The organism is Phnomibacter sp. (assembly GCF_036803085.1).
Classification (GTDB): Bacteria; Bacteroidota; Bacteroidia; order Chitinophagales; family Chitinophagaceae; genus Phnomibacter.
This window is the reverse complement of the sequence record NZ_DAIRUZ010000001.1, coordinates 244922-360264: the sequence shown is the minus strand read 5'-3', so window position 1 is coordinate 360264 and position 115343 is coordinate 244922. Positions and strand designations below refer to the sequence as shown.

At 46.7% G+C, this 115343-nt stretch carries 98 protein-coding genes (2 of these 98 running past the window's edge); 55 read left to right on the top strand and 43 right to left on the bottom strand.

All coding sequences use genetic code 11. From position 1 onward, the window contains the following. The 6 genes from V7Q13_RS01495 to dnaK all read right to left on the bottom strand — a co-directional run. A protein-coding gene (locus V7Q13_RS01495) for an FG-GAP-like repeat-containing protein (protein ID WP_333798910.1) crosses the window boundary here: on the bottom strand, nt 1-2554 show its 5' portion. 161 nt of this gene lie to the left of the window's left edge; only the first 2554 of its 2715 coding nucleotides appear in the window; its start codon is at nt 2552-2554; its stop codon lies beyond the left edge, outside the window. A 173-nt stretch (nt 2555-2727) separates the two neighbouring features. Next, nucleotides 2728-3342 (bottom strand): hypothetical protein, encoded by a 615-nt coding sequence (locus V7Q13_RS01490; protein ID WP_333798909.1) that lies wholly within the window; start codon nt 3340-3342, stop codon nt 2728-2730. 567 nt (nt 3343-3909) lie between these two features. Then, nucleotides 3910-4464 (bottom strand): phage tail protein, encoded by a 555-nt coding sequence (locus V7Q13_RS01485; protein ID WP_333798908.1) that lies wholly within the window; start codon nt 4462-4464, stop codon nt 3910-3912. Between the two features lie 38 nt (nt 4465-4502). Then, nucleotides 4503-4982: a hypothetical protein gene (locus tag V7Q13_RS01480; protein ID WP_333798907.1), complete on the bottom strand. Its 480-nt coding sequence runs from the start codon at nt 4980-4982 to the stop codon at nt 4503-4505. 157 nt (nt 4983-5139) lie between these two features. Further along, nucleotides 5140-6456, bottom strand: coding sequence for an alpha-L-fucosidase (locus V7Q13_RS01475; protein ID WP_333798906.1), 1317 nt, complete (start codon nt 6454-6456; stop codon nt 5140-5142). Nucleotides 6457-6601: 145 nt separating this feature from the next. Continuing rightward, complete coding sequence (gene dnaK, locus V7Q13_RS01470; protein WP_333798905.1) at nt 6602-8506, bottom strand: molecular chaperone DnaK; 1905 nt, start codon at nt 8504-8506, stop codon at nt 6602-6604. Between the two features lie 151 nt (nt 8507-8657). Here dnaK and V7Q13_RS01465 point away from each other — a divergent pair, with 151 nt between their 5' ends. From V7Q13_RS01465 to V7Q13_RS01425, 9 genes are all read left to right on the top strand, one after another. Next, nucleotides 8658-8927 carry a hypothetical protein gene (locus V7Q13_RS01465; RefSeq protein ID WP_333798904.1) on the top strand — a complete coding sequence of 90 codons (270 nt, stop codon included), beginning with the start codon at nt 8658-8660 and terminating at the stop codon, nt 8925-8927. Between the two features lie 287 nt (nt 8928-9214). Next, a complete protein-coding gene (locus tag V7Q13_RS01460; protein WP_333798903.1) occupies nt 9215-9451 on the top strand; it encodes a hypothetical protein in 237 nt (78 codons plus the stop codon). A 185-nt stretch (nt 9452-9636) separates the two neighbouring features. Then, nucleotides 9637-12234 (top strand): cation-translocating P-type ATPase, encoded by a 2598-nt coding sequence (locus V7Q13_RS01455; RefSeq protein WP_333798902.1) that lies wholly within the window; start codon nt 9637-9639, stop codon nt 12232-12234. A gap of 170 nt (nt 12235-12404) precedes the next feature. After that, nucleotides 12405-13055, top strand: coding sequence for a DnaJ domain-containing protein (locus V7Q13_RS01450; protein WP_333798901.1), 651 nt, complete (start codon nt 12405-12407; stop codon nt 13053-13055). Between the two features lie 208 nt (nt 13056-13263). Next, nucleotides 13264-13881: a YdeI/OmpD-associated family protein gene (locus tag V7Q13_RS01445; protein ID WP_333798900.1), complete on the top strand. Its 618-nt coding sequence runs from the start codon at nt 13264-13266 to the stop codon at nt 13879-13881. Nucleotides 13882-14307: 426 nt separating this feature from the next. Beyond that, a complete protein-coding gene (locus tag V7Q13_RS01440; protein ID WP_333798899.1) occupies nt 14308-15636 on the top strand; it encodes a DEAD/DEAH box helicase in 1329 nt (442 codons plus the stop codon). A gap of 5 nt (nt 15637-15641) precedes the next feature. Then, nucleotides 15642-16811 carry a THUMP domain-containing class I SAM-dependent RNA methyltransferase gene (locus V7Q13_RS01435; protein ID WP_333798898.1) on the top strand — a complete coding sequence of 390 codons (1170 nt, stop codon included), beginning with the start codon at nt 15642-15644 and terminating at the stop codon, nt 16809-16811. Nucleotides 16812-16933: 122 nt separating this feature from the next. Then, nucleotides 16934-17287, top strand: a complete 354-nt coding sequence (locus V7Q13_RS01430) for a hypothetical protein (RefSeq protein ID WP_333798897.1) — start codon at nt 16934-16936, stop codon at nt 17285-17287. A gap of 52 nt (nt 17288-17339) precedes the next feature. Then, entirely contained in the window at nt 17340-17573 is a 234-nt protein-coding gene (locus V7Q13_RS01425) for a hypothetical protein (RefSeq protein ID WP_333798896.1), read from the top strand. Between the two features lie 269 nt (nt 17574-17842). Here V7Q13_RS01425 and V7Q13_RS01420 read toward each other — a convergent pair whose 3' ends face one another. Further along, nucleotides 17843-19078, bottom strand: a complete 1236-nt coding sequence (locus tag V7Q13_RS01420; RefSeq protein ID WP_333798895.1) for an MDR family MFS transporter — start codon at nt 19076-19078, stop codon at nt 17843-17845. An 81-nt stretch (nt 19079-19159) separates the two neighbouring features. Next, nucleotides 19160-19639, bottom strand: a complete 480-nt coding sequence (locus tag V7Q13_RS01415; protein WP_333798894.1) for a nucleoside deaminase — start codon at nt 19637-19639, stop codon at nt 19160-19162. 99 nt (nt 19640-19738) lie between these two features. Here V7Q13_RS01415 and V7Q13_RS01410 point away from each other — a divergent pair, with 99 nt between their 5' ends. The 4 genes from V7Q13_RS01410 to V7Q13_RS01395 all read left to right on the top strand — a co-directional run bounded on the left by V7Q13_RS01410 (nt 19739) and on the right by V7Q13_RS01395 (nt 24000). After that, nucleotides 19739-21013, top strand: a complete 1275-nt coding sequence (locus tag V7Q13_RS01410; RefSeq protein WP_333798893.1) for a sterol desaturase family protein — start codon at nt 19739-19741, stop codon at nt 21011-21013. A gap of 197 nt (nt 21014-21210) precedes the next feature. Further along, nucleotides 21211-21699: an asparaginase domain-containing protein gene (locus V7Q13_RS01405; protein ID WP_333798892.1), complete on the top strand. Its 489-nt coding sequence runs from the start codon at nt 21211-21213 to the stop codon at nt 21697-21699. Nucleotides 21700-21960: 261 nt separating this feature from the next. Further along, nucleotides 21961-23292, top strand: a complete 1332-nt coding sequence (locus V7Q13_RS01400) for an MATE family efflux transporter (RefSeq protein WP_333798891.1) — start codon at nt 21961-21963, stop codon at nt 23290-23292. A gap of 12 nt (nt 23293-23304) precedes the next feature. Continuing rightward, the gene (locus V7Q13_RS01395; RefSeq protein WP_333798890.1) at nt 23305-24000 is read left to right on the top strand and encodes a hypothetical protein; all 696 of its coding nucleotides are present in this window, start codon (nt 23305-23307) and stop codon (nt 23998-24000) included. Nucleotides 24001-24762: 762 nt separating this feature from the next. Here V7Q13_RS01395 and V7Q13_RS01390 read toward each other — a convergent pair. Continuing rightward, a complete protein-coding gene (locus V7Q13_RS01390; RefSeq protein ID WP_333798889.1) occupies nt 24763-25413 on the bottom strand; it encodes a GIN domain-containing protein in 651 nt (216 codons plus the stop codon). A gap of 369 nt (nt 25414-25782) precedes the next feature. Here V7Q13_RS01390 and V7Q13_RS01385 point away from each other — a divergent pair, with 369 nt between their 5' ends. Beyond that, a complete protein-coding gene (locus V7Q13_RS01385) occupies nt 25783-26076 on the top strand; it encodes an isoamylase early set domain-containing protein (RefSeq protein WP_333798888.1) in 294 nt (97 codons plus the stop codon). A gap of 154 nt (nt 26077-26230) precedes the next feature. Here V7Q13_RS01385 and V7Q13_RS01380 read toward each other — a convergent pair whose 3' ends face one another. The 3 genes from V7Q13_RS01380 to V7Q13_RS01370 all read right to left on the bottom strand — a co-directional run bounded on the left by V7Q13_RS01380 (nt 26231) and on the right by V7Q13_RS01370 (nt 30667). Continuing rightward, nucleotides 26231-26983, bottom strand: coding sequence for a hypothetical protein (locus V7Q13_RS01380; RefSeq protein WP_333798887.1), 753 nt, complete (start codon nt 26981-26983; stop codon nt 26231-26233). A 100-nt stretch (nt 26984-27083) separates the two neighbouring features. Next, complete coding sequence (gene topA / locus V7Q13_RS01375) at nt 27084-29657, bottom strand: type I DNA topoisomerase (RefSeq protein WP_333798886.1); 2574 nt, start codon at nt 29655-29657, stop codon at nt 27084-27086. 143 nt (nt 29658-29800) lie between these two features. Beyond that, on the bottom strand, nt 29801-30667 hold the full coding sequence (locus V7Q13_RS01370) for an alpha/beta hydrolase (RefSeq protein ID WP_333798885.1): 867 nt from the start codon (nt 30665-30667) through the stop codon (nt 29801-29803). A gap of 54 nt (nt 30668-30721) precedes the next feature. Between V7Q13_RS01370 and V7Q13_RS01365 the strand changes: the two genes are divergently transcribed. The 7 genes from V7Q13_RS01365 to V7Q13_RS01335 all read left to right on the top strand — a co-directional run bounded on the left by V7Q13_RS01365 (nt 30722) and on the right by V7Q13_RS01335 (nt 35826). Next, nucleotides 30722-31498, top strand: a complete 777-nt coding sequence (locus V7Q13_RS01365) for a Rossmann-like and DUF2520 domain-containing protein (protein WP_333798884.1) — start codon at nt 30722-30724, stop codon at nt 31496-31498. 124 nt (nt 31499-31622) lie between these two features. Further along, nucleotides 31623-31958, top strand: coding sequence for a 2Fe-2S iron-sulfur cluster-binding protein (locus tag V7Q13_RS01360; RefSeq protein WP_333798883.1), 336 nt, complete (start codon nt 31623-31625; stop codon nt 31956-31958). 87 nt (nt 31959-32045) lie between these two features. Further along, on the top strand, nt 32046-32282 hold the full coding sequence (gene iscX / locus V7Q13_RS01355; protein WP_157477966.1) for a Fe-S cluster assembly protein IscX: 237 nt from the start codon (nt 32046-32048) through the stop codon (nt 32280-32282). Between the two features lie 88 nt (nt 32283-32370). Beyond that, a complete protein-coding gene (locus V7Q13_RS01350; RefSeq protein WP_333798882.1) occupies nt 32371-32892 on the top strand; it encodes a KdsC family phosphatase in 522 nt (173 codons plus the stop codon). Between the two features lie 42 nt (nt 32893-32934). Continuing rightward, entirely contained in the window at nt 32935-33888 is a 954-nt protein-coding gene (locus V7Q13_RS01345) for a geranylgeranylglycerol-phosphate geranylgeranyltransferase (RefSeq protein WP_333798881.1), read from the top strand. Nucleotides 33889-33892: 4 nt separating this feature from the next. After that, the gene (locus V7Q13_RS01340) at nt 33893-34495 is read left to right on the top strand and encodes a Maf family protein (RefSeq protein ID WP_333798880.1); all 603 of its coding nucleotides are present in this window, start codon (nt 33893-33895) and stop codon (nt 34493-34495) included. Nucleotides 34496-34542: 47 nt separating this feature from the next. Next, on the top strand, nt 34543-35826 hold the full coding sequence (locus V7Q13_RS01335) for a DUF2851 family protein (protein ID WP_333798879.1): 1284 nt from the start codon (nt 34543-34545) through the stop codon (nt 35824-35826). On the opposite strand, the gene V7Q13_RS01330 is transcribed toward V7Q13_RS01335, so the two are convergent. After that, nucleotides 35807-36214, bottom strand: a complete 408-nt coding sequence (locus tag V7Q13_RS01330; protein WP_333798878.1) for an OsmC family protein — start codon at nt 36212-36214, stop codon at nt 35807-35809. The genes V7Q13_RS01335 and V7Q13_RS01330 overlap by 20 nt on opposite strands. A gap of 45 nt (nt 36215-36259) precedes the next feature. On the opposite strand from V7Q13_RS01330, the gene V7Q13_RS01325 reads away from it, so the two are divergent. The 4 genes from V7Q13_RS01325 (at nt 36260) to V7Q13_RS01310 (ending at nt 39780) form a co-directional block, all read left to right on the top strand. After that, nucleotides 36260-37111 (top strand): hypothetical protein, encoded by an 852-nt coding sequence (locus V7Q13_RS01325; protein ID WP_333798877.1) that lies wholly within the window; start codon nt 36260-36262, stop codon nt 37109-37111. A gap of 50 nt (nt 37112-37161) precedes the next feature. After that, nucleotides 37162-38091 (top strand): lipoyl synthase, encoded by a 930-nt coding sequence (gene lipA, locus V7Q13_RS01320; RefSeq protein WP_333798876.1) that lies wholly within the window; start codon nt 37162-37164, stop codon nt 38089-38091. A 62-nt stretch (nt 38092-38153) separates the two neighbouring features. Next, the gene (locus tag V7Q13_RS01315) at nt 38154-39113 is read left to right on the top strand and encodes a phosphodiester glycosidase family protein (RefSeq protein WP_333798875.1); all 960 of its coding nucleotides are present in this window, start codon (nt 38154-38156) and stop codon (nt 39111-39113) included. Nucleotides 39114-39237: 124 nt separating this feature from the next. Next, a complete protein-coding gene (locus tag V7Q13_RS01310; RefSeq protein WP_333798874.1) occupies nt 39238-39780 on the top strand; it encodes a DUF4382 domain-containing protein in 543 nt (180 codons plus the stop codon). An 83-nt stretch (nt 39781-39863) separates the two neighbouring features. Here the strand turns inward: V7Q13_RS01310 and V7Q13_RS01305 are convergent, their stop codons facing one another. Both V7Q13_RS01305 and V7Q13_RS01300 read right to left on the bottom strand, forming a co-directional pair. Next, the gene (locus V7Q13_RS01305; RefSeq protein ID WP_333798873.1) at nt 39864-40871 is read right to left on the bottom strand and encodes an ROK family protein; all 1008 of its coding nucleotides are present in this window, start codon (nt 40869-40871) and stop codon (nt 39864-39866) included. 25 nt (nt 40872-40896) lie between these two features. Continuing rightward, entirely contained in the window at nt 40897-42498 is a 1602-nt protein-coding gene (locus V7Q13_RS01300) for an MFS transporter (RefSeq protein ID WP_333798872.1), read from the bottom strand. Between the two features lie 185 nt (nt 42499-42683). Between V7Q13_RS01300 and V7Q13_RS01295 the strand changes: the two genes are divergently transcribed. From V7Q13_RS01295 to V7Q13_RS01280, 4 genes are all read left to right on the top strand, one after another. Next, nucleotides 42684-44102, top strand: coding sequence for a glycogen synthase (locus tag V7Q13_RS01295; RefSeq protein WP_333798871.1), 1419 nt, complete (start codon nt 42684-42686; stop codon nt 44100-44102). 47 nt (nt 44103-44149) lie between these two features. Next, entirely contained in the window at nt 44150-45427 is a 1278-nt protein-coding gene (locus V7Q13_RS01290) for a glucose-1-phosphate adenylyltransferase (RefSeq protein WP_333798870.1), read from the top strand. Between the two features lie 157 nt (nt 45428-45584). Further along, the gene (locus V7Q13_RS01285) at nt 45585-46934 is read left to right on the top strand and encodes an SLC45 family MFS transporter (RefSeq protein ID WP_333798869.1); all 1350 of its coding nucleotides are present in this window, start codon (nt 45585-45587) and stop codon (nt 46932-46934) included. 25 nt (nt 46935-46959) lie between these two features. Beyond that, nucleotides 46960-48834 (top strand): alpha-amylase family glycosyl hydrolase, encoded by a 1875-nt coding sequence (locus V7Q13_RS01280; RefSeq protein WP_333798868.1) that lies wholly within the window; start codon nt 46960-46962, stop codon nt 48832-48834. A gap of 71 nt (nt 48835-48905) precedes the next feature. Here the strand turns inward: V7Q13_RS01280 and V7Q13_RS01275 are convergent, their stop codons facing one another. The 3 genes from V7Q13_RS01275 to argS form a co-directional block, all read right to left on the bottom strand. Continuing rightward, nucleotides 48906-49667 (bottom strand): GLPGLI family protein, encoded by a 762-nt coding sequence (locus V7Q13_RS01275; RefSeq protein ID WP_333798867.1) that lies wholly within the window; start codon nt 49665-49667, stop codon nt 48906-48908. Nucleotides 49668-49700: 33 nt separating this feature from the next. After that, nucleotides 49701-52469: an outer membrane beta-barrel protein gene (locus V7Q13_RS01270; RefSeq protein ID WP_333798866.1), complete on the bottom strand. Its 2769-nt coding sequence runs from the start codon at nt 52467-52469 to the stop codon at nt 49701-49703. A 130-nt stretch (nt 52470-52599) separates the two neighbouring features. Then, on the bottom strand, nt 52600-54504 hold the full coding sequence (gene argS, locus V7Q13_RS01265) for an arginine--tRNA ligase (RefSeq protein ID WP_333798865.1): 1905 nt from the start codon (nt 54502-54504) through the stop codon (nt 52600-52602). 99 nt (nt 54505-54603) lie between these two features. Here argS and V7Q13_RS01260 point away from each other — a divergent pair, with 99 nt between their 5' ends. After that, nucleotides 54604-55104, top strand: a complete 501-nt coding sequence (locus V7Q13_RS01260; RefSeq protein ID WP_333798864.1) for a GtrA family protein — start codon at nt 54604-54606, stop codon at nt 55102-55104. Here V7Q13_RS01260 and V7Q13_RS01255 read toward each other — a convergent pair. Genes V7Q13_RS01255 through V7Q13_RS01235 form a run of 5 tightly spaced genes read right to left on the bottom strand, consistent with a single transcriptional unit; the run spans nt 55085 to nt 60543 of the window. Continuing rightward, nucleotides 55085-56530 carry a DUF4403 family protein gene (locus V7Q13_RS01255; RefSeq protein WP_333798863.1) on the bottom strand — a complete coding sequence of 482 codons (1446 nt, stop codon included), beginning with the start codon at nt 56528-56530 and terminating at the stop codon, nt 55085-55087. The two genes, V7Q13_RS01260 and V7Q13_RS01255, sit on opposite strands and share 20 nt — an antisense overlap. Nucleotides 56531-56579: 49 nt before the next feature. Next, complete coding sequence (locus tag V7Q13_RS01250) at nt 56580-57383, bottom strand: alpha/beta hydrolase (protein WP_333798862.1); 804 nt, start codon at nt 57381-57383, stop codon at nt 56580-56582. A gap of 14 nt (nt 57384-57397) precedes the next feature. Continuing rightward, nucleotides 57398-58198: an alpha/beta hydrolase gene (locus tag V7Q13_RS01245; protein WP_333798861.1), complete on the bottom strand. Its 801-nt coding sequence runs from the start codon at nt 58196-58198 to the stop codon at nt 57398-57400. Between the two features lie 58 nt (nt 58199-58256). Further along, nucleotides 58257-58571 (bottom strand): rhodanese-like domain-containing protein, encoded by a 315-nt coding sequence (locus V7Q13_RS01240; protein WP_333798860.1) that lies wholly within the window; start codon nt 58569-58571, stop codon nt 58257-58259. After that, entirely contained in the window at nt 58564-60543 is a 1980-nt protein-coding gene (locus V7Q13_RS01235) for a KUP/HAK/KT family potassium transporter (protein WP_333798859.1), read from the bottom strand. The genes V7Q13_RS01240 and V7Q13_RS01235 overlap by 8 nt, the downstream gene beginning before the upstream one ends. A gap of 124 nt (nt 60544-60667) precedes the next feature. Between V7Q13_RS01235 and V7Q13_RS01230 the strand changes: the two genes are divergently transcribed. The 3 genes from V7Q13_RS01230 to V7Q13_RS01220 are packed head-to-tail and all read left to right on the top strand — an operon-like array spanning nt 60668 to nt 62004. Next, a complete protein-coding gene (locus V7Q13_RS01230) occupies nt 60668-61066 on the top strand; it encodes a hypothetical protein (RefSeq protein ID WP_333798858.1) in 399 nt (132 codons plus the stop codon). Next, nucleotides 61066-61449 carry a fluoride efflux transporter CrcB gene (gene crcB / locus V7Q13_RS01225; RefSeq protein ID WP_333798857.1) on the top strand — a complete coding sequence of 128 codons (384 nt, stop codon included), beginning with the start codon at nt 61066-61068 and terminating at the stop codon, nt 61447-61449. Before V7Q13_RS01230 ends, crcB begins: the two co-directional genes overlap by 1 nt. A 3-nt stretch (nt 61450-61452) precedes the next feature. Next, on the top strand, nt 61453-62004 hold the full coding sequence (locus tag V7Q13_RS01220) for an inorganic diphosphatase (RefSeq protein ID WP_333798856.1): 552 nt from the start codon (nt 61453-61455) through the stop codon (nt 62002-62004). 303 nt (nt 62005-62307) lie between these two features. Here V7Q13_RS01220 and V7Q13_RS01215 read toward each other — a convergent pair whose 3' ends face one another. After that, nucleotides 62308-63096 (bottom strand): C40 family peptidase, encoded by a 789-nt coding sequence (locus tag V7Q13_RS01215; RefSeq protein WP_333798855.1) that lies wholly within the window; start codon nt 63094-63096, stop codon nt 62308-62310. Between the two features lie 123 nt (nt 63097-63219). Here V7Q13_RS01215 and V7Q13_RS01210 point away from each other — a divergent pair, with 123 nt between their 5' ends. From V7Q13_RS01210 to V7Q13_RS01190, 5 genes are all read left to right on the top strand, one after another. After that, nucleotides 63220-63792 (top strand): RNA polymerase sigma factor, encoded by a 573-nt coding sequence (locus V7Q13_RS01210; RefSeq protein WP_333798854.1) that lies wholly within the window; start codon nt 63220-63222, stop codon nt 63790-63792. Beyond that, nucleotides 63782-64144 (top strand): hypothetical protein, encoded by a 363-nt coding sequence (locus V7Q13_RS01205; protein ID WP_333798853.1) that lies wholly within the window; start codon nt 63782-63784, stop codon nt 64142-64144. The genes V7Q13_RS01210 and V7Q13_RS01205 overlap by 11 nt, the downstream gene beginning before the upstream one ends. Nucleotides 64145-64428: 284 nt before the next feature. Next, nucleotides 64429-64860 (top strand): hypothetical protein, encoded by a 432-nt coding sequence (locus V7Q13_RS01200; RefSeq protein ID WP_333798852.1) that lies wholly within the window; start codon nt 64429-64431, stop codon nt 64858-64860. A gap of 831 nt (nt 64861-65691) precedes the next feature. Next, on the top strand, nt 65692-67095 hold the full coding sequence (locus V7Q13_RS01195; RefSeq protein WP_333798851.1) for a formylglycine-generating enzyme family protein: 1404 nt from the start codon (nt 65692-65694) through the stop codon (nt 67093-67095). A gap of 16 nt (nt 67096-67111) precedes the next feature. Beyond that, nucleotides 67112-67978 (top strand): T9SS type A sorting domain-containing protein, encoded by an 867-nt coding sequence (locus V7Q13_RS01190; protein WP_333798850.1) that lies wholly within the window; start codon nt 67112-67114, stop codon nt 67976-67978. A 515-nt stretch (nt 67979-68493) separates the two neighbouring features. Here V7Q13_RS01190 and hutU read toward each other — a convergent pair. Continuing rightward, nucleotides 68494-70182, bottom strand: a complete 1689-nt coding sequence (gene hutU, locus V7Q13_RS01185) for a urocanate hydratase (RefSeq protein ID WP_333798849.1) — start codon at nt 70180-70182, stop codon at nt 68494-68496. A 540-nt stretch (nt 70183-70722) separates the two neighbouring features. On the opposite strand from hutU, the gene V7Q13_RS01180 reads away from it, so the two are divergent. The 3 genes from V7Q13_RS01180 to V7Q13_RS01170 all read left to right on the top strand — a co-directional run bounded on the left by V7Q13_RS01180 (nt 70723) and on the right by V7Q13_RS01170 (nt 74426). Next, nucleotides 70723-72624, top strand: coding sequence for a gamma-glutamyltransferase family protein (locus V7Q13_RS01180; RefSeq protein ID WP_333798848.1), 1902 nt, complete (start codon nt 70723-70725; stop codon nt 72622-72624). Nucleotides 72625-72750: 126 nt separating this feature from the next. Further along, a complete protein-coding gene (locus tag V7Q13_RS01175; protein ID WP_333798847.1) occupies nt 72751-73224 on the top strand; it encodes a hypothetical protein in 474 nt (157 codons plus the stop codon). Between the two features lie 263 nt (nt 73225-73487). Then, nucleotides 73488-74426, top strand: coding sequence for a hypothetical protein (locus V7Q13_RS01170; RefSeq protein ID WP_333798846.1), 939 nt, complete (start codon nt 73488-73490; stop codon nt 74424-74426). On the opposite strand, the gene V7Q13_RS01165 is transcribed toward V7Q13_RS01170, so the two are convergent. From V7Q13_RS01165 to V7Q13_RS01155, 3 genes are all read right to left on the bottom strand, one after another. Beyond that, entirely contained in the window at nt 74423-75868 is a 1446-nt protein-coding gene (locus tag V7Q13_RS01165) for an L-serine ammonia-lyase (protein ID WP_333798845.1), read from the bottom strand. The two genes, V7Q13_RS01170 and V7Q13_RS01165, sit on opposite strands and share 4 nt — an antisense overlap. A gap of 86 nt (nt 75869-75954) precedes the next feature. Next, nucleotides 75955-76449, bottom strand: a complete 495-nt coding sequence (locus tag V7Q13_RS01160) for an FKBP-type peptidyl-prolyl cis-trans isomerase (protein WP_333798844.1) — start codon at nt 76447-76449, stop codon at nt 75955-75957. Then, nucleotides 76421-76852 carry a hypothetical protein gene (locus tag V7Q13_RS01155; RefSeq protein ID WP_333798843.1) on the bottom strand — a complete coding sequence of 144 codons (432 nt, stop codon included), beginning with the start codon at nt 76850-76852 and terminating at the stop codon, nt 76421-76423. The genes V7Q13_RS01160 and V7Q13_RS01155 overlap by 29 nt, the downstream gene beginning before the upstream one ends. A 93-nt stretch (nt 76853-76945) precedes the next feature. On the opposite strand from V7Q13_RS01155, the gene V7Q13_RS01150 reads away from it, so the two are divergent. After that, on the top strand, nt 76946-77863 hold the full coding sequence (locus tag V7Q13_RS01150; RefSeq protein WP_333798842.1) for a hypothetical protein: 918 nt from the start codon (nt 76946-76948) through the stop codon (nt 77861-77863). A 25-nt stretch (nt 77864-77888) separates the two neighbouring features. Continuing rightward, nucleotides 77889-78587 carry a lysoplasmalogenase gene (locus V7Q13_RS01145; RefSeq protein ID WP_333798841.1) on the top strand — a complete coding sequence of 233 codons (699 nt, stop codon included), beginning with the start codon at nt 77889-77891 and terminating at the stop codon, nt 78585-78587. Nucleotides 78588-78871: 284 nt separating this feature from the next. On the opposite strand, the gene coaE is transcribed toward V7Q13_RS01145, so the two are convergent. The 3 genes from coaE to V7Q13_RS01130 all read right to left on the bottom strand — a co-directional run bounded on the left by coaE (nt 78872) and on the right by V7Q13_RS01130 (nt 81588). Next, nucleotides 78872-79462, bottom strand: a complete 591-nt coding sequence (gene coaE, locus V7Q13_RS01140) for a dephospho-CoA kinase (RefSeq protein WP_333798840.1) — start codon at nt 79460-79462, stop codon at nt 78872-78874. Nucleotides 79463-79471: 9 nt separating this feature from the next. Continuing rightward, on the bottom strand, nt 79472-80497 hold the full coding sequence (locus tag V7Q13_RS01135) for an MlaD family protein (protein ID WP_333798839.1): 1026 nt from the start codon (nt 80495-80497) through the stop codon (nt 79472-79474). 89 nt (nt 80498-80586) lie between these two features. Beyond that, nucleotides 80587-81588 carry an N-acetylmuramoyl-L-alanine amidase family protein gene (locus tag V7Q13_RS01130; protein WP_333798838.1) on the bottom strand — a complete coding sequence of 334 codons (1002 nt, stop codon included), beginning with the start codon at nt 81586-81588 and terminating at the stop codon, nt 80587-80589. A 142-nt stretch (nt 81589-81730) separates the two neighbouring features. On the opposite strand from V7Q13_RS01130, the gene V7Q13_RS01125 reads away from it, so the two are divergent. Further along, a complete protein-coding gene (locus tag V7Q13_RS01125) occupies nt 81731-84355 on the top strand; it encodes a putative LPS assembly protein LptD (RefSeq protein ID WP_333798837.1) in 2625 nt (874 codons plus the stop codon). Here the strand turns inward: V7Q13_RS01125 and V7Q13_RS01120 are convergent. From V7Q13_RS01120 to V7Q13_RS01085, 8 genes are all read right to left on the bottom strand, one after another. Next, nucleotides 84352-85083: a lysophospholipid acyltransferase family protein gene (locus V7Q13_RS01120; RefSeq protein ID WP_333798836.1), complete on the bottom strand. Its 732-nt coding sequence runs from the start codon at nt 85081-85083 to the stop codon at nt 84352-84354. The two genes, V7Q13_RS01125 and V7Q13_RS01120, sit on opposite strands and share 4 nt — an antisense overlap. Before the next feature lie 11 nt (nt 85084-85094). Beyond that, the gene (gene ung, locus V7Q13_RS01115) at nt 85095-85772 is read right to left on the bottom strand and encodes a uracil-DNA glycosylase (protein WP_333798835.1); all 678 of its coding nucleotides are present in this window, start codon (nt 85770-85772) and stop codon (nt 85095-85097) included. A 48-nt stretch (nt 85773-85820) separates the two neighbouring features. Further along, complete coding sequence (locus V7Q13_RS01110) at nt 85821-86249, bottom strand: hypothetical protein (RefSeq protein ID WP_333798834.1); 429 nt, start codon at nt 86247-86249, stop codon at nt 85821-85823. Between the two features lie 79 nt (nt 86250-86328). Beyond that, on the bottom strand, nt 86329-88377 hold the full coding sequence (locus tag V7Q13_RS01105) for a TonB-dependent receptor plug domain-containing protein (protein ID WP_333798833.1): 2049 nt from the start codon (nt 88375-88377) through the stop codon (nt 86329-86331). Nucleotides 88378-88380: 3 nt separating this feature from the next. Beyond that, on the bottom strand, nt 88381-90864 hold the full coding sequence (locus tag V7Q13_RS01100; protein WP_333798832.1) for a bifunctional YncE family protein/alkaline phosphatase family protein: 2484 nt from the start codon (nt 90862-90864) through the stop codon (nt 88381-88383). 29 nt (nt 90865-90893) lie between these two features. Beyond that, the gene (locus V7Q13_RS01095) at nt 90894-93596 is read right to left on the bottom strand and encodes a bifunctional YncE family protein/alkaline phosphatase family protein (RefSeq protein ID WP_333798831.1); all 2703 of its coding nucleotides are present in this window, start codon (nt 93594-93596) and stop codon (nt 90894-90896) included. Nucleotides 93597-93665: 69 nt separating this feature from the next. Then, nucleotides 93666-95192, bottom strand: a complete 1527-nt coding sequence (locus V7Q13_RS01090; RefSeq protein ID WP_333798830.1) for a SusD/RagB family nutrient-binding outer membrane lipoprotein — start codon at nt 95190-95192, stop codon at nt 93666-93668. 66 nt (nt 95193-95258) lie between these two features. Beyond that, on the bottom strand, nt 95259-98555 hold the full coding sequence (locus V7Q13_RS01085) for a SusC/RagA family TonB-linked outer membrane protein (protein ID WP_333798829.1): 3297 nt from the start codon (nt 98553-98555) through the stop codon (nt 95259-95261). A 256-nt stretch (nt 98556-98811) separates the two neighbouring features. Here V7Q13_RS01085 and V7Q13_RS01080 point away from each other — a divergent pair, with 256 nt between their 5' ends. Continuing rightward, nucleotides 98812-99456: a hypothetical protein gene (locus V7Q13_RS01080; protein ID WP_333798828.1), complete on the top strand. Its 645-nt coding sequence runs from the start codon at nt 98812-98814 to the stop codon at nt 99454-99456. Between the two features lie 57 nt (nt 99457-99513). On the opposite strand, the gene V7Q13_RS01075 is transcribed toward V7Q13_RS01080, so the two are convergent. Next, nucleotides 99514-100668, bottom strand: a complete 1155-nt coding sequence (locus V7Q13_RS01075; RefSeq protein WP_333798827.1) for an acyl-CoA dehydrogenase family protein — start codon at nt 100666-100668, stop codon at nt 99514-99516. A 255-nt stretch (nt 100669-100923) separates the two neighbouring features. On the opposite strand from V7Q13_RS01075, the gene V7Q13_RS01070 reads away from it, so the two are divergent. The 7 genes from V7Q13_RS01070 (at nt 100924) to rnhA (ending at nt 107206) form a co-directional block, all read left to right on the top strand. After that, nucleotides 100924-101526, top strand: a complete 603-nt coding sequence (locus V7Q13_RS01070) for an HD domain-containing protein (RefSeq protein WP_333798826.1) — start codon at nt 100924-100926, stop codon at nt 101524-101526. Between the two features lie 15 nt (nt 101527-101541). After that, nucleotides 101542-102675, top strand: a complete 1134-nt coding sequence (locus V7Q13_RS01065) for a serine hydrolase domain-containing protein (RefSeq protein WP_333798825.1) — start codon at nt 101542-101544, stop codon at nt 102673-102675. Further along, nucleotides 102675-103259, top strand: coding sequence for a methyltransferase (locus V7Q13_RS01060; protein ID WP_333798824.1), 585 nt, complete (start codon nt 102675-102677; stop codon nt 103257-103259). The genes V7Q13_RS01065 and V7Q13_RS01060 overlap by 1 nt, the downstream gene beginning before the upstream one ends. Nucleotides 103260-103275: 16 nt before the next feature. Beyond that, entirely contained in the window at nt 103276-103575 is a 300-nt protein-coding gene (locus tag V7Q13_RS01055; RefSeq protein WP_333798823.1) for a hypothetical protein, read from the top strand. A gap of 99 nt (nt 103576-103674) precedes the next feature. Continuing rightward, nucleotides 103675-105303 (top strand): acyl-CoA carboxylase subunit beta, encoded by a 1629-nt coding sequence (locus V7Q13_RS01050; protein ID WP_333798822.1) that lies wholly within the window; start codon nt 103675-103677, stop codon nt 105301-105303. Nucleotides 105304-105617: 314 nt separating this feature from the next. Continuing rightward, entirely contained in the window at nt 105618-106424 is an 807-nt protein-coding gene (locus V7Q13_RS01045) for a DNA-3-methyladenine glycosylase I (protein ID WP_333798821.1), read from the top strand. 296 nt (nt 106425-106720) lie between these two features. Next, nucleotides 106721-107206, top strand: coding sequence for a ribonuclease HI (gene rnhA, locus V7Q13_RS01040; protein ID WP_333798820.1), 486 nt, complete (start codon nt 106721-106723; stop codon nt 107204-107206). Nucleotides 107207-107411: 205 nt separating this feature from the next. On the opposite strand, the gene V7Q13_RS01035 is transcribed toward rnhA, so the two are convergent. Further along, a complete protein-coding gene (locus V7Q13_RS01035) occupies nt 107412-108269 on the bottom strand; it encodes a sigma-70 family RNA polymerase sigma factor (RefSeq protein WP_333798819.1) in 858 nt (285 codons plus the stop codon). A gap of 404 nt (nt 108270-108673) precedes the next feature. Between V7Q13_RS01035 and V7Q13_RS01030 the strand changes: the two genes are divergently transcribed. Then, nucleotides 108674-109696: a threonine aldolase family protein gene (locus V7Q13_RS01030; protein ID WP_333798818.1), complete on the top strand. Its 1023-nt coding sequence runs from the start codon at nt 108674-108676 to the stop codon at nt 109694-109696. Nucleotides 109697-109787: 91 nt separating this feature from the next. Beyond that, nucleotides 109788-111419 carry a glucose-6-phosphate isomerase gene (gene pgi / locus V7Q13_RS01025; RefSeq protein ID WP_333798817.1) on the top strand — a complete coding sequence of 544 codons (1632 nt, stop codon included), beginning with the start codon at nt 109788-109790 and terminating at the stop codon, nt 111417-111419. A gap of 55 nt (nt 111420-111474) precedes the next feature. Here pgi and V7Q13_RS01020 read toward each other — a convergent pair whose 3' ends face one another. Further along, nucleotides 111475-112569, bottom strand: coding sequence for a glycosyltransferase family 4 protein (locus V7Q13_RS01020; RefSeq protein WP_333798816.1), 1095 nt, complete (start codon nt 112567-112569; stop codon nt 111475-111477). A 57-nt stretch (nt 112570-112626) separates the two neighbouring features. Next, entirely contained in the window at nt 112627-113112 is a 486-nt protein-coding gene (locus V7Q13_RS01015) for a YkgJ family cysteine cluster protein (RefSeq protein ID WP_333798815.1), read from the bottom strand. A 199-nt stretch (nt 113113-113311) separates the two neighbouring features. Here V7Q13_RS01015 and gcvP point away from each other — a divergent pair, with 199 nt between their 5' ends. Next, a protein-coding gene (gcvP, locus tag V7Q13_RS01010) for an aminomethyl-transferring glycine dehydrogenase (RefSeq protein WP_333798814.1) crosses the window boundary here: on the top strand, nt 113312-115343 show its 5' portion. Its footprint extends 857 nt past the window's final position; 2032 of the gene's 2889 nt are visible here — the first part of the coding sequence; its start codon is at nt 113312-113314; the stop codon falls past the right edge of the window.

The window sequence follows — 115343 nt, the reverse complement described above, 5'->3', positions numbered from 1 at the left end:
CAGCGTTTTGTACTGTAATCAGCACCTTATCCTTGGCAGGGTTTGGATACAATGATACAGCAGCTTTTGCAGTACGATTATCAATTACAACTACCGGACTGTAGGTAAAGCTACCATCTGCATCTACCATTTGCAAGCGGTAATACCAGAGGCCCGGCACCACAGCATCGGTGTAACTGAAGCTGGCTGAAGTTGCAGCAGTTGCTGGTACTGCGCCAACCTGTGCAAATGCTCCGGTACCATTGCTACGCTGTATCTGATAGCTCCGCATGTTTTCCTGTCCGGCTACTTTCCAGTTCAGCTCTACAGCACCAGATGCCGTTGCAGATGCTGTAAACGAAACCAGCTTCACAGGCAACAATAGTGTACTTGTTTGGATGAAGAAGCTGCTGAAACCCTCCACATCAAACGTAACCTGCCACAAATTGAGCGTTGCATTCCAAACAATATTGGCATCATCAGGATTGATAACAGTACCGGGACCAGGATATGTATTGGGATTACCACTATTATCGCTACTGCTACCATTGAGTTTAGAAATACGCAGGTTTGCTTTACCGGCATTGTCTGTTGGTCCGGTGGGCAAATCCAAGCCATTGGGAACTGAATTAAAGTTGTCGAAATCGGCCTGAGAATAATACAACGTAACAGTACCAGATGATGTAGCCGGGTTAGTAGCAGGAGTAATTTCATAAATACGCCTTGCGTAGGTAATGCTCTGATAGCTGGTAGCTGTAGGCTTAACCCATGTTTTTATGGAAACAGAACCAGAAACAGGAGTTCCAGCACCTACAACTTTCGGAACAATATTGCCCAACAATTCGCAGCTGGCATTTTGAAACTTATTGTTGCTCACATTCTGACCATAGGTAAGATTTGTAGCTGGCAAAGCTGTTGTGCCTACAGTGAGTGTTGCTGCTGTGGTATTAACAGAACCCGCGGCATTGGTTAATACACAACGATAGTAGCGTCCGTTCAAACCGGCAACATTTGAAATGCTCAAAGTAGCAGAGGTAGCACCACTGTACACGCCCGTGTTGGTAAGATTGGTGGGCGAAGCAAAGCCAGCAGTAGTAGATTCTTGCCACTGATAGCCAGTAACACCCGTACCCGCTGCAGTATAACTTACCCCAAAGCCCGAACACTCGGTGGCATTAGATGGATTGGTTGTTACAACAGGCAATGCCAGTGTGGTAAACTGAAATACGTTAGTTTGATTAATGCCGGCAAACACCAAATTTGAACCCGAAGATTTAATGGCATTTCCACCTACCTCTACATATACTTGTGTACCGGCTGGCAAATTGGATGCAGGATTAATGGTAAGCACTGCTCCGGAAATACTTAACAAGGCAACATTGCTGACAACATTAATTCTTTCTACCAGCGAATTATCCGACAAACGTTTGATGGTAATATCTCCGGCACCAGTTACATTTCCTGTTCCGGCAGCCCCGTTACTCAAAGCAATGTTTTCGCTAAAAGTCATACTCAGGTTAGCAGAAGGCACAATAGATGTAGCAAAGTTTGTTGGCACGGTGCTGCTCAATGTTGGGGCAACACCTTGCTGTGCATATTGCACATTTTTACCACTGTTAAAGATGTCTACATCACCATCCTTGTCTGTATCCAACACACCTATAGATAGTTGCGTAAAATCACCTGCAGCAGTGATGATTAGCGAAGAAAAAGGATTACCAGTTGTAACCTGCGTCCATGTACTGCCGGCATCTTTACGCCAATATACCAACGCGGAATTGGCAGCATTTCTACCCAATAAATCACGGTCGCCATCAGAATCTAAATCGGCAGTAATAAATGCAGAAGCAGACGTATTGAGCGTAGCAGCAATGGCATTCATTGGATTGCTTCCACCACTCAATTCACTGAAAGTAGAACCACTTCTTGAATACACTACGTTTGCCCCTTTGTTGTAAATGTCAATGGTACCATTGCCATCTGCATCTACAAGAGCAAGGTTGCCAGCAGTAAAAGCAGCCGCTGTTGCTATTGAAATTGAATTGAAAGGATTGGAACCGCCTGTTAATTGTGTCCAACCACCTGCTCCGCCATTGCGCCAATATACTGGGGTACCCGGTAAAGTAGCAGGACGGCCAACCAAATCCAAATCGCCATCGCCATCAAAATCGCCTGTAATAAACGCACTGGCTACATTAGCCATAGAAGCTGTTATGCCATTCATGGGATTTGATGCCCCAGTTACCCTTGTAAAAGTACCGGCATCATTGCGGTATAATTCATTGGGTGCCCTGTTGTAAATATCTAAATCACCATCACCATCGGCATCCAGCACTGCCAGGTTACCTAAGGTGAAATTATTGGCAGAAGCTGTACCCCATGTAATGCCATTCACAGGACTTGATGCACCTGTCAATTGGGTCCAGTCACTAGTGTTACCATTGTGGCGCCAAAATACTAATCCGTTGTTGGTGGTGTTTCTGCCAATCAAATCAATGTCTCCATCATTGCCCTGAAAATCGCCAATAAGGAAAGAACTGGCGGTGGCAGCAATGGTTGCATTAATATTCCGCATGTTGTGCGTAGATGAGTTTACCTCGGTAAAAGTTTGGGCCATACCCGATGTCAAACCGAGACAAATTATACCTACCGCAAGCAATCCATGCTTAACGGCATGGGCAAATAGCCGTTTTACTAGTGGGTAAATTTTTTGTTGCATAGCGTGTGTTTTACTTTGTTAGAAAGTGATTATAAAAACAAGTATGGATTGTGCCAACCGGTTACGGCCTGTTTTGCACTGCTAAACAAATTGGTATCAGCACTGCTGTCGAAAACAATTTCATCAATAGATTCACGTAAAATATTCCCGGCGTCAATCCTGATTTTCTCAAGTATGACTGAACTACTTTTTTCGTGAGGTAATTGTGCCAAAGAAATGGTTCCTCTTGGCCCTTGTACCGCAGCTGCAGCTAATGCATTTTGCATGCCGGGGCTGTTTGAAAAAGTCTTGCAGGTTTCAGCCAATACTAACCCTGCTTCGAAGGACAGCAGTTGAAAAACATTGGGCAATTCCGGCTGTTGTTGCAACCAAAAAACCAAACTTTCTTCATCTCCTGTTTTATTCAATTGCCAGGTTGAAGCAGTGTAAGCTTCTTGCAGTGAGCATGTCGGAGGTATTGGTTCTTCCAGCATAAATGGTGATACCGATAGTGGCGGTCTTTGTTGCTGAGTTTTAGCATCATAGTGCAGCAGAAAATCAACAGACTCGCCTCCGGACAGCAGCGCATGAACATGACCTGTTTGCAGTGTAGCTAATGAGTCGAACAATGATGCTGTTTGAAAATCTCCGGGAGGATTTTTCAAAACGTTCAAATGCAGTTGTGTGCCACCTGCCCTGCCCAAGCCCAGTTTGTACGCCTCTATCAAGCCGTAACCACTATCAAACAATGATGTATTGATGCAGCAATCGCCGCCAAACGTTGTTTGCATCCATTCTGCTAGTACCAATTGACTACGCCAAAGTTCAGCTGTATGAAAAAACAAGTACGGTTGCCGCCAATCGGGTGATGACAGGTGTTCACCAACATTCAGCACTATTACAGGCATTTGAAGTTGCGCAATTACTGGCTGCAACGATAGCATTACTTTACTATTTACCCATGCAATAACCACATCACAGTCGTGCTGGTATTTGCATTTATTAATAGCCGACTCTACTTGTGCAACTGCACCAGCCCCGATGAACTCGGGCACAATTTCCCACTGAGTAAGTGGCTCTTTTTTTTGTGCAATACTTAGCCCAAGCATTAAATCCCGCCTGATGGCAGGAAATAATTCGCTTTGTGGAAACAGCAATCCAACTTTCATATTTCAAACGAATCCACCAGCCATTTGCTTACACAAATGCGCTGGTGGTTATACTTCTATAAATTAGTTTCTTGAAGGGAAAATACCTTGCATTGCAATGCAATAATTTACAGCGAGGTAAGGCTGCATATTATTAAAAGGCTGAGAACCGCCGGCAATGCCCGTATTGGCTACAAACGGCTTCAAAGTCCGGTCTGCTGTTGCCTGTGTATAGGTCATTACTTCCAAACCTGAGCCATCTACAGCAGCTGCAAGCGTAGATAATCCGTTGGCTGGTGCAGCCTCGGTACCAGCTGTAGAAGCTACCGGAATTGATAATGATACCTGATGGATATGCTGTGGCATATTAGTAGTAAGAAGTGTTGTAGTTGTACTTCCAGCTATTTCGCCAAGAGTATAGTTTGGCAAACCCGGCCCTTGCCCTTGGCCCAATGGTACCCGGCCCCTTAAATCTGGTAATGCAAAAGTTGTTTGACCATTGCCACCATACGTGGTGCCAAGCAAAGAGAACAATGCAGTGTTTTGTGCAATGCTCAAAAGTTGCCCCTGGCAAAAAGCCCAGCCACGTGGGGGAAAGTTGAAGCCGAAAATGCAGATCATGCCGAGAAATGGATCCATGTTTTTTGTTTTTTGGAGTGAGTAAATGAGAAAAAATATTAAGGTGCTAACCAATTTTTCATGTTTGGAAATGGATTATCCTGACAACACATGCCCCTGTACTCAAGCATGGGTACGCCAAAGTATTGACCGTTTTTAAAATTTTCGCAAATGCTAGAGCCGCCGCCTTTGTATCCATCATCATGCAATACAAACTCAGGTGGCAGCTGCAAGTGAATACAAGCGGCATACGACCATGCAATGGCCATCATCTCTTCTGCTGGAGCATCGGTGCGTTTACCAATCGTCTCTTTGTTCAACGTATGCCTTTCTGCCAAAGGCACTATTGCAATGTGTCCGGCTTCATGCAACACATCACCAGGAAACAGCAATTGTTTCTCATCTATGAAAATCGCTCCTTGCTCAATACTAATACCGGGCAAAATCTGCGCCGGATTCAGGGGTTTGAAGATAACGTTGATTCCAAGGCTCTTGATAAACTGTACAGATGCTTCAAATGCCTTTTCATTGTTCGACATGCTGAAACTTTAATCTGTTTAAGAATCGAAAGATGTAACTATTCCGCAACATCTCAAAATTTATATCTGCCCAAAAAAAAATGCGTCTTTTTCACATACGAAATCTCAACACTCATCAAATGTCGACCGCCCATCACATATTATTTCGGTGAAAATTTTATTGAAACCCTCCTTTACCCCTATACAAACTCAACTTGCCTTTCAGCTTTACTTCAAGCACTGTCATGTATACATCTTTTGCGGTGGCAGGTATATCATCTACATACACAATACCGGGTACATGGCTCCAACTTATTTTGCCTACTACCTTGTGTGGCAAAGCGGCATTGGTACCTATTACTTTAATAGAGGCAATCTCATTGTTCAACCCTTTTATTACCGCTTTGCCTGTGGCGTTGTACGGCATAAATAAATAGAGCGTTGTAGAATCCTTGCTCAACGTACTCGGGCCATAGTAATGCCCGTAAGGCAAACCGGCACGGGTGCCAAAAATGGCTGCTGCGTGTTTCTTGTTCCACTTACCCAATTCTTTCAACAGATGCACTTGTTCGTCAGGAATCCAGCCGTCTTCTCTCGGGCCAATGTCAAACAACAAGTTGCCGCCATTACTAATAACATCTGCAAAAATGGCAATGAGTTCGTAAGGTGTTTTATACGCCGTATCATCTGGATGATAGCCCCAGTTTTTATTGCTGGTCATGCACAGTTCCCACACATCGCCACTGGGCCGGCTTACAGGTATGTGCTGCTCCGGCGTGGCATAATCGCCATAGCCTTGTAAGCGGGCATTGATGATGGCTTTGGGATTCTTGTTCAAAATATCCTGCCGAATTTTAGCAGCATTCCATTCTTCAGCACTGTGCTCCCAATCGCCATCAAACCAAATGAGGTCAGGATTGAAGTTGGTCATCACTTCATTGATTTGCCCATGGCAAAACTGCTGAAACTGTTGCCAGCGAGTTGGTTCATCTATTACTTTATAACGACTGCTGTCTTTCAGAAAACCGGGATAATCATTGCGGCTCCAATCAATCAATGAAAAATAGGCACCGGCTTTAATGCCTTGCTTGCGAATGGCCTGAAAAAAAGGAGTCAGCAAATCTTTTTTGGCGGGCGTACTATTTACCACATCTAACGTGCTCAGCTTGCTGTCGTACAAAGCCACCCCATCGTGGTGTTTGGTGGTAATAACGCTGTACTGTGCACCGCTTTCTTTTATGAGTGCCGCCCATGCTTCGGGGTTATACTTACTGGCAGTAAACCCTTTCAGTTGTGCCATGTACTCCGGGTAGCCAATGAGTTTGTTGTGAAAGCTCCAACTTTCATCTACGCCATTTACTGAGTAAATGCCCCAGTGAATAAAGATGCCGAGTTTGGCATCTCTAAACCATTCGAGTTTGGCAGAATCAGGAGTTACCTGCGCTGTTCCGGTCAGCGAAAACAACAGGGTAAAAGCAGCAATCCATTTACGCATAGCATCATTTTTTTGCAGCGGAAAAGTACAGATACCTGTATTCGAAATCACGGGTTATCGCTTTTCAGTCATAAATAAATATTCTAATAAAAAAACGGCTGCTCCTTTTGGGAACAGCCGCTGTGTGCAACAACCAAGCGGTTGTTTATTTAACTTCTTCAAACTGTGCGTCCTCTACGGTGTCGCTTTTGGCACTACCCTGCTGTGCACCTGCATCAGCACCGGGTTGCTCGGCACCACCTTGCTGGTTCATGGCATTGTATATTTCCTGACTGGCAGCTGTCCATGCCTCGTTGAGCTTGGCAGTACCGGCTTCAATACGGGCCAGATCCTGGCTCTTATGCGCTTCTTTCAACTCAGCCAAAGCAGCTTCGATAGGTGCTTTTTTATCAGCAGGTACTTTGTCGCCGTATTCCTTCAGTTGCTTTTCTGTCTGGAAAATGAGGCTATCGGCCTGATTGATTTTTTCGATGCGTTCCCGTTCTGCCTTGTCGCTTTCTTCGTTGGCCTTGGCTTCGTTCTTCATCTTTTCAATTTCCTCTTTGCTGAGGCCGCTACCCGCTTCGATGTGAATCTTCTGCTCTTTGCCGGTGCCTTTGTCTTTGGCACTTACGTGAATGAGACCGTTGGCATCGATATCGAAAGTCACTTCAATTTGTGGTACGCCACGTGGTGCCGGCGGTATGCCATCGAGGTTGAAAATACCGAGGCTTTTGTTATCGGCCGACTTGGTACGTTCGCCCTGCAATACATGAATTTGAACACCGGGCTGGTTATCGGCAGCCGTGCTGAACACTTCACTTTTCTTGGTAGGAATGGTAGTGTTGGCAGGAATCAAAGTGGTCATTACACCACCGAGTGTTTCAATACCGAGGCTCAGTGGCGTTACGTCGAGCAGCAGTACATCTTTCACTTCGCCGGTGAGTACGGCACCCTGAATGGCGGCACCTACGGCTACTACTTCATCGGGGTTTACACCACGGTTAGGTTTCTTGCCAAAGAACTTTTCTACCAGCTCCTGTACTTTAGGAATTCGGGTAGAACCACCCACCAAAATCACTTCGTTGATTTGTGATGCGCTGAGGCCGGCATCTTTCAATGCTTGCTCGCAAGGCTTAAACATGCGGGTAAACAGATTGTCGGCCAGGGCTTCAAACTTGGCACGGCTCAGCTTCAGCACCAGGTGCTTGGGCACACCGTCTACCGCAGTGATGTAAGGCAGGTTGATTTCTGTTTCGGTAGAAGAGCTCAGCTCAATCTTGGCTTTTTCAGCGGCTTCTTTCAAGCGCTGCAATGCCATGGGATCTTTGCGCAGGTCAATGCTTTCCTGAGCTTTGAACTCGTCGGCCAACCAGTCCATGATCACTTTATCAAAGTCGTCGCCACCGAGGTGGGTATCACCGTTGGTAGATTTTACTTCGAATACACCGTCGCCCAGTTCCAGTACAGAGATATCAAACGTACCACCACCGAGGTCGAACACGGCAATCATTTGGTCGGCGTGTTTTTTATCGAGACCGTATGCCAAAGCGGCAGCGGTAGGTTCGTTTACAATACGACGCACATTAAGACCGGCAATTTCACCGGCTTCTTTGGTGGCCTGCCGCTGCGCATCATTAAAGTAAGCTGGCACGGTAATTACCGCTTCAGTCACTTCCTGACCGAGGTAATCTTCGGCAGTTTTCTTCATTTTCTGCAACACCATGGCGCTAATTTCCTGAGGTGTGTACAGGCGGCCATCAATGTCGATACGTACCGTGTTGTTGTCGCCCTTGGCTACTTTGTAGCTCCAGTGGCTGATTTCTTCGCCCACTTCATCGAAGCGGCGGCCCATAAAGCGTTTTACGCTGGTTATGGTATTAATAGGGTTGGTAATGGCCTGACGCTTAGCGGGGTCGCCCACTTTGCGTTCGCCATTTTTCAGAAAGCCCACGATAGACGGTGTCGTCCGACGGCCCTCTTCGTTGGCGATTACCACCGGCTCATTGCCTTCCATTACAGATACACAACTGTTGGTGGTTCCCAGGTCGATTCCAATAATTTTTCCCATGATTATGTATGATTTAGACTTTACAAATGTATGATGCTTGAGGCATCGCTTACTGATTGTCAATGATTATGCCACGCCATGCAAGGGTGAAAAAATGACAGAAAAGCAGCTGGCAGAATGGTAGAAGTGCCTGAAATGCTGACTGTCAGGCATGAGTAAATGGCAAAAGCTGACAGAAAAAGAGCCGTTGTTTTTTACTGTACCACTAAGTTTACAGATAAATGAACAACCATTCATGAAGACCTTAAGAAAAGTATTGCTTGTTGTGCTTGTGGCAGTAATGTTGTTTTTGGTGGCTTTTTTTATTGTCTTGCTGGGGGCTCCCCATTTTCAGGGCGATGACCTGACCATTGTTCTGACTATTGCCGCATTTGGAATGTTGTTTATATTCCTGCTTTGGCAATGGAAGCCTGAAGATTAATGGGTTATTCTGTAAGCATACAGTGCTGGTGCCATTCGCCTATCATGAGCAAAAAAACAATACAAAAATAAAATCCGTTGAAACGCCTCCTCCCCCGACACCTTCTTTTGGCCAGCGGTATTTTGCTACTGGTTATCGCTGCATTTTTCAGCAATTCATCCAGCGTTTTAGACATTCATCTTCACGATACTTACTACATCATTGCCCATCAACAACTTGTTTATTTGTTTGCCATCCTGTCTCTGCTTTTATGGGCTTTGAGTTGGCTTTGCCGGCGAATCTTTTTCTTGCGCTGGCTCAATTGGCTGCATGTTTTACTCAGCATTATTCCTCTATGGTTGCTCACGGTGGCACTTTTAACTGATGCCCGCAATTTTGCTTCCACGGCCAACAAAAGTTTCGAAGCCATGCAACAATCGCAAAATGCGATGGCAGCAATTGTACTCCTGTTTCTGCTGGCTCAACTCTTTTTTCTTACGCACATTTTGATGGGTATTTTCCGCAAGAAAAAAAATCAGCTATAAAAGATGAGTATTGTTTTTTTAAACAGCACCTTTTGGTGGTGTAACCTGCTCAATTTTGTGCGGTTGCTTTCAAAGTAATTCATGCAGGTTTTGCATACACATTGGTTATAAAAACCAATAAGGGCCAACAACCATTTCAAATATCTTTAATGGCAACTGTAATTAGCCCAAAAACAAACGTTTACATGAACTGGCATAAACTTACTATCCCCGAAACATTTGAACTGCTTGGCAGTAGTGAACATGGTTTGCGTAGCACGGCAGCTGAAGAAAAACTGATAGAATTTGGGCCCAACGAATTGCAGGAAGGAAAAAAGAAAAGTGTATTGGGCATACTGCTGGCACAATTTAAAGACGTGATGATTTTGATATTGCTGGCGGCAGCCATCATCTCCGGCATCATAGGCGACCTTACCGATACGATTGTGATTTTAGTAATTGTTTTACTGAATGCCATCATTGGTTTTTTTCAGGAATACAGAGCCGAAAAAGCCATGCAGGCACTCAAGCAAATGGCGGTAACACAAGCACGGGTGCTACGGGATGGTACCAGTAGCTGGCTACCAGCCACCTCACTGGTACCGGGCGATGTGGTGCTGCTCGAAGCCGGCAATGCCCTACCTGCCGATGTGCGTATTGTAGAATCGGTAAACCTGAAAATAGAAGAAGCTGCACTCACCGGCGAATCGCATGCCATAGATAAAATATCGGAACGGCTGGAACTGGATGATATACCGCTGGGCGACAAAAGAAACATGGCGTTTAAAGGAACATTTGTAACCTACGGCAGAGGTACGGCAGTGGTGGTGGCCACCGGTATGCAAACAGAACTGGGCCGCATAGCCAAAATGCTGCAGGAAGATGAATCACTCACACCACTGCAACAGCGCTTAGCCGCTTTTGGAAAAAAATTATCGGTGCTGGTATTGCTGCTGTGCATTTTATTTTTTGTGGCGGGCTGGCTGCGGGGAGAAGATGTGGTGAAAATGATTATGACCAGTATATCACTGGCAGTAGCAGCCATACCCGAAGCACTGCCTGCTGTTATTACCATTTCGCTGGCACTGGCCGCCAAAAGAATGATCCGGTTCAATAGCCTCATCCGGAAATTACCTGCCGTAGAAACACTGGGCTCCGTTACCTATATCTGTACCGATAAAACAGGCACCCTCACCAAAAATAAAATGCATGTAGAAGCCATTTTGGTAGATGGAAAACTGTACGAAAGAAACGCCATTGCTGATGTACAACAATCCAACAACGTAAAGCTTTTGCTGCATGCTTTTGCCCTGAACAATGATACTGTAACAGATGATGACAACAATATAAAAGGTGACAGCACCGAAGTTGCGCTGATGGAAGTAGCCAAAGATCAACACATTGCAGCAGATGCCTGGCCACGCCTCGCAGAAATTGCATTTGATGCTGACCGAAAATTGATGACTACTTTTCACAGCTACAACAATGCTGTCATTTCTTTTACCAAAGGTGCCCCCGATATTTTGCTACAACGGTGCGGAAATATTGACTTATCGGCCATGCAGCAAACGGTAGATGAGATGGCTGCAAAGGGCCATCGGATATTGGGCTTTGCTTACCGAATGTGGGATGAATTGCCCCACGACCTGAGTGCAGACCTGCATGAAACCGACCTTCAGTTTTTGGGGTTGACGGGCATAATAGATCCACCACGGGAAGAAGTGTTTGATGCCGTGAAGCAATGTAAAACTGCAGGCATAGTTCCGGTAATGATAACCGGCGACCACCCACTTACGGCGAAAACCATTGCCGAACGCATTGGCATTTTGAACAACGAAAAAGACCTGGTGATAACTGGCCAACAATTAGCGGCTATGGATGATGACAGCTTTTTATCGAAAGTGGAAAGGATTAAAGTATATGCCCGTGTATCGCCGGAGCAAAAATTGCAGATTGTAAAAATGCTGCAACAAAAAGGGCACTATGTAGCCATGACCGGCGATGGTGTAAACGATGCGCCTTCACTCAAGCGGGCCAATATTGGTATTGCCATGGGCATTACGGGTACTGATGTTTCGAAGGAAGCGGCCCACATGATTTTGCTCGACGATAATTTTTCAACCATTGTAAAAGCAGTGCGGGAAGGCCGCCGCATTTACGACAACATTTTAAAGTTCATCAAATACCTGATGACCACCAACTCAGGCGAACTTTGGACACTGCTCCTTGGGCCCATGATTGGCTTGCCGGTGGCGCTGCTGCCCATTCATATTTTGTGGATCAATCTGGTGTCCGATGGATTACCCGCCATTTCATTGTCGTTTGAAAAAGCGGAGAAAAATGTAATGGACAGACCACCACGGCCACCACAGCAAAGTGTGTTTGCCAACGGCCGCGGACTGCACATGATTTGGGTAGGTATGCTTATGGCAGGCATTGCGCTATCGGCACAGGCCTGGGCTATCAATCATGGTTTGCACTGGCAATCAATTGTGTTCAACGTGCTTTGCTTGAGCCAGATGGGGCATGTATTGGCCATCCGTTCCGAAACGCAATCTTTTTTCTCTGTAGGCATGTTTTCCAACAAACCACTGATAGCCGCTGTAGCACTGGCTTTGCTATTGCAAATAGCCATTACTTACATTCCATTTTTGCAACCCGTTTTTCAAACTGAAGCTTTGACGCTGAAGGAATTTTTACTGGTAGGTGCGGCTTCTTCGCTGGTATTTATTGCGGTAGAAATTGAAAAGAAAATTTCGAACAGCAGGCGGAAGAAACAACGGCTGCCACAGGTGGATATGTGAAGGTGACTTTGGCAGGTTGATTGAAAGTGAGCACGAATGAAGCACTGAAAACATCTTCTTGCTTCAACGGTAGATTTACAGCAGCTGGTGTTGGGCCTTTTGCAAATGCTTACCAACTTTCCAACACTCCACCTGTTAACCAACCAACATCAACCCTACTTTTGCGCTGCATGCCCCTCAAGGATTATTACAAAATACTCGACATAGCACCCGGCGCTACGGAAACAGATATTAAGAAAAGTTTTCGCCGGCTGGCGCTGCGCTACCACCCCGATGTAAACCAGGGCAATAAGTACGCCGAAGCATGGTTTCGGGAGCTGCAGGAAGCCTACGATACCCTGACGGATGTGGCCAAAAAAGATGCGTACCTGCAAGACCGCTGGCTACTGCAAAGCCAGGGTAAAAACATGGCCCGCCCGGTACCGCTTACGCCCGATACCATTGTGGCCGAAGCCCGGGAGCTGGCCAACCGGGTAGCCGACCTCGATCATTTTCGCATGGACCACCAGCAGCTGGCGCAAAGCCTGCTGCAATTGCTGGACAATGAACGGCTGGATATACTCCGCAGTTTTACCGCCACCCAAGAAGCACAAAACATTGGACAATTGTTGCTTAGCAGTTCGGAACCGGTTGATTATCCGTTGCTGCAGCCTTTTTACCAACGCATGCAATTGCTGGCCAATATTAGTCCGGCATTGCAACCGCTGATTGCCAGCAACCGCAACCGCCGCCGCCAGCAATACTTTTGGGAACGAAATCAATGGTGGATTTTGCTGCTGCTAACTGTAGGACTGTGTGCAGGCATTGCATTAATGCAATAAATGTTTCATACACAGCAGCAGCAATATTATGGCCGAAAAAGATGCCATGAAAACGAGTAGTTGAAGGGATTGCGACGCAACAGGCGATGCCATGATATTCAACTGCTGGTATCCAAAAAAATTCGCTGATACTTGTTGCGTAAAAGAAATGATGATTGGTTGCAGCCCCCTGCTGTAACTGATTATTTTGCAATCAATCAACGTGATCATGACCAAAGACGTAGACGTATTTTTTGCCGAAGGCTGTGGCCGATGCGCATTGGGCGGCACGCCTGATTGCAGAGTGCATACATGGCAGCAACCGTTACAATTGTTGCGCCAGTTGCTGCTCAGCTGCGGCCTTACCGAAACCTGCAAATGGGGCGTGCCTTGCTACATGCACGGAAAGCAAAACCTGCTGATGCTGTATGCACTGAAAGACTATTGCGGGCTGAGTTTTTTGAATGGTGCATTGTTGGAAGATGCTGAACAACTGCTCACCAAACAGGGCGAGCATGTGCAGGCCGGTCGCATTATGCGGTTTACCGATGGGGCGCAGGTGGCGCAACATGCCGCTACTATAAAAGCCTATGTGTTTGAAGCCATGGCGGCAGTGGATGCGGGCATGAAACCCGTGCTGAAAAAAACAGCCGAACCTGTGCCAGAAGAGTGGCAACAACTGCTGCAGGAAAGGCCCGATGTGGCAAAAGCTTTTGCATCATTAACGCCGGGCCGGCAGCGGGGTTACCTGTTGCATTTTAACGGGGCCAAACAATCGGCTACCCGCAGGAGCCGTATGGAAAAATGCGTACCGAAAATATTGGCAGGGCTTGGGTTTCATGATTGATGGGACGCGGAATTATGGGACGCGGATGAAGGCGGATGAAACGGATTTTCGCGGATTGTTTTGGGGTGAGGGATTTGTGTAGCCGCAGATACACTAATTATTTCATCTCTCGCAGGCCCCCCGGCCTGTGAGCAACGGTTACTTATGCATAATGAAATTCGAGCCGCAGATACACAGATTATTTTATAGCTATACCAAAATTTTAATCTGTGAATTCGTGGATATAGAATCTCTCCTCTCTCGCAGGCCCCCCGGCCTGTGAGCAACGGTTACTTTTGCATAATGAAATTTGAGCCGCAGATACACAGATTATTTTATAGCCATACCAAAATTTTAATCTGTGAATCTGTGGCTAAATAAAAGCCTGTGTTCTCCCACTCCAAGCCAAAAACAGTGCTGCGGCGCAATTCAGTTACCTTCGCGGCTATGCAACTTTCTTCTGATCAACTCGCCGTCATTCTCGAACGATTGTCTATTGCGGCACTCAACCCCATGCAGCAAGCCAGTCTGGCAGCCTGCCAGCAACACGATGAAGTGGTGCTGCTGTCGAACACCGGCTCGGGTAAAACACTGGCTTTTTTATTGCCGCTGTTGCCACAACTGCAGCAATCGCCCAAAAATAGTACTACACTTATTTTATCGCCCACCCGTGAGCTGGCGCTGCAAATAGAAGCCGTGTTTAAGAGCATGGGCACTGGCCTGAAAGTAACTTGCTGCTACGGTGGCCACAAAGTAGAGATTGAAGAAAACAGTTTGAAACAAGCCCCTGCCCTGCTTATAGGAACGGCCGGTCGCATCGCCGATCACATTCGCCGCGGCAATTTGCAAACGCAACACATTACCACACTGGTGATTGATGAGTTTGACAAATCGGTAGAGCTGGGCTTTGAAGAAACCATGGCTTTCATTGTGGGTGAACTGCTTGCGCTGCGCAAAAAAATACTCGCCTCGGCCACCAATATTGAGCCACTGCCCGCCTTTTTACACATGCAGCAACCGCAAGTGCTCAACTTTGTAAATGACGCAGAACTGCCGCAGGAAAAATTAGCATTGCAAGTATTGCATTGCAAAGAGAAAGACAAGATTGACAGTTTGTTTCGCCTCATTTGCCACCTGGGTAACCGCAGCACCATTGTGTTTTGCAATCATCGTGAAGCGGTAGAACGTACCGCACAACTGCTGAAAGAAAAAGACATCCTCAATGTGTTTTACCATGGCTCAATGGAACAACGCGACAGAGAAACGGCGTTGTGCAAATTCAGCAATGGAACGGTCAACGTATTGGTGACAACCGACCTGGCTTCCCGTGGTCTCGACATTGACAATATCCGCTACATCGTGCATTACCATTTGCCACATACCGAAGCCAGCTTTACGCACCGCAATGGCCGCACTGCCCGTATGGATGCCAGTGGCACCGTCATCATGATGCTGGGCCCGGATGAAAAAATGCCAGCCTATGTAACCACCACACACAGCAGTATTGAATTGCCTGCTACCGCAGAAATTCCGGAGAAACCAAAATGGACAACGCTGTTTATTGCTGCCGGTAAAAAAGACAAAGTGAACAAGGTAGATGTAGTAGGCTTGCTGACACAAAAAGGTCAATTGAAACCGGAAGACATTGGCCTGATAACGGTAAAAGATTTTTACACGTTTGTAGCCATCCGCAAGTCGAAAGCCAGCCATTGCCTTACCCTTGTTCAGCAACAAAAAATAAAAGGCATCAAAGCAAAAATTGCCATCGCCAAATAAGCCGCATGAACTTTTTTACCGCAAAAGGATTGGTGACGATTACCTGTCACAAACGCATTGCTCCTTACCTGGAGCAGGAAGTGAAAGCACTGGGTTTTACTGTGGAAGAAACCTTCATCACCGGTGTAAAACTGCAAGCCAGCATCAACGATTGCATCCGGCTCAACCTCAACCTGCGTTGTGCCAGTCAGGTGCTGTACCAATTGAAAAGTTTTACCGCCGACAGTGCCGATGATATTTACCATGCACTTAAAGATTTTCCTTGGGAGACGGTGCTGCCACCGAATGGTTATTTTTCGGTGACCAGTAATGTGCAACATCCCAGCATCAACAACAGCATGTTTGCCAACCTGCGGGTGAAAGATGCCATTGTAGACCGCATTCGCAACTTGACGGGCAACCGGCCTTCGAGTGGTGCGGCACTCACGGGCACGGTAATTCATTTGTTTTGGAAAAATGAAGAAGCGGCTGTGTTCATCGACACCAGTGGCGATAGTTTGGCACGCCATGGTTACAGAAAAATTCCGGGCCTTGCACCTATGCTCGAAGGTTTGGCGGCAGCTACCATTTTGGCTACGCAATGGGATAAACAATCGCCCTTCATCAACCCCATGTGTGGCTCCGGCACACTGGCTATTGAGGCAGCATTGATTGCTACCAACAGAAGGCCCGGCCTGTTTCGTAACAGTTTTGCCTTTATGCACTTACAGGGCTACGATGATGCCGTGTATTTGCAGGAAGATGCCCGGCTGGAAGAACAAATTGTTGATGTGCCCGGCTTGCGCATTATTGCCAGCGACAACAACCCCAAGGCTATTGACAATGCCCGCAAAAATGCAGTGGCTGCCGGTGTGGCACACCTCATAGAATTTGTGCTCTGCGACTTTGCGGCAACACCCGTGCCTGCCGATGGCAAAGGCATAATGATGATGAACCCCGAATACGGTGAACGATTGGGTGAAGCAGCTGCACTTGAAGCCACATATAGCAGAATCGGCGATTTTATGAAGCAGCAATGTGGCGGTTATTGGGGCTACATTTTTACCGGCAATATGGAGCTGGCCAAAAAGATTGGCCTCAAAGCCAAACGCCGCATTGAGTTTTACAACAGCACTATTGACTGCCGGTTGCTGGAGTATGAACTGTACGCCGGTAGCCGCAGAACGCCACAATAAACTGACCAACATCAGGATTTGATGGCTGCGTTTACCATTCATTTACAAATGAATACTGTTGACTATTTTCACATTACGGCAACAATGCCGTTTGTTATATTTGGTTGGTAGTGAATAATTGTATGCGCCATTTTCTTTTGATATGTGTATTACTGAGCTGGGGCTGGTTTAGCCTGCAGCAAGGCAGCATTGTAATACAATCAGAAAGCATAGGTGTAACCACCAACATGGAGCAGTGTGAAACTGAAGAAGAACATTGCCCCATGCAAAGCAAAAAGCCTTTGTGCTGTAGCGAAGAAGGCTGCGCCAGAACCAACTGCACTGCGCAGTGGGGCATTTGGTTGCAGCAATGGCAAACTGACGAAAATGAACTTATCAATACTGTTTTAAGGACTACTAAAATCCTGCAAGGTCGTTACCTCGCATGGAGTCCGAATCCCAATATTGATGTAGCCACACAACCTCCCGATTGCTAAAGCACACCACACTCAACACACTGTTTCTACATCATTTCAAAAAAAGAATCACATGAAAAAAATAACCATCCTCGCTTCAGCTTTGCTGCTGACTACTGCCATTGCATTTGCTTTCCAAACAAAACCTGCCGCACAAGAAAAGCCTGCCGCTGAAAAATGCGAAAAAGGCTGTTGCAAAGGCAAAGAAGGGGAAAAGAAAGAATGCAGTAAAGACGAGAAAGATGCCAAGGGTTGCTGCGAAAAAGGCGACAAGGGCAAGAAAGGAAAGAAAGGCAGCAAGGCATAATGCCGAGCTTGCATTTTTATACAACAGCGCCGGGGCCATTGCTCCGGCGTTTTGTTTTTACAAGACCGAAAGAAAATCCTTGTTTGAAAGGTGGTAGTCATTTGCAACCCGCCCTTTTTGCTTTCAAAGAATTTTGTGCTCGTAAAAAGGAAAACGGCCAACTCGATACTCAACAAGACGCAAAGAAGAAAATAGCCAAAATGCCCACCAGAAAAATGCTACCAAAGAGCAGCATTTTTTTGCGCCATTGAAACCGACGCAATTCGTCATCATTTGAAAACTCCGGCATACTGTTCGTATTGATGCTGATGATTTTTTAACCATGAAAATGCAACTGCACAGGCAATGCAGGTGCCTATCAACACTACCCACAACAAGTTGTAACCGCCTTTTTGTGCCAACCATGCACCAGTGGCTGGCCCTACCACCTGTGCAACGCTCCAGCTGAGTGTGTACCCGGCAGCATATTGTCCACGGTTCCAGGCATTGCTGCGCTGCATAATGAGGGTGTTCATAAATGGCATCGCCAGCATTTCGCCCAAGGTAATCAGCGACATGCAAGCCAACGCCAACACAAGCGGTGTAATATTGGGCAGCAATAAAATTCCAAAGCCAACAGCGTTCGCAATACATCCTACAACAATGTATTGCATGGGCTGACGCTTGCCATCCCAACGATTGACCAGCAACATTTCAAACAGGGCGATGATGATGCCATTCATACCCATGACCAAACCAATTAACGATTCGCCCAAATGCCAGCTTTCTTTCCAAAACACCGGCACCAACCTGAACACCAGAAAAAAGCAGGTATTGAACAATGCCGTGAGTAAAATGAATCGAACAAAGAATGCATCCTGCCAGGGCTTTTTTACCACAGCTGGCGGCGTTTCCTGTGGTTGTGTGGCCGCCCTTTTTTTAGCCGAAGGCAACAACAACACAATCAGCAAGCCGGCAATAATATTGGTACCACCATCTACAAAAAACAACCAGTGATAATCATAGGCAGCTATCAATCCACCAAGGGATGCACCACTGGCCCAACCAATGTTGATGGCCAACCGGTTGAGGGAGTAAGAACGGGTGATGTTTTCTGGTTTGCTGTATGCAGCAATGGCCGTAAAGTTGGCTGGGCGAAAAGCTTCTGCCACAAAACTGAGCACCACTGTGAGCAAACACAACTGCGAAAAATCTTGCACAAATGCAAAACCGATAAACAACAGGCCGCTGACGATGCTGGTAAAAATTTGCACTGGCCTAAAGCCGATTTTATCAACCATAAAGCCACCTGCAGAAGCACCCAACACCGATCCCGCACCAAACAGTGTAATGATAAGGCCTGCATCAGCGAGGCTTCGGTGCATGCTTTGTGTAACATACATACTCATGAACGGCACCGCCATGGTACCGGCACGGTTTATCATCATTACCAAACTCAGCAACCAGGTTTCTTTTGCTAATCCGGTAAATGATTGCCGATAACTATGAATGATTTTTGCCAGCATACAATAGCCTGCGAAGTAAATCGGGATTGCAACAGCAGCCAACGCAGCCGCATGAATTGTGCATAAACAATTGCCGCTGGCTTAGTACAAATGTTTGTTGTCCAGTTGTTGCCAGCGCTTAAAAGCAATTTCCTGATTAGGAACTTGCAACGCAATGAATGGAATGCGCCGCTTTGTTTTGGGCAAATTAATTTCGTCGTAAATAAATTGATCGTCGAAGCCTGACGCTGCGGCATCGGCAGCTGCATTGGCATAGTATACTTTATCTGGCCGGGCCCAGTAAATAGCACCCAGGCACATGGGGCAAGGTTCGCAGCTGCAATACATTTCGCACCCATCCAACTGAAAGCTACCCAGCGCTGCACAGGCTTTGCGGATGGCCACTACTTCGGCATGTGCAGTAGGGTCGTTGCTACACAGCACTTCATTGTGTGCACGGGCTATCACTTCATCGCCTTTTACAACAATGCAACCAAATGGTCCGCCATGCCCTTCATGAATGCCCATGCTACTTTCTTCAATGGCCAGTTGCATGAAATGTTTTTCTCTGTCGGTAATCATACTGGTGAAAGGTATAAAACGCTCCGCAAATGATGCGTCAACAAATGGACAACCTTATATTACATCACTTATTTTTACCATAACAATTGTCCCGCCCTTATGGAAACTTACGGAAAAGTGTTGCTGATTGCCATGCCTGCTTTTTTGGTATTGGTGTTGTTTGAAAAATGGTACGGTTGGCGCAAAGGCTTTGATACCGTAAACAATATGGATATGATTTCGAGCCTCAGCTCGGGCATTACCAATGTAACGAAAGATGTATTGGGGCTGAGTGTTGGCATACTTACCTACGCTTATCTGGTAAAACATGTAGCCATTTTTCACATCAGCAACCATGTGCTCACGTACATCATTGGTTTTATCGTTATCGATTTTCAAGCATATTGGGTGCATCGCTGGAATCACAAAATCAACATCCTCTGGAACCACCACATCATTCACCACAGCAGCGAAGAGTTTAATCTGGCTTGTGCCTTGCGGCAAAGCATTTCGGTGTTTGTCAACTTCTTTGCGTTTTTGCTATTACCAGCGGCACTGCTGGGTGTGCCCACCGAAGTGCTGGCGGTGATAGCACCCTTGCATTTGTTTGCCCAGTTTTGGTACCATACCCGGCACATTGGCAAAATGGGTTGGGTAGAAAAAGTATTGGTAACCCCCAGCCACCACCGTGTGCATCATGCTATCAATCCAGAGTATCTCGATAAAAATTTAGCCGCCATTTTTATCTGGTGGGACAAATGGTTTGGCACTTTTCAGGAAGAGCTGGATGATGTTCCACCGGTGTACGGCATCACCCGCCCGGCCGCTACCTGGAACCCTATCAAAATCAATTTTCAGCATTTATGGCTGCTCATAAAAGATGCATGGCGTACCCGCAATTGGTGGGATAAAATGCGCATCTGGTTTATGCCTACCGGCTGGCGTCCGCAAGATGTGGAGCAACAATATCCGGTGTATAAAATTGAGGATGTGTACCACTTCGAAAAATACCAACCACCACATCATGCATGGCTACCTGCATGGAGTTGGGTGCAGCTCACCTTTATGTTGTGCATCATCAGTTTTTTCTTTGGCAATATTGCTAAAATAGGTGCGCCCAACATGTTTGTATATGGCGGTTTCATTTTTCTGAGTGTATATGCCTATACCGAACTGATGGATCAAAATAAAAATGCCGTGCTGTGGGAAGCTTTGAAAAATGCGCTGGCCATTGGCTGGATTATGCGCACCGGCGATTGGTTTGGTATGGGTACTTGGCAAAGCTGGACCATACCCGTTCTCATTGCCTATTGCATTGTAGCAACTGTTGTAGTGGCATGGTTTTGCTGGCAGATAAAGCCAACACAACACAAGCCCGTGCTGGCAAATGCCTGAGGCAGCCATCGATTTGTGATGTGCTATTTTTTGCGGTCAGATGGTAACGACTGTTTAGCTGATGTTTAAGTATGGTGGAATTCTTTCAATCATTTATAAAATGAGGGCCAATATGTGCAACAGCCCGCTGCTACTGCATACAACCTGTTGTTGATTGCTGACCATGCCAATTATTTTTACAGCATCAAACCAAACACATGGCAATCAGGATATTCATCACCGGCGGCACATTCGACAAAGAATACGATGAGATTACAGGTCAGTTGTTTTTTAAAGAAACACACCTGCCCGAAATGCTGAAGCTGGGCCGCAGCAAGCTGAATGTAGACATCCGCACCCTGATGATGATTGATAGCCTGCAAATGACCCCCACCGACCGGGAACTGATTGCCGAGCAGTGCATTCGTTGCGAACACAACCGCATCATCATTACTCACGGCACCGATACGATGGTAGAAACTGCCGCGGTGTTGGCTGGCAAAAACATTGATAAAACAATCGTCATTACCGGCGCCATGATTCCTTACAAGTTTGGCTCCAGCGATGGATTGTTTAACCTCGGCAGTGCCATGGCCTTTGTACAAACCTTACCCAAGGGCGTGTATGTAGCCATGAATGGCCGCTGGTTCAATTGGAATAATGTATGGAAGAACCGGCAGACCGGTATTTTTGAAGAACTACCATAATAGTCGGGAAGTCGGAATAGTCCGGAGTCCGTAGACAGACGACCAAAGTCAACCACCATACTCTTTGTCTCCTCTCCTTTGGAGAGGTTGGGAGAGGTGAAATGACAGAAAGATAGAAAGTCCGAATATTTGTAGCCACTGGTTGCTTTTTCATCATTTTTTCAAAAAAAATTACTACCAGCTGTTGTCGGTGGTCGGTAGTCTGTGGTCCATAATTATCCCCATCTTTGCGGGCTTCTGTCATTTTTCAATTGTGTCAAGTTGGTTCAGGAATTCAAACAAACACTGCGGTTATCCATTCCGCTCATTGTGAGCAATGTGGCACAGGTAGGCCTTGGCCTTATTGACAGTGCCATGGTGGGTTCTATCAGTTACAAGCAGTTAGCCGCCAGTAGTTTTGTGATTAATGCCATTGGCATTCCACAGGTTATTTGCATTGGTATGACTATTGCCATCTCGGCATTGGTAAGCATTGCCCGTGGGCAAAAAAACACTGTTGCAGCGAGTAGTTATTTCTACAACGGTGTTTTTCTCAGCACTTTGGTGAGCATTGCCATTGCCAGTATTTGCAGCATTGCCTCGCCCCTGCTTTGGCACATGGGGCAAGAGCCCGAAGTGGTAGCCATAGCAGCCCCTTATTTTAAGGTGATGATCTGGAGCCTGGTGCCCATGACTTTTTTCCTGAGCATGAAGCAATTCAGCGATGCTTTGGAAATGACCCGGATTGGTATGTTTCTGTCATTTTTGAGTTTGCCCTTGAATGCCCTGCTCAACTGGCTGTTCATTTTTGGCAACCTGGGCCTGCCACGAATGGAACTGCTGGGTGCCGGAGTAGGCACATTGCTCACCCGTGTAGTGGAAGCAATTGTAATGCTGTACATCATTTTCAACAGCAAAGCATTTACACAATACATAGCTGTAAAAAAAGAAGCCTGGAAAATACAACGCAAACGCATAACTGAACTGCTACACATTGGCATTCCCAGTGGTCTGCAGTTGGTAATGGAAGCGGGTGCCTTTAGTGTGAGTGGCATTATGGTTGGTTGGTTAGGTGCCACGGCACAAGCTGCTCATCAGATTGCGCTGAACTGTGCCAGCACTACGTTTATGGCGGTGCTGGGCCTTAGCATGGGCGGCAGCATTCGCACCGCACATGTCTATGGCAGCAACGATGTACCAAGGCTCAAACGCATAGGCGTAAGCACCATCGCCGGCGGTTTAATTTATGGCGTGGTCACAGGTTTGTTGTTCATTTTATTCCGCTATCAATTACCCTATCTATTCAACTCAGAAGCGGCGGTTGTAACGCTGTCGGCGCAACTGTTATTAGTAGCGGCTTTGTTTCAGGTGAGTGATAGCCTCCAAGCCATTGGTGCAGGCCTTTGCCGGGGTATTAAGGATGTAAAAGTGCCTACTATACTGGTGGCAGTAGCCTATTGGGTCATCGGCATTCCGGTGGGTTATTGGCTGGCTTTTGAGCAAGGCTGGGGTGCCAGTGGTATTTGGTGGGGTTTTGTGGCCGGCTTAAGTATGGCTGCGTTACTTTTGAACCGTCGTTTTTTGAACATGGTTTCAAAAAAGATTATTCAATAATTCGCATCCTGCATGTATTACATTCCTTTACAACAACCGCTTGATCCGGCATTTATGGATGGCCTGCTGGAGTTGGGATGGTACAGAATGTCGCAGTCGGTTTTTACTACGCAATACATTCATTTGTCTGAAACGGAAGTGTACGAGGCTCTGTGGGCAAGGGTAGATTTGAAAAACTGGGAACCATCGAAAAAACACCAGCAATTACTGCGCAAAAGCAGTGGATTTCAGTTGACTGTACAGCCCTTTTTGCTGAATGACGAGATCGAATATTTATATCGCCGGTACCGTCAATCCATCAATTTTGATGTGAGCAATACGGCCCGGGCCTACCTGCTCGACCAGCAGGATGCCAACTTTTTTCCTACTAAAACCTGGACACTCTACGATGGTTCGGAACTCATTGGCGTAAGCTATTTTGATGAGGGGGCGGTTTCCAACGCAGGCATTCTTACTTTTTTTCACCCGGATTATAAAAAGTACAGCCCCGGCCTGTTGCTCTACCTCGAAACCGTACGGCTTACCAAGCTTCAAGGCAAAGAATATTTCTACCCCGGATACATTGCCCTGCAAAATCCGAAGTTCGATTATAAACTACAGGCTGGCAGCCAACATGTAGAAATATGGGACCCAATTGCAATGAAATGGCACAGCTACGCCAGTAGCCGCCATGCTAAGGCCAGCACTCCCAATGAAATGAGCTGGTAACATTTCAAACGTTTGCAGCATTCAAGTGTATTGAAAGTCAATCGATTGCAAATAAAGCTATCAATTCCTTGTCGAACCAAAACCACAGAAGTCGTTTATTGTAGTACGATTACTACAAAACATGTCACCGCTTCGTCATATCCACATATTATGCCAGTTCAAAATAGTGACTGACATCACGTGTATTGGCAGTTTGTAGCCGCATCTTTACATCAGTTTAAGGGTTTAGGGTATTAATGATTCCCCCGGTCTTCACCGGGGGTTTCGATTTTTATAAGGACAGCATTTCTAAAATGCAAACCTGCACTTCACCATTTGAATAATTCTCTAAAAAAGAAGTGGCGCCACCCTCTGGCTTTTATAGTTACGGCTGTTCACTTTGACTAAATAACACCTGCCAGCAGCTGTTGTTTAGCTAGACAATACTCATCATACAGATTTTACCGCAAGATTTATCCAGCATTTTTTAATGTCGGAACAAGAATGCATACTTTAACCTTTATCAAACAATAACAAACAAAAAACACCTATAGTTAGATGAATAGTCAGAAAAACAATTATTTCATAGAAGACATCAAAATTTGTTTTTAGACGTGTGCAGAGTTGTGCACATTCCCCCTATCTTTACTCCAGTTTAAGGGTTTAGGGTTTTGAAGAGTCTTCCAGTCTCTACTGGGGGACTCATTCTTTTTTAGGGTAATTCACTTTTATCCATAAAAAAACCGCCTCTTTCGAAGCGGTCTTTTCATACATTTTCTGGCCTTACTTCGTCGATTTCCGCACAGAGCCCCCACTATTTACATCAATATTCCTGATGATGGCCTCGCCTTTGTAGGTCACGAAGCCTCCACTGTTTGCCTTTGCAATTATTTCTTTTTTCACAGTTACCTGAGCACCGCCACCGCTATTTACATTCGCCTGCAAATAATCAGTGGTAAAATCATATCCTTTAAAAATACCGCCGCTGTTTGCTTCCAGTTCCAGCTTGTTTGTACTCCCAGTTATCGCTATCACACCACCGCTGTTTTGCTTACAAATGAGGGCACTACCCTCAAATTGCCCCTTAATACTTGCACCACTGCTGGCTTTAAGTTCGTTGATCTTGATATAACTCACGTATACTTTTATGCGCCAGGTTTTAGTCATCTTCCAAAATTTCCAGTCGTTTTCAACGCCTATTTTAAGCACTCCGTCTACCACTTGCGTTATCACTCTTTTATCAACTTCCTCCGAATTGGTACTCACCGCCAACCCAATTTCCTGTCCGTGAGCAATTACTACCTCTATTCCAGAGCTCACTTCAATGGCATCAAAGGAGGAAACGATGCGTCTCTTGGCATTGGCATCTTCAAATGTTTGGGCTGCTACTGGCGCTGTTATCAGCAACAAAAAGTAGGCAATCAGTTTTTTCATAAATACTTTTTTTCTGGTGTGAAAATGTAACGGGAATTATTCCTGAATCTTTTTACGCTGTCGTGAAGGCATTTGTTACAATATGCGACAATAATTACTGATAACATTTCCCCCAAATTGAATTCCACAAAAGCGGACCCGGATATCTTTATTCATACACCAAAAACGGTGGCTACAAGGGCATAATTTCAATGTTGCTGCAGTGAGTATAAATATTATTCGACGAAAGTTGAACAAGATTGAACATTCTTCGAAGCGGTTGTAGTAGTTATCCACAAGCTTGTAGAGCACACCACTACCTGCATGGGTTACCCATTCTACAATGTCGTATTAAAACGGTACACACTATTGTTCACCAAACAAAAACAAATGGTACAAAAGACTTACTTCAAAACAAAAGATTACGCAAAAGTAAAATTTACGCTCAGCCCGGAAAATGCTGATTCAGTTGAGATATTCGGTTTGAATAACGACTGGACAAACAGCGTTGAACTGAAAAAGAAAAAAGACGGATCATTTGCGGTTGAAGTATCGCTGCCCAAAAATTCTACACACGAATTTAAGTATCGCATCAACGGTCAGGAATGGCTGAACGAAGCAGAAGCTGACGGCGAAACCCCCAATGAATTTGGTGGAAGCAACAGCCTCATTAAGATAGACTAAGACTCCGCTTGCGGGCTCCCAGCCAGAGCGTTTTCAAACAAAACACATACAACGAAATGCTGCCACTATGCTAGTGGTGGCATTTTTTGTACGTATGCAAAGTGCTGCGGTGCTACATTGTACTGCATGGCAATTTCATGCCTGTAATGAATGGCTATTTTTTTCTATATAAACGATAGGCAAAATAGCTTAATCCGGGTATGATGATAACGCTAAACCGATCGAGGTACCGTGCCTGTGTGAGTTCGTATTCCGTCATAAACCAAGCCAGCAAACCGCTGCCAATAGCCAGTATCCAAAACACTACATGGGCTATTGGCCGTTCGTAAAAAGAAGGCTTGCGTTTGATGGTAGTATTGGGTGCAGCTGCAAGAAGTGTATTGGATGAAGACGATGAGGATACAGGATTTTTTTGTTGAGTAGCCTGCGCTGCAATCTGGGCTTCAAAAGCCTGTGCAAAATGCAAAAAAGCCTGCTTATCCCATTGATGATCGGACAACCGCAACTGATAAGGAAATCGCCTGACTGAAATGTACAGATAATTATATTGCTCCATCGACCTCGACAGATCGGAGCCCATTTTGTATGCCTGTATGTCTTGCCAGCTGAAATGCCTGACCGTTGTTTTTTTAAAAACAGGCATCCATGAAAAGGAACGAATTTGCTGCGTAATGCCCTGTGGGTGCAAGCTATAACTACAATGGCCTGCCAGCAAGCCAATAGATAGAAAAATACTGGCAAACAAAACGCCTGCACTTATCCAAATGGGAGCCCCTACAATAATGGGAAAAAACATGGCTCCCATACTGATTTGCATGATAATGAAAATGCTCAACAGAAATGGCAGCCGAAATGAACGGCTGTTAAAAACCGCAATCGGATCGGATGCTTCATTTGTGGTGTTCATACCGTAAATGTCGGAAACAACTCAACGCATTTCATACCCGCTTCATGGTATAAAAAAAGCATGGTTTTCACCATGCTTCTCCTTTCCGGTGTGTTCAAGATTATTTCTTTTTGGCCACTGCTTTTTTTGGTGCCGCTTTCTTGGCGGCTGCCTTTTTGGGGGCAGCTTTTTTTGCGGTGGCTTTTTTCTCAAAAGCATCGGGCACCTGCGCTACAATGATTGACTTCACTTCTTCTAAATCAATCACAGCAGCTTCTTCCTGGGTATACTTGCTTTTGCCGGGCTTACCCAGTTTCAGCATCTTCTTGCCGAAGCGGATGTACGGGCCCCAACGACCATTTTCAATACTGATTTTCAACTCCGGCCATTGCTGAATGTAGCGGTTCGATTCTTTCTCCACCTTGGCGGCAATGAGCTCATCGCAATCCTTCTGCGTCAGCGCATCAAAGTTGTAGCGGCGGGGCACGTTGATGTACAAATCGCCCCATTTGATGAACGGGCCAAAGCGACCTTTACCCTTCGTTACGGGTTGTCCCTGATAAGTAGCGATTGGTGCATCTGCCTGAACCTTTTCGGCTATCAAAGCTTGTGCACGGGCCATATCCACCGCCAGCGGATCTTCTCCTTTTGGCAGGCTGATGAAAACATCGCCGTGCTTTACATACGGACCAAAACGGCCAATGCCGACACTCACTTCTTTGCCGTCAAATTCACCCAATGTAAAAGGCAAACGGAACAAATCCAATGCCTCTTCGAGGGTAATGGTTTCAATACTTTGGCCGGGGCGAAGGCTGGCAAACAATGGCTTTTCTTCATCATCCACACTGCCAATTTGTATCATGGCGCCAAAGCGGCCCATGCGGGCAAAGACGGGCTTGCGGCTTTCGGGGTGTTCGCCCAAATGACGCTCCCCTGTGGCACGGTCGGCATGCTCCATGGTTTCTTCTACTTCCTTATGAAAAGGATCGTAAAAGTTGCGCACCATGCTGTTCCACTGCTGCTTGCCTTCGGCTACCTTATCAAACTCTCCTTCTACCCTGGCGGTAAAGGAATAGTCCATCACATTTTCAAAATGCTTGTTCAAAAAGTCGGTCACCACAAATCCAAGATCCGTTGGAAACAGCTTGGCTTTTTCAGCACCATAGTTTTCCATTTGCGTAGCGGAAAAAACCTTATCAGATTTCAATTTCCAAATGACTACGCTGCGTTGCTGGCCTTCGCGGTCTTCTTTTACCACATAGCCACGCTTGAGTATGGTAGAAATGGTTGGCGCATAAGTAGAAGGACGGCCAATGCCAAGTTCTTCCAGTTTCTTTACCAGCGACGCTTCTGTATAGCGGGCTGTTGGGCGTGAATATTTTTCAGCAGCCGTCATTTCCAGCAAGTCAACAGACTGGCCCACACTCAGGTTAGGCAGGCGGCCATCTTCTTGCTCGTCTTCTTCATCGGTGCCTTCGAGGTATACTTTCAAAAAGCCATCGAACTTAATGACTTCACCACTGGCAGAGAGTTCTTCGCCATTGGTGCTGATGCCAATTTTGGCCGTTGTTTTTTCCAGTTCGGCATCGGCCATTTGCGAAGCGATGGTCCGTTTCCAAATCAGGTCGTAGAGGCGGGCACCTTCTGCATCATCAATGCTGGAATGCTCCATGTACGTGGGGCGTATGGCTTCGTGTGCCTCTTGTGCACTTTCGTTTTTGTTTTTGTACTTGCGTATTTGCAAATATCTTTTACCATAGTTGTTTTCGATGGTATTGCCGATGGCGCCAAGAGCTGTATCACTCAGGTTCACACTATCGGTACGCATATAGGTAATATGACCCGCTTCGTACAACTTTTGGGCAATGAGCATGGTTTTGGCCACGCCATAACCTAGTTTGCGGCTGGCTTCCTGCTGCAAAGTGGAAGTGGTAAAAGGTGCTGCAGGCGTACGCTTGCCGGGCTTCACCACAATGTCTTTTACATTATAAGCAGCGCCAATACAGCTATTCAAGAATTTTTCTGCCAGTTGGCCGTTGGCAAAACGAGCTCCTTCAGCAGAAAAACTTACGTCTTTGCCATTAAGATCTTTGCCGGTGAAATGTGCTTTTACTACAAAAGCACTTTCAGCTTTGAATGTGTTGATTTCTCTTTCCTTATCTACAATCAGTTTTACAGCAACGCTTTGCACACGGCCGGCACTCAAGCCACCCTGGCGACCAATTTTGCGCCACAGCACCGGGCTGATTTCAAAACCCACAATGCGGTCGAGCACCCGGCGGGCCTGTTGGGCATTTACCAGGTTCATGTTTAATGTGCGGGGGTTGGCCACGGCCTTTTGAATGGCGGGCTTGGTAATTTCATGAAACACAATCCGCTTGGTGGTGGCGGGATCCAAATCGAGCACTTCACACAAGTGCCAGCTGATGCTTTCTCCTTCACGGTCCTCATCGCTTGCCAGCCAAACTTCCTCAGAAGATTTTGCCAGTTTGCGGAGTTCGCTTACCACTTTCTGTTTTTCATCCGGCACTACGTACCTTGGCTGAAAACCATGGTCAACATCAATGCCCATGTCGTCCTTTTCCAGGTCGCGGATGTGGCCGTAGCAACTCTTTACCTGAAAGTCTTTGCCCAGAAATTTTTCGATGGTTTTGGCCTTGGCCGGGCTTTCTACAATGAGTAAGTTTTTTGCCATGATGTGCGAATAGCGGGGAGTAAGTTCTATGTTAATGGGTGGAAAATTACCGGGGGTGAACCAGCGTTTTCCACGGCAATATTAGGATAGTTTGTAAAAAACAACGTCCTGCGGTTGTGAGCAGCTTACAAAACCGGAGCAGTTTACCAGCATTCGAGGATGCGTTTCCGCACTTTATTGTCGCGGTAAATGCGACTGTGGCCCAGCCCTTCCGTCACCATCAGTTCCACATGCCCGGGCAAATGCGGGATGGCGGGCTCCACATCATCAAAGGGTGTGGTATCGTCGAAGCGGTCGTGTATCCACAGCACCTGCCCCTGATGCTCCCGCAGCAGGCGGGGCAGCGAAAACCAATCCATTTTGTGACCGGCCCGCTTTTCCAGTTCCTCCACAAACAGGGCTTGCAGGTTGGCAGGCAATTGCAAAAAGCGGCTGAAGTTTTGCGTAGCCGACCGCACTTCTACCAGCGGCGCCACCAGTGCAATTTTGTTTTGCTGCTTGTGGCCGAGGGCATCCAGCGCCAGCATCAGGCTCATGCCGCCAAGGCTGTGGGCCAGGTAAGCATCAAACCCTTGGTGATGGCGAATAATATCTTCGAGCACCCATTTGTAAATGATGAGGTTGAGCCGGCTGCCATTGCTTTTACCATGGCCCGGTGCATCGTAGGCCAGCACTTCGTAGCCTTTTTTCAAAGAGGGGTAAATGTATTTTTCGAAAGACTTGCAGCTGCCGGCAAAGCCATGCACAATGAGCAGTTTTTGCCCGTTCGGCTCTTTGGGCAACCAATGATAGCCGGCCAATTGATGCTCACCCGAGTTAAGCCGCAGCCGCTTGGCTTCTTTCCAAATGGGCGGGTCTTTCCGGCGGGGCCGGGCGTAGGGCTTTTGAAACAAATCGATGGCCGAAGCCGCTGCCCAGCGGGCATTGAGCACATGCATCAGGTTAAGCTTGGCCTTGTAATATTCTACCACCAGTTTTTGCGCTGCCGTCATCCCACGTTGTGTTGCCATATCCCACAGAAGCTTTGCGCAAAGAAACAGTACTCTGAATTGCTTTACTTTGAAATGATGGAAATAGTATTGATAGGAACAGGCAATGTGGCTACGGTGCTGGCCGGCATGTTGCAGCAAGCCGGGCATCAGTTGGTACAAGTGCTGGGGCGAAATGCAGCAGCCGTCAAGCAGTTGGCCGATAAATATGAGGCTGAGGGCAGCACTGATTTTTCTGCCATCCGGCAACATGTACCATTATATATTATAGCCGTTTCCGACACGGCCTTACCCGAAGTGCTGGCACAGTTACCCAAGCTGAAAGGTTTGCTGGCACATACGGCAGGTTCGGTAAGCATGCAGGTACTGGCAACTGTATCGCCCAACCATGGCATTTTGTATCCGCTGCAAAGCCTGCGGAAAGAAGCGCCGCCCAGCGCCCCTGTGCCATTGCTCACCGATGCTTCCACGCCCGACGATCTGGCGCTGCTCGATGATGTAGCCCGCAGCCTCAGCCCCATTACGGGTCATGCCAACGATGTGCAACGCCAGTGGCTGCACATGGCTGCCATTTTTGCCAACAATTTTACCAACCTCATGTATGGGCAGGCGTACAACATTTGCGCAGCGCAGCAAGTGCCTTTTGAACTGCTGCAACCGCTGATGCAGGAAACCGTGAACCGCCTCACCAACAATGATCCGAAACAGTGGCAAACCGGCCCTGCCGCCAGAAACGATCACGGCACCATTGCCAAACACATTGCGCTGCTGCAAACACAAGATGAGAACATGGCCAAGTTGTATGAATACCTTTCGCAGCAGGTGAGCCACTGGATGCAGCACAAGTGCTGATGTTGAGAAACGGAATTTTTTGCGCCCTGTACCCCAACCAAAACAGGATTTACAAGTTATAAGCAGGCGAAGCGAAACGGCAACCCTTATTTTTGCCGCCCCAATACGAAACGAACCAATCATTATGTATACTATCCATTTCAAGTTTGAAGAAAAAGGCCTCGAACCTGTAACACTGACCAACATAGAAGCCGGTGATTCCATTTTGGAAATTGCCCTGAAAAACGACATTGAACTGCACCACAACTGTGGCGGGGTATGTGCCTGCAGCACTTGCCATGTATACGTTGAAAAAGGTGAAGATTATCTGCCGGAAATTACCGACCGTGAAGAAGATTTTATTGACCGTGCGGTGAACCCCCGCCTCAATAGCCGCCTCGGCTGCCAGTGTGTGCTGGAAGCCGGCAGTGGTACAATCGAGGTAACCGTGCCTGACCAATCACAGTTTTTGGGAGAGTAAAACAATGTGCCGGTTGGCGAATGTGCTGACAATTGTTTTCTTACCTGAGTATTCTAATTATTCATTTTCAAATTCCCCCATTCTTATATGAGCTACGAACCGCCTATTCACTGGAACGACTACGAAGACATTGCCATTAAACTCTATGAAAAGTTTGGCGATGAGTTCAACGAAGGCAAAATCTACCGCATTCGTTTTACCGATTTGTTGGAGTGGGTGTTGCAAATTCCTGGCTTTGTGGGTACCCGTGAAGAAAGTAACGAAGGCCATCTGGAAATGATTCAGAGCAGCTGGGTGTACGAGTGGAGAGATAACCAGAAATAGGATGTCGGATTTCTGATGTAGGATGGCTGATGGCTGATTTTCTGCCATCTTTACTACCAACTATCATCCACCATCTATCAACTCACCAATGAATGTACTAAGCCTTTTCCCCAACATAAAAGTGTTTGCCTTTGATGTAGACGGAGTGCTGACAGACGGCACTTTGTACCTGATGCCCGAGGGTGAAATGGTACGCCGCATGAACATCAAAGACGGCTATGCTTTGCAACTGGCGGTGAAGAAAGGCTATGAAGTCATCATCATTAGTGGTGGCCAATCGGAGTTGGTAAAAGAGCGGCTGCACAAATTGGGCATCCGTCATGTGTACATGCAGGTGCACGATAAAAAGCAGGTACTGCAAGACTTTTTGCAACAGCGTCAATACAGTTTGTCGCAAACGCTTTTTATGGGCGATGACATTCCCGATTTGGAAGTGATGCAAACAGTGGGGCTCCCCTGCTGCCCTGCCGATGCCTGCAGCGAAATACAACAAGTTAGTCTGTACATCAGTCCACAGGTTGGTGGTGCCGGAGCCGCCAGAGATGTGATAGAAAAAGTGCTCAAACTCAATGGCGATTGGGTGCATACCACGCAGGTGCAGAGCCGGTAGAAATAATTTTGCCTGCTCCCCTGCCCTCGATATTTTTACAACATGCAACTATTAGGTCATTTTTTCCGATTGCTCCGCTGGCCTAATCTGGTGTTTATCGCTATTACACAAATCCTCTTTCACTACTTCATTGTTTTACCTGCTGCCAACAGCCATGCTTTTCCATTGCATTTGCAGCAGCATTTGTTTTGGCTCATCGTAGCAGCCAGTGTGCTCATAGCTGGCGCAGGCTATATCATCAACGATTATTTCGACATCAATATTGATCAGGTAAACAAGCCCGACCGCATGGTGGTAGACCGCATCATTACCAGGCGCATGGCTATATTTTGGCACCTTGTTTTTTCTGGCATCGGCGTATTGCTGAGTGTATATGTTGGCTACAAATTGCACAATCCGCTTATTGCCATCGGCAACATACTGTGTGTAGTGCTGCTGTGGGTGTATTCTACCACCTACAAACGGAAAATGATTATTGGCAACGTACTCATTTCGCTACTCACTGCATGGGTTATTCTCATCATGTTGGTGGCTGAATTACCCGGCTGGTGGAACAGTATCATCACTGCCGCCGACACACAAGCTTCGGTAGCGAGGCTTACCCGCATTGGTGTGCTCTATGCCGCTTTTGCTTTCATTATATCGCTTATACGAGAAGTGGTAAAAGACATGGAAGACATGGAAGGCGACCGTCGGGCACAATGCAAAACATTGCCCATTGTGTATGGAGTAAATGCATCGAAAGTATTTGCCGGCACATGGCTGGCAATCCTCATTGTAATGCTCATAGTAATGCAAACCTATGTGCTCATTTTTCAGTGGTGGTATGCTTCATTGTACTTACTGATAACCGTTACAGTGCCGCTGATAATGTTATTCAAGCATTTATTTAAAGCCATCAACACTACACAATTTGCACAACTGAGCAGCAAGCTCAAGTGGATAATGTTGGGCGGTATTTGCTCTATGGTTTTCTTTATGTTGTATACCCGATAAGTTTATGAGAAGTTCACTGCCCCGCATCATCTTGGCCAGCCAATCGCCCCGCAGAAAAATGCTGCTCGAATGGGCTGAAGTAGATTTTGAAGTCATCGTAAAACATACCGATGAAATAGAAGACCCCACATTACCAATAGACCAAGTGCCTGTAGCCATAGCCCGTGAAAAAGCATTGGCTGTAAAAAAAGAACTTACCCGCTGGGATGAGAGCCGCACGGAGAACAGCAACCATTTGCCCATACTGGCGGCAGACACTATTGTAGTGCTCAACAACCATATTATTGGCAAACCTGCCAGCCGCGAAGATGCTGTACATTTTTTGCTGCAATTATCCGGACAAACACATGAAGTAATTACCGGTGTTTGCCTAATGACGGCCACCGAAACTTTTGAATTTGCTGACACCACTTCGGTTACTTTTCATGAGCTTACACAACAGCAAATAGAATACTACGTAGACAAATACGAGCCCTACGACAAAGCCGGAGCCTATGCCATTCAAGAGTGGATTGGTGTAACAGGCATTAAAAGTATTCAGGGTGATTTTTACAACGTAATGGGGCTTCCGGTGAGTCGTGTTTTACAGCTGCTAAAGGAATTGTAGCCTCGTCAGGTTTATGTACATTAGCGGAGACACACCCTATACCCGCTATGAACGAACGTTTGCTACAATTCATCTGGCAGTTTCGCTATTACAATGCGCAACAACTGCAAACTACATTACATTATCCTATAGAAGTGATTCACCCCGGTGAATGGAACACACATCAGGGAGCTGATTTTCAAAATGCAAGAATCAATATTGATGGTACGCTGTGGGCAGGTGCTGTAGAGCTGCACTTACGCACCAGCGATTGGTACAAACACGGGCATCATCACGATGACCGTTATGCAAAAATTATTTTGCATGTGGTGTACGAACATGATGTGCCAGACTGGCCGGCGGAGGTTCCTGTTTTAGCGTTGCGCAATCGTATTTCGGGCATGATGCTGCAGCAATACAGCAGCTGGATGAGTAGCCAGCAAGCCATACCCTGTGGCACACAAGCTTCAGCGGTGCCCTCTCTCATTTGGCAAAACTGGCTCGACCGGTTGCTGGCAGAAAGATTGCAGGAAAAAACAAACCGCGTTGCCAAACACATTCAGCAAACACAACAGCATTGGGAAGAAGTGTGCTGGCGCATGATCAGCCGGGCTATGGGTGGTGCTGTCAATGGCGAAAGCTTTGAACAAATGGCGTCATCTATTTCTGTAAACATTTTAGCGAAGCACAAAAACCAGATTCACCAACTGGAAGCGTTGCTCTTAGGTCAGGCAGGTTTGTTGCATAAACACATGACCGATAAGTATGCACAAATGTTGTACAAAGAGTATCAGTTTTTACAGCAGAAATATCAGCTGCGGGTCATTCAACAGCCGCCCTCCTTTTTAAGAATGCGGCCAGTCAATTTTCCTACCATCCGATTGGCACAGCTGGCCATGCTCATTCATCGGAGCAGCCATTTGTTTTCGCAACTGCTGGAGGCAAATGAACTCAAACAAATTCACCAGTTGTTTGATGTAACAGCCAACGATTATTGGCAAACCCATTTTAAACCCGACCACGAAAGTGATGCACAGCCAAAGACACTCGGCAAGCAGGCTATCGATAGTGTTGTGATAAATGCTATTGCGCCGCTATTGTATGCTTATGGCAAAGCTTTGAATCAACCCGCACAAACCGAAAAAGCATTGGGTTTTCTGCAAGCAACTGCTGCCGAAAAAAATACGTTCATGACCGCTTTTGCTGCCATGAACGTACCTATCGAAAATGCCTATACTTCGCAAGCCTTACTACAACTGCGCAAACAATATTGCGATGCCCGACGCTGCCTCGAGTGTGCCGTGGGTAATCGCTTATTGCGCAGCGAAGCCCTTAGCCCCACTGGTAGCTAATCGCCTGCTCCAGATCGGGGTGCAGGCTACGGGCCACCGGGCATGCATTACCTGCAGCTTCCAGTATTTGGCGGTCCTTATCGCTCAGGTCGAGTGCTGGCAGTTTTACCCACACTTCCATTTTTACAATGCGGCGCGGAGGTTCTTTGCTCATGTGTTTTTGCACATCTACAGTTGTACCTTCCAGCTCTATGCCCATATCAGTTGCCTTGATGGCCATAGTTGTAATGAGGCAAAGACCAAGAGAAGTAGCCGTCAAATCGGTGGGCGAAAACCTTTCTCCTTTTCCCCTGTTATCTGTTGGTGCATCGGTTTCCAAACCCGATCCACTCTGATTATGCACAGCTGTGCACCTTAACGCTCCATTGTAAATTAACGATGCGGTCATACCTTATTTTTGGGCTAAATTTACTGTTACCTACAACACTAATACATGGTCATTTCAAAATTGATTCCCGCCTCACTTTGTTGCCTGCTTTCTTTAGCTTCTCTTTCGCTGTTAGCACAAGACACCAACGAAGGCTCAGACAGAAAGTCGAGACAGGCCAAGCAACAGGCCCGCAGAGACAAGGTGAATCAAATGGCCAAGGCCGAAGAAGAAGGTGCCATCATATACCATAAGGAATGGGTACTTGGCGGCAAGTTGTACAACGATGGTTTGGCAGCCCATTTTCAAAAGGCGAAAATGAAATCCAATTACAAATCACATTGGTACCTGGTAGAAGTAGGTGTAAGAAAGGCCAACAATGAATACAAGATTGGCAGCGAAAACATTAGCATTGGTTTTGCTTTAACCCGCCCATACATTTATGCAAAGCAAAACGTGTTTATGCAAACTAAAATTGGCTTTGGACAACAATATTTAATTGGTGGCAAAGGCAATAAAAACGGGGTTGCTGTAATGGCCATTTACGGTGGCGGTTTATCGCTCGGTTTGCTCAAACCATATTACATCGAAAAATTTGATGTTGCCAACAATGAGCTTATCAAAATAAACTGGATGGGTGGAGCTAACCGCACAGATACGCTGTTTTTAGACCAATCGGTACAGGGTACCAGCGCCGGTTTTTTCAAAGGTTTTAATGAGTTGAAATTCAGACCCGGTGTGTTTGCCAAAACCGGTTTACGATTCGACTATGGCCGCTACAACGAAATGGTGAGTGCCATTGAATGTGGCGTAAACGTAGAGTTCTACCCACAGGAAATGCCCATTATGGTAGACAATCCCGCCAAACGCTTTTTTGCCAACATATACGTAGGCATAGAATTTGGCCGGCGGAAATAACCTTTTGCACAGGATGCTGTTTATTCAGCAACTATTACCTTGCACAAATTATGAGTTGTATTACACAGGATCAATCCGTAGAAAAAATAAAAAAACCATCGTGGCTGCGTGTAAAACTGCCCATTGGCGAAAGTTACAGGCATGTGAGAGGATTGGTAGACAATCATAAACTGCATACCATTTGCGAAAGCGGCAATTGCCCTAACATGGGCGAATGCTGGGGTGCAGGCACTGCCACATTTATGATTTTGGGAAATACCTGTACCCGCAGCTGTGGCTTTTGTGCCGTAGCTACCGGCCGACCCGACCCCGTAGATTGGGACGAACCACAACGGGTGGCCGAAGCCATTCATCTCATGAAAGTGAAGCATGCAGTTATCACTTCGGTAGACCGTGATGAAATACCCGACGGAGGCAGCATCATTTGGTACAACACCATCAAAGCGGTAAAAACCCTCAATCCGGAAACCACGCTGGAAACGTTGATTCCGGATTTTAAAGGAGAAACAGAAAATATTTTGCGGGTAGCCGAAGCTGCACCAGAAGTGATTAGCCATAATATTGAAACGGTAGAACGCCTCACCCGTCAGGTGCGCATTCAGGCCAAGTACTGGCGCAGTATGGAAGTATTGCGTACACTTAAGCAGGCAGGCATCCGTACCAAGAGTGGCATTATGCTGGGCCTTGGTGAAAGCATGGATGAAGTGAAGCAAACCATGGAAGACCTGCGCAATGTAAATGTGGATGTTATCACCATTGGTCAATACCTGCAACCCACCAGCCGCCACCTGCCAGTCGATCGTTTTGTGCACCCTGATGAGTTTGGCATGCTTCGTGAGTTTGGCTACGAACTGGGCTTCGACTATGTAGAAAGCGGCCCGCTGGTACGCAGCAGCTACCACAGCGAAAACCACGTGATAGCAGGCTATGGCCGTAATGCATGGATGCAAGAAAAAAAGGCTGAAGTAGTTTCAGCATAAATAAATAAAAACATTAATGATACAGCAGGCACCCGCAATGGGTGCTTTGCTATTTTTAGGCCATGAAGCAATTAATGGTTCTTGCGGTACTGCTCAGCACTACCCTTTTTGCAAATGCACAACTCACCTGGCAAAATGTAGATTCAGCTTTCGGGCCATTGCCCAAAGGCGTACATGTATACCGCACCAATACGGCATTGGCTGGCAAACCCAACATTGCGTATTACATCGAACTACCACTGAAAAACAAACAGCTTTCATTTGATGCCCTTACGGGAAATGGAAAAAGGTTTACCCCTACCCAATACTTCGAACAGCATGCCTCGCCACTGGTGGTAGCCAACTGCACTTTCTTTTCTTTTGCCAACAATGCCAACCTGAACATGGTGGTAAGCAACGGACAATTGAAAGCGTACAACACCCCTGCGGTAAAAATGGGTAAAGACAGTTCCCGATACTACTACATTACCCGCAGTGCCATTGGCATCGGCAAAAAACGAAAAGCAGATGTAGCCTGGACTTATACAGATACGGCACTGCGCTACGCTTATGCATGGATACAACCCAGTGTGGCCACGGGCAACCTTGCCGATCCTTCTCTGCAAGATGTAATAACAGCCAATGCCAGCTTGCCCAAGCCTGTTAAATGGAAAATGCGAACAGCTGTAGGCGGTGGTCCTGTTGTGCTGGAAGCCGGGGCAGTAAAAGTGTACAACAAGGAAGAACGCATGTTTGTAACAGGCCTGCAAGACAAGCATCCCCGCACTGCCATGGGTTATACCCGTGATGGACGTCTGATTATTTTAGCGGTAGAAGGCCGTAACCCCGGCATTGCCGAAGGCGCCACCTTGGAACAATTAGGCCACATGTTGCTGCAAGCCGGCTGTGTAGAAGGCCTCAATCTCGATGGTGGTGGCAGCAGCTGCTTACTAATCAACGGAAAAACTACCATAAAACCATCCGACAAAGAAGGCCAACGGCCGGTACCAGCTGTGTTTGTGGTTACAACTACAAGCTATTAGTTGATCTGACTATTGCACATCACTCATATCCTGAGGTACTTTGGCACAGATTTTGGGATAACTATTGCGAGTTTAAGGTTAAAACATTAAATTCGTTGTTCCAACGTCAAATCCCCACACGGATATGAAAAATATAATACCCCTTGCAGCCCTCATGGCTGCATTATTTTTTGTCGGATGTCAGAAGTTCGATGGCAATCAGGACTCGAAGCTATACGTATATCTCACAGATAACGCCATACTTGCAGATGAGGTAAACGTAGAAATACAAGGCGTTAAAGTAAAATACAAAGGCACCGTAGAACCTGCGAGTAGCACCAACCCGGGCAGCAGCGAAGATTGGGTTTGGCTGGATGTAAATGAAGGCGTATACAATCTTCTGAACTTCACCAACGGACGTAAAACACTGCTGGCAGTAGGCGGCGTACCCGGTGCCAACATAAAAGAAATGCGGTTTGTGCTGGGCAAAAACAATACAATAAAATTTGATGGACAAACCTATCCTATGACATTGGAAGCAGGCAATGAGTTTGGCTATAAAATAGATGTGGTGAAAAAAATGGGAATCCCCCGGGATTCTATCACCATTGATTTTGATGCAGCATTATCAGTAATTGAAGTTGGTGTACATCAATACAAACTGGTACCGCATTTGGTAGTAAAATAATGACAACGGATAACCCTTTCTAATAAAAGCGGGGCATTCATTAACAATGAATAGCCCCGCTTTCTTATGGTAAATGTGCTATGTTATTTCTTTTCCCAAACCAACGCACTGGCACCTAATATTGCCGCATCGCTTTCTTTGAGCAGGCTAAATACAAGCTTCACTTTATTGCGGAAAATGGGCAGCAGGTTTTCTTCCATATGGGTGCGTACAGGCTTCATAATTAAGTCGCCTGCCTTGGTGGGTCCGCCAAATAGAACAATGGCTTCGGGCGAAGAAAACATCACAAAATTGGCCAGAGCCATGCCCAGAATTTTACCGGTGTACTCGAATACTTCAATAGCAATTTCGTCGCCTTGCATAGCGCATTCGTACACATGGTAGCTTTCCAGCTCTTCCACCGGCACATTGCGCAGCAGAGAAGTTTTGTTGTGGTGCTTCTCCAGCAACTCCAATGCTGTAAGCCTTATGCCCGTAGCAGAAGCATACGCTTCCAGCGATCCATGAGCACCTGTTCCCCAGTGCAAACGCCCATCAGGTATGATGATGGTATGGCCGAGTTCGCCGGCAAAACCATCGTGGCCGTAAATCAATTGACCATTTGCCACAATGCCGCTACCCACACCTGTGCCCAACGTAATCATGATAAAATCTTTCATACCACGGGCCGCTCCATACATCATTTCGCCTACGGCTGCAGCATTGGCATCATTGGTGAGGCTGGCATCGAGGCCAAACCTGGCAGCAATCATATCTGCCAATGGAATCACTCCTTTCCAGGGCAGGTTGGGTGCATACTCTACCGTTCCTTTGTAATAGTTGCCATTTGGAGCTCCTACCCCAATGCCTTTGATTTCTGTAACGCCGCCTACCGAATCGATAGCTGGTAAAATGGCTTCGTACAAGGCATCTATAAACTTATCAACCGACTTATGTTTTTTGGTACTGATAGCACCGCGATAAAAAATATCGCCACGTGTATCAACCAAACCAAACTTGGTATTGGTACCACCTATATCGATACCGATGGCATATTGTTGCGATTTATCGATGGTACTACTGTCGTTCAAATTACCGGATTGCTTTGCCAAGGTTCCTAAAATTAATGGTGAACATTTAATGTGATGCCGCAACAGTTTGATCGAAATCGAGCCCCTGCTTTTTCAGCACACTTTTCAGTTTGAGTGCAAGGAAGGCGAGGAATGCAAAGCAGGCTGCAGCAACCAAATAAGAATTATGCAAACCTACAGCACCATCACCTACGGCACCCTGCAAAGGTGGAATAATGGCGCCACCCAGAATCATCATGATAAGCAAAGCCGACCCTTCGCTGGTGTATTTGCCCAAACCACCCACACCCAGCGAGAAGATACAAGGCCACATAATGGAGCAGCACAAACCACCGGCGATGAATGCAAATACAGAAACCAAACCGGTAGTGAACACACCCACCAACATGGCAATGGTAGCGAGGATAGACAAGGTGAGCAATGTTTTCACTGGCTTCTCTTCGCCATAGAAGAAAGCAGCTACGGCAATGGCAATACAGATAGCGTATGGCAGCAGATTGCCCACTTCATTGCCATACAAAACGTTTACACCCAGCACCACGCCAAATGCAATAAATGGCACTACAATGGTGGCAATTTTTTTGGCTGTTTTACCCAGGTTGAAAACACTGATGGCACCCGTCCAGCGACCGATCATAAGGCTACCCCAATACAGCGAAATGTATTGAGAAATTTCACTTTCATCCAAGCCTGTTTCGTTGAAATAACCCGGTGTTTTTAGCAAGGCACCAAAGTTGTTGTCGATGGTTACTTCTACACCAACGTATACAAAAATGCCAATCATGCCATAAATGAGTTGAGGATACTTCATGGCACCCCAACCATCGGGGCTTTTGTTGGCAGCACCATTGCTTATAAACAATACAGCGATAATGAGCACAAACGTAGCCAACAACAATGGCAGTTTAGAAATCTCAGTAAATGTGCCCAGCAAAATGATACCCAAAATACCAATCGTCATTACCACCAACGAACCCGATGCTTTGCTGGCTTTTTCAAAAGGCTCATCGTTTTTGCCATCGGGCAATTTGGAAAATAAAAAGAACAAGGCAACGGCAGCAAACACACCCGCTACAATGAGGTATAAATTATTGATATTGGTAACAGTTACATCTTGCTTTGCACCAATACCACCAAACAGAAAAAAGCTAACGATGATGGGCCCCAGTGTTGTACCCAACGAATTGACACCTCCGCCAAGGTTGAGGCGATGCGAACCGGTAGCTGGATCGCCGAGGCTAATGGCAAAAGGCTGTGCACAGGTTTGCTGCAGCGAAAAGCCCAATGCTACAATAAACAATGAGCCCAGAATAGCATAGTAAGAATTAGCGTTGGCTGAAGGAATGATGAGTAAAGCACCTACAACAGAAATAAAAAGCCCGTAGATAATGCCCCGCTTGTAACCTATTTTGTTTACAATGTCGGTGCCAATCAAATTAGACACTACAAAAAGAATAAGTGACCCAACAAAATAGGCAATGTAAAAAGCTGAACCGAGCAACTGCGATTCAAACTGTGTCAATTCAAAATGAGTTTTACAAAAAGGAATAAGAATACTGTTGGAAGCGGCGATAAATCCCCAAAAAAAGAACACCATAACAAGTGTTCCCAACGCACTGTAATTAGTTGGTTTTGCTGTTTGATTCATAAGGCATCGATTAAATAAGAAGAGGCGTAAATGTAGCCGCTTTTGCAACGCAGAAAAATTTTTTAAGATGGGCTGCACAATGGCAATCTTAGCCTAAATTGTCGGGCCAAGTGTGGTCAATTATTAATAAAATAATTAAGTAGAATAATCTGGATTTTACCAGGCCATTTACAAATGCCTCAATCATGGAAATAGTACACATAAGTGCCGAATGCTACCCCGTAGCCAAAGCCGGCGGGCTGGGCGATGTAGTGGGAGCTTTGCCAAAATACCAACAGCAGTTAGGGCATTTAGCAAAAGTGGTAATGCCCATGTACCGCAGCAAATATTTATACAACCATGAGTGGGAGCTGGTACACGAAAGCGGCACCTACCTGGGCAATACCTGGTTTCGCTACGCCGTCATCAAAGAAAAAACCAATGAGCTGGGTTTTGATTTGTACCTGCTCGACATCAACGGATTGCTCGACCGCGAAAAAGTATATGGGTACGATGATGATACGGAACGCTTCACCGCATTTCAAATAGCCGTGGTGCATTGGCTGGCTACTTGGGAGCACCGTCCCGATGTGGTGCATGTACACGACCACCATACTGGCCTTATCCCCTTCATGATGAAATATTGCTACGCTTATCAGTCTTTGCGTAGCATTAAAACAGTTTTTACCATACACAATGGCCAGTATCAGGGTTGGATGGGTTGGAACAAAAGCCATTACCTGCCCAGTTTCGACAATTGGAAAAGCGGCATGCTCGAATGGAAAGACAGCATCAATGCTTTGGCAGCAGCCGTGAAGTGTGCCGATAAAGTAACGACGGTGAGCCAGAGCTACATGGAAGAATTGCGTATTCAGGCCAATGGATTAGAAGATTTGTTTGAATACGAAAAAGGCAAATGCTCCGGAATCCTCAACGGTATTGATACTGAAGTTTGGGACCCGGAAACCGATCCACTCCTCCCCTACAATTATGGCATTGCTGATGTAGTAGAAGGCAAAGAACTGAACAAGAAATCTGTTTGCCAGCATTTTGGCCTCGATGCAGATAAGCCATTGTTCATTTTCATTGGCCGATTGGTAGGTGAAAAAGCAGCTGAAATTCTTCCATCGGCTATTGGTGAAGCCGCAGCGGAATTCAATGGTGCCCTGAATTTTATTGTGCTCGGCAGTGGCGATCCCAAACTGGAATATGAACTGCAGGCATTGCAGGAACTCATACCCAATCAGATGAGTTGTTACATTGGCTACAACGAAAAACTGGCACACCAGTTGTATGCCGCTGCCGACTTTTTGCTGATGCCCAGCCGGGTAGAACCTTGTGGCCTCAACCAAATGTATGCGTTGCGCTATGGAACCGTGCCCATGGTTCGCAATACCGGCGGTCTTCGGGATACGGTGATAGACATTGGCGCCCCCAATTTTACCGGTTACGGTTTGGTATTTGAACATCCGTCTGTTGGCGATTTAAAACATGCCATTCATCGGGCTGCCTCGTGGTATTTTGAAAAGCCCGACATCTTATTGGCAGCAAGGCAAAAAATGATGGCCATCGACAACAGCTGGACAAAAAGTGCAGCAGCTTATATCGACCTTTACAAATCATAATTGAATAGAACAACGAACATCAATACTCACCTTATAAACTCATTACAATGGCAAAATCAACGGTTGCAGTTATCTTAGGTGGTGGCGCAGGAACCCGGCTTTATCCGCTGACGGCTACCCGAAGCAAACCCGCCGTACCAATTGCGGGCAAGTACAGACTGGTAGATATTCCCATCAGCAACTGTATCAACAGCAGCATAAACCGCATCTGGGTGCTTACACAGTTCAATAGTGCTTCGCTCAATAAGCACATTAAAAACACATATCAGTTCAGCCAGTTTAGCAGCGGCTTTGTAGATATTTTAGCTGCAGAACAAACGCCCGACAACCCAGGTTGGTTTCAGGGAACGGCCGATGCCGTACGCCAAAGCCTTCGCCATATTCAGCAGCACGAATCGGAGTATGTGCTTATCCTCAGCGGCGACCAATTGTATCAGATGGACTTTCAGGAAATGATTGACAAGCATGCCCAATCTGGTGCCGAAATCTCCATTGCTACCATACCCGTTTCAGACCGCGATGCTTCGGAATTTGGAATTATGAAAGTGGATGAAAACGGCGAAATTTCTGCATTCATTGAAAAGCCCAAAAAGGATATTTTACACGAATGGATAAGTGATACTGGAGACGAAATGAAGGCGCAGGGACGTAACTACCTCGCCTCCATGGGCATTTACATTTTCAACAAAAAACTACTGTTCGATCTGCTGTTAGAGGAGTACGAAAAATCAACCGACTTTGGTAAAGAAATCATGCCACAGTCTATTGAGAAGTATAAAGTAATGTCTTACCAATACGATGGCTATTGGACAGACATTGGTAACATTTATTCCTTCTTCGAGGCCAACCTGGCATTAACAGATGAAATTCCGCCTTTCAACCTGTACGATAAAAAGAACATTGTGTACACCCGTGCCCGCATGTTGCCTCCGGCAAAAATCAGCGGCACCACTTTAGAAAAAACAATCATCGCCGAAGCCAGCATCATTAATGCCAGCCGCATAGAAAATAGTGTGATTGGCATCCGGAGCCGCATTGGCCACGGTACCACTATTGTAAGCTGCTACATGATGGGGGCCGATTATTTTGAAACCCTGCAGGAAATTGAAGCATCTAAGCGAACTGGCAAACCCAACATCGGAGTTGGTGAACGCTGCTACCTTAAAAACTGCATCATAGACAAAAACTGCCGCATTGGTGATGATGTAAGAATTATTGGAGGTAGCCATTTAGAAGCAGCCGACCATGCTTTGTACACCGTGAAAGATGGCATAGTGGTATTGAAGAAAAACGCAGTTATTCCAAGCGGCTTCCAATTAATGTAAAGTACAGATGTACATACAACGCCTTGCATTAAAAAAGACCTGCCAGTCAGGTCTTTTTTAATGCAAGAAATAGTTTGTGTAAAAAATACACATTTACAAAAAAATGCTACATTGCGTAGCCGCTTTTAGGTACATTCATTTTAAACAACGATTGCATATGGCAGCTCCTGTCGCTTCTTCTTCGTCGGGCTCGTCGAGCCTCAAACCCATGCTCAATTTTTGGAGCATCTGGAACATCAGCTTTGGTTTTTTAGGTGTGCAAATTGGCTATTCATTGCAAAATGCCAACACCAGCCGCATCCTCTCTGCTATTGGTGCCGACCCGCATCATTTGAGTTTGTTTTGGCTGGCAGCACCGGTAGCGGGGTTGATTGTGCAACCCATTGTTGGTCTTTCCAGTGATAAAACATGGACCCGCCTCGGCCGTCGTATTCCATTCATTTTAGGCGGAGCCATTGTATCGGCAGCCGCCATGTTCTTCATGCCGAATTCTGAAAAATTTGCTTCCCTTTTAGCACCGCTCATCTTCGGAGCTACCATGCTCTTGTTGATGGATACTTCTTTCAACGTAACCATGCAACCCTTCCGGGCATTGGTGAGTGACATGGTGCCCGATAAGCAACGCAACCGCGGTTATGCCATTCAGAGCTTCCTCATCAATTTTGGTGCAGTGGTGGGTTCGCTACTTCCATTTATACTTACCAGCCTTGGCGTGGCCAATGAGCCGGGCGAAGGAGAAAAAGTAGCGCCTACCGTTATCTGGTCTTTTTATTTTGGTGGCGCTGCCTTGCTGCTTACCGTACTTTGGACATCGCTGCGTACAAAAGAATATCCACCTGCTGAGTATGCCAAATACAACAATATATCTGAAGCAGATCAGGCAGAAAAAGTAAGTTTCCTTCAACTGCTGAAAAACATTCCACCCACCATGATGCAATTAGCTGTAACGCAGTTCTTCTCATGGTTTGCATTGTTTTTAATGTGGGTGTACACTACCAACGGCATTGCCCAAAGCATATGGGGCACTACTGATGCGAAGAGTGCTGCCTTCAACGAAGCAGGCAACTGGACAGGTGTGATTTTCGCAGCTTACAGTGTATTTGCAGCACTGTTCTCTTTGGTGCTTACTCCATTGGCCGATAAGTTTGGCCGTCGCAATACCTATGCCCTTTCATTGCTGGCCGGTGGCATTGGTTTGGTATCAATGATGTTCATCAGCAATAAGTATGTGTTGTTTGCATCCATGATTGGTGTAGGCATTTCATGGGCAGCCATCCTTGCCATGCCATATGCTATTCTTTCATCATCATTACCTCCCAAGCAAACGGGTGTGTACATGGGTATTTTCAACGCCACTATTACTATTCCGCAAATTGTAGCTGGCCTCATTGGCGGATTGGCATTAACCGCTTTAGGCGGCAATGCCATTTATGTGATTGGCCTTGCGGGTGCTTCTATGCTCATTGCCGGAGTAATGGCAAGGGTAGTTATCAAAGCAAAAGATTAATTAACCAAACGCTTATACAATGAACATGAAAAAGATAACGAGTCTGCTGTGTGTGTTGCTGTTGCTCTCATGGCAAGCCTTTGCACAAAAAGCACAGCTATACCCTACACACTGGTGGACGGGCATGAAATGGAATCAGGTGCAACTCTTGATTCATCAGGAAGGCATCAATGCATCGGCAGCTACAGTGCAGCTTCAATACCCGGGCGTTACTATCAAAAAAGTAACCCGTGCTGAAAGTCCCAACTATCTGGTGGTAGACATCAGTATTGCGGCTACTGCCAAGCCCGGTGTACTGAATTTTAAAGTAAAAAGTGCAGGCAAAACACAAACCATCCCTTTTACCCTGAAAGCCAGAACCGGCAAATCGGGTAAAGATTTTGCACATGGCGTTACCTCACAAGATTTGGTGTACCTCATTATGCCCGATCGTTTTGCCAATGGCGATGCCAGCAACGACCGCATCCCCGGATACAAGGATACCATTTGCGACCGCAGCAATCCTTCGGCACATCATGGTGGCGATATTCAGGGTGTCATCAATAATATTGGTTATCTGAAAGACATGGGCGTTACCTCCATTTGGATGTGCCCCGTTACTGAAAACGACATGCCATGGAAGCAAGAGCCGGCTGGTGCCATTAGTGGTTATCATGGCTATTGGATTACCAACCACTACGCCATCGACAAACGCTACGGCGGTGCCGATGCCTATAAAAAACTGGTGCGTACTGCTCATGCACAAGGCATGAAAATTATTCAGGATGCCGTGTACAATCATGTGGGTGATGAACACTTCCTGTTTAAGGACAAGCCGTTTGCCGACATGTTCAACAACTGGCCTGCATACACGGGCAGCAACCACCGCGAAGAAGCCTTGTTTGGTGCTTATGCCAGCCAGGCCGATAAAAAAGTAATGCTGGAAGGTTGGTTTACACCGCACCTGCCCGATCTGAATTTGCGCAATCCTTACATGGCCAATTTCATGATTCAAAATGCCATTTGGAGCACTGAAGAATTCATGCTCGATGGCTGGCGGGTAGATACATACAAGTACTGCGATGAGCAATTCATGAACAATGTGAATGCAGCGCTGCTGAAAGAATATCCGACCCTCAGCATTTTTGGCGAAGCTTGGGCCAACTCTGTTCCGGGCAGTGCCTACTTTACCAAAAACAACATGCAGGTGCCTTTTAAACACAACCTGCCGGGCACCACTGATTTCCCCATGCAAAGCGCCATGTTGAGTGCCATCAACCAACCATTTGGCTGGACAGAAGGACTGAACAAATTAATGATGACGCTGAGTCAGGATGTGTTGTATCAGGACCCCAAACTGAATTGCATCTTCCTCGACAACCACGACGTAGACCGTTTTATGACCATGATTGGTGGCGATGAAAAAAAGTATTACATGGGCATTGGCCTGCTGCTCACACAGCGTGGTATTCCACAATTGTACTTTGGCACTGAGATACAAATGAAGAATGATGATGTACAGGGCGATGGTAAAAAACGGAATGATTTTCCCGGTGGCTTTGCAGGTGATGCGCAGAATAAATTTGTAGCGAGTGGAAGAAACGCTGCTGAAAATGCCGCTTATGAGTACGTAAAAAAACTCGCCAATTTCCGCAAGCAATCAAAGGCATTGACACTGGGCAGCACTACCGATTTCTTACCACAGGATGGCGTGTATGTGTACTTCCGCAAGCATGGCAATGAAACGGTGATGTGTATCATCAACCAAAACCAGCAAGACAAAACCATTGCGCTGAACCGCTTTGCAGAAATGACAGGAAACTATCAGCAAGCCACGAACGTGATAACTGGCAGCAACGCCGTATTGCAAGGCGAATGGCGCATTCCTGCACAAACCATGTGGGTGATGCAACTCAAATAATGCCATTTAAGTAGCATATAATAAGGGAACGATTTGGTATCGTTCCCTTTGTTATTAATACACGAGAATGTTTACAAAACCGTATTCCAAAACACCCGCTGTCGTTCTTCTTCTGTGCCCCATTCAAATACTTTCCGCACCTGATCCATCAGTTCTTTCCGGTTAACCTTGGTGGTTTTTCCGGAAGGAATTTTCAGCTCGTTCATCTTCGGCTCTACTAATTCTACTTTCGTAGCAAACCAGGTAATGTAGTAGCGGGGAAAAGCCAAACCTAAAATCATACCGGGCAAACCATTGTACAATTCCGGGCCACCCGGCACTGCTATCTGATCAGTATAAAATGCAACTACATACAAGGAATCGAAAAACTTACCTACAGCCTTTCGGCAATCAAAACCTGCAATGGTGCGGGTTTCGTCGGTAATGCGCCATTCGATATTCAAGGCACTATCCTGCACCAAAAACTTTTTTTCAAACACTTGCTTGTAGGCGGTTGATTGCATGGCCATCAGGTTGTGCAAAACCACATCTTCTTCCCCTCCGGATGAACCCCAGAAGTCTTTCCATTTATCATCGGGCACTTCACGGCCACGTCTGTAAAAAGTTTTCGTACTATCAAACATTAAATCGTAATACTGTACCCGATATGGTGGAAGTCGGTCCTTCAGTTCACGGGTCCATGCATTGTCTTCAATCCACTTGTGCATGTTTGTTTTTTTCTCAAACTCAATTTTGCCGGTCGACAAAAAACGGGTTTGTGCCAATGTCGGCAGCAACATGCAGCTGAGCATTACAGTGAGTAAGCTGTGTTTTATAGCAGTTCTAGATAGCATATTGAATGTTGATGCTGTGAATAATGAATGTGATTACCAGTTGTCTTCTTCCGCTTTTTGCGGGCCTTTGTTAAACGACCAGCTAAACGTAACCATCCAGTAGCGGCGAATGACATCGTAGGTTCTTTCTGACACAAAGTTGGAGCTGATGTTTCTTCTGAAACCGATGTTTTGATTCAGCAGGTCTCTTACGCTAAAGCCCATCTTTACATCCTTCTTCTTGAAAATCTTTTTCTCAACAGAAGCATTCCAGATAAAAGCATTGTTGTTTTGATCAAACACCGATGTACGCTGGCGCCAGTTGTAGTCAAAGTCGGTATTGAATACAATTTTCGCAGGCAAATCAATATTGGCCGACATGCCTACAACACCGGTCCAGTAGGTGGTATTGATATCAGGACGAATAGAGCTTTTGCTACTGTTGTAGGTGAAGCGCTGATTGAAACTCAGGTCGTATTTATCGTCTTTAGACTTACGCAGGTTATACCCAAATTCTAAAGCTGTAGAGTTGGTGCGGTTTTCGATGCCGTTTACAAAATTGGTGAAGCGGTTGATGCTCGGGTCGAAGCTCAAATCAACTTGAATATCGGGCTTTTTAATTTTGAAGTTATATCCCATGTAAGCGCCAAAACTGTAGTTGCCGTTCACGTTCACCGTTTGCGAAGTGCGTTTGCCAAATGCATCCACTACATCTTTTGTACTAAAGGCATTGCTGGTAGGATTGAACCACGCTCCCATCCACATGCCTGTATTCGACAGTACTTTCCAGAAGTTGTAGTTGAGAGAAAAGCGATGATTGAATGACTGCAGTAAGTTGGGGTTACCAATTTGAATGTTAAGCGGATCATTGTTGTCAGCTACAGGTTGCAACTGGTTGGCCGATGGTGCCTGTGTGCTACCATTGTACGAAAGGCGAACACGGCTATACTGTCCTAGTTTGTAGGATGCTTCGGCACGGGGAAAGAAGTTGGTGAAGTTGTAATGACGGGTGGTATCTCTGAAACGATCATCCTGACGCCAATCGGTAAATGCGACATCGCCACCGAAGCCAAACTGAAAGAGCTTGCCGCTGTAGCGATAGCCGGCACCTGTGCGGTTTGTAATCGTCTTAAATTTAAAGTCGTTAGAAAACACACTATCCAAATCATCGTATTTACCAGCCAGTTTATTATAGCTCAACCGCTGCTGATTGCTCACACTTTGGTTAATGCCATAATTGATTTCAAGAATACCTTTTTTACCAATGGGCTCTGAGTAAGCCAATCTTGCATTCACCGCATTAGAACGGGTGGTATTGAGTTTTTTCTGATCAATAGTGTCTTTGCTATACAAGCCCGATGCATTGTAAAATTCGTTGTAGGTTAGCAGCAATCCATCGGAGTTATTGTCGCTGTACTGATTGCCCAAATTGGCAGAGAAGGTTCTGCCCTTCTTTTTAAACTTGAGCTTGTACAATGCTGTTCCGTTGAACTGTGCCTGCGTACCAGCACCTTGTGTAGTACGATCACTTTTATTCACCGGCAACTGCTTGCCCGTGAGTGCTTCGCTAAATGTGCGGCTGTAGTTGCTGCTTTCGCCATAGCTGCCATTCAAGTCGAACGTGATGGATTGCATGCTATCGATAAACAACTCCGAACGAATGAGGCCTTTATGCCGCCAACGACTGGCTTCGTTTTGTGCCCGCTGGTTATTGAAGAATTGCGTGTCGGGCAAAATGTTTTGCGTGGTATTGTAGGAGTTGGCAACTGTTTTAATTTTTTGATACCTGTATGCACCGGTTACATTGCTTCGGTTTTCATTCCACTTGTTGGCGTAGCTGGTACCAAGCGTCCAGCTGCTGGGCAAGCCTTCGCCATAGTAACCGCCCGTGCCGCCAAATTCATCGCCACTGCTCCACATCATTACACTGCCATCATCACCTACTTGCGTTTGTGTACTCATATTGCCACCAAACTGGCTCTCTTCGCTCCAGCCCAACGAGTTGTTGTTGGTGTTGGCCATAATGCCATACACACTCAACTTTCGTTTGTCTTTAAAAGCATTGAGCATGGCCTGGTTTTCCCATCGGTTGGGCAAACCTCCCGCCAGTTTTACTTTACCGAAATAGCCTTTCTTAAATTCGTCTTTCAGTTTCAGGTTGATGGTCTTTTGCGTTTGCCCATCATCTACACCAGTGAATGTTGCCTGATCACTTTTTTTGTCAAACACCTGCACTTCTTTTACTGCCAACGCCTGCAAATTGCGGGTGGCCAGTGTTGGGTCATCGCCAAAAAACTCATCGCCATCCACCAACACTTTCTGCACTTTTTGACCTTGCGCCGTTATCTCACCTTTCTGGTTGACACTCAGGCCGGGCAAGCGTTTCAGCAAATCTTCCACGGTGGCACCTTCCCTTGTTTTAAAGCTATCTGCCACAAAAGCAAGAGTGTCTCCTTTCATACGAACGGCACTGCCACGTACCACAACGGTTTGCAGCAATACAGCCTTCGTTATCATGTTTACAAGACCCAAATCCTGCGATGATTGCAGGTCTACAAAATCGGCATAGTCGGCATAGCCAGGATAACTGATGAGCAAAATGTACTTGCCCTGTACCGGGACGGGCAAACGAAATTTGCCGTCGGGCGTGGAGCGTACAAATTTCAGCAGCACAGAATCTTTTGCCCTGAGCAAGGCAATGGTGGCTTTGGAGAGTTGTATGTTTTCGGAAGTATCGCTAACCGTACCGGTTAGTTCAATGTTTTGGGCTACAGCAGAAAAGGCAAAGAATAACAATGCCAGCAGCAGTTTGGCTTTTATCATAGGTTGGTGTGTTGGTGCAAGGGCGCTGTACAAACGCCTTTGCGCCGACTAAAGTATATGACTAAAACCTTCGTTACTGTTAAAAGAAGGTTTTTACTGCTATGTTTGGATAAACGGCCGATATCCGTGATTACATGCGGGCGGGCACAGCTATGCCCAGCACCTGCATACTGTTTTGAATAACATGCGCAGTGAGTGCACAAATATGCAAACGTAATTGCCTGGCTGCTTCATTCTCTGCTTTTGTAATAGAATGACGGGCATAAAATGAATTGAACTGACTGGCCAATGTAAATGCATAAATAGCTACCAGTGACGGATTCATTTCGGCACATGCGTTGTGCAATACTTGTGGAAACTGTTCCAGCAAAACGATGAGCTGTTTTTCTAAAGGCTGCAACACTGTATCCGCAGCTAATGAAGCAGGAGCAGTGGGCTGCTCCCAGCTTGCTTTGCGCAAGGCACTTTGTATACGGGCAAATGAATATTGTACAAAAGGCCCGGTGAAACCATGAAAGTCGATTGACTCTTCAGGGTTGAAAACCATCCGTTTTTTAGGATCTACCCGCAGCAAGAAAAACTTCAACGCACCCAAACCGAGTGTGTGATACAATTGCTGCAATTCCTCTTGTGTAAAGCCTTCTACTTTACCCAGTTCTTCTGTTTTAGCAGCGGCTACTTTTTCCATTTCATCGCAAAGGTCATCGGCGTCTACCACTGTGCCTTCGCGACTTTTCATACGGCCGGTGGGCAGGTCTACCATGCCGTAGCTCAGGTGATGTATGCCATCGGCAAAGGGCATACCCAGCTTTTTACAAATCAACTGCAATACATGCATGTGATAGTTTTGCTCATCGCCAATCACATAAATGCTTTGCTCCATCGGGTAGTCTTCGTACTTGCGTTTGGCCAGGCCTATGTCTTGCGTAATGTATACGCTGGTGCCATCCTTCCGCAGCACCAGTTTTTCATCAAGGCCTTCTGCAGTCAGGTCAATCCATACACTGCCGTCTTCTTTTTTATAAAACACGCCGCTGGCCAATCCTTCATCTACATATTGCTTGCCCAACAGATAGGTTTCGCTTTCGTAGTAAATGGTTTGAAAATCGCTGCCGATACGTTTGTAGGTGGTATCAAAGCCAGCATACACCCAGCCGTTCATCATGCGCCAGATATTCACGGTTTCTTCATCGCCTTGCTCCCATTTGAGCAGCATTTGGCGAACCTCTTGCATCAATGTGGTTGCATTTCGGGCAATGTCTTTTAGCTCGTCTGTTATCTCTGCTTTCTTTTCAGCTGGCAAACCGGCTTCCTGTAATTTTTGAAAGAGCAACGTTGCTTTGGCAGCAATGGCTTCATCCAGAGCAGCAATGCTTTCGCCTGCCAGCAGTTGCTCTTGTAGTGGAGCTGCTTCTTTGCGTAAGGCATTTTCAAACTGCACATAAAAATCGCCCACCAGGTGGTCGCCTTTCTTGCCTGTGCTCTCAGGTGTAGCACCGTTGCCAAACTTTTGCCAGGCCAGCATGCTTTTACAAATGTGCACACCACGGTCGTTTACAATGCAGGTTTTGCGTACATCGTAGCCATTCCATTTGTAGAGTTCAGCAATGCTCCATCCCAAAAAATTATTGCGCAAATGGCCAAGGTGCAGCGGCTTGTTGGTATTGGGCGATGAATATTCCACCATCACTTTTTTGCCATTGCCGGCATGGCGACCATAGTCAGGCTGATAGTGATTTTCCAAAAAATGAATCCAGTAAGCATCGGCCACACTCAGGTTCAAAAAACCTTTGATCACATTGAAAGCGGTGAGGTTTTCCTCGCTGTTGGCCAGCATCCATGCACCCATTTCCTGGCCCATGGCTTCGGGCGATTTGCGGGCCTGTTTTACATATTGAAACAGAACAATGGTATAATCTCCCTCAAATTCGGGCTTGGTTTCGTTGATAGTGACCTGTGCCGCATCGGTTTCTATCCCGTACAGCGCTTGCAGTGCTTGAGCGGCCAGTGCTTTCAGGTATTGAGCTATTTGCATAAAAGTATTTTTTGGAAAACCTGCCGGCACTGCCCCCAAAAACAGTGGCCATACAGGGGCTGCAAATGTATTGCAATCCGGCTACCTTTGGCCCCGCTTATGCTGGCAAGAATCATTACGCAAATACTCGATTGGATTTACCCCTTGTTTGGGCGATTGATGCCCAAGCAAACCTTTTATTATGCTGCCTGCGGTGGCGGTAATACCTTGCTGGGGCTGGTTATTTTTTTTGTATGCGAAAACTATGTGTTTGATAAACAACCGGTAGACCTGTTGCTGGTAGTGCTCAAATCGCACAAGGCTGCTATGGTAGCCTCGTTCCTGTTTTCATTTCCTACAGGGTTTTACCTGGCCAAAAATGTAGTATTTAGTGGCAGCACCATGCGGGGCAGGCATCAACTGTTCCGGTATTTTGTAACCAATATGGTGAGCCTGCTGCTCAACTACATCAACCTGACGGTGATGGTAGACTGGCTGGCCTTTTATCCCACCATTGCGCAGGTCATCAACACGGTGATTGTGGTTATTTTCAGTTATCTCTTGCAAAAACATTTTGCGTTTCGCAAAAGCAAACAGCCTGTTACTTCAAAAACTGTTTGAGTAATTGCTGCGCTTCAATGTTGAGAAATAGCTTTCCTTCTGCTGCACCCTGAATAAATAAACCATTGGCGGCGGCTTCAATTTTTTCAAGCACAAATCGGTTCACGTAACCTTTGCTTTGTATGCCGGGATATACTTCGCGGTTCATTTGCTCCGCAATGGCCGTGGTCATCTCCGTCATCTTTTCTGTAAAGTTGAAACGGGAATAGTCTTTTAATTTATTGGTGATGGTGCCATCCAGCAGATAGCTGGCCGATTTTACCAACCATTGTTTCGATTCAATATGGTAATCGAGTGAATCCATGTAGAGTTCCTGTTTCAGCATGTCCCATTTGGGAATGCCTTCCAAAAAGAAAACACCTTTAGCCGCTTTGGAAACATACACTTTCAAAAACATTTTTCGCCCACCGCCCTGCATGCGAACGGAATCAATACGCACTGTTTTTTTAAACAAGCCTTTGCCTGCAGTAAATTCTTTACCTGCAATGTTTGTATTCATCAATGTGCTCAGCGAATCGTAATGCAAATTTTGGGCTATGAATAAACGGAAGCCACTGCGTTGTTTAAAATCGGTAAGATTGGGCAATGGCTTTTTGGCCATATCTGGTGCGGCTTTCAACTCGGGGCGGGCACTCAGGCCAACACTTACAAACATAGAATCACGCACCAACTGTATTTGGCTAATGCGGATGGCAGAAGGCTGCACACTCAGGTAGCCAAAGCCGGGCAAACCATAAGGCACCTGCAAACTGTCCCATGCAATTTTCAGGTAAGGCTTCAGGCTGAACTGCTCCATCTGTTTTGTAAAACCTTTGATGGATGCATCGAGCTCTGCTTTTAACTGACTGGCTACCGTTTGCGTAATGTCTTTCCCGAAAAAACATACTTCGCATTTATCAACGGCAGTTGGATTTACGCTATTGACTACCATACCCAGGCGGAAGTCGGGCAACACTTTCAATTGAATCACAAAGCCAGCATCAATGCGGCGGGGCTTTTCGCTGCCAAAGCCGCAGCTGCAAGCCGGTGTCCACGGCGTGTTGCCAATGCCGGTACATACTCTTGTACTACCCCGCACTCCATAGTACCCGCTAAAGCTAACGTACAACACATTGTTGACGGCTTTGAACTGCATGGGGCCACGCACAAACCGATACTGATACCGCACACTGCAGCCATCCATTACCCAATCGTTGGGATAATTGGGCGACGTGTACAACGTATCAATAAACTGATTGGCAAACTGAAAAATAGGCCGCAAATCCATGCGAATAGGTATGTCGATTTCGCTTTGCGGCAGTGAATTAATCACCACCGCATTTTTAGTAGCAGTATCGGGCGGCGGCGGTGCTACCACATCCTGAGCCGCTACAAATCCTATTGAAAAAGCGGCCAAAAGGGCCAGCATTATAATCCTGCGAAACATGAAATGAATATCTGTTTTCTTTACTTGCAAAAAATAAAACTGCGTTGATTTAACGAATACGCAACGCACTATCTATGCTATGCTTATACAACGGCGAAGCCGCAATATCATTGTGGTTGGCACCGGGTATCATGTAAAAAACATCGTTGGGTTTGAGCCGCGGCAACAGTGTGGCGGCTTCACTCATGGGTATGAGTTCATCATGAGTGCCATGCCAAAGCAAGATGGGTGCCGTGATGTTGTCGAGATAGTCTTCGGTGGTCAAATCATCCTGCATCAATACAGGCACCGGATACATAAATAAAAACTCCTGCGTTAATGCAGACAAAGATGCATAAGGCGTTTCGAGCATCAGCAGTTTACAATCCCTTTTTGTAGCCAGGTAGGCCGCAACACCACTGCCCAACGATTTGCCATAAAGTACAATAGAATCAGCAGCGTATTGTGTAAGTGCCAGCTTATGCAATTGCATGCTCAGTTCTTTCAGAATGGCTACGTTTGTTTCGCCGCTGGAGCGGCCAAACCCCGGATAGTCGGGCATCCAGCATTCGTACCCAAGGCTGGTAAAATAAGGGGCGTACCGGGCATAGTGTTCTACATTTTTTCTGTTGCCATGAAAGAATAACACCACCCCTTTGGGCTGTACATCGGCGGGTAAAAATTTCACTACATCAATTACTGTAGCCGAGTCGAACGGTAATTGAACCGTGCTATGCGGTTGCTGAGCTGCAAATGAAAAACGGTGTTTTTCATCCAGTTTTTTAGGATGGAAATACAACGACTGCTGGTAGAAATAATACAAGCCGCCCAACACCAGGTAAGCCAGCAACAGATATTTGACAATGCCTTTCACCGCCGCAAGGTAAATTAGTCGAGCAGTATATCTCTGATGAAATTGTGGTAGGCAGGAAAAGCCGTAAGGTTGTTGTGCCCGCCGCCCACAATACGAATGAGGGTGATGCCCTGTGGATGTAGCCGCTGCAAGGCTTCGCTTTGTGCAATGGGAATGAGCCGGTCTTTGGTGCCGTGCAAAATGTATGTGTGGCATTGCACCTGTGTTATCCATTTATCGGTACGCAGGTGAAACCGCAGCAGCCAGCGGTGAGGCAAAATAGGCATGAGCCGCTCCGCCACTTTTCTGAAACTGTAATACGGCGCATCTAAAATGAGGTACCGTGGATTGTTGTCGCTGGCTATTTTGGCAGCAAAGCCGCTGCCCATACTTCGCCCGTATACAATCAGGTGATCTTCGTGGTAATTTACTGCCAGCGTTTCGTACACAAACTGCATGTCGGCCAGCATCTTTTTTTCGTTGCGTTTGCCGGTGCTTTTACCAAATCCACGATAATCAACCAGCACCACATCGTATTGGTAGCGAAAAAAATCACGGGCATATTTTCCCCACCCTTTAATGCTGCGGCTATTGCCATGAAAATACAAGATGAGCCCCTTGGGTTTGGGTACGTAAAAATGCAACCCGTTGATGGTAACGCCCTGCTCCGGTTCGAAGTTGAGCTCCCGAAAAGGTGCATCGTATTTATAAGCAAAATTGGCGGGTAGCTTTTCGGGTTTGAAAATGAAACGCTCCTGCACCAGGTACACAATTACCGCCAGCACCACGTAAATGATGCCCGCTATCCACCAGGCCGAAATAGACAGTAATACCAAGTGATTGCAATTGAGTACCGTTTAAAAATAACTATATCCTTTAAGCCGGATTGTTTTTTTACAAAGGCAGGCCCAACTGACGGATGGCTGTAAGCCCGCCCGATAAATTGTACAGGTTGTGCATGCCGTATTTTTCCTGCAGGCGTTGTATGATAATGGCACTTCGAACACCCCTGCGGCAATACACCACCAACGGTTTATCTGCCGGCAGTTCCTGTTGGCGTTTCAGCACTTCATCCATGGGTATCCATTCGCCGCCAATATGGTCGTGCTGGCGTTCGTCTTCTTCACGTACATCTAGCAGTGCAAAGGGCCGCTGTGCCTGCATCCAGGCCATTAGTTCGTAGGGTGAAATGTCCTGTAACTTACTCATCGTTATTAATACGGTGCAGGTTGAGGTTAGGTGCCGGCGATACAATCAGCGGAAACTTTTCAATTTGTACATAGCTGGTATCGAGGCCAAAACCTTTTTCTTCGCTCAGGCTAATGTCTTTGATAGCGAAGTAAGTTTTCATAATCAGGCTTTCCACAAATGGCAGCTGGTTATCGGCACTCAGGTATTTTTCCATTACAATGAACTGGAAGTCGCCCACCACATTGTTGCGTTCCAAACTTTCGTAGCGGCTGGTAATGTTCACTTCTTTGTTTTCTACCAGGTCTTCTATGACCTTGCGAAACAGCATGTTGATGCGTGGTTCCATACGGAAACCCAATCGGAATTCTACACGAATAATATCGTTGGGAATAATGTGGTCTACCTGATACTCGCAGGTGTACGGATCATCCAGTGTATCTACGTGTACAAACCAATAAATATCGGCCCGTTTGGGTTTGCGGTTGAGGATGGAGTAAATGATTTTGTGCTCAATTTCTTTAGGATTATTGGCACTGGTGAGGTAGATAAGATGGGTGGCATACTTAGGCACACTCTTATCATTACTCAACTCTTGTATTTGCGGAATGTAGTTTTCCAGCCGCACAAATTCCACATAGCGGTTTTTGATTTTGCGGGCCCGGTACCACACATACATCACCAGGAAAATACACATGCCAATGATAAGTGTAACGTAACCACCATGCATGAATTTTTCGAGCAAGGCAATGAGAAACGCCACTTCGATAATGAAGTAACTAACCAGAAACAGGTAAATAAATTTCGACTTTACCCGATGCAGCACCAGATAGTTCGCAAACAAAATGGTGGTAGCAATCATGGTCATTACAATGGCTAAACCATAAGCGGCTTCCATTTTTGATGACTCACGGAAATACAACACCACACCCAAACAGCCCAAAAACAAAAACAGGTTGATGGCAGGAATGAAAAGTTGTCCTTTGGCTTCGGATGGATAGCGGATTTTGAATTTAGGCCAGAGGTTGAGGCGCATGGCTTCACTAATTAAAGTAAATGAACCCGAAATCATGGCCTGGCTGGCAATGATGGCCGCCGTGGTAGCTATGATTACACCAACCAATACGAACCAGTGCGGCATTAAATCATAAAAGGCATTGACATTATATTGCGCTTTTGTGGCTTCATCTATAAGCATACCCTTGCGGTGTGCCAGTAGGTAAGCCCCCTGACCAAAGTAGTTGAGCAACAAACTCGTTTTTACAAAAGCCCATGAAATACGAATGTTGCCACGGCCGCAATGGCCCAAATCGCTGTACAAAGCTTCGGCACCTGTGGTACACAGAAATACAGCACCCAACAACCAAAATCCATTTGGGTAAGTAATGAGCAGCTTAATGCCATAGTATGGATTGAAAGCTTTTAAAATGGCAAAGTCATCTGCAATGTGAACGGCTCCTAATACAGCCAGCATGCTGAACCATACAAACATAACTGGCCCAAAAAAGCGGCCAATAGAATGCGTACCAAACTGCTGCGTCAGAAAGAACAGCACCATGATACTTATCACTATGATGACAATAGTATCTGTAGTAATATCGTGCAAGGCCGGAAGTTTGGCCAAACCTTCTACCGCAGAAGTTATGGAAATGGGTGGCGTAATAATACCATCTGCCAGCAAGGCGGCTCCGCCAATCATGGCGGGTATCACCAACCACTTTTTGCGTCTTCGCACCAAGGCGTATAAAGAAAAAGTGCCTCCTTCCCCATTGTTATCCGCACGGAGAATGAGTATGACATACTTCACCGTGGTTTGTAACGTAAGAGTCCAGATGATGCAGGAAAGTGCCCCAACAATGAGCTCTTCTGTAATTACCCTTCCTGAAATAATGGAGTTGAAAACGTACAGCGGAGAAGTACCGATGTCGCCGTAAATGATACCCAGTGCCACCAGCAGGCCGGCTGCGGATACCTTGTTAATGTGACTACCCACGAGAGTTGTTCTGATAAGTGAACAACAAATGTATAGGTGAAATGAAATTCGCAACAACTATTCGTTGATCAAGCTTCAGTTTCTGTTGAACGGCAGCTTGGATGAATGCTGTACTTTCGTGCACATGAACCGATTTTTCCGTTGGGGATGGCTGCCCTTGCTGCTGCTACTGGCAGCCTGCAGCAGCTACGAAGCGCCAGAAAGCGGCATCGATTGTGGCCGTCAGTTTATCAATGCCACCTATCAGGGCAACTTTAAACGTGCCAAACAATTGCTGGCACCGGGCGGTTCCAATGAAGAACTACTCAACACTCGTTTTGAGCAACCCTTCCGTAGCCTCGATGGGTTTGGGAAAGAACGGCTTTCGCAATCTTCCATAGTCATTATTTCCATCAAAACCCTGAGCGAAAATGAAGTACAGGTGACTTATCAAAATGCATACGACAACCAGCCAAAAACCCTGCAATGTGTTCAGCAAGGCGAACAGTGGTTAATCAATCTTTCTTTTACCTTTCCTCAGTAATGATGATGGGCATCAGTATTTACCATATTTTTTTAGTGGCCATGGGTGGCATGCTGGGCAGTGTGCTGCGTTTTATAGCCGGCACTTTCATTATGCAAAAAGCTGGCACCGCTTTCCCGTGGGGTACATTTGCCGTTAACATTGCCGGCTCATTGCTCATTGGCTGGGTGGCCGGGCAAGCGGCTAAGCACCCGGGCTTTCAAGCATGGCAACTATTGCTGGCTACCGGATTTTGTGGGGGGGTCACCACGTTTTCAGCACTCAGCAATGAAAGTTTGCAAATGCTGAGGCAACAGCAATACGGTTTACTGAGTTTATATATTAGCGCTTCATTAATTTTAGGCATCGGCGCAGCCGCATTAGGATTTACTTTATCAAAATAAACTATGACTTCAAACACTTACGTTCATCACCCCTGGCACGGCGTTCCTTATGGCGATGCAGCCCCCCGTACCGTAAATGCCATTATCGAAATTCCGCAAGGCAGCAGGGCCAAGTATGAAATCGACAAAGAAACCGGCCTGTTGAAACTCGACAGGGTTATTTATTCCAGCTTCTATTATCCTACGAACTATGGCTTTATACCACAGAGCTACGGCGATGATAAAGACCCGCTGGATATTCTCGTTCTCAGCAGCATCAGCGTACAGCCATTGTGTATTGTAGAAGCCAAAGTAATTGGTGTGATGCAAATGATTGATGGTGGCGATGCCGATGATAAAATTATTGCGGTAGCGGCCAACGATATGAGTGTAAACCACATCAACAACATTGAAGAACTGGGCCCGCATTTCTTTAAAGAACTGCGTCAGTTTTTTGAGGACTACAAGAAACTCGAAAACAAGAGTGTGCAGGTAGAAGACTTTGGCGATAAAGCCACTGCCCTGCAAATCATCAATGCCAGCATTGAAGCATACAAAGTGAAATTTGGCTCTTAATCATTGCCATTTCTCTTACATACAAAAGCGACCAGCATTTAGTGTTGGTCGCTTTTTTTGTGAGCTCACTTCGAGGTTAAATGTTTCGCACAGAGGGCACAGAGCACACAAAGTAGTTTATTAAAATCCGTGTGCATACGCCCTCATCCTCTGCTTTCGCAGGCCTCCCGGCCTGTGACGTATGGTTACTCATTTACCCATTCAGCCAGACCTCATAATGCCGCCCTTTCAGGGCTTGCTTCAAAATCCGTGTACATCCGTCTTCATCCGCAAAATCCGCAGCCCATTTTCCGCGGCCCATCATCAGAAATACCTTTTCAACAACCGCAGGTGGTGTGTACGGCGGCCGCTTTCGGCATGAATGATGCCTTCATTGTCGATGGGATCGATACGCACCACACCCGATGCATGCAATATTTGATGGTCGTTGAGCATAATACCTACATGCGTAATGCGGCCTTCGTCATTGTCGAAAAAGGCAAGATCGCCGGGCTTTGCTTCCTGCAAAAAACCAATGGCATCGCCGCCCTCGGCCTGCTGCCAGGCATCGCGGGGCACAAACATGCCGTTTTGCTTGAATACCATTTGCACAAAGCCACTGCAATCAATACCCCAAATGCTTTTGCCACCCCACAGGTATGGCGTACCGAGGTATTGCATGGCACAGGTTAGGATGGCTTCGCTGTTGGGCGTGGTTGGTTCCAGCGGCATCAGCGGCAAAGGGTGATGGTAAAGGATATTGTATCCGGGCAATGCCAACGCTTCTCGGTTTACTTTACCCCTGCCACTGGCGGGAAAGTAACACTCACTGCCCGGCGACAAACGCAACGGCCGGTCATTTACCCATACATGTGCATCGAGGGGGGCTGTGCATACCATGCTTTCATCGAACATACCAGCTTCCAGCGGTACCAGTTGTGTAGCCTGCACCCAGCCTTCGTAGCCATCGTAGCGGCTGCGTACCTGGTAAAAATCGCCTTCACTGTTCAATATGTCGCATTGCTCACCAAACAGCAACTGGCTCACCATTTCGGAGCGGTGTGCTGCCTGTGCCCGCATGGGCGCCACCGACACTATATTGATGCACATCATACCACACAAAGTTTGCTGCAATAATAAACTAGTGCCACACCGCCGTGCATATCTATTTAAGCAGATTGCCGTGGCGTGTGTGGATTTTTCCTTTATTTACATCTCTCTGAAAAGCTTTTGCCCGTGGCCGAATCTCCACAACAGTTTTCTGACCAAACCTTGCTGCAACTGTACAAAGACAGTGGCAACAACCAGTATGCCGGCATCTTGCTGCAGCGCTACACCCTGCTGCTGTTTGGTGTGTGCATGAAGTACCTGAAAGATGAAGAAGAAGCCAAAGATGCCGTGCAGCAGGTGTTTATAAAAGCACTGGGCGAAATGGGGAAATACGACATCACCTATTTCAAAAGCTGGATATATACCGTGGCCCGCAACCACTGCCTGATGGCGCTACGCAAAACCCACCGCATAGTACCCGAAGACAGTGTGGGCGAAATAGCCGACCACGACCAGTACGAAGCCAAACAACAAGGCCAGCAAAAAGAACAACTGCTGGTATGGATAGAAGAAGGCCTGCAGCAATTGCAAGAGCCGCAAAAGCTTTGTGTAACTTTGTTTTACCTGCAAAAGCAAAGCTATCAGCAGATAGCCGACCAAACAGGCCACAGCCTGATGCAGGTAAAAAGCGCCATACAAAACGGCAAACGCAACATTAAAATTTGGGTGGAAAAACAACGTCAACATCATGCATCCTGATTTGCTCAACATATTAGCCAACACCGATCAGCCCATCGACAATGAGCAGCTCATTGCGTACCTCACGGGCAAGTTGTCGCCTGCCGAAAGCCAGCAGGTAGAAGCGCAGCTATCGGCCGCCGGTATAGATGCAGAAGCACTGGAAGGCCTGATGATGTTACAAGACCGCAAACGCCTGCCGGCCATACAGCATGAGCTGGATATGTTTTTGAAAGCCCAAACCAGCCAGCCCAGCAAACGCAAGCATAAAACAATGCAGGTGAACTGGCTGTGGCTCTCGCTGGCTACCCTGCTGCTGATAGCAATGGCCGTACTGGCCTGGTATGCTGTGCATTTTTTGCAGGGGAAATAAATAAGCTTGCTACTCCGTTTTTCATTGTTCGTTGCAGCCAGCAGGTTGCAGGAATATTCCTATGCGTTGAACAATTGAAAAGGCTTAAGGCAATGTGGATTGGCTTACAATGAAGATTGATTTTCAAAGTGGAGAATGTGGTGAGTGTCGGCTATTTTTGAGTTGTGCGTCATTTTTCCATGAAATTACAGACTACTTACATATTGTTTTCATTGACTGTTCTGTTTAGCTGCAAGACAGTACATAATCCAAACTTCATTAAATCAAAGAAGGAGAAGCACATCATGTTAACTGGTGCTCCTAAACCTCATGTTCTTTTCTTCCTTGAAAGTTGCGACACGCTGAAATTTAGTAGCCATGACATTTATTCAATGCTTGACAATAACATAAAAAAACAGATTAAGAGCCAAGGCTATTTGACCAGTCAGACATGGCAAGACCTTGCGAACATCATGAAGAACCAAAGCAGAGATACCCTTGTTTCTCAGAATTTATCTTCAGTTGACGACAAAACAATCAGTGGCATTTTGGATATTTGGGTAGTAAGAGAACTGCTGTTAAAAGGACAAGCCATAGTAGCTTTAAAAGGTGAGACGAACATTCCAAAAAGATTGAAGTATGTTTTCCTGCGTGACAATTTAGGTGGTCAGCAAGGAAACTTTTACACGGACGACAACAAATTGATTTACTCGACTGTCATTGCTTTTGGTGAATAAAACGAACGCACAACAAAAGTATTTGCAAAAGCAGGGCTGAACAATGTAACATCAGCTATGTGCAAGCATCAGCAGTAGTTCCAGCTCGACGTACAATTTTCAGCTTTAGTTCATAACTTCATCTTCAATATTTTTAAATGGGCATTTGTACCTGGCAGACGAGCAATGGATCCCCTGCCTTCGCAAATACTCGAACGTTACCTCTATTTCTAATACGAAGTATTTAGCCACAATCCCAGCCCTAAGGCTGGGATGGCAGCTGTCCGATTTTTTTCCCGGCAACCTCTCCCGCAGTGCCCGCAGCGTAGCAATACATCATTGGTGGCTAAAGCCAACTACGGACACCATCATTTTGCCTACGGCTTAAAAGCCGTGGCTATGCATAGGCAACCCACAAACTGTCGCAGGCCTCCCGGCCTGTGACGGGCACGTTACTCAGCCAGCACTACAACAGGCAACAGCACTCACCGCAAGTGTAGTAACTACTATTCTCTGGCCCGGAGGCCTGCGAAGGTGTCCTAAGTTTACTTTCCAGCAACGGCTCCCTCAAAGCTGATTGCGTAGCAATAAACCATGGGTGACAACAGCATCAAGTATCGCCCTCCGTTTCTTTCATGCCCAGAAAGTGAAATCCAATAAGCCAACTTCAATGCGCAACTTGCATTGCAGGCGACTTTGCAGGAAACAAACTGTTTTAAAGCGGCTTTTCTCTTCAATCAGGCGTTGTTGCCCGGAATCTTTTTTTGCCATCAGCTTATAAAAAATACCGCCTGCACGGTATAGGGAGGCTTTGCGGTCAAGAATACATTCGCCGAAACAACAGTAAACTGTATGAAAAGACTTTGCCTCATTGCCACCCTGCTCCTTTGCATGAGCGGTGTGTGGGCCAACAACATTACCGTTTCCAATACCAACTTATCTGGCCAAAACACGGTCAGCGATTTTACGCTGATTAATTTTGATGTGGCTTGGGAAAACAGTTGGCGTACCAGCACCAACGAAAGCAACTACGATGGTGCCTGGATTTTTGTAAAGTTCAGAAAAAACGGTACCAGCGACTGGAGGCATTGCACCATTTCCTCTACCGGAAACACCCCTGCAAGTGGTGCAACTTTTTTCATTCCTTCGGATAATAAAGGTGCTTTTATTTACCGCAATGCCAATGGAATTGGCAACGTAAACTACACCGGCAACAAACTTCAGTGGAATTATGGTGCAGATGGATTGCTGGACAATGAAACAGTGGAGGTTAGAGTATTTGCGTTGGAGATGGTTTATATTCCGCAGGGTTCCTTTCAATTAGGCAGTGGCGGTACAGAAACACACAACTTCCGAAATGGAACCGTACAAGCACCCTACCTGGTGGCCAGCAACGCCGCCATTACTTTGGGTACCAGTGCAGGTACGCTAAATCCCAATGGCGCAGGCACGGCCAGTGGCACTTTACCCATTGCTTTTCCGAAAGGTTTTAATGCTTTCTGGATCATGAAGTACGAAATCAGCCAGCAGCAATATGCGGATTTTTTAAACCATATTGATGAGGCCAGGGCCACAACAAATGCTGCCAGTAGTGCTGAAATCAACGGCACACATCCAAACCTTGTAGCACAACAGCCCGAACGGGCAATTGGCAGCCTGAACACGGCACGCCTGGCTGCGCATGCCGACTGGAGTGGCTTGCGCCCCATGACAGAACTGGAGTTTGAAAAAGCCAGTCGTGGTTATAACACACCTGCCGTACCCAACGAATATGTATGGGGCACCACCCAGGTGTTTTATTTACTATCTACTAATAATCCTGGTTTGGCCACAGAATCAGTAAACTCTCCGGCGATGGCCAATGCCAACATCAACAACCAGCTTGGCCGGATGACACGTACCGGACTTTTTGCCCGGAGCACTGGTTCTACCCGTGAGCTGAGTGGCGGCACCTATTATGGCTTAATGGATATGGGCGGAAACGTGAACGAAATTTGCATAGGCGTACATACAACCCCCGGCCGTGCCTTTACTGACAACGTGCATGGCGATGGGTATCTTGCAGCGTCCGGCACCACAGATGTTGCTAGCTGGATAGATTTTAATGCCTATGGATGGCGGGGTGGCGCCTTCAACAGCGATGCCGACAATGCCCGCACCTCAGACAGGGGAGCCATTACTATGTATTCAAACATTTACTATTACGATGCCGTTACCGGAGCAGCAGGCGGCCGTTTGGTACGCACAGCACAATAACCCAAAACTTAGTTACATGAAACAAATTATTCTTTTACTAATGGTGTTGGGTAGTCTGGTGGTGCAGGCACAAAACAATGCCATTTTTAATGGAGGTTTTGCCGATGGCTGGCATAAAAATGCCTACCAGCAGTCAGCCAATAATATTTACATAGGTGGCAATGGAGATGGCTGGCATTTTAATGCATTTGCTCAGTCAGGTAATGCGCTTTTCAACGGTGGCAATGGAGATGGCTGGCATTTTAATGCATTTGCCCAGACAGGCAACAGCATTTTTGGCGGTGGCCAAGGCGATGGATGGGCTAGCGTATATCGTCCGCAAGGATCATTACCCGTAACCTGGATTTCTTTTACAGCCCGCAAACAAGGAGCCACTTCTGTGTTACAATGGCAAACAGCAGCAGAGCAAAACAGTGCCTACTTCGATATCGAGAGAAGTAGTACAAGTGATGACTTTCAACGCATTGGTGCCATGAGTGCAAGCGGCAACAGCAACAGCACGGCAACTTATAACTATGTAGATGCTACCCCCCAGAAGAATGCCAATTTTTACCGAATAAAACAGGTAGATAAAGATGGAAAGTTTACCTACACCCCCGTACGTCTGGTAAACTTTGATGAGTCAAACAATGGAACACTTCTCGCCTATCCAGTACCGGCAACAACAAAGCTCTTTATTTCCGTTCCGGCTGAGTTTGCGGGCCATATGATTATGTTAAGTGTGCTCAGCAGCGAAGGCAAGTTGGTAAAGCAACAGCAAGTAAATATGCTGGGGGGCGGTCAACTATTGCAATTGGATGTTTCTTCATTGCCTTTTGGAGTGTACCATGTAAAAGTGGCAACACCAAAAAAGCAGGCATCCACCATGTTTGTAAAACAATAAGTAACCGAGAGGCCAGACAATAAAAGCTTTTCAGAATATGCTCTATACCTGATGTAAATGAGGTGCTACATACTCAGATACATCAGGTATTTAGTTTTGCTAAAACATTGGTGGGCCATAGCGGAGGACTACATAAAAACCCAGGCGAATGATGCTCGTTAGCTTTACTCCAGCTTACATTTATTAATGTAGCTTTTCCTCGCATCCTCAAATTTGGCTTATGTTTTCCTCCACTGTTGCATGCCCGCGGCCTGTGACGGGCACGTTACTCAGCCAACACTACAACAGGCAACAGCATTCGCCGCAAGTGTAGTAACCACTATTTTCTGGCCCGGAGGCATGCGAAAGCAATCACTAATTTTTTACCGGCCACACCTGCCATCTTTCTATCATTGCCGACACATCGTTACGTGAACATTTTTTTGTGAACGTTTTCATTTGAATTTTTAAAACGTTCACAAAATGGCCGCAGGCCTACAGCTGTATCTACCGACTTCTGACTACCGACTACCGACTCAATCAAACAAATTCAACCGGTGAGCTCTCGCCGTGTCCTTCGCTATGTCGTAGCCGGCATCGGCGTGGCGGATAACGCCCATGCCCGGATCGTTGCGCAGCACCCGTGCCAGGCGGGCCGCAGCAGCATCGGTACCATCGGCAACTATCACCATGCCTGCATGTATGCTGTAGCCCATGCCTACGCCGCCACCATGGTGTAGACTCACCCAACTGGCACCACCTGCGGTGTTTACCAGCGCATTGAGCAAGGGCCAGTCGGCCACGGCATCACTGCCATCCAGCATGGCTTCGGTTTCGCGGTTGGGCGATGCCACAGAGCCGGTATCAAGGTGGTCGCGGCCAATCACAATGGGGGCTTTCACTTTGCCGGTACGCACCAGCTCATTAAAGGCGAGGCCGGCTTTTTCCCGTTCACCCTGGCCCAGCCAGCAAATGCGGGCCGGCAAACCCTGAAAGGCAATTTTTTCTTTGGCCAATTGCAGCCAGCGTTGTAGGCTCTGGTTCTCCGGAAATAATTCGGCAATCATGGCATCGGTCACTGCAATGTCATCGGGATCGCCGCTGAGTGCCGCCCAGCGAAACGGGCCCTTGCCCTCGCAAAACAACGGCCGGATATACGCCGGCACAAAACCCGGGAACAAAGACGCATGACTGCTTAATGGCGGAAACTGGGAATGATTGCCGTGATTCTTTTCTTGCTCCAATGCACGGGCCCGCAGGTTGTTGCCATAATCAAAAGTGATGGCGCCTTTTTGCTGTAAGGCCATCATGAGCTGCACATGCAAATGCATGCTTTCATAACTCCGCGACAGATAGGCTTCGGGATTAGACTGTCGCAGTGCATTGGCTTCTTCTATACTGAGGGTATGCGGGGCATAACCTATCAGCGGATCGTGGGCACTGGTTTGGTCGGTGAGGGTATCGGGCACAATGTCTCTCGACAACAAATGATCGAGCAGGTGCACGGCATTGCACAACACGCCAATGCTTTTGGCAATGCCTTCGCGGCGGTAGTGCAGCGCTGCATTAATGGCATGGTCGATGCTTGTATATTTTTCGTCGAGGTACTTGGTTTCTATGCGTTTGTCAATGCGCCATTCTTCTACTTCGGCTACCAACGCCACGCCTTCGTTCATGGTAATGGCGAGTGGTTGAGCACCACCCATGCCACCGAGTCCGGCAGTTACATTGAGGGTGCCTTTGAGGCTACCGCCAAAATGTTTGTTGGCAATGGCCGCATAAGTTTCATAAGTGCCCTGCACTATGCCCTGGCTGCCGATGTAAATCCAGCTGCCGGCGGTCATTTGGCCATACATCATGAGACCCTTTTTTTCGAGCTCTTCAAAGTGCTGCCAGTTGGCCCAGTTGGGCACCAGCTGGCTATTGCTGATGAGTACCCTTGGTGCATCGGGATGTGTTTTTAAAATGCCTACTGGCTTGCCACTTTGTATGAGCAGACTCTCATCATTGTCCAGCACTTTGAGTGCTTTGATGATGTTGTCGAGGGCTTCAAAATTGCGGGCTGCTTTGCCACGACCGCCATATACAATCAGGTCTTCGGGGCGTTCGGCTACCTCGGGGTCGAGGTTGTTGAGCAACATGCGAAGGGCGGCTTCTTGTATCCAGCCTTTGCATGTAATGTTGGTACCGGTTGGTGTTTTGTATTGGATGGGATCGTATGGCATAAACAACGTTTTATTTTTTTACCACAGAGGTATCAGAAGTTTGCACAGAGGAACACAGTGTTTTTAAGAACCAGCAAGCCTCCTATGCTCTTGAAGCATTACAAAGGTTTAGGTAATTGGGATTGGAGTTGTTGACTTTCATCATGCGTTTTTTTTAACCACCAACACGCTAAGGCAAGAAGATTACAAAGTTTTTTTTACCACAGAGGCAAAGGAGTCTGGCACAGAGGAGCACAGTGTTTTTTGTTTGAACTACTAAAAAACTAAAGGCTCCAAGCAATTCATCACTACCTCAACTTTCTTATTGCTTATTCTGTGTTTCTTATTCCTTATTTCTGTTTGAACCACTAAGACCCGAAGGGCGCCAAAAAATTCATCATTCATCACTCCTCATTCATCATTCCCCAACTTTCTTATTTCTTATTCTTTATTTGTTATTCCTTATTGCAGAATACAAGTTTTCATTTATTTTCTCCAACTGTCTTGCCCAAAGGTATCGTCTTACAACACGTATCTTTTCAAAAATGAATTTGTATGTGTATGAGAAAATGGATGAGCCTGTCGGCCCTTCTTTTTTTGGTTGCCCAACTGCAGGCACAACCCACCCAAAAACCTGTATTGCATGGCAAAAACTGGATGGCCATTACGGGTAAACCATTGGCGGCTACGGCAGGAAGTATGCTTTTTCAGCAGGGTGGCAATGCGGTAGATGCTGCTTGTGCTATGCTGGCAGCCACTTGCACCATGTGGGATGTGCTGCACTGGGGCGGCGAAACCCAGGTGCTGCTCTACAACCCCAACACCAAAAAAGTAATTGCCCTCAATGGTCTGGGCGTAGCCCCCACCGGTGCCACCCCCGAATTTTTCAAAAGCAAGGGCTATGCCTTTCCGCCGGAGTATGGTCCGCTGGCGGCAGTTACGCCCGGCACCCCCGGCAGTATTTGCTACCTCATAGCCAACTATGGCACCAAAAGCCTGAAAGAAGTACTGGCACCCGCTATGCAACTGGCTGCGGGCTACCCCATAGAAGCACAAACGGCCAACAGCATTGAGCGGCAAAAAGACCGCCTCAAACAATGGCCTTACAGCAAAGCTGTTTTTCTGCCACACTTGGGTGAAAAACGCGAAGCCCCCGAAGCTGGCGAAATATTCACCCAGCAAAACCTGCTGAACACCCTTACAAAAATGGTGGAAGCTGAACAGGCTGCATTGAAGGCAGGCAAAACAAGAAAGCAAGCCATCATGGCGGCGTACGACCGCTTTTACAAAGGCGATATCGCAAAGGAATTTGTGCGGGGCTGTCAGGAGCAGGGCGGACTCATTACCATGCAAGACCTGGCCAACTGGAAACCCATTGAAGAAGAACCTGTGAAGGTGTCGTACAAAGGCATTGATGTGTATAAACTACAACAGTGGACACAAGGCCCCAGCATGTTGCAAGCGTTGAACATCCTCGAAAACTTCGACCTGAAAAGCATGGGCTACAACAGTGCTCAATACATTCATACCGTTTCGCAGGCCATGCACCTCAGCTTTGCCGACCGCGACTTTTACTACGGCGATCCATACTTCAACAAGCACCAACCCATGCAGGGTTTGCTGAGCAAAGAATACGCTAAACAAAGAGCTTCCCTCATTGACCCTTCAAAGAATTTATCGCCAGCACTGCCCGGCGACCCCTATCCTTTCGAAGGAAAAACAAACCCTTTCAGTAAGCTCCTGCAGCAATGGGCAGAACTGGCCGATACCACGGCCAGCGGTGGCGGTGCCATCCCTTCGCATGATGTACGCCAGCTGGCCTATCAGCACTCTGCACAAGATGAAATGTACATGGATCGCCTGCTGCGGGGCACCACCAGTGTAGAAGCAGCCGATGCCAGCGGTTGGGTAGTGAGCATTACCCCCAGCGGCGGTTGGGTACCAGCCTGCATTGCAGGTAATACTGGCATTGGCATGAGCCAGCGCATGCAAAGCTTCGTGCTCGATAGTGCGTTGAACCCCTTTAACGTAGTAGCACCGGGCAAGCGGCCACGGGTAACGCTTACACCATCTTTTGCCATGAAGGATGGTAAGCCCTTTCTGAGCTTTGCCGTGCAAGGTGGCGATACGCAAGATCAAAACCTGTTGCAGTTCTTTTTGAACGTGGTGGAGTTTGGCATGAACGTACAGCAGGCCAGCGAAGCGGCTAACGTAAATACAAACCAGTTATGGCTGAGCCTGGGTGGCACCAAAATGAAAGACCGTGCCCCACGTGCCGGTGATATCATCCTACAAAACCGTACCCCCGAAGCAGTACGCAAAGCCTTGCAGGCTATGGGTTACAAGCTGAGCTTTACCGAACGCAGCAGTGGCCCAATCAATGCTATTTTCTTCGACTGGAAGCACAATAGCTTTTGGGGCGGCAGTAGCAACCATGGTGAGGATTATGGTATTGGATGGTAAAAGCAATGATGAATGATGATTTTGGAATGCTGACATGAATACATAGAAATAAATCATTTAACCTGCCAACAAACCAACGTATGAACTCGTAATCTTGTAAACCGTAACCTTGTAAAAATTAAATTCATGAAATACTTCTTCTACTTTCTGCTGCTGTTGTTGCCCGCCAGCCTGCAAGCACAAACCAAAGCTGTGAGTGCTAAAGATGCGCTGGCAAAAACAGGCAAACTCAGCAGCATTATTGACAAAACCGGTTATGAGTTTACCAAAACAGAAGGCGGCATCTACGTTACCAAAGTAGAAGGCAAACACAACAAAGAAATTTACATTATTGCTACCGAAACGGAAGGCATGATTGTGCTGTTTAGCATCGTAAAAGAAAAAGCAGGCCCAAGTATAACAACCGCACAATTCAAACAGTTGCTGAAACTTTCCCTCGACCTCGACCGCATAAAAGTAGGGTTGGATGATGAAGATGAAACACTGATGGTGCGGGTAGATTTCAGCAGCCGTACCATTGATGCCGAAGAACTTACAGAAGGCCTTGATCAGATTGGTGTGGCTTCCGATGAAGCCTTTGGTATTATCAATAAAAAATAAACCGCCGCCGAGATTGCTATGCATTTGTTTGCATTGATAACCTTGTTCAAAAACAGAAGTGCCAGCAATTAAACCAGCGTAAAACAAATACCTTTACATGGCTGCCTTTCACCAATTGAAAGGCAGCCATTTTTATGCTGAATTGTTTTTTATTGGCCATACAACGCACAGCTCTTTCAGCAGTTTTTTGTTTATCCTTTTTTTGCAGTGCAGCGCAGGAACAGCCCAAAAAACCAGCCCCCCTTTTTAGTAGTGATTCTATTTTGCACATACAATTGAAAGGCCAGGTAAAACAGTTGCTGAAAGACCGGGACGACAACAATCAATACCACGATTTACTACTGATACATGAGCAAGACAGCATTCAGCTAAAGGCACGTACAAGAGGGAAGTTTCGCAAGAATCCTGAAAACTGTGGCCTGCCCCCATTGCTGCTCAACTTTCCCAAATCGGCTATACCTAAGCAGAGTGTGTTTGCCAAACAAGACAAGCTGAAGCTGGTTCTCCCCTGCCAGCAAGGCAACTATGTAGTAAGAGAATATGTAGCATACAAAGCCTATGAAATAGTGGCCCCTGTTGCCTTTCAAACAAGGCTGGTACACATTACACCGGACGACGAAGCACTCAGCGGAAAAAACAAACAACCATTAACAGGTTTTCTCATAGAAGCCGACGAGGCATTGGCCAAAAGAGTTGGCTGTATGCCCATGAAAGATGCTAAACTGACCGCCATTAGCACACAGGCAGAGAGTTACTTTACCATGGTATTGTTTCAGTACATGATTGGTAATACCGATTGGTCGGTAGATTTTGAACACAATATTTTATTGATTGGTAAGCCTGCCGAACGGCCCATTGTTGTGCCTTTTGATTTTGACCAAAGCGGCTTGGTGGATGCACCTTATGCAGTACCCTCACCAGAGCTGCCCATACAATCTGTTCAAGACAGGCTGTATCGTGGTGTTTGTCATCCCGAGTGGCCCGTGTTTATGAAAGTGGCCAAACGCTTTCTGGAAAAAGAAGTTGCCATACGTGCCATTTTTGCCAATGCCGAAGGCGTAGATGGCAGTTTTAAAAAAATGACCAGCCAGTATCTCGATGTGTTTTTTGAAGAGCTTCGCAGTGAGAAAAATGTGGCAGCCATTTTTGCCAGCAACTGCAATGCCGAGCAAAAAAAACTTATCAAAAACTTTGTGTACTAGCAATCGGCCAGGCTAATGGGAATATGAATGGCCAAACCACCGTCTGCGGTTTCCTTGTATTTACTGTTCATATCCAAGGCCGTTTCCCACATGGTTTTTATCACTTTATCCAAGCTTACAATTCCAAAGTCGGGAGTACTTTGTAACGCCAGTTGGCAAGCCGTTATCGCTTTAATAGCACCCATGGTATTGCGTTCAATGCAAGGCACTTGCACCAATCCACCAATGGGGTCGCAAGTAAGGCCGAGGTGATGTTCCATCGCAATTTCAGCAGCCATCAGTGTTTGTTTTTGCGAGCCGCCCAACGCTTCCGTGAGGGCCGCTGCAGCCATGGCACTACTCACCCCAATTTCTGCCTGGCAGCCACCCATGGCAGCCGAAATAGTAGCGCCTTTTTTGAAGATGCTGCCAATTTCGGAAGCAGTCAGCAAGAAACGGTAAATCTTATCTTCCAAATCTGCACTGCTTTCTTTGCCGTTGCAAAAAGCAATATAGTACATGAGCACAGCGGGTATTACACCAGCAGCGCCGTTTGTTGGTGCGGTTACCACACGGCCAAACGCTGCGTTTTCTTCATTTACTGCGAGGGCAAAACAACTCACCCAATCCAGCGTGTATTTAAAATGATCGCCACCAGCCCTGATGGCCAGTAGCCAGCTGACAAAATTGGAGTACGATTGCTGCGCCAACAGCTTTTTATTGAGGTCGGCAGCACGGCGTTTTACCTGCAGCCCACCGGGTAAATACCCGGCAGTGTGACAACCGCGGTACACACAGTCACGCATGGTGTGCCAAATGCGCAACACACCTTTTCGGGTATCCGCTTCGCTGCGCCAGGTGCTTTCATTTTCTTGTACTACTTCCCACACAGGCATACCGGTTTTCATGCACCAGTGGCGTAGTTCCTCAGCTGTATTGATAGGAAATGGCAATACCACGTTTGTTGCATTTGTGCCGGCAGTTTCGCCTTCCTGCACTACAAAACCGCCGCCAATGCTGTACCAGGTTTCGCTGTATTGTTCGCCTGTACTCAGGCTGTACAAAAATGTAACTGCATTGGGGTGAAAGGGTAAAAATTCATTGGCCAGAAAAAGCAAATCATCGGCATACAAAAAATCAATTTCCTGCTGACCACCGAGTAGTAATTTTCCCGACTGTTTGATGTGTTCAACTTTAGGATTAATACTGTTTACGTCAATGGTTTCTGGGTCTTCGTTACACAGGCCCAGCAAAATAGCCACATCGGTACCATGGCCCTTTCCTGTTTTGGCCAGTGAACCATACAGTAATACTTGTACGTTCTGCACAAATGCAAGCTGGTTGCGTTGCATCAGCCCCTGCACCACCCGCTGTGCGGCCCGCCATGGGCCAAGGGTATGGCTGCTACTTGGGCCAACGCCTATCTTAAACATATCAAATACCGAAATGGCTTCGTGTGGCATAGCAACAATTTTCTTGATGGCTCAAATGTCTGTAAAAAAATATGGCACGCCGCAGCATGCCATATTTTATCAGTAGAAATAAATGATTAGTTGAAGAAATCAACCAAGGTCATTTCGAAATACAATGGCGAGTTGGCGGGAATATCGCCACTGGCTTTGCAACCATAGCCAAGGGCACTGGGCAATACCATTTTAATGGTGCCACCTTTACCAATTAAAGGCAACGCTATTTTCCATGCCTCAATAAGGCCGCTGAGTTGAAAACCGGTGCGTCCGGGATTGGTTTGCTGATCAAACACTTTATCGTCTAGTAAAGTGCCTTTGTAGGTACAATAAATGACACTGGTGTTGGTAGGCCTGCCAGTACTACCGGGGTTGATAATTTGATAGTACAAACCACGACTATGCTTGGTAGCTGTAATGCCTTTTGCTGAAATGAAAGCCTGAATAGCAGCTTCCTCTTTTGAAGGATCCTGCACCTGGCAGCCAGTAGTAGAAGACTTGGTACAACCTGCCAGCAATAGAGCAGCCATGGCCACAAAGGCAAATGCGTTAAGCGTTTTCCTGAACATCGTTTTCATGCGTTTCCTGATTCTTGTTTTCGTTTTTTTGTTGTTTGTGCAGCAGTTCTTTGTATCGCTGCTCCTGCTGATCCCATTGAAATTTTTTGGAAAACACAGCAAAAAAAACAGCGATTAAAAGCACTGCGATGTACAACACCCAGGGATTAAACTGGCTGTTGGCAATCATATCGGCCCGCTTGTACCAACCCGAAAAAAAGTTAGCCATAATAATGGCACCCAGCAATAAACCAAAAGGCAAGCCAACGGCAAGCTGATAGAAGAGCTTTTTTTGGCGATCCCTGTTTTTGGCCCAGTAATCCAGGAACATTTTTTCTTTGTCGGTGAGCATGTCGGGGGCAAAAGTAGTGGTTTGGCAATGCCTGCCCACAAACTGCTGCACGGGCTGTAAAAAAACATCCAATTTTAAGAAATGATTTAGCCCTGCCTGCCACTGCTTTAGATACCCCAAGCGTTTGGCAAATGCTTACATTCGCAATCAATAAAAAATAGCAACGTGACCGTAGAACAACTGATTACCCTTTTTGTGTACCAGCATGGTGAAATTTCGCTGCAAGGCATTGGCCAAATCCGGCTGCTGGATGCAGTACCCGATGCAGAATACATACAGAAAAACAAGTCAGTTCCCATTACAGGCATTGAGTTTAAGCATCTAAAAACTGCGGCTACCTCTCCTGATTTTATCCGTTTTTATGCCACCCAACGGGGCAAAATAGCCAGCCTTGCCGAAAATGATATTGAGGCTTACCTGAGCATGGCAGTACAGTTTCTCAACATTGGCAACCCCTTTGAAATAAAAGGCTTGGGGGCTTTGGCAAAAAATAAAGACGGCGTTTTGAGTCTGACACCCGGTTATTTTTTGGCCATTAAAGCTGAAGAAGCCATGGGCAAACTAAAAGAACGCCACGTAGAAGACCCGGCACACCATGGCCCCGGCGCTGCTTACGATGAAGAAAAACGCAACCGCATGTCGCCGCAAACAAAGGGCATTCTCGCTATTGTTTTGTTGGTATTACTGGTAGTTGTGGGCTGGTGGATGTACAAAGCATTTGTAGCCACTCCGGAAACTGCCAGCACCGAGAGTTTGAGCCCTGTAAATACCGATACACTTGTTACCCAGCAGGTAGATTCTGCTGCCACCACACAGCCAGCCCCTGCCCTGCCAGACAGCCTGCAGCTGCGCAACTGGAAAGTGATTTTCAGGGAAACAAGCAATGTGAAAAAAGCCATTGTGCTCAATCAGTTTGATACGCTGAAGCAACAGCTGAAAACACCCGTGTATCTCGAAACAACCGACTCCGTTCGGTTTACCTTTTATACTTTGTCGAGCAGTGCGGTAAAAGACACAGCACAACTCCGCGATTCGTTGCGCCGGTATTTCAAACGCCCTGTGAGGTTGCTACCAGCGCAGTAAATGCTTACGCAAAATTGACATCGGCATGCGTAGCAAAACTGGTATCCTGAGCATCGTTTTTTTCGCCCTTTTGCTGGGCGATATTTTGGGCAATGCCTTGCCCAATGAATGGCTGCATCTTATTTGCAAGCCATTGCTCATGCCTGTTTTAATGATGTTGCTGTTGCAATCCGAAGCAGTTCGTTATCATGCGCCGGCTAAATGGATGGCAGCAGGTTTATTTCTCTCCTGGCTGGGCGATGTGCTGCTCATGAAGGGTGAACAACCTTTGTTTTTTATGGCCGGATTGGGCAGTTTTTTATTGGCGCATATTTTCTACATCGTTTACTTCAACAAGCTGCGTACTATTTCTTTTGGCCAGTGGGCCAAAGCCTATTTCTGGGTGCTGATTGCCGTGCTACTCTATGCGGTGTCGCTGTTTGTGCGGCTCAAACCTTTCTTGGGCGACATGTTTATTCCAGTGTTGTTGTACACTGCGGTTATTACCAGCATGCTCCTGCTGGCACTGGCTTTGCGTGGACAATTGCCCGGTAAAGTGGCGGTAAAGTTTGGCGCTGGTGCGGCTTTGTTTGTGGCTTCTGATTCTATTTTGGCCTACAACAAATTTGCTGCCGCTGTACCACAGGCTGGCTTGCTTATAATGCTTACCTATGGCGTAGCACAGTGGTTGCTGTGCATGGCCGCAGTAGAAACGGCGAGGTATTTTACCAGAAAACAGAATTAAACAACTATAGCTTGTAATCTGCTTCTGCAAAAGACTAGCGTTTATTTAGCGGATTCATGTAGTTGCATTGTTACTTTCTTTTTCTTGAAAAAAAGAAAGTAACCAAAGAATCCCGATAGCTATCGGGATCAAGGCAAACCCCATGCCTCCGGCTTCCCGATAGCTATCGGGATTGCCCAGCCAACGCCTCCCCCAGTGGAAATGCAAGCAGGTTAGTTAGCTCGTCTATAAATTGAGCCGAGCAAATTGAAAATTCAACTTGCTATTCTGAGTATACTTATCGCTCATTTCTCAGCCATGGCTAACAGCTGCTCATGCAACTGCAGCACTTGCGGTATCAGCATTTCCTGTTCGTTGTTGGTAATCACTGCATCGCAGAGTTTCATTTTCACGGTCTCGTCTATTTGCCGGCTCATGCGGGTGAGCACTTCCTGTCGGCCGAGGCCATCCCGCTGCATTACCCGCTGTATGCGCAAGGCCTGCGGGGCATACACGCCAATCATAAAATCGATATCGGTAGCAGAGCCGCTTTCAAAAAACAAAGCGGCTTCTTTAATGGCATAAGCTGTTTGTTGCTGCTGCAGCCAAAGCGTACCGTGTGCTATAACTGCAGGATGAACAATGCTATTAAGCAATTGCGTTTTCTCAGGTTGCTGAAAAGCCTGCGCTGCCAACCAGCTGCGGTTGAGTCCCGCTTCATTGTAGGCTTCAGGACCAAAAGCAGCAATGATGTTGGCACGAAGCGTAGCATCGGTATTCATTAACTGCTTGGCTTCGGCATCGGAATAGTACACGGGTATGCCCAGTGTTTCAAAAATGCGGGCCACAACAGATTTGCCCGAACCAATGCCTCCTGTAATGCCGACCCTGAGCATAATTGTATGTTAGTTACGGCGTTGTTCCTGCGTTACCGAATCTTCCTGCATGGGTTTCATCAGGGGTTCGGATTTGTCTTTTTTACCAAACACACTCACATTCACGTAGCGTTTGGGATGCAGGCGTAAATCTTGCATCAGCAGGTTGAGGCTATTAACAGTAGAGTTGAGGTTGTTGTACAATTTCTTGTCGTTGAGCAATGAACCTACTGAATTGTCCTGACTGTTAAGTTTGGCCAGCGTGGCTTTCAGGCTTTCCATGGTACCTGCCAGTTGGTCGAGGGTTTGCTGCAGGTTCAGCTGGCTCAGCTTTTGCGAGGTCGTTTCCAGATTGCCTACAATGCTGTTGATTTTTTCTTTGTTGGCAGCGAGAGTACCAGATACCTGTTCGAGGTTGTTGGCCGTTTTGGCAATGGAACCGTTTTGTGCATCCAGCATGGCATTTACCGAAGCAATAGTGGTATTCAGCTGCGCCGTTGCCTGACTCAGGTTAGCCACCACATCCTGAATATTGGCCTGAGTGCCGGGCGTCATTGTTTTGTTGATTTTGCTGGCCACTGAATCCAGCGAGGTCAGCAGTTTATCCAGTGCAGCCTGCGTGGGGCCGAGCTTATCGAAAATACTGCCGAAGAAACCGGGGGTGCTTTCGCTCAGCAAAGTATCGCCGGGCACTAAGTAAGTTTTGGCATCGCCTTTTACAATTTCGATAGAAGGCGTACCCAACGGGTTGCTTTTGATATGCGCCACAGAATTGGCGGGCACTTGTATGTCTTCGGTTAACCGAATGGTGATGAGCACCGCATTCAGGTCGCGGTCGGCGGGCACTATTTCATACACATTGCCCACATTCAACCCTTTAATCACAACCGGGTTGGATGCCTGCAAACCGTCTGTCGATTCAAACTTTGCGTAGAAGTATGTAGCCTTTTTCAAAGGGTTTCTACCCTTCAAAAAGTTGAAGCCGAGAATGAATAAAGTAATGGTAATGGCTGTGAGAGCTCCTACCTTGGTTTCGTTCGATACTTTGAATGCCATACGGCAAAATAAACACAAACCACTGTGAACCACATAAAAAAAGGATGCAAGGCTAAAAACCTGCATCCTTTTTTAACGAGTATGGAGGCTTAGTTGCCCGTACCAGTGCCGCCGGGTATACCGCTGGCAGCAGGCTGACCTACGCTTTCCAACATGGCCTTGTATTTTTTAACCGCATTTACGATAGCCCTGGCCACTTCTTTCTGGCCATCCAAACTGGCGAGATAGGCTTCTTCATCGGGGTTATCTATAAATCCGGTTTCTACCAAAATTGACGGCATTTGCGTGGCTTGCAGTACCCAAATGCCATCCCAGTCGCGTTGCATAACGCCCCAACTACGGCGGCCAGTGGCAGCAAATTCTTCTTCTACCAACGAGGCCAGTGTCATGCTTTTCTGAAAGAAATATTTGGTATACTGTGCAGCACGAATACGGGCTTCCACCGGATCCATCTGCATCATTTCTGTATCCAGCGAATCGTTTTCGCCCATGTCATAGATTTCTGATTTATTGCCTACGCTTTTGAGCTTGAGGTTGTACCAGTCGCGGGCCAAAATGTAGGTTTGTGTACCGCTGACCGTGGCGGGTAGTTTGTATTTTTCATACACGGGCACGGTTCTTTTCTTGGCTATTTTCTTACGTTTTTTACCCTTGCCACTATATACGTAGTAGGTTTCTTCCTTAGTACCCACCTGCTTGCGGCCATATTTCTGGTTGGCCAAAGTGGCATTGAGGTGAATGGAAATAAACAGGTCGCCGCCACTCTTGTTGGCATAATCGGCCCGCCAGCGGAGTGCCGCAGGTATAGACGTCTGGTTGCCCGGCAGGCGGTCTTCTTCACGGGTCATCAGTACATTCAAATCAGGAATTTCCTGCTTCATTATTTCCCGCACCTGCAGGCTTATTTCCAATGCCAGCAAGGCCTCTCTTGAGAGGCTGCCTCTGGCGCCACCATCGTGCCCGCCGTGGCCGGCATCAATAATCACCGTTTTTAATGGCGGCTTTTGGTTGGGTGTTTGCCCATCTTTTCCACTGGCAAAACCTACCACAGCACACAGCAACCCAGCCAAAACCCATGTTATTCGCAGCATTATATCCTTTTTACACTTTAGACAATTCTTCACAGGGGCGTTCATCTTAAATCTTACTTTCGCTAACCCATTATTTATGAAAGCCACCAGTCGTGAAAATACCGCAAATGTACTCCGTTGCTTTCTATGGTTTTTTCCACTTTTGTTTATAACGTGTTACAGTTTTGGTCAGGCATCTAGCAACGGGAGAGTTACCGATAGTTTAACAAAAACAACCACTGCCGATACTACGAAACGCATTCCCGGCAAACCCACGGTTACCACCAAGACAAAAGACAGCCTCATTACCAAAATTGATACCTTTTCGTTGCCGGTATCGGCCGATAGCCTCGATGGGCCCGTGAGCTACGAAGCGGCCGACAGTGGTGTGCTCGATATTCCTGGCCGCAAGTTTTTTTTATACGGCAAGGCACATACAACGTACAACACCCTCGACCTGAAAGCAGGCCGCATAGAAATAGACAATGGCAACAGCACGGCCAAAGCTTATTTTGTAAAAGATACTGCAGGCAAAGTACTCGACCGGCCGGTGCTGAAAGATGGCGACATGGAATCGGAAAGTGATTCGATGTTTTACAACTTTAAAACACAACGGGGCCTTACCAAAAGCACATATACCAAGCAGGGTGAAATGTTTGTGTTTGCCGACCGCATTAAAAAAATTGATGCCCAATCTTTTTATGCCTCCATGGGGCGGTTTACCACCTGCAACCTCGATACGCCACACTTTGCCTTTAAGGCCCGTAAAATGAAGTTGGTAAACAACAAGTGGGCCTACAGTGGCCTTGCCTACCCAGAGTTTGAAGGCATCCCCATGCCCATTGGTTTGCCATTTGGTATTTATCCACTCAGCCAGGGCAGGCACTCAGGTTTGCTGGCACCACAGTTTACCGCTACCGAAAGTTTTGGCCTCGGCCTCGAAGGGCTGGGTTATTACAAAGTGCTGAACGACAACTTTGACATGACCGTTCGTACAAACATTTACAGTTACGGCGGCTATGCCATCAACATGAGCCCCACTTACAGAGTTCGCTACAAATACAACGGCGGGGTGCGGTTTAATTTTCAAAACACCCGCATCAATTTCAAAGGCGATCCGGACTACGTCAATACAAAAACGTTCAACTTTTCGTGGAACCACAGCATGGATAGTAAAGCCAGGCCGGGTACCAACTTTAGTGCCAACGTAAACTTTGGCAGCACCCAATACAACCGGTTTATACCCAATAATAACCAACTCAACTTTACCAACCAGATTGCATCGAGTATTCAATACTCCAAAACCTGGGGCGATGGTAAATACAACATGAGTGTAACGGGCAACCACAGCCAAAACAACCAGACTGGCCAATACAACGTTAGCCTGCCCAACCTCAACATGACGGTGAACACTTTTTATCCTTTGCAGCAAAAAGAAAGTGTGGGCACCGCCAAGTGGTACGAAAAACTGGGCATTGGCTACAGTGGTCAGGTGCTCAACCAGTTTTCTTTTTTCGATAGTGATAGCCCCTATCTGAAATACAACCTACGTGAAATTATTGACACCATGCAATGGGGCGCACAGCATCAAATTCCCATTAGTTTGGCACTGCCTGCACTTGGCCCCATCACCGTATCGCCATCCGTTACATTTAGCGAAAGATGGTACGGACAGCAAGTACTTTTAAGCTGGAACGAAAGCGGCAAAAAAGTAGATACCACCGTAACCAAGGGCTTTTATGCATCCCGGGAAATGAGCTTTGGTATGGGTGCACAAACAGCCATTTTTGGTACAGTAAATTTTGGTAAAGAAAAACGCATACAAGCCATCCGGCATGTGATACGCCCATCTATTAGTGCCAACTACAAGCCCGACTTTGCCCGCAAAGACCACTACACGGTTCAAATAGATTCGAACAAAAACACCGACAGGTTTAGCCTTTACCGCGGCTCTGTGTTCAATGCTTTTGGCGAAGGCAAATTTGGAGGCCTGAGCTTTGGTGTGCAAAACAACCTGGAGATGAAAGTGCGGGATAAAAAAGACACCTCCGCAGGTGCTACCAAAAAAATCAGGCTGCTCGATAACCTCTCCATCAACTCGGCGTACAACTTTATGGCAGATAGTTTGCAGCTTTCTCCCTTCAGTATTTTAATGAGTACTACCTTGTTTGAAAAAATAAACATCACCGGTTCTACCAGTGTTGACCCTTATCAAACAGACAGCATTGGCCGACGCATCAACAAGTATATGTGGAATGCCGAAAAATTTGCACTGGGCAGGTTTACCTCCGGAAGCTTATCCATCGGTGCTTCTTTTCAGAGCAAGAAAAAAGAAGATGCCAACAAAGAAGGAGCAAAGGAAACCAACGATGATTACATTACGCCGGATGAGCAATTGCGACAGCAGGAATACATTCGGAGCAACCCTGCAGAGTTTGCCGATTTCAACGTACCCTGGAGCCTCACCGTGGCTTACGCACTTAGCTTTACGCAGCAGCGCAAACCCGATTATAGTGGTTTTACCACCAGTACTTTTCAGAGTGTAAACCTGAACGGCGACTTTAACCTGACACCAAAGTGGAAAATGGGTGGCAGTATGTTTTATGATTTAACCACCCGCAAGTTGCAAAACCTCACCATGTTTTTAAGTCGTGAGTTGCACTGCTGGCAACTATCCATCAACATAGTTCCGGTGGGTTTGTACCGGTCATTCAACATCAGCATCAATCCAAAGTCGGCTATACTGCGAGATTTGAAAGTGAATCGTACCCGCTTCTTTTACAACTAAGCATGGGCGGCTATCGCATTCCACATTACATCGTACACTTCAGCCTTTACTTCATCGGCTGTTTTACCCGCAACAGGTATGGCAGGTAACAATTCCATTTCTAAAGGTACGGGCAGCAAATAAAAAAACTGACTGGGCGGCAAAGCCTTTGCTGTATTGCGAATGATGACTGGAATAATGTCTTTCTGCGTTTCTACCGCCAGCTTGAAAGCCCCGTCGTAAAAGGATTTGAGCGGTTGCCCGGTACGGTTGCGGGTTCCCTCAGGGTACACGGCCATGTTCAGTTTTTCTTGTTGCAGTACTTTGCGCATGTCGTCAAAACTGCGCTTGCGGCTGGCATCACTTTTACGGTCTACCAATACCGAACCACGGGTGTACACCCAACCAAAAAGCGGTATGCGAGACATGGATTTTTTGGCGATGGTTTTATTGGGACCGGGAAAGAAAGGCGTCAGCAACGGCACATCTAAAAAAGAAGAATGGTTGGCCGTTACCACATATTGCTTGCTGCTGTCGTAATGCTGCTTGCCTTTAATGCGCATGGGGCAACCAATGGCATACAGGTAAATGGTCATCCAAAACTTAGACGTGTTTTTGAACACCATAAACCCTCTGGGATCTTTAATAAAAAAAGACAACGCAATGGGCCACACAAATATGAGCAGCGTGGCAATGAAAATAACGAGCCCCCACAAAGCCCATATCCGGGCAAATATTTTCTTCATCATACTACACAATATTATTCCGGCAATTTCCAATCGATGGGGTCCAACCCTTGTTTCATGAGGTATTCATTGGCCTTGCTGAAATGCCTGCAACCAAAGAAGCCTTTATCGGCACTAAACGGGCTGGGATGCGCCGCCTTCAACACCTGATGTTTGGTGCCATCTATCAATACCTGTTTGTCTTGCGCAAATTTTCCCCAGAGCATAAATACCAAACCGGTACGTTCGTCCGACAATTTTCTAATGACAGCATTCGTAAATTCATGCCAGCCAATTTGTGCATGGCTGTTGGGCTCATTGGCCCGCACCGTCAATGCCGCATTGAGCAACAATACACCTTGGCTAGCCCACGTAGTAAGGTCGCCATGCGCAGGAATATCCATGCCAATATCCTGACGCAGTTCTTTGAAAATATTACCCAGCGATGGCGGGGCTGTTACTCCCCTTGGCACACTAAAGGAGAGGCCCATCGCCTGCCGTGGCCCGTGGTAGGGGTCTTGCCCAATGATGACCACCTTGACTTTATCGAAAGGCGTTAAAGCAAAGGCGTTGAAAATTTGGCTGCCCGGCGGATAAATGGTTTTGCCTGCTGCCCGCTCCGTTTTGAGGTGCAGCACAATGTTGTGGAAGTAAGTTTTGCCAAACTCATCTTCCATGCGTTGTTTCCAGCTATCGGCTATTTGTACATCCATGTGCAACAAAAATAGCAGAAAGCAGCTACGAAGCTATGCGGTAAAAACTCAGGCAGCAGAAGTAGCAAACTGATGGTGTAAATGGCAGGCGGCTAATGCTGCGCCAATCATTTGCATTTCGGCAGGGGTTGGCTGCACGGCTTCGAGCACACTAAACTGCAAATGCAACGATTGCTCATTGGTCAGTACCGCTTCTACCTGCTGGCCCTGCTGAAAGTCAATGCTGAAGCTTTCACCACCGCTGTGCTGCACCGTCCACTGCTGCTTGTTTTTGTGCTGGGCATGTAGTTGAAACAAAGGTGACCCGTAAGAATTGGCCACCGTAATGAGATGAGGATTGAATAACTGATGGCGCAGCTGAATAAGCTCGTGGTACGGCGATGCAATGCGAACGTACTGATCGGCCATGTTCAGCTTTACTTCAATTGGTTCGTCCGACAGCGGACTTTTCAGATGGAAGACGTTGTACTGTGCCATGGCCTAAAACTACTGGGCGAATGTTAAGATAATGTTACCAACCGCCTGATTTTTTGGTACAGGTTTTCCACAGTTTTCCTTAAAAATTGTAACTCACTCCCGCCACCAATGCCCGGCCCATACCGTTGATGCCGCTACCATGGGTACGGTAATCTTCGTTGCTGATATTGTGCAGCGACAACTTCACACCGAACGATGAGGCTTGATATCCGGCATGCATATTCCACAGCATCCAGGCGGGTGTGCCCCCCTTTGGAATGCGGTTGTCCTCTTTATCACCCTGTGCCAATCGTTGTTGTGCAGCCGCCCATTGGTGCTCCACTGCAACGTACCATTTGGATGCCTGATACAGCAGACTGCTAAAGCCATTCATGGGTGGAATGCGACGCATGGGTTCGCTGCGGGTGAGGTTTTGCCCGTACTGATACGCTACATAACTCTGTGCCCGTAGTTGTTTGGTAATTTGATATTGTGCACTAATTTCAAAGCCACGTACAAATGCCTGCTGATCGTTGGTTTTGATATACACAGGATATCCTTGTATGGAATCTGTTCCCCTGCGTACCCTGCTGATGAGATCACTGATGTGCATGTAAAAGAAAGTAGCCGATGCCTGCAAACGCCTGCCAGCAAAGCGATAACCGAATTCAACGTTGCTGTTTTTCTCGGGCTTCAAATCGTAAGCGGGCACTTCGTATCGAAAATCTACTAGGCCCAATGTGCCCATATCATCCAAACCCGGTGCACGATAGCCATTGCTGAAAGATGCATACACTATATGCTTCGGGTTGATATTGTACAACAAGGAAGCATTACCCACCAACGAAGCCGGCGTCAACTTCACCGCATTTTCTTTTGGCTGACCGGGCAATTGTGTAATAGCACCGGGCAAACTATTGATGAAATGATTGTAGCGAAGTCCGGCTTCTGCCACCCACTTTCGCCAACGGAAATGATGTAGGCTGTACGCAGAAAAATTATCCTGCACAGCAGCATCCGGATATAAGCCCCGTTCGTTAAAAACGCTGCTACCATTAGTGCGTATTCTACTGCTGCGAACTTTATCGCTGTACCATTCTATACCACTGTTGGCTGTCCACCACTGGTTGAAACTGCTGTATACTTCAGCCGTAGCACCTACACTATTCACTTTGTCCAGTTCATCATAAAAATTGGCATTGCCATTGCGGTTGTATTGGCGGCCTTCTTTGCTGTATTTATACAAAGCAGTAAAACTGGCTTCATTTACCAAACGCATACCCGGCTTCCAGTTGAGCCTCGCATACGATACCTGCATCACCTGTGGTGAAAAGCGGTAATAAGCAAAGTTTTCCAACTTCACCCGATGGTACAATGGCACGTGCCGCTGCACTACCTGCTGACTCGACACAATCAATTCCGTTTTATCAGAGAGCTGCATTGCCATCTTTACATCCCAATCTCTTTCGTCATAACCCGAAGGACGTTGCACTCCCGTTGTATCGCCCCCTACCAAATCGCCAAACTGCCGAAACGTGTAGCCTGCTTGCATCATAAAATGATTACTGCTATAAGCTGCGGAAGCTCGGCCTGTATATTCCATGTCTTGCGTGGTAATACGCCCGGTGGCATTGGCGTGCCAGATTGGTTTTGCTGTGTAGTCTTGTTTCTTTGTCAACACATGAATTACGCCACCCATAGCATCACTACCGTACTGCACACTGCCGCTTCCCTTCAGCACTTCAATCCTATCAATGCTAAATGCATCTATCAGATTGAAATATTGATTAGGGCCAAAACGAAAGCTGGCATTGTTGAAACGAATGCCATCAATCATGATGAGTGTTTGATTGCCCGTGAGACCACGTAAAAAAGGTGAGCCGCCGCCATGATTGGTCTTTTGCACAAATACACCTTGTACGTAGGCCAATGCTTCGGGAGTGGTACGGGCCTGCTGCATTTGTTGTGCTGGTTGTTGCAGCACTTCAATGCTGTAGGGCGTTTGGCTGCGTTCACGGGCTTTGTGTGTAGCACTCACCACCACCTGTTGCAGTGTGCTGTATGTAGAATCTTTTGCATCAACGCTCTGTTGTGCAATACTCGTTTGCGCAGCCAATGCTGCTATAATCATTAATCCTGTTCGCTGCATGAATTATCGTTTGGTTTTACCCGAGGCCTTTGCAGGCAATGGTTGCTTCACATTGGCTTTTTCTTTTTCTTTTTCTTCTTCCTCTTCATCGCTCCATACAAATGCACTGCGGCGGGGTGCTGGCATCACACTATTTTCTCCCTTCACCGCTTTCCAAATCACTTCGCTGAATGCCACATCCGGCGCCATGTCTTCTTTCGAAAAATCAAATGTTTCACTCAGTTTGGATAATGCATTTACTTTCTGATTCTTTTCATTCAAATCAACATTGGGTGCAATGGCAGTGAATGCTGTTGTATTGGCTTGTGGTGTAAAACAACGCCACATGGGCATGGCAGCCGCATCGTACTGACTCATGGGTGGCAGCCCCAAAATAAGCTCGATGGTACGCAACATAGAAGAAGTAGAATACATGGTATGATCTACATAACTCCGTTTTACGTGAGGGCCTACCACATAGGCGGTAGAGCGGTGTGCATCCACATGGTCGGGACCGTTTTGCGCATCGTCTTCCAAAATGAATACCACTGATTTTTCCCACACCGGGCTTTTGCTCAAATGTTCAATAAACAAACCCACGGCATAATCATTATCGGCAACGTGAGCAAAAGGTGTTGGCCGGCCTACACGCAATCCTTCTGTGTGATCATTGATGAAACGAAGTGTATTCAACTGTGGCAGCGAATTGGCCGCTACTAATGAATCGAAATCGTGGCGCCACTGATAAAATCTCGTTGTATCTCTCACACTTTCGTCCCAGCTGGTGAAGTTGGCACACACCCTGCCCACCAACGCTGGAATGTTTGGCTGACCATCATCGGCAAACTCGCCATAGGTGCGGTAACTGATGCCTGCCCGCAAGCAATGATCCCAAATGAAACCACCACGGGGATGCGCAATGGTTTTCTGTCCTTCAAAATCATAGGTACCGCCACGGCCGCCATAGCTGGTGGGCCAGTTTTTTTCGGTGTAATCATTGGCATACGCAGCCGTGCTCCAGTTGTGGCCATCGGCACTTACTTCAGCATCTACATAAAAGTTATCGAGCAACACAAACTGCTCAGCCAACGCATGTTGGTTAGGGGTAATTTTTCTACCAAACAATACCAGCGATGTATCGCCATTGCCTTGTGGTAAATCGCCCAATACCTGGTCGTAGGTTCTGTTTTCTTTGATGATGTAAAACACATGCTTGATGGGTGATGCATCGCCAACTTTCATGGGAATGGGATTGCCAGGTTCACCTGCTGCCATTAATTCTTTCAGTTTGGTATAAGGTGTGTTGTCGTACACCTGTTTGGCCATCACTTTCAGCTGTTGTGCATCGGGTTCAGGAATAATACTGAGGGTACCTTTGAACAAGCCGCCAATGTATTGCACTTCCTGTGGCTTTTTGGCATCGCCTGCCTGATAGGTAACGGCCTGCTTACGCACTGCAGGATTGGGCCCGTAAGGATTGGCGAGTGAAGTAACGCCCTTGCCATTGCTGACGAAGAGTTTCTTCCCTACAACTTTCACACTGGTAGGATACCAACCGGTTGGGATAAACCCTTTGCTGCGGCTCTCTCCTTTTTCTTCCACATCAAAAACGGCCAGGCAGTTGTTGTCGGCGTTGGCTACATACAAAGTGGTTTCTGTTTCATTCAATGCCATACCATTGGTAGTAGAACCATTGGGCGCATTGGGATACAAAGCGGTGTTCAACACTTCTACAATAGCAGTCGTTGCTGTTTTAATAACAGCCACACTATTGTCATTGGCATTGGCCACATACAAATACTGACCGTCTTTAGTCAGCAGCAATTCATTGGGGTTATCACCCACGGCAATGCGGCTGATTTCTGTTTTGGTTTGCGTATCCCAAATCAACAACCTGTCTGCCCCCCACAATGAAATGTAGAGTTTCTTTCTATCGGGACTCAGCAAACAGGTATACGCTTTCGCACCCAATGGAAACTGCTCCATTTTCTTGGTGGCCAAATCAATAATGTACAAGGCATCGTTTTCTTTGGTCACCACGTACATCAGGTTTTTGGCTTCATCCAGATCGAAACCAGCAGGTGAAATTTTGTTGGGCCATTTTTTACCTAGCAAAAAACTATCAGTCAACTGCAGTTGCTTGTTTACAATATTGTACTGCACAATGCGGTTATCGTTACCACCCGATGCATACAACTTTTTGCCATCGGCACTAAAGTGTAAACCATACCAACTCTTTGGAATTTCTACGCTGTGCAATACTTTATCATTCACCGCATCTACGAGCTGAATGGATTGCACACTTTGTCCGTTGTTGGTAACGGCCAGTAATTTCTTGTCGGGCGAAACCACCACGTTCAACGGCAAATCGCCGAGTGGGAGTTGCTTACCTGCAGGCGTGAGTGACCAGCCATTGGGCAAGGTTACTTTTTTTGTTTGTGCCTGCGCTACTCCGGTAGTACCCGGCAGTATGCCCAACAGCAATGCAGCAAAGAGTAAATGTTTCATATCACAGCAATTGTATGTTTCCCGAAAAATTATTGACCACCTGTTTTATAATGCTCCACCCGTTGTTCACCGGCATCATCCATCTTGGGTCCTTGCTGAATTTTACGCCAGTCGATGGGTTGCTTGTATTTCTCCATGGCCTTGTCCCAATCGAACACCCGCTTGTCGGGCAATACCAAATCATAAGGTGAAAAATCGGGTATGTTGGTAAAGAAATCGCTGAGCAAACTGGCCGTAACATCATACTGATTTACATACGGCACGCCCAAAATATTGTACATGGTTTTAAGAATGGTACCGAAGTTGGCATGCGTATGCGACACATGGTTTTTCTTGACATAAGGACCCGCCATCATGAGGATACTGCGGTGACCATCCACATGGTCTACACCTCCCTGCGGATCATCTTCCGTTACAATCACCAGCATGTTTTTCCAATATGGAGTTCTGCTCAAAAAATGCAGCATTCTACCTAGAGCCAAATCATTGTCGGCCATGTAAGAATGTGTAAATGGATAGCCGTCTTCGGGCCTTGGTCTGGCACCATGATCGTTGGGCAACATCACCGTAAGCAATTGAGGCAAACTATCCTTTCCGTTCAACCATTTTTTGGTAAACTCTTGTTCAAATTGTTTCATCCGAAACTGATCGGGAATGTTGGTGTTGTAGCCGGCAAAGTTGTGAGAGGTTCTGGTCCACAAGGCGTTTTGCATGGGCACCATTACCAAGTGTGCAGCACCAGTGGCAGTGTCATTCCACTCTTCCCGTACATGGGCTGTTTCATTGGCCTGACCAAAGTTGTAAAACGAAATGCCTTTGCGTTCCAATGCTTCCCACAAGCCGCCAATTTCGGCATAATCTTCGGGATCAATACTTCCGGTACTACCCGGAAAACGACGGCCCGGTGCATTCGAAAACAGCTTTGCCGTTTTGCTCACACTCGAGTTGGCTTCCACCCATTCGTTGGGAATAACGCCCACCATCCAATGATGCCCATGAATGGAGGCATCGCTATCGCAATAAAAATTGTCGCTGAATGCAAACTGGCTGCCAATGCGTTTGTGATTGGGCATTACGTCTACATTGTACAACGAATCTGTTTTGGTTATAATGTTGACACCTGTACCAAACCGGGCCAGTGTAGCATCACCTTTTGCCCTGCTCATTTGGCCAAACACTTCATCGTAGGTACGGTTTTCTTTACTGATGAAAACAATGTGCTTGATAGGCGTTGCACCCAAACCCGGCAATGCAGGCAGCGGTGTATTCGCCACCTGACTTACCGGAATTTTCTGATACGTATTCTGAATGGCTTTTGTAGTGTAAGCCTTCAATTGCGCTGCATCGGGCATAGCAATTTTTTGAAAAGTAGCCAATTGAATATCGCCCACAAAAGTACCCTGTGGCGGTGCTACAAAGTTTTTACCACCGTTAGGTCCCGCACCATAACCACGGCAAGAAATCACGTACAGGTATTGCTGCTCTTTGCTTAGCAGCACTCTTGTCGGTCCCCAACCAGTGGGCAGCAAGCCCTTGGTGGTTTTGCTGGCAATGTCTATCACTGCAACAGCATTAAAACCCAACAGTGCTACATACAATGTTTTTTCATCAGCACTCATAGTAATACCGAAGGGCAACAAACCGCGGTATTTATCCAACAGCGGGTCTACTTTAATATCGATATGGTCAACGATTTTTCCCTTGCGGTAATCAATCACCGAAATGTTGTCGTTGGTAGCATTGGTTACATACGCATATTGCTTGCCCATCACAATTGAGTTGGGACTGACACCGCCAATCACTTCCGCATCTTCCACCAGTTCACCAATCAGGTGGCCGGTCTTTAAGCGATGTGTTACTTTATTAGTAGCCAGGTTAATGCTGTACACACTCATGGCTTCCGGCGCATTGGGATCGCCTACGCCTGGAATTTCTTTTCCATCAATGATGGTGCCTTCTTTTGAAGCTTTTGTGTTGTTGCCGTAAGGATGATAGTCAATCATTTTCTCATTGGCATTTTCAGGTGTAGCACCTTTTACCAACGGATAACTATACATGCCCACATTGGCTACCAACACTGTTTTTTTATCTGGCGAAATGGCCAGACCAAAAGGCTGTCGGCCGGTTTCAATTGAAGCCGTGATTTTCTTGTTGGCCAAATTAATTCGCACCAAACGAAAATTGCCTCGATCCAACACCAGCAGCTCGTTGTTGGCTGTATTAAAAATCAAATCGCTGGTAAAGCTGTCGTCGAATGTTTGTCCTGCAAACACGCCGTTCAGCGAAATGGAATCTACTTTTTGCAGGCGTTTGTAATCGTACACAATGACAGCGCCGTTATCGCCACCACTTAAATACACGAGGCTTTGTGTGGGATGAAATGCTACTCCCAAAAAAGAACCATTGCTCAACGGCGATGGAATCTTACCAGCATAATCGGGCACACGGGTGGCTTGCATCGATGCAACATCAATGATGCTGAACACACCATTGTGCAATGTGATGACTGTTTTGCCATCGGGCGAAACAGCCATACCAAACGGATCATGCGTAATGCGAATGGTTTGACCCACGGGCGTTACATAGCGGCCACTGGGCAACACAGAAAAGCCGGCTGTATCAATTTTGGCATATTGGTTTACACCGGGCACCGACAAGATGAACGGATTGGATTGTGCAGCTGCCTGCGCATACACAGCAAGCAATACAACAGAGGCAAGAATTCTAAACATGGCGAAATTTAGGAAAGAAAAAAACAGCCTGCATCAAAAGCGACGCAGGCTGCAAAACTTGTGTGATAATTATTGGGCAATCCAGGTGCGGGTGTTGATATCATCAGCACCCTGACGAGTTACCGCTTCGGCACGGAAAGTGCCATTGAGTGATTGCTCACTTTGCGGATAAATGAAACGCACAGGCACTTTGTTATTGTTCAGGTTGTTGGCGCCGGGTACAATTTCAGGTTTCCCGGTACGCTTCCAATCGTGCCATCCTTCCAAACCGGTGAAGTACAAGGCCACCCATTTTTGCAAATAGATTTTATCGAGTTTTTCTGTACTGGTGCCGGTGTACGCTACTGTAGTTTGCGTGTAGTAGCTGGCAGGCACATCAAGGTTGATGTTGTACTGCACTGGCACCAACGACTTCCAGTAAGCCATGTTGGCATCGATACCATTGCGATAAAAAGTAGCAGCATCACCATTTGTAATCATGCCTTTCTCTCTTGCTTCTGCCAAAATAAATTGCAACTCAGCATAGCTCATGAGTACGGCACGTGCCGCTGCAGGATCGGGCACAGCCTGTCCGTTATCGTTGCACACCAGACAAGCAAATGTGTAACCTACACGAGATACTCCTTGGGGGCCACCATTGTAGTTCAATGCTTGAACATCGCCCAAGCCATTGGGAATACCTTCAATCACCGGCGTGCCAGCCGCTACTGATTTTTGTGAAGGACGACCAAACACCGCCAAACGTGGATCGGCCATTGAAGACAAACGATCGGCCAATGTTTTGCTCACCCGAAACTCATCGAAGCTACCCACACGGGTGCCGTACAGCGGCCATTGGTTGGGTGCTGCGGCCAGGTACTTCATTTCTGCATTATCAGCATTGCTCATAAATACAGGATACGTGTTGGCATCGTTGAGAATCGCCTGCATATCTGCATTCACGTTTTTCTTTTTCGACAACCGCATCAGCAAACGCAAACGCAGTGAGTTGGCGAGTTTCCGCCATTTCAAATTGGCAGATGCACCACCTCCATACAGCAAATCGCCAGAGATGGTATTGGTGCTGGCAGCCAGTATTTCGTTGGCCTTTTTCAGGTCAGCCAAAATGCCGGTGTAAATATCTTCCTGCTTATCATACTTTGGTTGATACAAACCGTCTGTTTTGGCTTTGCCGGCTTCGCTGTAAGGAGCATCGCCATAGGCATCGGCCACCAGACTAAACATCCACGATTTCAAAATCAATGCAACACCGTGGTAGGCATTTTTATTATCGCCACTCACCTGTGTCAAAATATTTTGCAGGTTGCGGTAGTTGCCATACACACTGTTCCAAACACCGTTTTGCTCGTTCCAGAGATAGCGGTCTTCGTTTACAAACTGAATTTTAGCATGGTATTGCACCACAATATTGCCAATGCCCCATGCATCACTCACCTGTTGGTTCATGATGTTGCGGATAACGCCACTCAACAGCAAGTCTGGCGTTACTTGTGTAGGCACGTTGGTATCGGTATTGATGCTACGGAAATCTTTATCGCAACCGGTAAGCGTGGCCGCTACCAAGGCTACTGCAGTCATCATTTGTACAAGTTTCATATTCGTTGGGTTGATCTTCTTGTTAGAAATAAAAGTCTTCATCAATCTGCTTGCGTGGCAAAGCGATTAAAGTTTCAGGCTCAGGTTGAAACCATAGCTTCGGGCCGAAGGAATGGCCATGTATTCTATACCAGGCAATGCAGTACCACCGGAGTAGCTCATGTTTTCAGGATCTACGTGAGGTACATTGTCCCACACAAACAGGTTGCGGCCTACCAGTGAAACGGCAACACCACGGAATGGCAACTTGCCCCACACTCTATCGGGAATGTTGTAACCAATTTGTAGCTCACGGAGCTTTACGAATGAGGCGTCGTACATCACACCTTCAGCAATACCACGACCGCCAGTCCAGGCAGTGTGCCATTCACGGGCACTCACTTTTTTGGTATTTGGAGAAGGCACACCATTTACAAATACCACACCCTGGCCAACTACACCATTGCCTGGCTTGCTTAAATCATATCCATCGGCACGGCCTTCGAGTGATTCGATGATGATACCGCCTTCACGACCTACGGTTTGTGTGTGGCTGTAGATTTCGCCACCACTGCGGATGTCGAAGAGGAAGCTGAGACGTACACCTTTGTAATTAAAGCTGTTGCTGATGCCCATCAGCCAATCAGGATTGTAGTTGCCGAGCTTAATGCGGTTGGTGGTTCTTACCGGACGGCCGTTGGCATCGAACACCATTTGACCAACGTACTGACCACTGGCATCGTAATAAGGAGCATTTTTATCGCTGTTTTGTACACGGGCAAAACCAATGCCGTACAAATCACCCATGCGTTCGCCTACACGGGCCTCTACGCTTACGCTACGACTGGCCATTACAAAGTTGGTGAGGCCATCACGTAATTCAATTACTTCGCTTCTGTTGGCGCTGAAATTGATGTCGGTAGTCCAGGTGAAATCTTTTTTCTTGATGGTTTGGAAATTCAACATGGCTTCCCATCCCCAGTTTTTGATTTTACCGGCATTGATGCTGCGGCTGTTGTAACCGCTGGTAAGCGACAATGGAATATTGAGAATCTGGTTTTTAGTGGTACTGGTGTAAAATGTTACATCAACACCAATACGGTTGTTGAGAAAACGAACATCAGCACCCAATTCCCAAGCCGAACTAATTTCAGGCTTCAGGTTCAGGTTGGTGAGGCGATCGGTTTCGCCATACACTTGTGATGAACCATAAGGAGTGCTGGGGTTAAACGATTGTGTGAAAGTGAAAGGATCTGTATCGTTACCCACCTGTGCAAAGCTACCCCGAACTTTTGCAAAGCTGATGGTCTTTGGTAGCTTCACCATATCGCTGATAATGGCACTCAGGGCAACTGATGAATAGAAATAAGAATTGTCTTCGTTGCCAAATGATTTCAAATCTTCGGGCAAAGTGAGGGCACTACTCCAGTCGTTGCGACCAGTAAAATCGAGGAAGATTTTATTTTGGTATGCCACACCGGCTGAACCGTAAAAACTGTTGATACGCTTGGCTACATTACGTTGTGCAGTTTCTAATGCAATACGGCTGTTGGTAAGGTTGTAAATACCGGGAATATTTAATTGCCCCGCAACGGTTTCGTTGAAGCGGCTGCTCTGGCGCATTTGGTTGCCACCAGCGTTGGCGGTTACAACAAAATCAGTTCCCAGTTCTTTATTGAAACTCAATAAGACGTCAGCGTTACGTTCTTCGTTGATGATGCTTACCTCACGGTACTGACCAAAAGGAAAACGCTGTGTGCTAAAGCCGCGGCGGTATTCCCGACGTTCGTTGCTCCAATCGGTGGCAGCACGAACCTGCAGGTTCAACCACTTTGTAAAATCATATTTCAATGATGCATTTCCAATGATGCGATCATAGTATTGACCATTGGTATTTTCGTACACGGTGAGGTACGGGTTGTCGTGGTAGTTGTAGTTCCAGCTGTACTGACGCAGGCCGTCTGCACCCTTCATCCATAAGCGTTTCATGTCAGACACTTTTACCGATGCTGGCAGCCAGCAGTTGAAGAGATACATCAAACTTTCGGTACCATAACTGATAGAAGGACGGTTGCCACTTTCACTTTTGATATAGCTGACAAAAGCCTTTGCAGATAACTTATCGTTGAAGTTGTAACCACCAGAAAACGAAACTGTATTCCGTTTCAAATCGGTGTTGGGCACCATGCCTTTTTGATCGAGGTTGGTATAGCTCAAACGGAAATCGCCGTTTTTATTACCACCTACCAAGGCTACGTTGTTGGTGAATGTTTTACCTGTTTCCAAAAAGTTTTTCAGGTTGTCGATATCGGGCTCCCACAGTGTTGGTGTAATGACACTACCTGCAGGTGCATTCAAATCACCACCAAAAAAATCAATGGGCTGACCATTGAGGGTACGGGGCGAGTTGAACTGCGGATACAACTGACCACGAAAAGCAGGGCCCCAACCTTCATCGGTACCATCGGTAAGGCCTGCACCACCACCGTTTACAAAAGCAAAATCGCCACCGTTGCCATTGCCCTGTCCATATACTTTTTGATACTCAGGCAATTTCAATGCCGTTTCGAAAGTGGCGTTGGTATTGATTTCTACGCCAATGCCTTTTGATTTTTTACCTGATTTTGTTTTAATCAAAATCACACCATTGGCAGCACGTGAACCATACAATGCAGAAGCCGCAGGTCCTTTGAGTACACTCATGCTTTCAATATCGTCGGGGTTGATAAATCCGGCGCCGTTACCAAAATCCACTTCCATATTGCCACGGCCGCTGGCACCGGTAATAGCGTTGCTCACAGGCACACCATCTATCACATACAAGGGCTGGTTTTTATTAAGATCAACAGAACGTTCTCCACGAATGGTAACACGAGAAGAACCACCCACACCCGATGCACTACCCACCACAGTAACACCGGCCACTTTACCAGCCAGTTGGTTTACTACGTTGGTTTCACGGGCTACAGTCAGGTCTTCGCCTTTTACATCCTGTATGGCGTAGCCGAGCTTCTTTTTCTCTTTGCGAATGCCCAAAGCCGTTACCACTACTTCACCCAATTGCGAAGCATTAGTACTGAGGTCAATTTCCAAATAGGCTACACTACTTACTTGAACTGTTTCAGTAACATAACCTACATAACTAATTTCAAGTCGATCACCTTTTTGTGCATTCAGCGTAAACTCGCCTTCACCGGAAGTAGTCACGATACTTCCTTTCGATAACAACTTAACGGTAACGCCTGCCAGCGGCGCATTGGTATTGGCATCAATCACCTTTCCACGTATGCCGGCATCCTGCGCCAGCACTGCATTTGCCGTAAATAATACACATAAAAAAACAATGGAGAAAACCCACTGCCAAGGGAGTAGTCGCTGCTTCATAAACAGTTTTAATTTGCGGCAAACCTATCCGGCGTGTATTACCGAATCGTTGTGGTGGCATTAACAAAACATCATTGGAATGTTACCAGAATGAATGCTTTACAATTCAGTAATTATTTCATAACAAACAACTGAAACTGTAATACAACCATTGCGCTATACTTACCACCCGTAGCAAAACGATTGGCAGTATTTTCTACCCAAATACCGTTGTGTGGGTATTGGGGTGTAGTTTTAATGAAGCACTTTAGTAAATATGAAAAAGCAACTTCCGCTACTCCGCTATTGCATCAGGTGTTGTATGCTGCTGCTCATCACAGCAAGCTCATTACATGCAAACGCTAAGAAAACACCTACCCATTTTGGTACGGTACAATCTTTTTTAGGTTCCTACACAGGTGAAATTGCCATTGACTTAGATGGCCCCAACGATGAGATGCTAAGTATTACACTATTTGAAGAAAAGGTGAAGGAAAAAGGCGGCTGGCAAAAAACGAAGCAATCTATTAAGCTCAATATGGCATCCATATTGTTGATCACCATTGACAGCATCAGCTACAAAATAGCCAGCATAGAGTATGCAGAAAACAAACGCTACGAATACTGTTGCCTTCGGCTGAAAGAAGGCAGCCCAAAACTTGGACTTTATCAATGGGGCACAAAAGACGATCCTGAAAAATGGATTTTACATTACAGAAATCTTTCGAGCTACACCATGCTCAGCAGTCCTACTCTCGAAGGCAATAAAATTAGTATGTATGCCTTGTTTGTAAAATGCCCGGCAATAAAAGAACGATTGAGACTGACAAAGAATGGATTCATTACTGCAGAAATGAACACCGCAGAAAGGCTGGCAGCCGTTCGCCAACTTATACAGGAGTCGGCAGGGTGCTTACAATAATAAAACAGCCGCTCACCTTATTGGCAAGCGGCTGTTATGTAACACACACACAATTGCTTAGCTTAAAATACTTCTGCTGATTACAATGCGCTGCACTTCGCTGGTGCCTTCGTATATCTGCGTAATCTTGGCATCCCGCATCAGGCGTTCTACATGAAATTCTTTTACATAACCGTAACCACCGTGCACTTGTACGGCCTCGGTACTGCACCACATAGCCGCTTCGCTGGCAAATACTTTGGCCATGCTTGAGCTAAGTGTGTAATCAATGCCGTTGTCTTTTTCCCATGCGGCTTTCAGGCACAGCAATCTTGCGGCTTCCACTTTAGTAGCCATATCGGCCAACTTAAACTGAATGGCCTGGTGGTGCATAATTTCTTTGCCAAACGCTTTCCGTTCTTTTGAATATTTCAGCGCCAGCTCATAGCTGCCGGCGGCAATACCCAGTGCTTGTGCGGCAATACCAATGCGGCCGCCGGCCAGGGTTTTCATAGCAAACTTGAAACCAAATCCATCTTCGCCAATGCGGTTGGCCTTAGGCACTTTTACATCGGTAAAACTAATGCTATGTGTATCGCTACCGCGAATGCCCATCTTGTTTTCTTTGGCACCCACCGACACGCCGGGCCAGTTTTTTTCTACAATAAATGCGTTAATGCCCTTACTGCCCTTGCTGGCATCGGTTTGGGCCATAACCAAATACACACTGGCACTGCTACCATTGGTAATCCAGTTTTTGATACCATTGAGTAAATAGTGATCACCCATATCTATAGCGGTGGTACGCTGGCTGGTAGCATCGCTTCCTGCTTCGGGTTCGCTCAGCAAAAACGCCCCAATGTAGAGTTCGCCATCTTTTTTGCCCTGCGCCAATGGCACCAGGTATTGCTGCTTTTGCTCTTCGGTACAATACTCTTGCAAACCATAGCACACCAGGCTGTTGTTTACACTCATGCACACACTCACACTCGCATCAATCTTGCTGATTTCTTCCATGGCCAATACATAGCTCACCGTATCCATGCCACTGCCGCCATACTCCGGTTTCACCATCATGCCCATAAAGCCCAGGTCGGCCAGCTGGCTCACCTGCTCTTTTGGAAAAATCATCTTGTCGTCTCGTTCTATTACACCCGGCAAGCATTCCTGCTGCGCAAAATCACGGGCTGCCTGGCGAACGGCCAGTTGCTCTTCGGTTAATTGAAAATTCATAAGGCAATCGATAATAAGTGTCAAAAATAGCGGCGATGGGTGCTGCAAAATTGTTGACGATTGAACTATTTGTGTACAATTAGCAATTCTTTTTCTCCAATCAGCTACGGGCAAACAGCCATCCAACCCCCTCGCCCATTTACTGATGTATTTCTGCCAGAAGGCTGTAAAAAAATAGAATTCGTTCAATGGCAAATTTTCCGGCCCATTTACACACAACAGTTTTACAGCATATTTGTAGTCAACGATTGAAGTATGTCATTACAATTAAGCCGCCAGGAGTTTGGCCGCCCCGAAGATGCCGGCCGTGTGCTCAGCCGCCAAGAAGCCTTCCAACTCTTTCATGATTGGGTGCTCAACCCCAAGCTGCAACTGCACATGCTGCAGGTGGCACAGCTCATGCGTAGCTGGGCGGCTGCAAAAGAACAAGCCACCGAAACCGACCAATGGCGTTGGGAAATGGCCGGCCTGCTGCACGACGCCGACTGGGACCAATGGCCCGAGCTGCATTGTAAAAAAATCATTGAACATCTCGAAGCCTTACACATCGACCCTGAAATTATTCGGGCCATTGCCAGCCATGGCCATGCTCATTTTGGAGTTGTACCTGTAACCCGCATGGACAAAATGCTCTTTGCATTTGATGAACTCAGCGGCCTCATTCATGCCTACAGCCTGATGCGACCAGGTGGCTACGAAGGCATGGATGTAAAAGGCGTAAAAAAGCGGTTGAAAGAAAAAAGCTTCGCCGCCAATGTAAGCCGCGACGACATCAACGATGCCTGTGAAAGAGCCGGCATTGCATTGGAGGATTTGATTGCCTTCATCATTCCCATACAAGCAACGGTAACCCTTTAAACGACCAATTGTTTCATGAAAAAAGCAAAGAAAATACTGCTGTACATAGCCGTTTCGTTAGCAACTGCTACCCTGCTGGCCTATGCCACAGGCAACAGCTATATGGTAAAATCTGCCCTGTACAATTTTGCCAATGTAGATGACTACAAAAAGTTTGACAACGACACGGTAGCCATTGCGGTACCTCAGCCCATTGCCAACAGCAGCCGTTACAACAAAGCCACGCTGCCAGACTCTATGAAAGCCTATCTGCAATCCATTGAAACGGGTGCATTGCTGGTCATCAAAAACGATTCGGTGGTATTTGAAGAGTACTGGGATGAGTTTAGTGCCGATGGATTGTCGGGTTCATTTTCTGTAGCCAAAAGCATTACCAGCATGTTGCTGGGCATTGCCGTGCAAGAAGGCCACATTAAATCAATCGATGATAAGGTGCAACAATACCTGCCTTGGTTTACCGGCGGCGGCAAAGAAAACGTAAGCATCCGCCACCTGCTCACCATGAGCAGTGGCACCGATTTTAGTGAGTCTTACATCAATCCTTTTTCCATTACCGCCAACTTGTATTATGGCGATGATTTGGTAAGCACCGCCAATGATGTAAGCATGGCCACAAAGCCCGGCACTTTGCATAAATACAAAAGTGGTGACACTCAATTGCTCGGGCTGATTGTAGAAAAAGTAACCGGCAAAAAACTGGCACAATATGCATCAGAAAAACTCTGGCAACCATTGGGCGCCACCCATGCAGCTTTGTGGAGCACTGATAAAGCCGGCGGCAATACCAAGGCCTATTGTTGCTTCAATACCAATGCCCGTGACTTTGCCAAGCTGGGCCAGTTAATGCTGCATGGCGGTCAATGGAATGGTCGTCAACTCATTGACTCGGCGTATGTGGCGGCCAGTGGCAAAGCTTGCAACATACCCGACGAATCGGGCCAACCCTGCCAATACTATGGTTATCAGTGGTGGGTATCGCCAGAGCATGATGGTGTGTTTTATGCACGGGGCATCCTGGGGCAATACATCATGGTGATTCCCTCTCAAAATGCAGTGGTGGTGCGTTTGGGTAAAGTAAAAAGCCAGGTGCTGCGCAATGCCACACCTAAAATTGTGTACGATATCATGAACTGGATACCACAACTCTGATGCAACCCATTTTATTTGATGACGAATATTGGAGCCAACGCTACCAGGCACATACCGATGCATGGGACATGGGCATGCCATCGCCACCGTTGACGCAGTATATCGATCAGCTGACAGATAAAAACCTACGCATGCTCATACCCGGCTGTGGCAATGCGTATGAAGCCATTTACTTGCTGCAGCAAGGTTTTACCAATGTTACCCTCATTGATATCTCGGCCTATCTGGTACAGCAATTACAACAAAACCCTATGTTGCAGCAGGCCCGCATTTTGCACCAAAACTTTTTTGACCACACTGAAAAATATGACCTCATTTTGGAGCAAACCTTCTTTTGCGCCTTGCATCCATCGCAGCGAAAAGCGTATGCACAGCATATGCATCAGCTGTTAGCGCCAAATGGCAAGCTCGTAGGATTATTATTTAATGACCATTTCGAACAATCACCCCCATTTGGCGGTTCCGCAAACGATTACTTAGCATTGTTTTCAACAGATTTTCACATAAAACAAATGGCAGCCTGCTATAATTCTGTTCCTGCAAGAAAAGGAAGAGAACTATTCTTTATCTTAACCCGCAAATAAGGAACCCTGCAATTCTATGATTTCACCTGAAACACTGGCAACAGCCAAAATTTCTATAGCTGCTATCGGTATTGGGCTAATTGTGCTGAAAACAATCAACATCCTTCGTTACAACAGTGGCAAAGAAGATGAACCTGTAGCGTTTAATCTCTTCGGCCGTTTTTCCAATATGGAAATTGACGGGTCCTATTCAGCCAAAAGACGGAGTACGCTGATGCTATGCAACCGGCTTACGTCATTGTTTTACCTCTGCATTCTTGCATTTATTGCAGTCATGATGATTCCAATTCTTGCTGCCAAAATGGGCATTGTATAACCACCGGTTTTCTACGTTGACATTCTTGAACAATCATTTTGTACACCTGCCAACCTAAAGCAGGGTGAGCGGTTATATTTGCTATACAACAGCTTGCCTATGAACCTGGAATTCAATCGCAATGAAGATGCGATGAAACTGGCCTGGAGCCAGGTAAAACAACGTGTAGCACAAATAGCCAAAGGTGGTGGCGACAAAGCCATAGCCCGCCAAAAAGAACGCAACAAACTCACCCCGAGAGAACGCATTCAATACCTGATTGATAATGACAAACCTTTCATAGAACTCGGTGCTTTTGCCGGCTATGAAATGTATGAAGCCGAAGGTGGCTGTCCTGCAGGTGGCACGATATCCGGCATTGGCTATATCAGCGGCAGGCAATGCATGATTGTGGCCAACGATCAAACGGTGAAAGCCGGTGCGTGGTTTCCTATTACTGGCAAAAAGAATTTACGCATGCAAGAAATTGCCATGGAAAATCATTTGCCTGTGATCTACCTCGTTGATAGTGCCGGTGTATACCTGCCCATGCAAGATGAAATCTTTCCCGACAAAGAACATTTTGGTCGCATATTCCGCAACAATGCCAAAATGAGTGCCATGGGCATTCCGCAAATTGCAGCGGTAATGGGCGCCTGTGTGGCGGGTGGTGCCTACCTGCCCATCATGAGCGATGAAACGCTGATGGTAGAAGGCAATGGCAGCATTTTTTTAGCAGGCCCTTATTTGGTAAAAGCGGCCATTGGTGAAGACGTTGATGCAGAAACTCTGGGTGGTGCCAACACACACAATGCTATCAGCGGTATTGCTGATTACAAGTTTGCCACCGAGCAGGCATGTCTCGATCAGGTAAAGCGGTTGGTAGCCAAACTCGGCCCAACTGCAACTGCAGGTTTCAACCGCAGCGCAGCTGTTGCGCCAGCGCTGCCTGCCGATTATATCTATGGCATTCAGGCGCCCAACAACAGCAAGCCCTACGATATGCAAACGCTCATTGATTGCATTGTAGATGCCAACAGTTTTGATGCTTTTAAAAACGATTATGGCAAAAGCATTATCTGTGGTTATGCCCGCATTGATGGCTGGGCAGTGGGCATTGTAGCCAACCAACGATTGGTGGTAAAAAGTGCCAAAGGCGAAATGCAAATGGGCGGCGTTATTTACAACGACAGTGCAGATAAAGCAGCCCGCTTCATCATGAACTGCAACCAGAAAAAAATACCGTTGCTGTTTTTGCAGGACGTAACCGGCTTTATGGTGGGCAGCCGCAGTGAACACAGCGGCATTATAAAAGATGGTGCCAAGTTGGTGAATGCGGTGGCCAATTCTGTAGTACCAAAAATCACCATCATTGTAGGCAACAGCTTTGGTGCGGGCAACTATGCCATGTGTGGCAAAGCCTATGACCCACGGTTTATTTATGCATGGCCTTCGGCAAAAATTGCGGTGATGGGTGGCGAACAAGCCGCCAAAACATTGCTGCAAATACAAGTAGCCAATATGAAAGCACAAGGCAAAACGGTGAGCCCCGAAGATGAACAGCAATTGCTGAACGACATTAAAAACCGCTACGAAAAACAAACTAGTCCTTATTATGCAGCGGCCAGACTTTGGGTAGATGCCATTATTGATCCGGCAGCAACACGAACCGTTATTAGCGAAGCCATTACAGCAGCCAATCACAACCCGCAGCTGGATGATTTCAAAACGGGGGTGTTTCAGGTGTAGAATAATGATTATTGGATGTTGAGGATACCAGCCGAAAATACATTCGGCTCGGAGTGATGTTAGTTCAGGAATTGTACACCCCGAACAATGAGATTGTTGAACATCATAAGCCCTGTAGATGAGCTGGATGTGTACAGCCGAAGTTGTATTGGCGAAAGTTTTTTGCGTTTCGCAATTTGTTACAACGAACGAACGGACAATGAGTTATGAAAAATTGCGAAAGTGTAAAGGGCTGAAAACTTTCGTCTATTTTTGAGTTAGCGGCAAGCGTAAAGACGACACCACGAATTAATAAACAGTAAAACAAGATTTATATGACAACCCTTAAATCGGCAGACTACAAAACCATTTTTGAAAAACTTGAAAAGACTTTTTTTTCCCAGTCCGACTTAACAGCAAGTGAACTAACTAAAAGCCTTGAAAGCTTCAAAAAGATTAAAAAACAAAAACGAGAAGACAACGACTATTTCTGGGTAATGGTTTATGTGACTTTTTATTCAGGTTTTAAAGCCAAAACGGTTACGGACAAAATACAAGAGATTGAAAAAATATTCGGTGACTATGAAAAGGTTGCCAAATATGATGAAACAAAAGTTCAGAAAATTATTGCCAGCAAAAAGGTCATTGGACACAGGCTAAAAATTAATGGAATTATTCATAATGCAAACCAAATTAAAGTTATCAAAAAGCAATTTGGCACATTTGACAAATATCTCAATTCATTTGGCGACACAGACAATGACAAAAATTTATTTGAGCTTATCAAAGACTTAAAAAAGCGGTTTAAATACCTTGGCGGTATAACTGTTTTTCATTTCCTAACTGACATCGGATATAACGTGCTAAAACCCGACAGAGTGCTCTGCCGTATTTTTTATAGACTGGGATTAGTTGACAGTGAAGAAGATTTGTTAGGAGTAATTGCAGCAGGACGCAAGTTTGCATCAGCCACAGGACTTCCAATTCGTTACATCGACATTATTTTTGTTGCTTATGGACAAGTAGATGCAAAACCTGAATTTGGCTTAAAAGAAGGAATTTGTTTGTCAAGTAACCCTAAATGTGAGCTTTGTGGTATTTACAAATTCTGTCAATTCAAGAAAAAGAAAAAATTAGCGTGACATCCATGTACAAAAATGGTCGAATAGAAAGAACGCCAGCCTGTAACAAGGTATTGCCAAAATCGGGGGTGACGAGCTACTATGACACTTTTGTGCTTAACCGAACTTTAGTTTTTCAAATCAAAAGTAGTGCAGAGACGCCCCGCCTTCGGCAATACCCGAACCGTTGGCATCATTGATCCGATTGTATCCTGGCCTTTAACACAAAAAGGCATTGGGCAAGTGTTATCCTTAATCCACCTGTGTGGGTATCGCATGCCGCTGCCCTCTCCATTTTTCCTACATTCGCCGCCGCTATGATGGCATCCAAAGAAGTATTTCGTCCACAAGTAATTATTTACACCGATGGCAGCAGCCGCGGCAACCCCGGCCCCGGTGGCTATGGTGTGGTGCTCATGGCCGGCACGCTGCGCAAAGAATTGGCCGAAGGCTTCCGCCGCACCACCAACAACCGTATGGAACTGCTGGCCGTTATCAAAGGGCTTGAAGCACTCAAGAAACCCAACACCAGAGTCGTAGTATACAGCGATAGCAAATATGTGGTGGATGCTGTGGAAAAAGGCTGGCTCAACGGATGGCTGCGCAACAACTTTGCCGGGGGCAAAAAAAACCCCGATTTATGGCGGCGTTTTCATGCCATTTACAAGCAACATCAGGTGCGTTTTGTATGGGTAAAAGGCCATGCCGATAACCCCTACAACAACCGCTGCGACGAACTTGCTACATCTGCGGCCGATGGCAGCAATTTGTTGGTAGATGAAGAATTTGAAGCCAATAATTAGGAAATACAACGTACTTGCTTGAGGCTGCATTTGCACTATGCTATTTCATACTGATGTAAATACAGGTTTCCGACTTTCCCCCACAAAAAAACCCCTCAGATGTACATCCGAGGGGCCAATGTCGTTTTTCGCGTTGGAGCGAAATCCGTACATATTATCCCAAATTATGAGCTACCGCTTCGCTTGGGATACATGCAGGGGTGCATTATCCCAAATACGACTTCAGCGAGTTGCTGTAGCGGGCTTTTTGCAAACGCTTAATAGCTCTTTCTTTAATCTGACGGATACGCTCCTTGGTCAAATCATACTTCTGACCAATTTGCTCAATGGTTACACCATTTTCTCCATCCAAACCAAAGTAAGCCGATACGATTTCTGCTTCACGAGGGCTCAACGATTTCAGCACACGGCGAATTTCTTCACGAAGTGAGTCTTTCATCACATCGTCGTCAGTGTCGTCGCTACCTTCCAGCAGGTCACCCATGGCCACGTCTTCGGCTTCGTGCACGGGTGCATCGAGGCTGCTGTGGCGGGTGTTGCTCTGGAAAATGTTGTTGATTTCGGTTTCGCTCATTTCAAGAATATCAGCCAGTTCTTCTGTAGAAGGTTCCCGCTCATGTTCTTGCTCGAAAGCCATGTAAGCCTTGTTGGCTTTGTTGTAGGTGCCAATTTTGTTTTGAGGCAGGCGGACTAATCTACCCTGCTCTGCCAACGCCTGCAGGATGGACTGGCGAATCCACCATACAGCGTAAGAAATGAATTTGAAACCCTTGGTTTCATCAAAACGCTGGGCTGCTTTGATCAGCCCCAGATTACCTTCATTAATCAGATCGCTCAGCGACAAACCCTGGTGTTGGTACTGCTTGGCTACTGATACCACAAAGCGCAGGTTGGCGGTGGTCAGGCGTTCCAGAGCCTTCTGATCACCCATTTTGATGCGTTGCGCCAAAATGGTTTCCTCTTCCGGAGTGATCATGCCAATTTTGGAAATTTCCTGTAAGTACTTCTCTACCGCCTGCGAATCACGGTTCGTGATCTGGGTAGCAATTTTTAATTGCCTCATATTAAAATGGTTCTCCTTTTACGAGTTTGGAAGATAGGTGCTGCCCCACTTCTTTTTCATGCCCTGTATCATTGGTTTGTTCACAATGTGAATAAAGCCATTGCAAAAGGGCTGCAAAGGTACTGTTCATTTTCTGCTTTTCATAGCCTGTTTTCATTTAATCGGCCGGCACCTGCTGCATTCCTGGTGTATAAGACGCTATTACCAACAGTTTTACTGCAAAAAGGTACAGGAAGCTCCAAAAAATGACAGTCCATTAACGAAACGGGAAGCATTGGGGTGGAAAACTTTTGCCCGCATGGGCCACAAAAGGGCAAAACCGGTAGGGGCCATCGAAGCCCCGCAACGAGTTGACTGTGCTTGGTTATTTTCGTGGCCGTTATTCTTCAACACAAGCAAATAATATGGCCATAGAACTCCGCTCCGATACATTTACCCAACCCACGCCCGGCATGCTGCAAGCCATGATGGCTGCACCTGTAGGCGACGACGTGTTTGGCGAAGACCCCACGGTAAACGAACTCGAAACCATGCTGGCCCAACAATTTGGCATGGAAGCAGGTCTGTTTTGTCCCAGTGGAACCATGACCAATCAGATTGGCATTAAAATGCATACCCAGCCCGGCGACGATGTGATTTGCGACCAGCTGAGCCATGTGTACCAATACGAAGGCGGTGGCATTGCCGTTAATTCTGCCTGTTCGGTAACGCTGCTGCAGGGCAACCGTGGCCGCATTACTGCCCCACAAGTGGCCGCAGCCATTCAACCCGATGATGTACACAAACCGCACAGCAGCCTGGTGGTACTGGAAAATACCAGCAACCGTGGCGGTGGTGCCTGCTACAACTTCGCCGACATTGAAGCCATTAAAGAAGTGTGCGTAGCCAATGGCCTGAAGCTGCACCTGGATGGTGCCCGCCTGTGGAATGCACTGGTAGCCAAGCAGGAAACACCCGCCCAATATGGCCGTGTGTTCAACAGCATTTCTGTTTGCCTGAGCAAGGGCATGGGCACTCCCGTAGGCAGTGTGCTGCTCGGCACTGCTGCCGACATAAAAAAAGCCCGCCGCATACGCAAGGTGCTGGGTGGTGGCATGCGGCAGGCCGGTTATCTGGCAGCAGCAGGTATCTATGCCGTTAATCATCATTTGCCGCTGCTAGCCAAAGACCATGCCCATGCGGCAGCCGTAGCGCAGGTATTGCAAAGCAAGAGCTGGGTAAAAGAAGTGCTGCCAGTAGAAACCAATATCCTCATTTTCAACACTACCGATGCCATGCCCGCCGCCAAGTTGGTGCAGCAATTGCAGGAGCAGGATGTGCGTTGCCTTGCCATCAATTCGCAGAGCATACGGTTTGTGTTTCACCTTGGTGTAAGCGATACCGACACCGATAAACTGTGCGACATACTGCAGCAAATGCCAGCGTAAGCCATTTACCGAAACATGAGTTACATCAGGCGGCAGTTGGCATTTCTGGCTAACTTGCGGCCGCAAATCACAAGCAAAACACAAGCAATCTATGTTCCCGAAAATAGCTCCAACCAATACGCAGGCATGGCAACAGCTGGCCACGCATGCACAACGCATGAAGCAGCTGCACATCAAAGACCTGTTTGCACAAACGCCCGACCGTTTTCAACAGTTTAGCCTCAGCGAAGGCGATGTGTTGCTCGACTATTCTAAAAACATCATTACCGAAGAAACGCTGACACTGCTGCAACAGTTGGCCAATGAATGTGGCCTGCCACAAGCCATTGAAGCCATGTTTGGCGGCGAAGCCATCAACCATACCGAAAACCGCAGCGTATTGCATGTGGCTCTTCGCTCCAACCCTACTGATACATTTACAGCACAGGGCGAAAATGTAGTGCCGCAAGTGCATGCCGTGCTGCAACAAATGGAAGCCTTTTGCCAACGCATCCATAGCGGCGAATGGAAAGGCTACACCGGCAAGCCCATCAAATACATTGTGAACATTGGTATTGGTGGCAGCGACCTTGGCCCCGTGATGGTCACCGAGGCATTGAAGCCTTACTGGGTGCCCGGCATACAAACCTATTTTGTAAGCAATATCGACGGTACGCACATGGCGGAAACGTTGAAAAAAGTAACGCCGGATGAAACGCTGTTTTTGGTAGCCAGCAAAACCTTTACCACGCAAGAAACCATGACGAATGCTCACACGGCTCGTAGCTGGTTTCTGGAGCATGCGAAGGATGAAGCTTTTGTAGCCAAACATTTTGCTGCCCTCAGCACCAATGAAAAGGCCGTTACAGCATTTGGTATTCACCCCAGCAACATGTTTGCGTTTTGGGATTGGGTGGGCGGTCGCTACAGCTTATGGAGTGCCATTGGACTGAGCATTGCCCTCACCATTGGCTACAACAATTTTGCGCAACTACTGCAGGGTGCCCGCAGCATGGACCAGCATTTTCGCCACAGCTCGTTTGATAAAAACATGCCCGTACTGCTGGCTTTAATTGGCCTCTGGTACACGAATTTTTTTGATGCTGCCAGCGAAGCCATTTTGCCTTACGACCAATACCTGCACCGCTTTGCTGCTTATTTCCAACAAGGCAATATGGAAAGCAACGGTAAAACCACAGATCGCAATGGCAACCGGGTGACCTACAGCACTGGCCCCATTATTTGGGGTGAACCCGGCACCAACGGGCAGCATGCTTTTTACCAGCTCATTCATCAGGGCACACAGCTGATACCCTGCGATTTTATTGCACCCGCTATCAGCCACAACCCCATTGGCGATCATCATGAAAAACTGTTGAGCAACTTTTTTGCGCAAACAGAAGCCCTCATGAATGGCAAAACGGCAGCAGCCTGTGCTGCAGAAAATGTACCGGCGGATTTGATTCCATTCAAAGTGTTTGAAGGCAACAAACCTACCAACAGCATTTTGGTAAAACAGATAACGCCCTTTGTATTGGGGCAACTGATTGCCATGTACGAACACAAGATTTTTGTGCAAGGCGTCATCTGGAATATTTACAGCTTCGATCAGTGGGGTGTAGAGCTGGGCAAGCAGCTGGCCAATAAAATTTTGCCTGAGTTGAAAGATGCCGACAGCATCAGCAGCCACGACAGCAGCACCAACGGTTTGATCAACGCCTTTAAAAATTGGCGTAAAGGATAACTGACAATATCTATGAATATTCATCGGCCATGGCAGCAATGCCATGGCCGATTTTTTATGCGAGAAGATCGCAGAACCGTTCACACCATTCATCGTAGGTGAGAAACACGGGACCTTGCAGTGCAGGTGATTGAAAACCGGAAACTTTTTCTACTGCCCGTTGCATGGCTGCTGCCCAAGCGGCAGGCATGTTCGGTGTTTCAATGGCTTCGCCAAAACGGGCCGCATCGAAATAATCTTTTACACCTCCTACCCAAGACGAAATGCAATACAAACCACAACTCATTTGCTCAGCCAGGCTCAGGCCAAAGCCTTCCGTCCATAAGGGTGAGAACAAACCAATATCCGCCGCCTGCAAGTAGCGGTGTACTTCGTGGTTGGGTTGGCGCCCATGAAAAACAACACCCGGAATTTGCTCACCCGTATCGGCACCTACCACATGCAGGGTTGCGTGTAAGGCCTTATGATCGAGTTGTTTCCACGCTTTCAAAATCACTTCCAATCCCTTCTTTTTGCGGTGCTGGCTCGACCACACAAATTGGCATCCGTTATGCATGCCGAGTTCTTTCCGTAATGCTTGCTTTGCCGCAGGCGTCAGGGGAAAGCATCGCTTGTTGTCAATAGGATTGTGCAACACATGCGCCGTAAAAGGCAATGATGGATTGTGCTCCAGTTCGTATAAATAGGAATGCTTGCTCAAGTAAATGACTTCATCCACCCCTTCCATCAACGCTTCGTATTTATCGCTGGGTAAGTAGGTAGAATAACCACACTGGTAGTAAATGATTTTGCATTTGTGCCGCATATTCATTTGCCCCAAAAAATGCCACACAGCATGCTTGGTACGAATGGAATCAACAATACAAATGATTAACTGCTCATGTTGGGCGGCTATCTCCTGCAAGGCTGTTTTGTAGGCCTGAAATTTCCAGTGTTTCAGCAACCGGTTCATGAGTCGGTTGTGGCGCAGTTGCAGGTTGTACCTTTTGGTGCGGGCCGAATGAAATGCATCGGCACCATTATTTCCAATCACATAATCCACCACATTGCCCGGATACTGCTCCAGCAAATATGTAATGCGCTGCGACCATGATCCATAGCCCGGCGAAGGGATGGGTGCATCAGCAATCAATACTCTGGCTACAGACATGGGTTAGTTGTTTACAATCAGTACAATGTTACAGCAAAAGCAGTTGTTGAATGGTCATCAGGGAAAGCGCAGGGTGAGTTTTTCCAAGGCCACAAAAACAGCCGGGCAAAAGCTGGCATTTTTCAAGGTGATGTTTTTGCGCAGCAGCAACACATCTTCATCGGTGTAGGGAAAACGGCTACAATCGGAAGGGCGATCTTCGTAAATGCTGCAAAAATTATCGGCACCCAAAAACGGGCAGGGCGATTGCTTCACCACATAGTCGCACTCATCATCCAGCCGCAGGTAAGTGTCAATAAAGGCCGACTCCTTCATCCGGAGCACCTTGCTGATGCGTTTGATATCGGGTGTTTTAAACCGCGGCGAATAGTTTTTGCAGCAGGCCGCACAGCTCAGGCAGTCCACTTCTTCAAATACGGCCTCATGTACTTCGGGCAGCACTTTCAGCACCTTACGCACTTCTACTTTTTGCAGCCAATGCTTGTATTTCTTCTGGTATTCGGCCGCTTTCTTTTGCCAGTTTTGCGGCAGTTCATTCGCCATGTTAAACGCTATTCAATTTTATGCACACCAATGCTCACACAAAGATGGCCTTCGGATGCACTATGTTACCTTTGCAGCGCAAATTTTCAAACTTTCTACGGTCTTACTGGGTTAAAATCATGGTTCGATGCTGCTTTAGCGTCCAATCGTCATTGTTTCCGTTATCAACCGTATATCATTTTTAAAATAACAACCGGGTATGAACTTGTTTGAGCAACAGTCGAATGAATTTCAGGGCAGGCATATTGGCACACTGGGAAGCGAAGCCGCAATGCTCGTAGTGATTGGAGAAAAAAGCGTAGATGCATTGGTAGACAAAACCGTTCCTGAAGCCATCCGACTGCAGGCGCCGCTCAACGTACCCGATGCCCTCAGCGAGGCCGCTTTGCTGCAGCACCTGCATGAGCTGTCGCAAAAAAATGAGGTATTCAAAAGCTACATAGGTCAGGGCTATTACGATACGCATACACCGAGTGTGATTTTGCGCAACATTTTTGAGAACCCAGGTTGGTATACACAATACACGCCTTACCAGGCCGAGATTAGTCAGGGCCGTTTGGAAAGCCTGCTGAACTACCAAACCATGGTAACCGACCTGACAGGTTTGCCCATTGCCAACGCCAGCCTGCTCGACGAAGCCACCGCTGCTGCAGAAGCCATGAACCTGTTGTTTCACAACGTGAACAAATCGGATGTAGCGCAGGCCCCTAAGTTTTTTGTAGATGCACAAGTATTTCCGCAGGTGGTAGACGTAGTGATTACCCGTGCTACTCCGCTGAACATTGAAGTAATAATCGGCGATTACAAAACAGCCACCATCGACAACACTTTCTTTGGTGCGTTGCTCCAGTACCCCAATGCTTCGGGCAGCATCGAAGACTATCGTTCTTTCATTGATAAAGTACATGCAGCAGGTGCCGGCGTAGCCATGGGTACCGATTTGTTGGCCCTTACCCTGCTCACCAGCCCCGGCGAACTGGGTGCTGATATTGCGTTTGGCTCTGCTCAACGCTTTGGTGTACCCATGGGTTTTGGTGGCCCGCATGCTGCATTCTTTGCAGCCAAAGACGAATTCAAAAGAGCCATGCCCGGCCGCATTATTGGTATCAGCATTGATGCACAAGGCAAGCGGGCCTTGCGGATGGCGCTGCAAACCCGTGAGCAACACATCAAGCGGGAAAAAGCCACTTCCAATATTTGTACGGCACAGGCATTGCTGGCCAATATGGCCGCCATGTATGCCGTGTACCACGGCCCCGATGGCCTGAAGAAAATTGCCAAACGTGTAAGCCTGCTGACGAATGTGTTGGCCACTGCGCTTACAGAGTTAGGCTTTACCGTAGCGCATACACATTATTTCGATACGCTGAGTATCAGCACAGATAAAGCAGCAGCCATTAAAGAAATAGCGGAGGCTTACAAAATGAACTTCCGCTATGCAGGTGCTACGCAAATCAGCATTTCGCTGGATGAAACCACCACGCAGCATGATGTGCTCGATATCGCACAGGTATTTGCGCTGGCCGTTCAGCACGAAGCAGCCAGCATTGTGTTTGATGATGAAGCATCACTCAGCAATATTCCAACATTTGCTGTTCGCACTTCTGCGTTTTTGGAGCATGCCGTGTTCAACACACACCGCAGCGAAAGCCAGATGATGCGTTACATCAAGAGCCTCGAAAACAAAGACCTGTCGCTCAATACCAGTATGATTAGCCTCGGCAGCTGTACCATGAAACTGAACGCTGCCAGCGAAATGATGCCTTTGAGCTCTCCGAACTGGAGCAAGTTGCATCCGTTTGCACCGGTAGCTCAGGTACAGGGCTATCATGAAATGATGGCATCGCTTAATCAGTACCTGTGTTCCGTTACAGGCTTTGATGAGTGCTGGTTGCAACCCAACAGTGGTGCACAGGGCGAATACGCTGGTTTGCTGGCCATTCGCAACTATCACCTCAAAAACAATCAGCCGCAGCGCAATGTGATGCTGATTCCGATTAGTGCCCACGGCACCAACCCTGCCAGTGCTGTAATGGCTGGTATGAAAGTGGTTGTGGTAAAGGCTTTGGATAACGGCTACATTGATGTAGAAGACTTCAAAGCAAAAGTGGCTCAATACAGTAATGAGCTGGCCGGCACCATGATTACTTACCCCAGCACCTATGGTATTTTCGAAGAAACCGTAAAAGACATTTGCGCCCTGGTGCATGAGCACGGCGGACAAGTGTATA

Excerpts from the sequence above, each read along its gene's own strand:
- V7Q13_RS01485 (WP_333798908.1), bottom strand. The coding sequence starts at position 4,464 with ATGGATCCATTTCTCGGCATGATCTGCATTTTCGGCTTCAACTTTCCC.
- V7Q13_RS01480 (WP_333798907.1), bottom strand. The coding sequence starts at position 4,982 with ATGTCGAACAATGAAAAGGCATTTGAAGCATCTGTACAGTTTATCAAG.
- V7Q13_RS01475 (WP_333798906.1), bottom strand. The coding sequence starts at position 6,456 with ATGCGTAAATGGATTGCTGCTTTTACCCTGTTGTTTTCGCTGACCGGA.
- dnaK (WP_333798905.1), bottom strand. The coding sequence starts at position 8,506 with ATGGGAAAAATTATTGGAATCGACCTGGGAACCACCAACAGTTGTGTA.
- V7Q13_RS01465 (WP_333798904.1), top strand. The coding sequence starts at position 8,658 with ATGAGTAAATGGCAAAAGCTGACAGAAAAAGAGCCGTTGTTTTTTACT.
- V7Q13_RS01455 (WP_333798902.1), top strand. The coding sequence starts at position 9,637 with ATGAACTGGCATAAACTTACTATCCCCGAAACATTTGAACTGCTTGGC.
- V7Q13_RS01450 (WP_333798901.1), top strand. The coding sequence starts at position 12,405 with ATGCCCCTCAAGGATTATTACAAAATACTCGACATAGCACCCGGCGCT.
- V7Q13_RS01445 (WP_333798900.1), top strand. The coding sequence starts at position 13,264 with ATGACCAAAGACGTAGACGTATTTTTTGCCGAAGGCTGTGGCCGATGC.
- V7Q13_RS01440 (WP_333798899.1), top strand. The coding sequence starts at position 14,308 with ATGCAACTTTCTTCTGATCAACTCGCCGTCATTCTCGAACGATTGTCT.
- V7Q13_RS01435 (WP_333798898.1), top strand. The coding sequence starts at position 15,642 with ATGAACTTTTTTACCGCAAAAGGATTGGTGACGATTACCTGTCACAAA.
- V7Q13_RS01430 (WP_333798897.1), top strand. The coding sequence starts at position 16,934 with ATGCGCCATTTTCTTTTGATATGTGTATTACTGAGCTGGGGCTGGTTT.
- V7Q13_RS01425 (WP_333798896.1), top strand. The coding sequence starts at position 17,340 with ATGAAAAAAATAACCATCCTCGCTTCAGCTTTGCTGCTGACTACTGCC.
- V7Q13_RS01420 (WP_333798895.1), bottom strand. The coding sequence starts at position 19,078 with ATGCTGGCAAAAATCATTCATAGTTATCGGCAATCATTTACCGGATTA.
- V7Q13_RS01415 (WP_333798894.1), bottom strand. The coding sequence starts at position 19,639 with ATGATTACCGACAGAGAAAAACATTTCATGCAACTGGCCATTGAAGAA.
- V7Q13_RS01410 (WP_333798893.1), top strand. The coding sequence starts at position 19,739 with ATGGAAACTTACGGAAAAGTGTTGCTGATTGCCATGCCTGCTTTTTTG.
- V7Q13_RS01405 (WP_333798892.1), top strand. The coding sequence starts at position 21,211 with ATGGCAATCAGGATATTCATCACCGGCGGCACATTCGACAAAGAATAC.
- V7Q13_RS01395 (WP_333798890.1), top strand. The coding sequence starts at position 23,305 with ATGTATTACATTCCTTTACAACAACCGCTTGATCCGGCATTTATGGAT.
- V7Q13_RS01390 (WP_333798889.1), bottom strand. The coding sequence starts at position 25,413 with ATGAAAAAACTGATTGCCTACTTTTTGTTGCTGATAACAGCGCCAGTA.
- V7Q13_RS01385 (WP_333798888.1), top strand. The coding sequence starts at position 25,783 with ATGGTACAAAAGACTTACTTCAAAACAAAAGATTACGCAAAAGTAAAA.
- V7Q13_RS01380 (WP_333798887.1), bottom strand. The coding sequence starts at position 26,983 with ATGAACACCACAAATGAAGCATCCGATCCGATTGCGGTTTTTAACAGC.
- topA (WP_333798886.1), bottom strand. The coding sequence starts at position 29,657 with ATGGCAAAAAACTTACTCATTGTAGAAAGCCCGGCCAAGGCCAAAACC.
- V7Q13_RS01370 (WP_333798885.1), bottom strand. The coding sequence starts at position 30,667 with ATGGCAACACAACGTGGGATGACGGCAGCGCAAAAACTGGTGGTAGAA.
- V7Q13_RS01365 (WP_333798884.1), top strand. The coding sequence starts at position 30,722 with ATGATGGAAATAGTATTGATAGGAACAGGCAATGTGGCTACGGTGCTG.
- V7Q13_RS01360 (WP_333798883.1), top strand. The coding sequence starts at position 31,623 with ATGTATACTATCCATTTCAAGTTTGAAGAAAAAGGCCTCGAACCTGTA.
- iscX (WP_157477966.1), top strand. The coding sequence starts at position 32,046 with ATGAGCTACGAACCGCCTATTCACTGGAACGACTACGAAGACATTGCC.
- V7Q13_RS01350 (WP_333798882.1), top strand. The coding sequence starts at position 32,371 with ATGAATGTACTAAGCCTTTTCCCCAACATAAAAGTGTTTGCCTTTGAT.
- V7Q13_RS01345 (WP_333798881.1), top strand. The coding sequence starts at position 32,935 with ATGCAACTATTAGGTCATTTTTTCCGATTGCTCCGCTGGCCTAATCTG.
- V7Q13_RS01340 (WP_333798880.1), top strand. The coding sequence starts at position 33,893 with ATGAGAAGTTCACTGCCCCGCATCATCTTGGCCAGCCAATCGCCCCGC.
- V7Q13_RS01335 (WP_333798879.1), top strand. The coding sequence starts at position 34,543 with ATGAACGAACGTTTGCTACAATTCATCTGGCAGTTTCGCTATTACAAT.
- V7Q13_RS01330 (WP_333798878.1), bottom strand. The coding sequence starts at position 36,214 with ATGACCGCATCGTTAATTTACAATGGAGCGTTAAGGTGCACAGCTGTG.
- V7Q13_RS01325 (WP_333798877.1), top strand. The coding sequence starts at position 36,260 with ATGGTCATTTCAAAATTGATTCCCGCCTCACTTTGTTGCCTGCTTTCT.
- lipA (WP_333798876.1), top strand. The coding sequence starts at position 37,162 with ATGAGTTGTATTACACAGGATCAATCCGTAGAAAAAATAAAAAAACCA.
- V7Q13_RS01315 (WP_333798875.1), top strand. The coding sequence starts at position 38,154 with ATGAAGCAATTAATGGTTCTTGCGGTACTGCTCAGCACTACCCTTTTT.
- V7Q13_RS01310 (WP_333798874.1), top strand. The coding sequence starts at position 39,238 with ATGAAAAATATAATACCCCTTGCAGCCCTCATGGCTGCATTATTTTTT.
- V7Q13_RS01300 (WP_333798872.1), bottom strand. The coding sequence starts at position 42,498 with ATGAATCAAACAGCAAAACCAACTAATTACAGTGCGTTGGGAACACTT.
- V7Q13_RS01295 (WP_333798871.1), top strand. The coding sequence starts at position 42,684 with ATGGAAATAGTACACATAAGTGCCGAATGCTACCCCGTAGCCAAAGCC.
- V7Q13_RS01290 (WP_333798870.1), top strand. The coding sequence starts at position 44,150 with ATGGCAAAATCAACGGTTGCAGTTATCTTAGGTGGTGGCGCAGGAACC.
- V7Q13_RS01285 (WP_333798869.1), top strand. The coding sequence starts at position 45,585 with ATGGCAGCTCCTGTCGCTTCTTCTTCGTCGGGCTCGTCGAGCCTCAAA.
- V7Q13_RS01280 (WP_333798868.1), top strand. The coding sequence starts at position 46,960 with ATGAAAAAGATAACGAGTCTGCTGTGTGTGTTGCTGTTGCTCTCATGG.
- V7Q13_RS01275 (WP_333798867.1), bottom strand. The coding sequence starts at position 49,667 with ATGCTATCTAGAACTGCTATAAAACACAGCTTACTCACTGTAATGCTC.
- V7Q13_RS01270 (WP_333798866.1), bottom strand. The coding sequence starts at position 52,469 with ATGATAAAAGCCAAACTGCTGCTGGCATTGTTATTCTTTGCCTTTTCT.
- argS (WP_333798865.1), bottom strand. The coding sequence starts at position 54,504 with ATGCAAATAGCTCAATACCTGAAAGCACTGGCCGCTCAAGCACTGCAA.
- V7Q13_RS01260 (WP_333798864.1), top strand. The coding sequence starts at position 54,604 with ATGCTGGCAAGAATCATTACGCAAATACTCGATTGGATTTACCCCTTG.
- V7Q13_RS01255 (WP_333798863.1), bottom strand. The coding sequence starts at position 56,530 with ATGTTTCGCAGGATTATAATGCTGGCCCTTTTGGCCGCTTTTTCAATA.
- V7Q13_RS01240 (WP_333798860.1), bottom strand. The coding sequence starts at position 58,571 with ATGAGTAAGTTACAGGACATTTCACCCTACGAACTAATGGCCTGGATG.
- V7Q13_RS01230 (WP_333798858.1), top strand. The coding sequence starts at position 60,668 with ATGAACCGATTTTTCCGTTGGGGATGGCTGCCCTTGCTGCTGCTACTG.
- crcB (WP_333798857.1), top strand. The coding sequence starts at position 61,066 with ATGATGATGGGCATCAGTATTTACCATATTTTTTTAGTGGCCATGGGT.
- V7Q13_RS01220 (WP_333798856.1), top strand. The coding sequence starts at position 61,453 with ATGACTTCAAACACTTACGTTCATCACCCCTGGCACGGCGTTCCTTAT.
- V7Q13_RS01215 (WP_333798855.1), bottom strand. The coding sequence starts at position 63,096 with ATGATGTGCATCAATATAGTGTCGGTGGCGCCCATGCGGGCACAGGCA.
- V7Q13_RS01205 (WP_333798853.1), top strand. The coding sequence starts at position 63,782 with ATGCATCCTGATTTGCTCAACATATTAGCCAACACCGATCAGCCCATC.
- V7Q13_RS01200 (WP_333798852.1), top strand. The coding sequence starts at position 64,429 with ATGTTAACTGGTGCTCCTAAACCTCATGTTCTTTTCTTCCTTGAAAGT.
- V7Q13_RS01195 (WP_333798851.1), top strand. The coding sequence starts at position 65,692 with ATGAAAAGACTTTGCCTCATTGCCACCCTGCTCCTTTGCATGAGCGGT.
- V7Q13_RS01190 (WP_333798850.1), top strand. The coding sequence starts at position 67,112 with ATGAAACAAATTATTCTTTTACTAATGGTGTTGGGTAGTCTGGTGGTG.
- hutU (WP_333798849.1), bottom strand. The coding sequence starts at position 70,182 with ATGCCATACGATCCCATCCAATACAAAACACCAACCGGTACCAACATT.
- V7Q13_RS01180 (WP_333798848.1), top strand. The coding sequence starts at position 70,723 with ATGAGAAAATGGATGAGCCTGTCGGCCCTTCTTTTTTTGGTTGCCCAA.
- V7Q13_RS01175 (WP_333798847.1), top strand. The coding sequence starts at position 72,751 with ATGAAATACTTCTTCTACTTTCTGCTGCTGTTGTTGCCCGCCAGCCTG.
- V7Q13_RS01165 (WP_333798845.1), bottom strand. The coding sequence starts at position 75,868 with ATGCCACACGAAGCCATTTCGGTATTTGATATGTTTAAGATAGGCGTT.
- V7Q13_RS01160 (WP_333798844.1), bottom strand. The coding sequence starts at position 76,449 with ATGAAAACGATGTTCAGGAAAACGCTTAACGCATTTGCCTTTGTGGCC.
- V7Q13_RS01145 (WP_333798841.1), top strand. The coding sequence starts at position 77,889 with ATGCGTAGCAAAACTGGTATCCTGAGCATCGTTTTTTTCGCCCTTTTG.
- coaE (WP_333798840.1), bottom strand. The coding sequence starts at position 79,462 with ATGCTCAGGGTCGGCATTACAGGAGGCATTGGTTCGGGCAAATCTGTT.
- V7Q13_RS01135 (WP_333798839.1), bottom strand. The coding sequence starts at position 80,497 with ATGGCATTCAAAGTATCGAACGAAACCAAGGTAGGAGCTCTCACAGCC.
- V7Q13_RS01130 (WP_333798838.1), bottom strand. The coding sequence starts at position 81,588 with ATGCTGCGAATAACATGGGTTTTGGCTGGGTTGCTGTGTGCTGTGGTA.
- V7Q13_RS01120 (WP_333798836.1), bottom strand. The coding sequence starts at position 85,083 with ATGATGAAGAAAATATTTGCCCGGATATGGGCTTTGTGGGGGCTCGTT.
- ung (WP_333798835.1), bottom strand. The coding sequence starts at position 85,772 with ATGGATGTACAAATAGCCGATAGCTGGAAACAACGCATGGAAGATGAG.
- V7Q13_RS01110 (WP_333798834.1), bottom strand. The coding sequence starts at position 86,249 with ATGGCACAGTACAACGTCTTCCATCTGAAAAGTCCGCTGTCGGACGAA.
- V7Q13_RS01105 (WP_333798833.1), bottom strand. The coding sequence starts at position 88,377 with ATGCAGCGAACAGGATTAATGATTATAGCAGCATTGGCTGCGCAAACG.
- V7Q13_RS01100 (WP_333798832.1), bottom strand. The coding sequence starts at position 90,864 with ATGAAACATTTACTCTTTGCTGCATTGCTGTTGGGCATACTGCCGGGT.
- V7Q13_RS01095 (WP_333798831.1), bottom strand. The coding sequence starts at position 93,596 with ATGTTTAGAATTCTTGCCTCTGTTGTATTGCTTGCTGTGTATGCGCAG.
- V7Q13_RS01090 (WP_333798830.1), bottom strand. The coding sequence starts at position 95,192 with ATGAAACTTGTACAAATGATGACTGCAGTAGCCTTGGTAGCGGCCACG.
- V7Q13_RS01085 (WP_333798829.1), bottom strand. The coding sequence starts at position 98,555 with ATGAAGCAGCGACTACTCCCTTGGCAGTGGGTTTTCTCCATTGTTTTT.
- V7Q13_RS01080 (WP_333798828.1), top strand. The coding sequence starts at position 98,812 with ATGAAAAAGCAACTTCCGCTACTCCGCTATTGCATCAGGTGTTGTATG.
- V7Q13_RS01075 (WP_333798827.1), bottom strand. The coding sequence starts at position 100,668 with ATGAATTTTCAATTAACCGAAGAGCAACTGGCCGTTCGCCAGGCAGCC.
- V7Q13_RS01070 (WP_333798826.1), top strand. The coding sequence starts at position 100,924 with ATGTCATTACAATTAAGCCGCCAGGAGTTTGGCCGCCCCGAAGATGCC.
- V7Q13_RS01065 (WP_333798825.1), top strand. The coding sequence starts at position 101,542 with ATGAAAAAAGCAAAGAAAATACTGCTGTACATAGCCGTTTCGTTAGCA.
- V7Q13_RS01060 (WP_333798824.1), top strand. The coding sequence starts at position 102,675 with ATGCAACCCATTTTATTTGATGACGAATATTGGAGCCAACGCTACCAG.
- V7Q13_RS01055 (WP_333798823.1), top strand. The coding sequence starts at position 103,276 with ATGATTTCACCTGAAACACTGGCAACAGCCAAAATTTCTATAGCTGCT.
- V7Q13_RS01050 (WP_333798822.1), top strand. The coding sequence starts at position 103,675 with ATGAACCTGGAATTCAATCGCAATGAAGATGCGATGAAACTGGCCTGG.
- V7Q13_RS01045 (WP_333798821.1), top strand. The coding sequence starts at position 105,618 with ATGACAACCCTTAAATCGGCAGACTACAAAACCATTTTTGAAAAACTT.
- rnhA (WP_333798820.1), top strand. The coding sequence starts at position 106,721 with ATGATGGCATCCAAAGAAGTATTTCGTCCACAAGTAATTATTTACACC.
- V7Q13_RS01035 (WP_333798819.1), bottom strand. The coding sequence starts at position 108,269 with ATGAGGCAATTAAAAATTGCTACCCAGATCACGAACCGTGATTCGCAG.
- V7Q13_RS01030 (WP_333798818.1), top strand. The coding sequence starts at position 108,674 with ATGGCCATAGAACTCCGCTCCGATACATTTACCCAACCCACGCCCGGC.
- pgi (WP_333798817.1), top strand. The coding sequence starts at position 109,788 with ATGTTCCCGAAAATAGCTCCAACCAATACGCAGGCATGGCAACAGCTG.
- V7Q13_RS01020 (WP_333798816.1), bottom strand. The coding sequence starts at position 112,569 with ATGTCTGTAGCCAGAGTATTGATTGCTGATGCACCCATCCCTTCGCCG.
- V7Q13_RS01015 (WP_333798815.1), bottom strand. The coding sequence starts at position 113,112 with ATGGCGAATGAACTGCCGCAAAACTGGCAAAAGAAAGCGGCCGAATAC.